Origin of the sequence: Pseudomonas kulmbachensis, from assembly GCF_963681935.1 — a bacterium.
GTDB lineage: Bacteria > Pseudomonadota > Gammaproteobacteria > Pseudomonadales > Pseudomonadaceae > Aquipseudomonas > Aquipseudomonas kulmbachensis.
In genome coordinates, this window is the sequence record NZ_OY817088.1 from 335,738 (window position 1) to 447,978 (window position 112,241).

Here is a 112,241-nt window from a genome sequence, read left to right on the forward strand (position 1 = left end):
GGTTCACCCGAACAACCCCGCCAGTTCAGCGCCACACTGGTCCAGCCACGTGCGGCGAGAGCGTTTTGCAACCCCAGTACATAGTGCGAGCCCGATGAGCCGGTCAAACCGTGCAGCACCAACACCACGGGTGCATGGGCCGATGGCGTGCCGTGCCAGTCCAGGTCGAGAAAGTCGCCATCCTTCAACCACAAGCGTTCACGCCGATGTTCAATGGCAGGTTTGGTGCGCCATAACGGTCCCCATAACGTTTGTACATGGGGGTTGCCGAGGCCAAAAGCCGGGGTGAACGGCTTGAGGGGTAGAGCATGGCTGGCTGAAAAAGGCACGGTGGTTCTCATCGGATTACAGGTACGGCGGGTGTCTAAATTGCCACATCAGAGCTTTGCACCCAAGTGCTGCGTGTTCAACTGATGGCTGACATACAAATGTTCGCCAGTATCGGATCAGGCGCTATAACCTCTGGCAGTGCCCGCGGCAGGTACTGCTTGATGTCGTCCAGTTGCGCAGTGCTCATCTGGTCGGCCATCACTTCAAGTGCGACAGCCAGGGCATGGGACAGCCCGGATTGGCCCGCAGGCTCATAGCTCGAGCCGACGCGATACCAGAGCTGCGAGTGAACTACGGCTGCGCGATGGTCTTCTGATCGTTAGAACAGGTTGGCCTGGGAGGGCAGGTGAGGGCGTTACACAGGTATCTTGTGTACTAAGGCGCGTTTAATGAATCGTCCAAAATCTGTAGCCGCTGCCGCAGGCTGCGATTGAGCCCGTAGGGGTCGCTCTTTTTCAAAAGCGAAGGTCCTTCGGCCCTTATCGCAGCCTGCGGCGGCTACAGAGTATCTACAGGTTTAGTTGTTACTGTGCGATTGCCTCGCGCTGCCACAGGGCGTAGTTCACGCCTCCGGCTTTTTGCTCGCGGTGCAGACGCCAGTTGGCGGGCAGGCCCAGTTCGGACGGGCGCAACTCGCTTTCGGTGTAAACCCAGGCGTCCTCGGCCAGCCAGCCGCGCTGCTCCAGCAGGTCGCAGGCAGGCTTGAGCAGGTCCTTGTTGAACGGCGGGTCGAGGAACACCACGTCGAAGGTGTCACTCGGGGTCGCGTCCAGGTAGCGCAGGGCGTCGGTTTGCTGCACTTCGCCAACAGTGCAACGCAAGATGCCCATGTTCTCGCGAATGTTGGAGATCGCATCGCGGTTGCTGTCCAGCGCCACGCCTTTGGCCGCGCCGCGGGACATGGCTTCGAGGAACAGCGCGCCGCTACCGGCGAATACGTCCAGTACTTTGGCGCCGCCGATATGCGGGGCCAACCAGTTGAACAGGGTTTCACGCACGCGATCCGGCGTAGGGCGCAGGCCCTCTACATGGGGGAAGTCCAGCTTGCGGCTGCGCCATTCCCCGCCGATGATGCGTAACTGACCCGCACCCGAGTGCGATGTGTTTTTTGGCTTTGCCATTAATGCTCCGGAACCCCAAGAGGTTGCTCTGAAGGTTTGTCGGTAGGAGGTGGCAGTGGTTTTTGCGGCACGGTAGGGCCGGCGGTCACTACGACCATTTTGTCGGCGCTCAGGTGCTTGTTCATGGCGTCCTTGACCTGCTCGGTGGTCAGGTCCTGGGACTTCTGCATGAAGGTTTCCAGATAGTCCAAAGGCAAATCATAGAAGCCCATTGCGCCCAGTTGGCCGACGATGGCCGCGTTGCTGGCAGTGGACAGCGGGAAGCTGCCCGCCAATTCACGCTTGGCATCGTCGAGTTCTTTTTGCGTCGGACCGTTTTTCAGGTAGTCAGCCAAAATGTCTTGCACCAGTTTGAGCGTGCCTTCGCTCAATTCGGCACGTGTTTGCAGGTTGATCAGAAACGGACCACGGGCCTGCATCGGTGTGAAGCTGGAGTATACGCCGTAAGTCAGGCCGCGTTTTTCACGGACTTCAGTCATTAGGCGTGTACCGAAACCGCCACCACCGAGGATGCTGTTACCCAGTGCGAGCGCGGCGTAGTCCGGATCAGCACGGTCTATACCCAGCTGAGACAGCAGCAGGTGGGTTTGCTTGGACGGGAACTCGATATGAGTCTGGCCCGCTTTTGGTTCGCCAGGCTGCAGAGTCTTGGTGACGGCCGGGCCTTTTGGCAGGGCGGCAGAGACCTGGGCCGCGATGGCTTCGGCTTCAGCGCGAGACAAGTCGCCAACAATCGCGATCACCGCGTTGCCTGCTGTGTAAGCCTTGTTGTGGAAGGCCTTGAGCTGGTCGATGGTAATTGAAGAGATGCTTTGGGCATTACCATCGCTGGCGTGGGCGTACGGGTGGTCGCCGTACAGGTGCTTGAACAGCTCGATGCTGGCCAGTTTGCCGGGGTTTTGCTTCTGGAATTCAAAGCTGGCCAGCAACTGGTTTTTGATCCGATCCAATGAGTCGGCCGGGAACGCAGGCTTGCCCACAACCTCAGAGAACAGATTGAGCGCCGGGGTGCGTTTGTCGGCGTCACTCAGGCTGCGCAACGAAACTATGGCCATATCGCGATAAGCACCATTGCCGAATTCCGCGCCCAGGCCTTCAAAACCCTGGGCGATGGCGCCGACATCCTTGCCGGCCACGCCTTCATTGAGCATGGCATTGGTTAGCAGGGCCAGGCCGGGGGTGGAGTCGTCTTGGCTGCTGCCTGCTGCGAAGGTCAGTTGCAGGTCGAACATCGGCAGTTGCCTGGCTTCGACAAACAGTACTTTGGAGCCTTCGGCGGTTTTCCAGGTCTGTACGTCCAGATCACGATGGCTGGGCGCCTTGCCGTCGAGTTCGGCCAAGGATTGCAGCTTGTGCTCGGTCTTGGCCTTATCCAGCGCCTGGCTGGCAACCGACTGGTCGGGGTTGGCGAAAAAGTAGCCGAGTGCGCCAACCAGTACGACGGCGCTCAGACCGAGCAGTGCGTAGCGGGAACCTTTACGCTCACTCATGGGTTTTCTCCTCGGGCAGTACATGCGCAACGCTGAGACGGTCGCGAGTGAAATAGGTGCGGGCCGCTTGCTGGATATCAGCTGGAGTGACCTTTTGCAGATCAGCCAGCTCGGAGTCCATCAGCTTCCAGGACAGGCCGACGGTTTCCAGTTGGCCAATCGAGGTGGCCTGGCTGGTGATCGAGTCACGCTCGTAAACCAGACCGGCAATCACTTGGGCGCGCACGCGCTCCAGTTCTTCAGTGGTAGGCGGGGTCTTTTTCAGGTCGTCGAGCAAGCGCCACAAACCGGCTTCGGTCTGTGCCAGCGTGACTTTTTTCTGACTGTTGGGCATCGCCGAAAGCATGAACAGGCTGTCGCCACGGGTGAACGCGTTGTAGCTGGACGATGCGCCGGAGACCAGTTCTTCGCCGCGTTCCAGTTGGGTTGGCATGCGCGCGCTGTAGCCGCCGTCCAGCAGCGCAGAAATCAGGCGCAGGGCGTTAGCGGTAACCGGGTCTTTGGCGGTGGCAATACTTGGCACGTTAAAGCCCAGCATCAGGCTTGGCAGTTGGGTCTGTACGTGAATCTTGAGCAGGCGCTCACCAGGGGTCGGCAGCTCCAGCGGGATTTTGGCAACCGGGATCTCGCGTTTCGCAACCGGGCCAAAGTAGCGCTGGGCCAGGGCTTTGACTTCGTCCGGGGTTACGTCACCGACCACTACCAGCGTGGCGTTATTGGGCGCATACCACTCTTCGTACCAGTCGCGCAGTTCGCCAACGCTCATGCGCTCAAGGTCGACCATCCAGCCGATGGTCGGGGTGTGGTAGCCGCTGGAAGGGTAGGCCATTGCGCTGAACAGCTCGTAGGCTTTGCTCATGGGCTGGTCGTCGGTGCGCAGGCGGCGCTCTTCCTTGATGACTTCGATTTCGCGCTTGAACTCTTCAGGCGGCAGGCGAAGGCTGGCCATGCGGTCGGCTTCAAGTTCGAAGGCAACGCCCAGGCGGTCGCGGGCCAGTACCTGGTAATAAGCGGTGTAGTCGTCGCTGGTGAAGGCGTTTTCCTGTGCGCCAAGGTCGCGCAGGATCAGAGAGGCTTCACCGGGCCCGACCTTGTTGCTGCCTTTGAACATCATGTGTTCAAGGGCGTGGGACAGGCCGGTCTTGCCGGGCGTCTCGTAACTTGAGCCGACTTTGTACCAGACCTGGGATACCACCACGGGTGCACGGTGGTCTTCGCGCACGATGACTTTCAGGCCATTGTCCAGGCGGAACTCGTGGGTAGGCTGTGGTTCGGCCGCCAGGGCCGAAAGCGGGACTAAAACTGTGCTGAGCAACAGGCCAGCAGCGCGGCGGGCTAGAGCGTTCATTCGTTTTTAAACCTGTTGGGCTGCCCGCTTGGCCTTAGCGTCTGCGGGTGAGGAGGTGCTAGGATACTGATCCGTTTTACTGGCGGCCACGCCTATCAGGCCTTTGACGATCAGACGAAGTTTGATCGGGCAGTATAGAAGCCCGCTTGGAAGTGTGGATGTATCACGGTAAATTTCGCTTTTTTGCCGATTTTCCCGTTCCAGACCCGAGTTAATACGAAGTTCACGAGGTGTGTTTTACCCTCGGATCACAGTTGCGTGCGAACAAGCTGACAAAATTGCAGTCTGTTTCACACCGAATATTATTTGCCGGGGCGCCACAGTGGCGCGTCGCTACGATGAGATAGCCGTCCTCCATGTTTGGTTCCAACGACGACAAGAAGAACCCAGCTGCGGCTGGCGAGAAAAAAGGCCTGTTCGGATGGCTGCGCAGAAAGCCGCAGGAAACCGTCGTGGAACAACCCGCGCCTGCTCCCGAAATCACCCCTGAGCCGTTGATCGAGGCCACGCCAGTGGTCGTCGAGGCAACCCCTGAAGTGGTAGTGGTGACGGCAGCGCCTGTTGTTGAGCTGGCCCCTGTCCCACAGATCGTTCCTGAGCCAGCGCCATGGCCGTCCTTGCCCGTTGCCGAAGAGCCGGTGGCGCTGGTCGAGGATGTGCAAGCGCCGCATATCGTGCCGCCGATCCCTGAGCCTGTGGTTGAAGTGCTTGAGGTGGTCGAGACTTTTGTAGAACCAGAACCAGAACCAGAACCAGAACCAGTTGCCGTCGTAGCGCCGGTGGTCGTGCCTGTGCCTGTTCCGGTAGTGGCTGCACCTGTACCTGTACCTGTGGTTGAAGCCCCCGCCCCGGCTCCGGTAGTTGCGGCTGAGCCCAAGACCGGCTTCTTTGCCCGTCTCAAGCAGGGTCTGTCCAAAACCAGCGCCAGTATCGGCGAAGGTATGGCCAGCCTGTTTCTGGGCAAAAAAGTTATCGATGACGATCTGCTTGAAGAGATCGAAACCCGCTTGCTGACCGCCGATGTGGGTGTTGAAGCAACGTCGGTGATCATTAAAAACCTGACGCAGAAAGTCGCCCGCAAGCAACTGACCGATGCCGACGCGCTGTACAAGTCATTGCAGGATGAGTTGGCAGCCATGCTCAAGCCGGTTGAGCAGCCGCTGAAAATCGAATCCAGGAACAAGCCTTTCGTGATTCTGGTGGTGGGCGTCAACGGTGCGGGCAAAACCACCACCATTGGCAAATTGGCTAAAAAGCTGCAGCTCGAAGGCAAGAAAGTCATGCTGGCGGCCGGTGATACCTTCCGCGCAGCCGCCGTCGAGCAGTTGCAGGTGTGGGGTGAGCGCAACAACATTCCGGTGATTGCCCAGCACACGGGTGCTGACTCGGCTTCGGTGATCTTTGACGCCGTGCAAGCAGCCAAGGCCCGTGGCATCGACGTTTTGATCGCGGATACTGCCGGGCGCCTGCATACCAAAGACAACCTGATGGAAGAGCTGAAGAAAGTTCGCCGGGTTATCGGCAAGCTCGACGAAGACGCCCCGCACGAAGTGCTGCTGGTGCTGGATGCCGGTACAGGGCAGAACGCTATTAGCCAGACCAAACAGTTTGACCAGACCGTTGCTCTTACCGGCCTGGCGTTGACCAAGCTGGATGGCACGGCCAAAGGCGGGGTCATTTTTGCCCTGGCCAAGCAATTCAATATCCCTATTCGCTTTATCGGTGTGGGTGAAGGCATCGATGATTTGCGTGATTTTGAATCCGAACCCTTTGTCCAGGCTCTATTTGCGGAGCGGGAGCGTCCATGATTCGTTTCGAGCAGGTCGGTAAGCGCTATCCAAATGGACACGTGGGCCTGCACGAGCTGAGCTTTCGGGTCCGTCGAGGTGAATTCCTCTTTGTGACCGGCCACTCCGGCGCAGGCAAAAGCACGCTGTTGCGCCTGTTGCTGGCAATGGAACGCCCGACCACCGGCAAATTGCTGCTGGCGGGGCAGGACCTGGGGCAGATCAGCAACGCGCAGATTCCTTTTTTGCGTCGCCAGATCGGCGTAGTGTTCCAGAACCACCAGTTACTGTTTGATCGCACGGTATTCAACAACGTTGCCTTGCCCCTGCAAATCCTCGGGTTGTCCAAGGCCGAGATCGCCAAGCGTGTTGACTCGGCACTGGAGCGCGTGGCGTTGTCGGATAAAACCGATCTGTATCCCGGAGACTTGTCCACGGGCCAGCAGCAACGTGTCGGTATTGCCCGCGCCATCGTCCATCGTCCGGCCTTGCTGCTGGCCGATGAACCCACCGGTAACCTCGATCCGCGTTTGGCGGCGGAAATCATGGGCGTATTTGAAGACATCAACCGTTTGGGCACCAGCGTACTGATTGCCAGCCATGACCTGGCGCTGATCGCGCGTATGCGCCATCGCATGCTCACCTTGCAGCGCGGGCGATTGATTGGCGATGGGGAGGCTGCTGTATGAGTGCGACCCGCAGCTCCAAAGTGTCCGAACGCGTAGCGCCCAAGGCCGCCGACCCGCAGCCGCCGAAGAAAAAACACGATGATGACGATGGTCCGACCTTCGCCATGCTGTTTCACGCCTGGGTTGAGGCCCACCGTGCGAGTTTGCTCGACAGCCTCAAGCGCCTTGGCAAGCAGCCAATTGGCAGCTTTTTTACCTGTCTGGTAATGGCCGTTGCGCTGAGCTTGCCCATGGGCTTGTCGTTGTTGCTGAACAATGTCGAGCGTCTGGGCGGTTCATGGCAGCGTGCGGCGCAGATTTCGTTGTATTTGCAGATGGATGCCAGCAGTGAGCAGGGTGAAAAACTCAGCGATCAGATAAAAGGTATGGCGGGGGTGGCTGACGCCGAATTTATCAGCCGCGAAAAGGCCCTCGAAGAGTTCCAGCAGCAGTCAGGGCTGGGCGAAGCGCTGAAAGAGTTGCCTGATAACCCGTTGCCCGGTGTGGTGCTGGTGACCCCGGCCGAAGTCGATAAAGCCACCCTTGAAGCCCTTCGCGAGCGTCTTGCGCAGTTGCCGAAGGTGCAACAGGCGCAACTTGATCTAGTCTGGGTCGAGCGTTTGGCGGCCATCCTGAAGTTGGGTGATCGCTTTGTGTTTGGCTTGACGGTATTGCTGGTATCGGCTTTGCTGCTGGTTATCGGTAATACGATTCGTTTGCATATCGAGAATCGCCGTATCGAAATCGAAGTCATCAAGCTGGTTGGTGGTACTGACAGCTATGTACGCAGGCCATTTCTTTATATGGGTGCGCTTTATGGCTTTGGTGCGGGAGTATTGTCCTGGGGCGTATTGGCATTCGGCTTGGACTGGTTAAATGACGCGGTGGTAGGGTTGGCTGGCTTGTACGGCAGCAATTTTGCTTTGGCGGGTGTGCCGGTAGCCGATGGTCTGTCTCTCTTGCTTGGCGCGGTGCTGTTAGGGTATATCGGTGCATGGATTGCAGTAGCGCGTCACTTACGTGAGCTTTCGCCCAAGTAGTTCCTTTTACACCTGTTGACCTTTTCAGCTTTTTTTGGGAACTTTTTTCTGAATTCCCGGTCAACTTTCGCAGTGCTGAACTGCACGAGTTATGTAAGACGGAGGTTTTTTCGTATGACCACTTCTTTGCAACCTGCGTATGCGTTGGTCCCTGGTGCGAACCTTGAGGCCTATGTAAACACGGTGAACAGCATTCCATTGCTGACACCGGAGCAGGAGCGTGAACTGGCCGAGAGTCTCTACTATGAGCAGGATTTGGGGGCGGCTCGGCAGATGGTGCTCGCCCACCTGCGTTTTGTTGTACACATTGCCCGTAGTTATTCGGGTTATGGCCTGGCTCAGGCTGACCTGATCCAGGAAGGCAACGTCGGCCTGATGAAGGCGGTCAAACGTTTCAACCCTGAAATGGGCGTGCGTCTGGTTTCGTTCGCCGTTCACTGGATCAAGGCAGAGATCCACGAGTTTATTTTGCGTAACTGGCGGATCGTGAAAGTCGCGACCACCAAGGCTCAGCGCAAACTGTTCTTCAACCTGCGCAGCCAGAAAAAACGTTTGGCCTGGCTGAACAACGACGAAGTTCATCGTGTGGCTGAAAGCCTCGGCGTAGAGCCTCGTGAAGTCCGCGAGATGGAAAGCCGCCTGACCGGTCACGACATGGCGTTCGATCCGGCGGCCGAAGCTGACGACGACAGTGCGTTCCAGTCGCCAGCCAACTACCTGGAAGACCACCGGTACGACCCGGCGCGCCAATTGGAAGATGCTGACTGGACCGATAACTCCACCAGCAACCTGCATGAAGCGCTGGAAGTACTGGACGACCGCAGCCGTGACATTCTGTATCAGCGCTGGTTGGCTGAAGAAAAAGCCACGCTGCACGACCTGGCACAGAAGTACAACGTGTCTGCAGAGCGTATTCGTCAGCTGGAAAAAAGCGCGATGAACAAGCTCAAACTGTCGATTGCCGCCTAACACGGCCCGACAATAAAACGCCCCGATCTGATCGGGGCGTTTTTGTTTGTGCGGCGAGCTCACAAAAAACTGGCAGCTTCAATCAGCCCATGGCGCCTTACGCGAGGTGTTCAGGCCGTCGAGGTAGCTGTCCCCGCCCAACTGACTCATTTGCTGGCGAATCCAGCCTGCGCGACGACTCACGTATGAGCTGGGATGGCTGGCGCTCCAGTTCAGCGGGCTGGGTAGCACCGCAGCCAGATAACTGGCCTGCTGGCGCGAAAGGTTCTTGGCGCTTACACCAAAGTGATGCTGAGCCGCCGCTTCGGCCCCAAACACCCCTTCATCCCACTCCGCGCTATTGAGGTACACCTCAAGAATCCGCTGCTTGGGCCAGAGCACTTCAATCAGCCCGGTAAACCAGGCTTCCAGGCCTTTGCGCAACCAGCTGCGGCCAGACCATAAAAACAGGTTCTTCGACACTTGCTGGCTCAGCGTACTGGCGCCGCGCAACGTGCCGCCCTGCTCGTTGTGTACCAGCGCGGCCCGGATCGCTCCAAAGTCAAAACCCCAATGCTCGGGGAACTTTTGGTCTTCGCCAGCCATGACTGCCACTTTGAGGTCGTTGGAAATTTCATTCCAGGGACGCCAGCTGCGTTGCAGGTCAATGGGGTCGCCGTCGAACCACGACTCGACCTTGCGCTCCACCATCAGCGCCGTGCCGGGGGGTGGCACCCAGCGAAAAATCAGCACCAGTAATGCGCTGCCCACTGCGAACCAGAGCAGGGCTTTAAGAATGCGATGAACAAGAAAACGCAGCATAGATGGCTTGGCCGAACCCGTTGAGCGGGCCATTATACAGACCCTGCGCCATTCGATGATCCTGACTGGAGTTACCTCATGCTGCGCGTTTTTTTGATGCTGGCCGCGTTCTTCGGCTTTACCGGTGTTGCGCTGGGCGCATTCGCCGCCCACGGCCTGAAAGGTCGCTTGAGTGAACAGTACCTGGCTATTTTTCATACAGGCGTGACTTACCAACTGGTGCACACCCTGGCTCTGTTCGGTGTGGCCCTACTGGCCACTCATCTTCCAGGGCGTTTGGTGACCTGGGCCGGTGTCTGTTTCGCCCTTGGCATCGTGCTGTTTTCCGGCAGTTTGTACCTGCTGACCATGACCGGTATCAGCAAGCTGGGGATCATCACGCCCTTTGGTGGTCTGGCATTTTTGGCCGGCTGGCTGTGTTTGGGCCTGGCCGCCTGGCGCCTGAGCTAAGCCCGCAAGATGAATGGCTTGGGTCGACCTGACTGATCGGGATAGAATGCTGGCCCCTTAAAATGAAGGCAGCGTCGCGCATGCTCATTCAGTTGAACGGTGAATCCTTTGAACTACCGGACGGCGAGACCGTTGCGGACCTGCTGGCACGTCAGGAGCTGACCGGCCGCAGGGTCGCGGTCGAGCTTAACCTGGACATCGTCCCGCGCAGCCAGCATGCCGAGACGGTACTCAAGGCAGGCGATCAGGTCGAAGTGGTGCACGCCATCGGTGGTGGCTAGGTTTTCGCTCCACCCTTTACGCTCGCCCCCAGTGCACACAATTACAGAGGATTCCCGATGAGCAACGTTCGCACCGACAAGCCTTTTACCCTGGCTGGCCGTACTTATCAGTCGCGCCTGCTGGTAGGCACCGGCAAGTACCGTGACCTTGAAGAAACCCGTCTGGCCATTGAAGCCTCGGGTGCTGAAATCGTCACTGTTGCCGTGCGCCGTACCAACATCGGTCAAAACCCGGGCGAGCCGAACCTGCTCGACGTGCTGCCGCCGGATCGCTACACCATCCTGCCCAACACTGCCGGTTGCTATGACGCGATCGAAGCCGTGCGCACCTGCCGTCTGGCCCGTGAGCTGCTCGACGGCCACAAGCTGGTCAAGCTCGAAGTGCTGGCCGATCAGAAAACCCTGTTCCCTAACGTTATCGAAACCCTCAAGGCTGCCGAGATTCTGGTCAAGGACGGTTTCGACGTGATGGTGTACACCAGCGATGATCCGATCATTGCCCGCGAGCTTGAAGCCATGGGCTGTATCGCCGTGATGCCGCTGGCGGGTCTGATTGGCACCGGTTTGGGGATCTGCAACCCCTACAACCTGCGCATCATCCTTGAAGAAGCAAAAATTCCGGTACTGGTCGATGCGGGTGTGGGCACTGCCTCCGACGCGACCATTGCCATGGAAATGGGCTGTGAGGCGGTGCTGATGAACTCGGCCATCGCCAACGCCCAGCACCCGATCATCATGGCCGAAGCCATGAAGCACGCCATTGTGGCGGGCCGTCTGGCGTATCTGGCCGGGCGCATGCCGAAAAAACTCTATGCCAGCGCCTCTTCGCCGCTGGATGGTCTGATCAAGTAAGAGCCACTGATGACTGAATCACTAGACACCCCAATCCCGGAAGAAGGCGAAGATCGCCAACACCGTCGCATCAAGAGTTTTGTGATGCGCGCCGGGCGCATGACCGAAGGCCAGCAACGCGGTCTCGATCAAGGCACGCCGCTGTACGTTCTGCCGCTGGCTGACGCGCCGGTCGATTTCGATCAGGTATTCGGTCGCTCTGCGCCGCGCACCCTCGAAATCGGCTTCGGCATGGGCCATTCCTTGCTGGAAATGGCTGCTGCTTCGCCTGAACAGGACTTTATCGGGGTAGAGGTTCACCGTCCGGGTGTTGGCGCGCTGCTCAATGGCGTGCTGACCCAGGGCCTGACCAACCTGCGGGTTTACGATTGCGATGCGATCGAAGTGCTGACCCGTTGCGTGGCTGACAACAGCCTTGACCGTCTGCTCCTGTTCTTCCCGGACCCTTGGCACAAGAGCCGTCACCATAAGCGCCGGATCGTGCAAGCGTCCTTCGCCGAACTGGTGCGCTCCAAGCTCAAGGCTGGCGGCGTGCTGCACATGGCGACCGACTGGGAACCGTATGCCGAGTACATGCTGGAAGTGATGAACGTTGCGCCGGGCTACCGCAACCTGGCCGAAGACGGCCTGTGCGTGCCGCGTCCGCCTGAGCGCCCGGTGACCAAATTCGAACGCCGTGGCGAACGTCTTGGGCATGGCGTGTGGGATCTGAAGTTCGAAAAACTGGCGTAAGCGGTTTTTTCATACCGGCCTCAACTCTGAGGCCGGTTCCGCACGGCATTTGTAGCAGCTGCCAAAGGCTGCGTTCGAGCGCGAAGCGGTCGTAAATCCTGAATGCGCAGTCTTCCTGAAAAAACGCGTTATCTGACTTTACGACGGCTCTGCCGCCGGACGCAGCCTCGTTCCTTCGGCAGTTGCTACGAAATCGGTGTGGCCATAGTGTTCAGCGCCGATCTGCAACCACTCCGATCAACACCAGCACCACCAGCAACACCGGTGCCAGGCTGTAGTTGTTGAACTGGCTCAGTCCGCGTTCGACCCACGGTGTGGCGTAGATCAGTGCTGCGCCGCTGCCGACCAGGCACAACAACGCCATCAATGGCACGCGCAGCGCGCCGGCGATGCTGCCCAGGCGTTGCTCGACCCAGCCCTTGAAGTCGGCACCAAACAGCACCAGCACACAGCCAATCAGGGCCAGAGCGATCTCCGAAAGATGGCTGCGGCTCCAGCGCGATACGGTGGCAAGCAGGTCAAGTACCAAGTCCATTCGAGTTCCTTAAGTCAAAAAGTGCTGCAGCAAGTCGTTGAGAAACAGCTGGCCTCGGGCAGTAGCCGCCAGTCGTGACGGTTCGACCTGTAATAAGCCACTTTGTTCGGCTTCTTTGCGTCCAACGCTCAAGCTGTCGAGGGGCAATCCGGTGCGCTGTGGATAAAGCGCCGAGTCGACGCCATCGGTCAGGCGCAAGGCGTTCATTAGAAACTCAAAGGGTAGCTCTTCAGCTGTAAGAGCTTTCTCGCCTGCTTGAAAGTTTTTAGCTGGATTTAGGTAATCCTTTGGTAGGCGAGTTTTCCAGGTACGCACGATACGGCCATCGGGATGGCTCAATTTGCCGTGGGCGCCAGCGCCAATGCCAATAAAGTCGCCAAAGCTCCAGTAGTTCAGGTTGTGCCGCGCCGGGCGACCCGGCTGGGCATAGGCCGAGACTTCGTACTGGGCGTAGCCGTGTTCGGCGAGCAGCGCCTGACCGGCTTCCTGAATGTCCCACAGCGTGTCGTCTTCTGGCAGGACCGGTGGCTGATTCCAGAACACCGTGTTGGGCTCCAGTGTCAGCTGATACCACGAGAGGTGAGTCGGCTTGAGGGCGATAGCCTGGCGCAGGTCGCTCAGGGCATCGTCCAGCGACTGATCGGGCAAACCGTGCATCAGGTCCAGGTTGAAGTTGTCAAAGCCCGCCTGGCGCGCCATCCCGGCCGCACGCACGGCTTCGTCACCGTTGTGGATACGGCCCAGGGCCTGCAGTTTTTCTTGCTGGAAGCTCTGGATACCGATCGACAGGCGATTGATCCCCAGCTTGCGGTAAGCCACGAACTTTTCCTGCTCGAACGTACCGGGGTTGGCTTCGAGGGTAATTTCGATATCGCTGGCAAACGGGATACGCGCTTCAACGCCCTTGAGCAGGCGCCCCAGTGCTTGCGCGCTGAACAGGCTCGGCGTACCGCCGCCGAAGAAGATCGAGCTCAGTTCACGGTCATAAACCGCGTGCAGGTCCTGATCGAGATCGGCCAGCAGCGCGTCGACGTATTCGTCTTCGGGCAGCACCGGGCTTGCGGTGTGGGAGTTGAAGTCGCAATACGGGCATTTGCGCACGCACCACGGGATATGGATGTACAGCGACAAGGGTGGCAATTGGCTCAGCGGCGCGCGCGGCGCCTGCTGGGTAAAGCCAGCCGCGCCCAGATAGAGCGGCTGTGGTGGTGTGTCGTGGGTCATTTCAGGCCCAAACGCTGACGCAGCAAAACCATGGCACGGGCGCGATGGCTCAGCTGGTTTTTCTCCGTCGGGCTAAGTTCGGCGCTGGAGCAGTTGCGCTCGGGCACCCAGAACAGCGGGTCATAGCCAAAACCGTGCTCGCCGCTGGCGGCGGGCAGGATGCGCCCGTGCCACAGGCCCTCGCAGATAATCGGCAGCGGATCATCGGCGTGGCGCACCAGTGCCAGCACGCAGACAAATTGCGCGCCGCGCTCGGCTTCGGGTACGTCCTTGAGAGCATCAAGCAGCTTGGCATTGTTCGCCGCGTCACCTTTGCCGTCGGCATAACGCGCCGAGTAAATGCCTGGGGCGCCGCCGAGAAAGTCCACCGCCAGCCCCGAGTCGTCGGCCAGCGCCGGCAAACCCGAGATGCGCGCCGCATTGCGGGCTTTAAGAATTGCGTTTTCAACAAACGACAAACCGGTTTCATCCGGTTCGACGCTGCTGAACTCTCCAATCGAGCGCAACTGCACCGACTCGCCGAGCATGGCCTGAAGTTCTTTGAGTTTGCCGGCGTTGTGGCTAGCCAGTACCAGTTGCGTAAGGTTCATCATTCGATTGGAGCGACCATTTGAGAAAATTGGATGGTTTCAGAGGTTGCGCCGCCAGCCTTCACATCGACCTTGAAGGTGAAGGTCTGCGGTCCAGCCACCGGGAACTGGGCCAGGTAATTGATTTCGCCGTTCTTGCCCACCTGACGGAAAGTCAGCGGCGTTGGCTTGGCGTCGCCACTCTGGACCGTGCCCTGAACGTTGGCTGCAATGTTCTTGCCGCCCTTGTTCAGAGTAATGTTTAGCACCGCATTGGTTTTGCTGCGGGTGACTTCCACTTCATTGGCGATGTCCGGCGTCAGGAAAGTCGACGGGAACGCGTTGTAATACACCGTTGTGTCGCCAAACGTCTGCTGACGTTGGGCAGATGTGCCATCAGCGGCAAATGCCTGCATGCCAAAACACATCGAAAGCAGTAGTAATCCAATACGACCCATTGTCATTCTCCTTGAACGTGCGGATTCAGACCGCGACTTGATGATCCTGAAGGCCAGGACTGCTGACACGATAAATGCCAATCTCGCCCAACAGGTTAGGCCATATCTTGCTCGCCCACCCGTGTCGATGTTGTTGATCTACAGCAAGGCGATTGATCACTTGTGCTTCGCGCCCACGGCACAGCGCTTCGAAGTCTTCGAAAGTGCAGAAGTGAATGTTCGGCGTGTTGTACCAGGTGTAGGGCAGAAAATCGGAAACCGGCATCCGCCCCTTGCTGGCCAAGTACCAGCGGCAGCGCCAGTGACCGAAGTTGGGGAAGGTAATGATGCATTGGCGGCCCACCCGCAGCATTTCGTCGAGGATCCGGTCGGGGTAATGCACGGCTTGCAACGCTTGGGTCATGACCACGATGTCGAAACTGTTGCTGGCGAAGTTGCCCAGCCCCTTGTCCAGATCCTGTTCGATCACGTTGATGCCTTTGGCGACACACTCGGCGATGTTGTCCGGGTCGTTTTCCAGACCGTAGCCGGTGACTTGCTTGTTGTCGCGTAGCCAGCTCAGCAGTTCGCCATCACCACAACCGAGGTCGAGCACGCGGCTGCCAGCGGGGATCCAGTCTTGGATGATTTCCAGGTCGGCTCTCATGGCGTTCTCACAGTTCTATGCGGTTCATGTAGTTGCTGAAGGCTTGCAGGTAGCGCGGGATCGGAATCAGGAAGGCGTCATGGCCTTGCGGAGCGTCGATCTCCAGATAGCACACGTCTTTTTTCGCGGCCATCAGTGCATCCACCAGTTCCCGCGAGCGGGCTGGCGAGAAACGCCAGTCGGTGGTGAACGACATCACGCAAAAACGCGCCTTGGCCCCGGCAAAGGTCTTGGCCAGGTCGTCGTCGAAGTTGGCTGCCGGGTCGAAGTAGTCCAGCGCCTTGGTCATCAACAGGTAAGTGTTGGCGTCGAAACGCCCGGAAAACTCTTCGCCCTGATAACGCAGGTAGCTCTCGACCTGAAACTCGACGCTGTGGAAGTCGTAGTTGAGGTTTTCGTTCTTCAGGCCACGGCCGAATTTCTCACCCATCGAGTCATCGGACAGGTAGGTGATATGCCCGACCATGCGCGCCAGCATCAGGCCGCGCTTGGGGATCACGCCTTTTTCCTGGAACGAACCGCCGTGGAACTCGGGGTCGGTGAGGATGGCCTGACGGGCGACTTCGTTGAACGCGATATTTTGCGCGGACAATTTGGGTGCCGAGGCAATTGCCAGGCAATGGCGCAGGCGATCCGGGTAGCTGATGCTCCATTGCAGCGCCTGCATGCCGCCCAGGCTGCCACCGATCACAGCGGCCCACTGGTTGATACCCAGCCGGTCAGCCAAGCGTGCTTGGCTATGGACCCAATCTTCAACGGTCAATACCGGGAACTCGGCGCCAAACGGGCGGCCGGTATCGGGATTGATGCTGCTCGGGCCTGTAGAGCCGTTGCAGCCGCCCAGGTTGTTCAGGCTGACGACGAAGAACTTGTTGGTATCGATGGGCTTGCCGGGACCTATGCAGCTGTCCCACCAGCCGGGCTTGCGTTCATCGGCGCTGTGATAGCCCGCCGCGTGATGGTGCCCTGATAGCGCGTGACAGATCAGCACGGCATTACTGGCCGTGGCATTGAGCTGGCCGTAGGTTTCGTAGATCAGATCATAGGCAGGCAGTGAGCGGCCGCAGGCTAAAGCCAGGGGCTCGTTGAAGTGCGCCATTTGCGGCACAACCAGACCAACGGAATCGGGGGGAAAGGCAGTTGGCATCGACCCTGCTCTCATTTAAATGAGGCGTAAGTCTAATGAGCGGGGGGCAGAGCGGCAAGGACAAGAAACTCCGTAGCAGCTGCCGAAGGTGCGAGGCTGCGTTCGGCGGCGAAGCCGTCGTAAATTCAGGCAGTACGGTGTGTCAGTTTAAAAGTGCACTCTGGTTTTACGATCGCTTCGCAATCGAACGCAGCCTCGTACCTTCGGCAGCTGCTACAAATGATCGGGCCTGGCCAGTCCCGGCAAATCCGGCAGTTTTTTCGGTGCGTGCAAACGCACGCGTTTCTGCCGGTTGAGTTCGCCGCTGATCAGGCTTACCTGGCTTTTGGAGATGCCGAACGCCTTGGCCAGAAAGGCCATCAGGTGGGCGTTGGCCTTGCCTTCTACCGGTGGGGCGGTGAGGCGGATTTTCAGACGCTCACCGTGCAGGCCAGCAAACTCGTCGCTGCTGGCCTTGGGTTGCAGGTGGCAGTCGAGAATCAGATCCTCGCCGTCCCAACGGAAGTAGCTCATCAGATCAGGCCGAACAACACGACCGGCATGCCGACATACATGGCCAATGGCGGGATCACGTAGCTCTGGATCAACTGGATCACCATAAACGCCAGAATTGGCGAGATATCCAGGCCGCCCATGCTCGGCAGAAAGCGGCGGAACGGTGCCAGGGCAGGTTCGGTGATCTGGTTGACCAGCTCAGCGCCAGGGCTGGTGCTGCCCGGTGCTACCCACGAGAGGATCACGTTGATGATCAAGGCAAAGAAGAACACCTTCAAAAACAGCGCGGTCACCCCAATGATCGCCCACAGCAGCAGGCCGAGCACGTTGAACGACATGTAGCTGAGTGTCAGCACCACGGCGAAAATCACCATCTGCACCACGATGGCCAGCACCAGCGACGACATGTCCAGGCCGAACAGGCTCGGAATCACCCGGCGCAAAGGCTTGAGCAGGGGTTGGGTGGCTTTTACCGTGAACTGGCACAGTGGGTTGTAGAAGTTGGCCCGCACCAGCTGCAGGATAAACCGCAGCAGAACGATCAGCAGGTAGAGGCTACCCAGGGTTTGAATTACGAAAATGGCTGCGCCATTTAGTCCGGACATCATGTGCTCCTTATTGACCCAGTTGTTCGGCCATTTCGGCCGAGCGGTGCGCGGCGGCACTCAATGCTTTTTCGACCGAGGCTGCGAAGCCGTCGGCCTGGAATGATTTGATCGCAGCTTCGGTCGTCCCGGCTGGCGAAGTCACGCGGCGGCGCAATTCGGCGGCGTCGACATCGCTGCCCACGGCCATGTGCGCGGCGCCCAGCGCCGTTTGTTCGGCAAGCTGCTTGGCGACTTCGCGCGGCAGGCCGAGTTTGACTCCGGCATCGGTCATGGCTTCGATCAACAGGAAGAAGTACGCCGGGCCACTGCCGGATACGGCGGTCACGGCATCGATCTGCGCGTCGCTATCGACCCACACCACAATGCCCACGGCACTCAGCAGTTGCTCGGCCAGTTGACGTTGCTCGACGCTCACTTGCGCGGTGGCGTACAGGCCGCTCACGCCCTTGCCCAGCAATGCCGGGGTATTGGGCATACAGCGCACCAGCGGCTGGTTACCCAGCCAGTTGAGCAGGCTGGCGCAGGTGATACCGGCGGCAATCGATACCAGCAGTTGATGCGGCAACAGGTGCGGACGCAGGTCCTGGCACACGGCTTTCATGGCCTGCGGCTTGACTGCGATCACAATTACGTCGGCGTCTTGAATCGCCTGCGCGTTTTCGGCAAACAGTTCGATGCCATGCTCGGCGGCCACTTTGGCCCGAGTCTCGGCACCGGGATCGCTGGCGCGGATCTGTGCTGCATCCAGACCTTTGGCCAGCAGGCCGCCGATCAGGCTGGAAGCCATGTTTCCGGCGCCGATAAAGGCAATACGCGTTTTGCTCATAACCGATCCTTATAAAAAATGAGGGAGGCCCTTTCAGGCCTGGCCGTAGTCGCGGGCGCCAAATAATGCAGTGCCAATGCGCACCCAGGTGGCGCCTTGGGCAATAGCCGACTCCAGGTCGTGGCTCATGCCCATTGAAAGCGTGTCGAGGCCCATATTCAGGCTCTCTTGCAGCGTGCGTACCGTGGCAAACGCGGCGTCTTGCTCGGTGCGGTCTTCAGTCGGCTCCGGAATCGCCATCAAGCCGCGCAATTTCACACGTGGCAGTGCGCTGATAGCGGCTGCCAGCGCAGGCAAATCTGCCGGGGTGCAGCCTGATTTACTGGCCTCACCACTGACATTGACCTGAATACATATATTGAGCGGCGGCAGGTCTTCGGGGCGCTGTTCAGACAAGCGCTGGGCAATTTTCAACCGGTCCACGGAGTGCACCCAGGCAAAATGCTCGGCGATGTCGCGCGTCTTGTTCGATTGAATGGGGCCGATGAAGTGCCAACACAAGGGCAGGTCGGCTAATTCAACCTGTTTGGCGCGGGCCTCCTGCAAGTAATTCTCGCCAAAGTTGCGAACCCCGGCGGCATAGGCCTCACGCAACGCGGCAGCAGGTTTGGTCTTGCTGACAGCGAGTAGATGAATGCTCGTTACATCACGTTGCACAGCCAGTGCTGCAGCCCGGATGCGAGCCTCAACCTTGGCAATGTTGCCTGCTATCGTGGACATTCGTTTAAGCCCGCCGTTGTGAAAGTCTGCGGCATTCTACTGGAATTGGGAGGGGGGATGGATATCGCCGACCTGTTGGCGTTCAGCGTCAACCAAGGGGCTTCGGACTTGCACCTGTCAGCGGGCGTGGTGCCGATGCTGCGCATAGATGGCGATATGCAGCGCTGCGATTTACCGATGCTGGAGGCGGAGCAGGCGCGAGGGCTTATCCACAGCACCATGACCGATGCCCAGCGCGGCGCGTTTGAGGCGCAACATGAAGCCGACTTTGCCTATGCCGTGCCGGGGTTAGGCCGCTTTCGGGTCAATGCCTTTGAACAGCAGCGCGGTTCGGGTGCGGTGTTTCGCAGTATCTCCCAGGCAGTACCCAGCCTTGAGTCGCTGGGCCTGGGCGAGGTATTCAGCCAGCTTTGCCATGCCCCACACGGGCTGATCCTGGTGACGGGGGCTACGGGCTCGGGCAAGACCACCACCCTGGCGGCGATGATCGATCACCTCAACAGCACCCGCCAGCAGCACATCCTTACTCTTGAAGATCCAATAGAGTTCATCCACGAACCGCGCCAGTGCCTGATCAATCAGCGCGAGGTGCATCGCCACAGCCACAGCTTTGCTGCAGCCTTGCGTTCGGCCATGCGTGAGGACCCGGACGTGATCATGCTCGGCGAAATGCGAGACCTGGACACCATCCGGCTGGCACTGACAGCAGCGGAAACCGGGCATCTGGTGTTGGCCACGTTGCATACTTCCTCGGCGGCCAAGACCATCGACCGGATGGTGGATGTGTTTCCCGGCGAAGAAAAGACCATGGTGCGCACTCTACTTTCGCAGTCACTGCAGGCGGTGATTTCCCAGACGCTGGTGAAAAAGGTCGGAGGCGGGCGGGTAGCGGCTCACGAAATCATGCTGGCTACGCCTGCGATTCGAAATCTGATCCGGGAAAACAAGGTGGCGCAGATGCTCTCGGCCATCCAGACCGGCGGGGCGGTTGGCATGCAGACGCTGGAGATGGGCCTGGAACGGCTGAGGGAGAAAGGGCTGATCAACACCTTGTAGATACTTTGTTCCAGGTCAAGCCCCCAGTGGGAGCGAGCCTGAAGTATCTTTGTAGCCGCTGACGAGTAGAACGAGGCTGCGTTCGGTAAACCCTGAGCCCCGGATTCAACTGGCACACCATAGCGCCTGATTTCACGACGACTACGTCGCCGATCGCAGCTTCGCCGGAGCTCGACAGCGGCTACAGGTTTTGCTGTTTAGCGCTGAGCTACTCGCAGAGTGCCGGCTTCTTTAGGCAGTACGCGTTTGGCGACCACGTAGTGGCTCTGCCAGTAAGGCTTCTTCAGCGTGTCGATAGTCACCGACTTGCCACGACGCGGGGCATGGATAAAGCGGTCGTTGCCCAAGTAGATGGCTACGTGGTTGACCTTGCGGCTCTTGATGTTGAAAAACAGCAAGTCGCCGGGTTTCAAATCCTTGCGTTCGACCTTTTGCCCATGACCGCTGGCCATTTCGCTGGAGGTACGCGGCAAATCAACGGCCGCAACGTCATTAAAGGCGTATTTGACCAGGCCGCTGCAGTCAAACCCTTTACTTGGGCTGCTGCCGCCCCAACGATAAGGGGTGCCCAACACGTTTACTGCGCGGCTCAACACCGTGCTGCTTTGTTTGTTGGCAGCGGCCAGTGAAGCGGTCGCAATTTTGCCGGGGGCTTTGCGGTGGGCTTTACTGGACGCAGGACGTGTTACGGTTTTGGTCGTGGCCTTGCTGTTAGAGGCTACATAGGCAACGCCCGCAGATGGTTTTGCGGTGTAACCGGTGAAGCCCGAAGGAAGATGTTGCTCACGATTGGTGGCGTGGGCGGCCAGTGGCATTAATAGGCAAATGGTTAGCCATGTCTTGAATATAGGACGCATTCGGCAGGGCTCAATGGTTATAAACGCGAAACTTTATAACAGCTTTTTTGTCCTTTCTCAGGCCATTTGTCGGTTGGACCTGGGGGTCAAATTTCGCAAAGGTGGTGGCAAATTGTCACATGCCTACGGTGTAGGTCAGGTACTACAAGGCTTTGCGGAAATTCTTGTAAGACACTTTTACCTTTTACGCGACAGTAAAAAAGTCACAAAAAACTTCACAATATTTTTCTATCAGCAGCCAAGAGGGCATTTATGAGCGGCTATCGAGACGATGTACAGCGCGATACTCACAGCAAAGTGCTGGGCTATTTGCTGTGGATTTTTGGATTTCTGGGCGCACACCGCTTCTATTACGGCAAGCCGGTGACCGGGACGATCTGGTTTTTTACATTGGGTTTGCTGGGTATTGGCTGGTTGATCGACTTGTTCCTGATCCCGAGCATGGACCGTGAAGCCGATTTACGTTTCACCGCAGGTGACACTGACTACAGCGTGGCCTGGATTCTGCTGACGTTTCTGGGGTTGTTCGGTGTACACCGCATGTACATGGGTAAATGGATCACGGGGATCATCTACCTGTTTACCGGCGGTTTGTTCCTGATCGGTATCTTGTATGACTTCTGGACCTTGAATACACAGATCTCGATCAAGAACGCAGAGCGTCGTTAACTGACGAACCCTGTCGACACTCTGTGCCCGGTCAAGGCCCTTTGTGGGAGCGAGCCTGCTCGCGAATGATCTTCGCGAGCAGGCTCGCTCCCACGGCTACAGGTTAGTCGTACTGCTTCAGCCTTCGTAACTGATCCGGCCATCCACCAGCGTGTAACGCACGGCACTCGGCAGGCAATGGCCGAGGAACGGGCAGTTGTCGCCTTTGGAATACCATTTTTCGCCGACCAGGGTCGAAGCCGCCGGGTCAAACAGCACCAGATCTGCAGCCGAACCCACCGCCAGCTTGCCGGCCGGTAGGCGCAGTGCCTGAGCCGGGCCTGCGCTGAGGCGTGACAGCAGGGTAGGCAAGTCCAGCAGGCCGTCTTCGACCAGGGTCATCGCCAGAGGCAGCAACACTTCAACGCTGCTCATGCCCGGCTCGGTAGCGCCGAACGGTGCCAGTTTGGCGTCGCGCTCGTGGGGTTGGTGATGGCTGGAGATGGCTTGTACCACACCCGACTTCACGGCCTCACGTAGGCCATCGCGGTCGGCACGGGTGCGCAACGGCGGTTGCACGTGGTAAACGCTGGAGAAGTCCACCAGCGCTTCATCCGTCAAAATCAGCTGATACAACGCCACATCGGCCGTGACTTTCAGGCCGCGGGCCTGGGCCTGAGCGATCAGGGCCACGCCGCGAGCGCTGGTCAGTTGGCTGAAGTGTGCGCGCACGCCGCTTTGCTCAACCAGCAACAAGTCGCGGGCCAGGGCCACGGTTTCTGCGGTTTCCGGGATGCCCGGCAAACCACGGAATGCTGCCATCGCGCCGTCGTGGGCAATACCGCCCTCGGCCAGGTCACGGTCCTGGGAGTGGAAAATCACCGTCAGGTCGAAGGTGGCCGCGTATTCCAGCGCCCGGCACAGGGTGCGGGTATTGGTGAAACTGTTGAGGCCGTTGCCAAATGCCACGCAACCCGCGTCGCGCAAGGCGATCAATTCTGCAAGTTGCTCGCCGTCCAGGCCTTTGCTCAGTGCACCGATCGGAAACACTTTGCAGTTGCCAGCTTCGCGGGCGCGGTCGAGGATCAGCTCGGCGACTGCCGAAGTGTCCAACACCGGCTTGGTGTGCGGTGGGCAGCACAGGCTGGTAACGCCCCCGGCCGCGGCCGCGCGGGTTTCGCTGGCAATGGTGCCTTTGCGGCTGTAACCCGGTTCGCGCAGGGCAACGTTCAGGTCAACCAGCCCTGGGGCTGCTACCAGGCCTTTGGCTTCGATGGTTTGCGTCGGGGTGAAACCGACTGGCGCTGCGCCAATAGCAATGATCTTGCCGGCTTCCAGGTGCAGGTCAGTCACTTGATCCAGCTGGCTGCTCGGATCAATTACACGGGCGCCGAGAATGCTGATCTTCACTGGGCGTTCTCCTGTTCGAATTGGCGCTGGGCGGTTTGCCCGCTCATGGTCATGGACAATACGGCCATGCGTACGGCAATGCCGTAGGTCACCTGATTGAGGATCACCGAGTGCGGACCATCGGCCACGGCGGATTCAATCTCGACGCCGCGGTTGATCGGGCCAGGGTGCATCACGATACAGTCGGGCTTGGCACCGGCCAGGCGCGCGGTGGTCAGGCCGAACAGGCGGTAGAACTCGCCTTCGCTCGGCAGCAGGCCACCGGACATGCGTTCGCGCTGCAGGCGCAGCATGATCACCACATCGACGTCCTTCAGGCCTTCGGTCATGTCGGTGTAGACCTTCACGCCGTATTGCTCGATACCGATCGGCAGCAGGGTTTTTGGCGCGATGACGCGGATGTCCGGGCAACCAAGGGTCTTGAGGGCGATCATGTTCGAGCGCGCTACCCGCGAGTGCAGGATGTCGCCGACGATGGCCACCGACAGGTTTTCAAAGCCGCCCTTGTGCCGACGGATAGTGAGCATGTCGAGCATGCCTTGGGTCGGGTGAGCGTGACGGCCGTCGCCGCCGTTGATGATCGCCACTTGAGGGCACACGTGCTCGGCAATAAAGTGCGCCGCGCCGGAATCGCCATGGCGTACCACGAACATGTCGGCGGCCATGGCTTCAAGGTTGCGCAGGGTGTCGAGCAGGGTCTCGCCCTTGCTCGCCGACGAGGTCGACACGTTAAGTGTGATCACGTCGGCAGACAGGCGCTGGGCGGCCATCTCAAAAGTAGTACGGGTGCGGGTGGAGTTCTCGAAGAACACGTTGCATACGGTTTTACCGCGCAGCAACGGGACTTTTTTCACCGCCCGGGCGCCGACTTCGAGGAACGAGTCGGCGGTGTCGAGGATTTCAGTCAGCAGCTCACGGCGCAAACCGTCGAGCGACAGAAAGTGGCGCAGCTGGCCCTGATCATTGAGCTGCAGCGGGCGCTTGGCGTCGGTAGGCGTCATCGCAATGGTCTCTTAGAGGGCTAGGTCTTGAAGTTCGAGTGTTAGTGGCGCGGGGCCGGACAGTTTTACCCGCTCGCTCGGCTTGAGTGACAAGGTCGCGCCCACTACATCCGGGCGGATCGGCAATTCGGCCGCGTCCAGGTCCAGCAGGCTGACCAGCGTCACGCTGGCCGGACGACCATAGTCGAACAGCTCGTTCAGCGCCGCACGGATGGTACGACCGCTCATCAGTACGTCGTCGATCAGCACCAGGTGCTGGCCTTCGATTTCAAACGGCAGCTCGGAAGGGCGTACTTGCGGGTGCAGGCCGTTCTGGCTGAAGTCATCGCGGTAGAACGACACGTCCAGCGTGCCCAGCGGTGCGGCGCTGTCCAGCGCCTTGAGCAGCGCTTGGGCAACCCAGATGCCGCCGGTGCGGATACCGATGTAACGCGGCTCGGTGATGCCGCGACGGGCCAGGTGGGCCTTGAGATCAAGGGCCATCTGGGAGATCAGTTCAGCGGGAACAGGCAGGATCATAGTGGCTCCTTAAAAGGCCCGCGCAGCAGAACGTGCAGCGGCGGGCGCAAACAATGAGGCGGGTCAATTGTATAAACGCGGCTCAGTCCTGGGATTGCGCCGGGTTCGCGTCGAGCCAGCCCTGCAGCACCAGTTTGGCGGCAATGGCATCAACGGGGTTGTCGCGGTAACTGCCGCGCTGGCCGCCTTGGGCTCGGCGTTCGCCTTTGGCCTCGAAGGTGGTCAGGCGTTCATCATGGGTAAAAACGGGCAGATTGAAGCGGCCATTAAGGCGATTGGCAAATTTTTGCGCTCGGGCGCAGAACTCGCTCGGGGTGCCGTCCATGTTCAAGGGCATGCCGACCACCATCGCGTCTGGTTGCCATTCCTTGATCAGTTTTTCGATTTCTTCCCATTTGGGAATACCATTTTCGGCTTTCAAGTTGCACAGCTCGCGGGCTTGGCCGGTAATCATCTGGCCGACAGCCACGCCAATGGAGCGGGTGCCGTAGTCAAAGCCCAGCAGTAAACGAAGGCTGGCCATCAGGAATGGCCTGCTTGGGTGCTTAACAAATTGAGGTTCACTCCGAGGTGTTTGGCGGCCGCGTCGAGGCGCAGCTCGCTAGGGGTTTCAAACAGGATGTCAGCGGAATACGGGCAGGTCAGCCAGGCGTTGTTGACCAGTTCGGTCTCCAGTTGACCGGCGTCCCACCCGGCATAGCCCAGGCAAATCAGGCTGCGCTGCGGCCCTCGACCATCAGCAATACTGAACAGCACATCGGCTGAGGTGCTCAGGGCCAGGCCGTCGTCGAGCTCTACCGTGGCGTCAAAGCTGACGCCTGCGGGGTGCAGCACAAAACCACGATCGATCATGACCGGCCCGCCGCCATAAATAGGCACGTGCTGGCACAGGGGCGAGGAGAGTTGTTCCGGGCGCAACTGCTCAAGAATATCCGCCAGGCTCAGCTCCAGCGGGCGGTTGATCACCAGCCCCATGGCCCCATTGGCCGTGTGCTCGACGATGTAGGTCAAGGTCTGGGCAAAATTCGGGTCGGCCATGTGCGGCATGGCGATCAGGAATTGATGCTTGAGGTAAGTCGGTGCGTGGTTTTTCATGAGCCTTAGTGTGGCGCTGGCAACGTGAACTGACAAGTTTGAAGCTTAATATTACTGGGTCTTTGTGGGAGCGGGCTTGCTCGCGATACAGGCGGCGCGGTTTAACGGTAAAACGCAGCGCTCCAATCACGAGCAAGCCCGCTCCCACAGCTGCCCTGTGTATCAGTTACTGGAAAGCCGGTCGCCCTGGGCGAATTTCCAGGTGCGGATGATTTCCAGTCGGTCGATGTCTGCCAGGTCGCCAGTAAACGGTGCAAAAGGTGCGGCCAGGCGCACGATGCGTTGCGCTGCTTGATCCAGCAGCGGCTGCCCCGAGGACTCTAGAACCAGCACTTCGTGCAGCGAGCCGTCGCGGTTGATAGACACCAGCAGGCGCAACTTGCCGTAGATCTTTTCCCGGCGTGCCTGTTCGGGGTAATTGAGGTTGCCGATACGCTCGATTTTCTTGCGCCAGTCCTCTTTGTACCAAGCGCCCTTGTCGCGCATGGTTGAGGCTGCACTCATGCGGTAGATCTTCGGGCGTTTGGCGTACAACTGTTGCTCGTTGGCCAGTTCGGCCTCGAGGCTGGAGATCTCGCTGGACAGCTGGGAGCTGTCGAAGGTTGGAATGCTGGCCTTGGGCGCCGCTTCGGTTTTGACCTTTTGCGGCTTGACCGGGGCTTTTTTCGGCGCGGGCGCCACGGTGGTCACGGCGGCCTTGGGCGCGGCCTGGGTCTGCTCGGGTTTGGCGGCAGGCGGCGGAGTGACCTTTTTTACGCTGTTGTCCTGGAATGGTGCTATTTCAGTGGTCTTGGGCACGGCTTTTTTATCCAGCGTGCCGCTGCCCTGCTGATTGTCCTGGGCTAAAAAGTCCGCTTTTTCCGGGGCTTTTTCGCTTTTGAAGGTAGAGAGGGTGATCTCCAGGGTTTTGCTGATTTGTTTGGGCTCGCTCATGCTGAAACCCACGCCCACAATCAGCGCGATATGGATCAGCGCTGCGATAAACAGGGTAAATCCAAGACGATCGGCCGCGCGCACGCCTTTATGGCTGAGTTCGGGGGGCAGGTCGCTGGGAAGTGTCATGGCAAAAAGACCAACATCGCGGGTTTCACAGGGTGCGCATGATAGCGCAATGTTGGTCTATTACAGGCTTTGCAGATCAGCGTGCGGCGAGCTTGCGCTCAATGGCATCCATCAGCAGGGCGCCGATATTGGTGCCGAACGCATTGTCGATTTCGCGAATGCAGGTCGGGCTGGTGACGTTGATTTCGGTCAGGTGTTCACCGATCACATCCAGGCCGACAAACAGCAGGCCTTTTTCACGCAGCGTCGGGCCAACCTGGGCTGCAATCCAGCGGTCCTTGTCGCTTAACGGACGGGCTTCGCCACGACCACCGGCGGCCAGGTTGCCACGGGTTTCGCCAGCCGCCGGGATGCGCGCCAGGCAATACGGCACCGGCTCGCCGTCGATCATCAGGATGCGTTTGTCGCCGTCCTTGATCGCTGGCAGATAGCCCTGCGCCATGATTTGCTGGGTGCCGTTGGCAGTCAGGGTTTCGAGAATCACCGACAGGTTCGGGTCGCCCACGCGGTGACGGAAAATCGACGTTCCGCCCATGCCGTCCAGCGGCTTGAGAATCACGTCACCGTGCAGAGCGGCGAACTCACGCAGTACATCGGCGCGGCGGCTGACCACGGTCGGCGGCGTGCACTGGGTGAACTGGGTGGCGAACAGCTTTTCGTTACAGTCGCGCAGGCTTTGCGGCTTGTTGACGATCAGCACGCCGTCGCGTTCGGCCTGCTCCAGCAGGTAGGTGGAGTACACGAACTCCATATCGAAGGGCGGATCCTTGCGCATCAGGATGACGTCCAGATCGCTCAAGGCCGTGTCGGTCTCGGCGTCCAGCTCAAACCATTTTTCAGGGTTGGCGAACACCTTGAGCGGCTTCATCCGCGCCCGTGCCTTGCCTTCATTCAGGTAAAGGTCCTGCTGTTCCATGTAGAACAGGGTCCAGCCGCGATCCTGGGCGGCCAGCAACATGGCCAGCGAGCTGTCCTTTTTATAGGAGATGCCCGCAATGGGGTCCATGACAATCCCGACTCGAACGCTCATGGCAAATTCCTCAAATAAATAGTGGGCGCAAAGGCTCTGAAAAGTGGCGCCAGAGTGGCGCTGAGTGTGGCCTCGGTCAAGGAAAAACCGCCACTTGGGTCGTTCGATAGATTGAAGGTCCTGACTGTGCTAAAAAGGCTCGCACAGTGCTTACAACCCTTGTCCATCAAGGAGTTGGGGTTTTAGGTCGCTCAGTTGTAACAAAATGGGTCGCCGTGGCGACGGTAGAGCAGATATGGAAAAGCATTCCAGCGCCTTGAAGGTGATGGTGATTGACGATTCGAAAACCATTCGCCGCACCGCCGAAACGCTGTTGAAAAACGTGGGCTGCGAGGTCATTACCGCTATCGACGGTTTCGATGCGCTGGCCAAGATTGTCGACCACCATCCGCACATCATCTTTGTCGACATCATGATGCCGCGCCTGGATGGCTATCAGACCTGCGCACTGATCAAGAGCAATCGGGCGTTCAAATCGATCCCCGTGATCATGCTGTCATCCAAGGACGGTCTGTTCGACAAGGCCAAGGGGCGGATCGTGGGTTCTGATCAATTTTTGACCAAGCCCTTCAGCCGTGATGAATTGCTGAGTGCCATCAAGGCCCATGTGCCCGCCTTCAACATCGTACAAAGTGCTCTATGACGCCCGGCCAGCCGGCCAACCACCTTATGAATGGGGAACACCATGGCTCGCATTCTGATCGTCGATGACTCGCCGACTGAAATGTACAAATTGACCGGCATGCTCGAAAAGCACGGCCATGTAGTGCTCAAGGCTGAAAATGGCGCCGATGGCGTCGCCCTGGCCCGCCAGGAGAAGCCAGACGTCGTGCTGATGGACATCGTGATGCCGGGCCTCAATGGCTTTCAGGCTACGCGTCAACTGACCAAAGACCCGGAAACCAGCTACATCCCGGTTATCGTCGTCACCACCAAGGACCAGGAAACCGACATGGTCTGGGCGCAACGCCAGGGTGCCAAGGGCTACCTGACCAAGCCGGTCGATGAAGAACAGCTGATCCTCAAGGTGAAAAAAGTCCTGGAAGAAAACCCTCCAAAATGACGGTCACCTTATGCCTGGCGCACTGACTGCGTTCGAGCTGCTGCTCGAGATTGACCAGCGCTGTCGCTCACTGGCGGCGGGACTGGTGCCTGCGCAAGCGCAGCTCGACACTTGGAGCGGTATCGGTTTTCGGATCGGCGAGCATTGTTTTGTGGCGCCGATGGGCGAAATTGCCGAAATCCTCCATGAGCCGCGGTTCACCCTGCTGCCCGGTGTAAAACCCTGGGTCAAGGGCGTGGCCAATCTGCGCGGGCAATTGCTGCCGATCATGGATTTGTGCGGTTTTTTCGGGATTGAGCTGTCACCCTTGCGCAAGCAGCGTCGGGTGCTGGTGCTGGAATATAAAGACGTGTTCGTCGGCTTGCAGGTGGATGAAGTGCAGGGCATGCAGCACTTTGCCCATGCCGACCTCAATGCCAATACGCAAAACTTGCCCCACCCGATGTTCGCCCCCTATGTGCAAGGGCACTTTGCCGCCGAACACCTCTGGTGGGTGTTCAGCCCGTTTGCCCTGGCCCAGGCGCCGCAGTTCTGGGCGGTGGCCGTGTGAGCAGGCCTTCAGCTTTAAAACGGGACCTCAGGACCTGATCGATGACCACAGCCAATACCGCTAAACCAATGGAAGGGTCGCGCAGTCGTTCGCAGATCATCGTGCTTTTTATCGCCCTGATCGTGTTCATTATGCTGTTGTTCGCCAACTTTGCTTACCTCAACACCCAGTCCAACTACGACAAGCAGTACATCAGCCATGCGGGCGAGTTGCGCGTCTTGTCCCAGCGCATCGCCAAGAACGCCACTGAAGCGGCTGCCGGTAAAGCCGCCGCGTTCAAGTTGTTGATAGATGCACGCAACGATTTTAGCCAGCGCTGGGGGTATCTGAAAAAAGGTGACCCGGCCACTGGCCTGCCTCCCGCCCCACCTACCGTGCACAAGGAAATGCAGTCGGTTCAGCGGGACTGGGAGTTGTTGCTGAGCAACGTCAATGCCATTTTGGCCAGCCAGCAAACTGTACTGTCGTTGCATCAAGTGGCTGCGACACTGGCCGAGACCGTGCCGCAGTTGCAGGTCGAGTACGAAAAAGTCGTCGAAATTCTCTTGCAGCGGGGCGCTCCTGCCAGCCAGGTGGCACTGGCTCAGCGTCAGTCATTACTGGCCGAGCGGATTTTGGGCGCGGTGAATACGGTGCTGGCCGGTGACGAAAATGCGGCCCAGGCTGCCGGAGCCTTCGGGCGTGATGCCAACCGCTTTGGGCAAGTGCTCAACGGGATGTTGGAAGGCAATGACGGGCTGAGAATTACCCAGGTCGAAGACAAGGACGCCCGCGCCCGTTTGCAGGAGATTTCCGAACTGTTCCAGTTTGTATCCGGTTCAGTGGATGAAATCCTCGAAACCTCGCCGCAGTTGTTCCACGTACGTGAAGCAGCGAACAGTATTTTCAGTCTGTCGCAAACCCTGCTCGACGAAGCGTCGTCCTTGGCCAACGGCTTTGAAAACCTCGCCAGCGGGCGTTCGCTCGACATCATTGGCGGTTACGTACTGGGCTTGCTGGCGCTGGCATCAATTATCCTGATCGGGTTGGTGATGGTGCGCGAGACCAATCGCCAGTTGCGCGAAACTGCTGAAAAGAACGAACGAAATCAGAACGCGATCATGCGTTTGCTCGACGAAATTGCCGATCTGGCCGACGGCGACCTGACCGTGACCGCGTCGGTCACCGAAGATTTCACCGGCGCGATTGCCGACTCGATCAATTACTCCATCGACCAACTGCGCGAACTGGTGGCCACTATCAACCTCACAGCGGGCCAGGTCGCGGCCGCCGTGCAGGAAACCCAAGCCACCGCGATGCAATTGGCCGAGGCCTCCGAGCATCAGGCCCAGCAAATTTCCGAGGCTTCGGGGGCGATCCAGCAAATGGCCCATTCCATCGATCAGGTATCGGCCAACGCCTCTGAATCTTCCGCGGTGGCAGAACGCTCCGTGGCGATTGCCAACAAAGGCAATGAAGTGGTGCACAACACCATCCACGGCATGGACAACATTCGAGATCAGATTCAGGACACGGCCAAGCGGATCAAACGCTTGGGCGAGTCTTCCCAGGAAATCGGCGACATTGTCAGCCTGATTGACGATATTGCTGATCAGACCAATATTCTGGCGTTGAATGCGGCAATTCAGGCCTCGATGGCCGGTGATGCAGGGCGCGGGTTTGCCGTGGTGGCGGACGAAGTGCAGCGCTTGGCTGAGCGCTCATCGGCCGCCACGCGACAAATTGAGACGCTGGTGCGGGCGATTCAGGCGGACACCAACGAGGCGGTCATCTCCATGGAACAAACCACCACCGAAGTGGTGCGCGGTGCCCGTCTGGCCCATGACGCCGGTGTGGCGCTGGAGGAGATCGAAGGCGTGTCGCAAAACCTGGCGGACTTGATTCAAAGCATCTCCAATGCCGCGCAACAGCAGACCACCTCGGCGGCGCAGATTTCCTTGACCATGAACGTCATTCAGCAAATCACCAACCAGACCTCGTCCGGTTCCACAGCGACCGCCGACAGCATCGGCAACCTGGCCAAAATGGCCAGCCAGCTGCGGCGTTCGGTGTCCGGTTTCACCTTGCCCGCTCCGCCAAAAGACCTTGGGCCACAGTAATGCGCTGCAATTCTGACTGGAGTCGTTATGGTTGACCGGCACGACTATGTGGCCCTTGAGTGGGTTAAAGGCGAAATTGCCTTCACCCTGAAACAGGCCCGAACGGCGCTGGATACCTACGCGCAACAGCCTGCTGCTGACACGCTGGAGCAGTGTCTGGCGTGCATACATCAGGTGCATGGCAGCTTGCTGATGGTCGAGTTCTATGGCGCAGCCTTGCTGGCTGAAGAGATGGAGCAACTGGTGATTGCCCTGCAACAGGGCCACGTCAACCAGCTCGACGAAGCCCTGCGGTTATTGCAGCAAGCGTTCAGCCAATTGCCCTTGTACCTGGACCGGGTACACAGCGCCCGGCGTGACTGGCCATTGGTGGTGTTGCCGTTGCTCAATGATTTGCGCACCGCTCGTGGCGAAGCGCTGCTCTCGGAAACCAGCCTGTTCAGCCCGCCCTTGCAGGTCTTGCCTGCATTAGATTCGGCGGCCCTTGAGCGTCTGGCCCCGTCTGAATTGCCGCGCCAATTGCGAATGCTGCGCCATACCTTGCAAGCCGCGTTTTTGGGCTTGCGCCGTGGCGAAGCAGTGCAGGCCAATCTGGAGCAAATGGTTGGCGTGTTCGCGCAACTTCAAAGCCTGTGCCTGGGGTCGCCGCTCAATGCTCTATGGAAAATCTCCGCGGCGTTGGTCGACGGCATGCTTAAAGGTCGGGTGCCCAACAGCCCAGCCCTGCGCAGCCTGCTGAAGAAATCCGACAAGGAACTCAAACGTCTACTGGAGCAGGGCATTGCAGCCGTCAACCAGCCCGCGCCCGAAGAGTTGCTTACCAGCCTGCTGTTTTACATCGCGAAGGCCGAACATCCGACGTCGAAAATGCTCGCGCTGAAGAATCACTACGAGCTGGATCAGGCCATGCCCGATGCGGCAATGGTTGATGAGGAGCGGGCGCGACTGGCCGGCCCCGACCGCGACGCAATGCGTTCGGTGGTGGCGGCACTGTGTGAAGAGCTGGTGCGGGTCAAGGAGCGCCTCGACCTGTTTGTGCGCAGTGATCGCTCGCATGTTTCGGAACTGAGCAGCCTGATGGCGCCGTTGCGCCAGATCGCCGACACCTTGGCCGTGCTGGGGTTTGGTCAGCCGCGCAAAGTCATTATTGATCAACTGGCGGTGATGCAAAGCCTGGCTCAGGGCCAGCGCGAACCGACGGATGCGGTGTTGATGGATGTTGCGTCGGCCCTGCTCTATGTCGAAGCGACATTGGCCGGTATGGTCGGCAATGTTGAGCCTTCGCAGCGCGAAGAGAGCCGCTTGCCTACCACCGACCTGATGCAGATCCACCAATTGGTGATCAAGGAAGCGCGCATCGGTCTGGAAGAAGTCAAAGACCTGATCGCTGACTATCTGGCGGCAGACCACGACCGCCAGCACTTGCAGCCACTGCCCGGGCTGCTGACGCAAATTCGCGGCGCGTTGGCGATGATCCCGCTGAGCCGTGCCGCCAGCTTGCTGCAAGCCTGCAACGACTATATTGGCGAGCGCGTACTGCAAGGGCCCGACCGCCCAACGACGGAGCAATTGGACCATCTGGCTGATGCGCTGATCAGTATCGAATATTACCTGGAACGACTGGCTCAGGACCCCGGTGCGGCGAGCGAGCGGGTACTGGACCGGGCCGAGAACAGCCTGGCCGAGCTGGGATATGCCCCGGCCACGCACCCCGTGTTGCTACTCAATGACGTCCCCGCAGCACCACCGCTGAGGCCTGACCTGCAAGCGCAGAGTTTGGCTGATGCGCTGGCCAGCCCGCTGTCGGCGCTCAATCCGCCTGCGCAACACATGCCCACCAGCTTGCTGCCGCCGCCGGTGGATGAAGATCCGCTGGACGAAGAGTTGCTGGAAGTCTTTCTGGAAGAGACCGACGAAGTACTGGTCAGTCTGCACGACTGCTTGCCGCAGTGGGTCGCCAACCCTACGGATAACGTTGCGCTGGCCGAGCTTCGGCGCGGTTTTCACACCCTCAAGGGCAGCGGGCGCATGGTGCGTGCGCTGGTGCTGGGTGAGTTGGCGTGGGCGGTCGAGAACTTGCTCAATCGAGTTATCGAACACAGCGTGGCGCCGTCTCCACAAATTTACCAACTGCTCGAAGACGTGCTGGTGCTGCTGCCCGAGCTGATTCAAGCATTTACCGAGCAAGGTCAGCGTCAGCGCGAAGACGTCGACCAGTTGGCTGCACGGGCGCAGCGCCTGGCGCAACCGCTGCTGATCACTCAGGACAGCAGCTTCGACCCGCAGTTGCTGGATATTTTCCGGCAGGAAGCGCAAGCCCATCTCGAACGTCTAGACCGGTTTCTGGATCAGGCTCGCGTGCAGATGCCGCTGTACGCCAGCGACGACTTGCAGCTGGCCATGCATACGCTAAAAGGCAGCGCGCATATGGCGGGCGTGGTGCGTATGGCTGAGTTGGCCACGCCACTGGATCATCTGGTGCGTGAGTACAAGGCCCACCATATTGCCCTGGGGCCGGATGAAGTCGATCTGCTGCTGGAGGCCGACGGTTTGCTGCATCGTGGTCTTAAGCAGCTGGATATCGACCCGCTGGCCGATATTCAGGGGGCTGGCTCCTTGATCGAACGCACCGAGCAACTGATCGCCGCCCGTCTTGAAACCTTGCTCAATACACCTGCAAGCGGCTGGGTCCCCAAGCGTGATCCGCAGCGTATTGCCGAGTTTCTGGCCGAGAGCATGGACATCCTGTTTGACGCTGAAGAACTGTTGAAAAACTGGCACCAGAACCCCCGGCAACGTGATGCTCTCGACAGCCTGCTGGACCAGTTGAGCACTCTGGCCGGGTCGGCGCACCTGCTCGACTTGCAGCCTGTTGATGGTCTATGTGAAGCCTTGCTCGACCTGTACGGCGCCGTCGAAGAAAGCAGCCTGGCAGTCAGTGAACGTTTCTTTGAAGCGGCCGATGACGCTCATGAAGCGTTGATTAGCATGCTCGACCAACTGGCTGCAGGGCAGGAAATCACTCCGCAACCGGAGCTGATCCAGACCTTGTACGGGCTGTTGCATGAAGGTCTGGCGCCCGACGCCACGGGACTGGTTCGCGGTGATGGCAGCCAGATCACCGAACTGGGAACCGCCACCGATCAGTTGGGGGCCGATCAGGCCGATGAGTTCGACGAGGAGATCGTCGAGATTTTTCTCGAAGAGGCCGTGGATATTCTCGAAAGTGCAGGTTTTGCCCTGCAGCGTTGGCTGAGTGCGCCCGACAGTCTGGCGTCGCTGTCTTCCTTGCAGCGCGATTTGCACACCCTCAAGGGCGGTGCGCGCATGGCCGGGATCGAGCCGGTTGCCGAGTTGGCCCATGAGCTTGAGCATTTGTATGAAGGGTTGCTGGACCGGCGCTTGAATGAGAGCCCGGCCTTAAGCCGTTTGCTTGAGCGCAGCCATGAGCAGCTTGGGCTGATGCTTGAACAACTGCAGCACCAGCAGCCGTTGAGCGAGTCTTATGAACTGATCGAGGCCATTCGCGGGTTTCGCCTCTACAGCCATTCGCCTGTCGAGCCGAACAGCATCGAGCCCAAGTCAGATGTTGCGCTCAATAGCGGCGACCCGGAACTGCAGGATATCTTCCTCGATGAAGCTTTCGACATCCTCGAAAGCTCGGGAGCGGCCTTGTTACGCTGGCAAGCCGACCCGCAAAACCATCTTGAAGTGGAAAACCTGCTGCGTGATTTGCACACCCTGAAAGGGGGCGCGCGCATGGTCGAGGTCGCCGTCATTGGCGACTTTGCTCACGAACTTGAGACCCTCTTCGAAGATATTTCGGTGGGCTTTCTGGTGCCCGGTGCTGAACTGTTCGTACTGCTGCAGCGTTGCCACGACCAGCTGGCGCAAATGTTCGATGCATTGCGCAGTGGCCAGCCACTGCCTTCGCCCCAGGCGCTGATCGAGCAGATTCGCCAGATTGAGCGCAACACCCGGCAGGCGCCTGGCGCGGTGCCCAAGCCTGAGCCGGCGGCGTTGCCGGTGCCCGAAGGCGAGCGCACGGGGCTGGACACCCTCAAGGTGCCAGCCGAATTGCTGGAAGACCTGGTCAACCTGGCGGGTGAAGCCTCGATCATTCGTGGGCGGGTGGAGCAGCAGGTCAACGATGGGCAAGTGGCCCTCAACGAGATGCAGACCACCCTCGAGCGGATGCAGGATCAGCTGCGTCGGCTCGACAGCGAAACCCAAGGTCGCCTGCACAGCCGCCCGCACACTGAAGCCGATGGCGTGGCTTACGACGAATTCGACCCGCTGGAAATGGACCGTCATTCCTTGCTGCAGCAATTGTCCCGCGCTCTGTTCGAGTCGGCGTCGGACTTGCTCGATCTTAAAGCCACACTGGCGGCCCGCTGTCAGGATGCGCACGGCCTGTTGCAAAAGCAGGCGCGGGTAAACACCCAGTTGCAAGAAGGCCTGATGGGCACGCGCATGGTGCCGTTCGAGCGCGTGTTACCGCGGCTTAAACGCGTGGTGCGTCAGGTGGCGAGCGAACTGGGTAAGCACGTTGAATTCAACGTGATCAATGCTGAAGCCGAAATCGACCGCAACGTTCTTGAACGTATGGTGGCGCCGTTGGAGCACATGCTGCGCAACGCCGTCGACCACGGGCTTGAGCCTGCCGAGATCCGCCAGGCAAGTGGTAAGCCGGAGCAGGGCCTGATCAGCCTGGAGTTGTCTTACGAAGGCGGCGATGTGGTGTTCGACATGCACGATGATGGTGCTGGAGTGCCGCTTGAAGCCGTGCGCCGCAAAGCCATTTTACGCGGCCTGCTGGACCCCGAGGCCACGGTCAGTGACCGCGAAGTGTTGCAGTTCATCCTGCAGCCGGGGTTTTCTACGGCTGAAAAAATCACCCAGATCTCCGGGCGCGGCGTCGGCATGGACGTGGTGCATGAAGAAGTGCGTCAGTTGGGCGGCAGTATGACCATCGACTCGGTGGTCGGGCAGGGCGTGCACTTTCAGATCCGCCTGCCGTTCAGCGTTTCGCTCAACCGAGCCTTGATGGTGCAGTGCGCCGACGAGCAATACGCCATCTCGCTCGACACTGTCGAAGGCATCGTGCGCGTCATGCCCAACGAGCTGGAGGGTTACTACCAGCTCAACCCGCCGCTGTATCACTACGGCGGGCAAACCTACGAACTGCGTTACCTCGGCGAATTGCTGCAAACCGTAGGCAAACCCAAGCTGGTGGGCGAGAGCCATTCATTGCCGGTGCTGTTGGTACATTGCCAGGATCAGCGCGTGGCCTTGCAGGTCGACGCATTGGCGGGCTCGCGAGAAATAGTGGTCAAAAGTCTCGGCCCGCAATTTACCGGGGTGCAGGGGTTGTCGGGCGCGACCATCCTTGGGGATGGTCGGGTGGTGCTGATCCTCGATCTGCTGGCTTACATTCGCGCGCATCAGGCGCGTCAGCCGTTACAACGGGCGCATCACGAAGCGGTCGGCGCCCTTGAATTTATTCCGGCCGTGCGCCCGCCGCTGGTGCTGGTAGTGGACGACTCGGTCACCGTGCGCAAAGTCACCAGCCGTCTGCTGGAGCGCAACGGTATGAACGTCATCACCGCCAAAGACGGGGTCGACGCCATGAGCGTGCTCGAAGAGCACACCCCCGACCTGATGCTGCTGGACATTGAAATGCCGCGCATGGACGGCTTCGAGGTGGCAACCCGGGTGCGCAACGACCCGCGCCTTAAAGACTTGCCGATCATCATGATCACCTCGCGCACCGGGCAAAAACACCAGAACCGGGCGATGGCCATTGGCGTCAACGACTACCTGGGCAAGCCGTATCAAGAGTCGGTGTTGCTGGAACGCATCGCCTACTGGAGCAACTTTCATGCTTGATCATCGCGTGGGCAGCCTGACCGGTTTGCTGCTACCACTGGCCGACCGCTACTTGCTGCTGCCCAACGTAGCGATAGCCGAGCTGATCGGTTGGCAGCGCGGCGACCCGAGCAGCGATTCACCGCCTTGGCACCTGCGCCAGATCACCTGGCGCGACCGCGAACTGCCATTGATCAGCTTTGAAGCGGCCTGCGGTAGCCCCGTCGTTATTGGTGAGCGGGCACGTATCGTCGTGCTCAACACCCTGGGCGGCGATTCCCGGCTCAAATTTATCGCCATGGTGGTGCAAGGCATCCCGCGTTCTTACCGTCTGGACAGCCAACTGAGTTTTGTCGATGTCCCGCTCAGCCCGCTGGAGCGTGCGGCGGTGCAGGTGGGCGATCATGTAGCGAAAATCCCGGATTTGCTGGCGCTGGAACGATTGGTGTTGGGCGAGAAGGAATGAAAACCTGTAGTCGCTGACGAGGCACGAGGCTGCGATGGGCGACGAAGCGGCCCCTGCTTTTGAAGGTCCTGCTGCGCTCCTCAGCGGCTACAAGTGTGTGCGGTACAAAGCATGTGAGGGCAAACCTGCTCTCACGGCTGCTCGACGATCGCCGCATTGCCCTTTAATTTCGCAACCCCGACCCTTATCTCTTAACCGGGTGACGCAGTCGCACTGTCAGTTCTTGAGGATGTTGCACATGTATCACGGCGAAAAGCTAAACGCCTGGACCCACCTGTTGGGAGCTGTTGCGGCAGCAGTAGGCAGCATTTGGTTATTGGTGATGGCGTGCCTCGACGGCAGCCCGCAAAAGATTGTCAGTGTGGCGATTTATGGTGTCACGCTGGTGTTGCTGTACAGCGTGTCGACCGTGTACCACAGCGTACGCGGGCGTTCGAAGGTGATCATGCAGAAGTTCGATCATCTGTCGATTTACCTGTTGATCGCCGGTAGTTACACCCCTTTTTGCCTGGTCACGCTGCACGGGCCGTGGGGTTGGTCGCTGTTCGGAATTGTCTGGGGCATGGCGGTGATCGGCATGCTGCAGGAGATCAAGCCCCGCTCCGAAGCGCGCATTCTGTCTATCGTGATTTACGCGGTAATGGGCTGGATTGTGCTGGTGGCTGTCAAACCGTTGCTGGCGGCGCTGGGCACCGCTGGCTTTATCTGGCTGGCCGCTGGCGGGGTGATGTACACCGTGGGGATTATCTTTTTTGCCCTGGATCACCGTCTGCGCCATGCCCACGGCATTTGGCATCTGTTCGTGATTGCCGGCAGCCTGCTGCACTTTGTGGCCATCGCGCATTACGTGATCTGACTCAGGGCAACTAAGCTTGCGGCTTGGGTTTTTTGGTGTCACTGCGAATCTGCGCATGACTGATCAGGGCAAAGATAAAGCTGCCACCGATGATATTGCCGGCCAGGGTCGGGCCGGCAAATATCAGCCAGAAGTCTTTCCAGGGCAGTTCGCCGGCAAACACCAGATACGACACTTCAGCCGTACCGACCACGATGTGGGTGAAGTCGCCCAGCGCCATCAGGTAGGTGATGAGGATGATGATCCACATCTTGGCGCTCTCCATGGACGGGATCATCCACACCATCGTCGCGATCATCCAGCCCGAGATGATGCCCTTGGAAAACATCTGACTGACGTCGTTCTCCATGACCTTGTGCCCTATTTCCAGGAAAGCCTTGTCGGTCTGGGTGTCGAAAATCGGCAAGTGCAACATCACATAAGCCACCAGCAAGGTGCCCATCAGGTTGCCCACCAGCACCACAGCCCACAATCGGAGCAGACGCCCGAAATTGCTCAGCGTGGGTTTGCTCATGATCGGCAGTACGGCAGTCAGGGTATTTTCGGTGAACAATTGCTGGCGGGAGAGGATGACGGCCAAAAAGCCGGCGCAGTAGCCGAAGCTGGCTATGACCTTGAAGGCTTCGCCGCTGGGCAGGCGCGAGTTGAGCAACCCCATGGCCATAAGCGACAGGCCCATTGTGAGCCCGGCGGCCAGTGCCGACCAGAACAGGGCGGCGATGCTGCGCTCCAGCTCCTGATCACCCTGCAAACGAATGATTTCGTGCAGGACCGCTGCGCGCGGAGGCTGGTTTTTGGTGACGTCGTGCTTTTCTTCAGCCGACAGGTTGGGGGTTTTGCCGCTGTTTTGGGTGTCCATGAGGTTTCATGACCGTTGGCGTGTGTAAGCGTACGACACGCGCGGGGGCCAGCTGTTCACTCATGCCTGTGGGAGTTGGCTTGTCAGCGATGCAAACGACTCGGTATGCCAGAGAGGCCTTGGTCATGCATTCGCCGGCAAGCCGGCTCCCACAACGCCCGGGGGATTAATCAGTCTTTCTTTTCATCGTCGAACTGATCTTTGACGTACTTGATTTCGGTACGCCCGTGCGGCGCCGGCAAGCCGTCTTCGCCCAGGTTGACGAAAACCATTTTGTCGACGGTCAGGATGCTTTTGCGGGTGATCTTGTTGCGCACTTCGCAGGTCAGGGTGATCGAGGTGCGGCCGAATTCGGTAGCAGTAATACCCAGCTCGATGATGTCGCCTTGGCGTGAGGCGCTGACAAAATTGATTTCGGAGATGTACTTGGTCACCACGCGCTGGTTGCCCAGTTGGACGATGGCGTAGATCGCGGCTTCTTCGTCGATCCAGCGCAGCAGGCTGCCACCGAACAGGGTGCCGTTGGGGTTGAGGTCTTCGGGTTTAACCCATTTGCGGGTGTGAAAATTCATATTCGCTCCTGACCGTCTTGCCTTAGATGCCTGCCATGATGTCAGACCACAGCCCTCATCTCTATTAACCTTGGACTATGGTCTCGATTAAGCAAATCAAAATGCCGTGGATAAATCCTTGGGAACATCGGCGCGGATGGCTATAATCACCCCCGCTTCAAAACGGTCATTTTTACCCAGTACCGTTCCCGCCACCTGTCCGAGGGGCGCTGCAGCAGGTTCAACCTGTCAGGCTCGGATGGGGCGTTGTTTGTTCAGGGCTCCCTGTTCAGGCACTAAACGCACAACGGCGCCCATTCGCGATTAAACGAATGGAGGCTCTTGATGAGCGCTGTAAACACGCCTGCAGGTTTTACCGACTATAAAGTCGCTGATATGTCCCTCGCCCAATGGGGCCGTCGCGAAACCTTTATCGCCGAGTCCGAAATGCCAGCCCTGATGGGTCTGCGCCGCCGTTATGCAGCAGAACAACCGCTCAAGGGCGCGAAGATTCTGGGCTGCATTCACATGACCATCCAGACTGCCGTGCTGATCGAAACCCTGGTTGCCCTGGGTGCAGAAGTGCGTTGGTCGTCGTGCAACATCTTCTCGACTCAGGATCAGGCTGCTGCCGCGATCGCTGCTGCCGGTATCCCGGTTTTCGCCTGGAAAGGCGAGACTGAAGCCGAGTACGAGTGGTGCCTTGAGCAAACCATCTTGAAAGATGGCGAGCCTTGGGACGCCAACATGATCCTCGACGATGGCGGCGACCTGACCGAGCTGCTGCACAAGAAATACCCGGCCATGCTGAAAAAGATCCACGGCGTGACTGAAGAAACCACCACCGGTGTACACCGTTTGCTGGACATGCTGGCCAAAGGCGAGCTGATGATCCCTGCGATCAACGTGAACGACTCGGTGACCAAAAGCAAAAACGACAACAAGTACGGCTGCCGTCACAGCCTGAACGATGCGATCAAGCGTGGTACTGACCACCTGTTGTCCGGCAAGCAAGCGCTGGTAATCGGTTACGGCGACGTGGGCAAGGGTTCGGCCCAGTCCCTGCGTCAGGAAGGCATGATCGTTAAAGTGTCGGAAATCGACCCGATCTGCGCCATGCAAGCGTGCATGGACGGCTACGAAGTGGTTTCGCCGTTCATCAACGGCCAGAACGATGGTACTGCTGCCAGCATCGACGCTGCACTGCTGGGCAAGATCGACCTGATCGTGACCACCACCGGTAACGTCAACGTGTGCGACAAAAACATGCTGGCTGCGCTGAAAAAACGTGCAGTAGTGTGCAACATCGGTCACTTCGACAACGAAATCGACACCGCTTTCATGCGCAAAAACTGGGCATGGGAAGAAGTGAAGCCACAGGTTCACAAGGTTCACCGTACTGGCCTGGGCGAATTCGACCCGCAGAACGACGACTACCTGATCCTGCTGGCCGAAGGCCGTCTGGTTAACCTGGGCAATGCCACGGGTCACCCAAGCCGCATCATGGACGGTTCGTTCGCCAACCAGGTTCTGGCTCAGATCTTCCTGTTCGCGCAGAAGTACGCTGACCTGCCGGCCGAGCTGCAAGCCGAGCGCCTGACTGTAGAAGTTCTGCCGAAGAAGCTGGACGAAGAAGTGGCCCTGGAAATGGTTCGCGGCTTCGGTGGCGTTGTGACGCAACTGACCAAGACTCAGGCCGACTACATCGGTGTGACCGTCGAAGGCCCGTTCAAGCCAGACGCTTACCGCTACTGATTAAAAAAGGCGGTCAGGCTTGCACTGACCGCCTTTTTTTTGTGTGAGAGTTCAGCGTCAGGGGGCGCCTTAACCCCCCTTCGCGTACGCAAGGGTATTCCCATGTCTCAAGACCGTCGTTTCAGCTTCGAGTTCTTCCCGACCAAGACCGATGCTGGACATGAAAAACTGATGAACACGGCTCGCCAACTGGCGACCTACAACCCGGATTTTTTCTCCTGCACCTATGGTGCCGGTGGCTCGACCCGCGACCGCACGATCAATACCGTGCTGCAGCTGGAGAGCGAAGTAAAAGTGCCTGCGGCTCCGCACCTGTCGTGCGTGGGTGACAGCAAGGCCGATTTGCGCGGCCTGTTGACCCAGTACAAGGCTGCAGGCATCAAGCGCATCGTTGCCCTGCGTGGCGACCTGCCTTCGGGCATGGGCATGGCCAGCGGCGAGTTGCGCTACGCCAATGACCTGGTGAGTTTCATTCGGGAAGAAACCGGTGATCACTTCCATATCGAAGTGGCCGCTTACCCGGAAATGCACCCGCAAGCGCGCAACTTCGAAGACGATATCAGCAACTTCGTGCGCAAGGCCCACGCTGGCGCTGACAGCGCGATCACCCAGTACTTTTTCAACGCCGACAGCTACTTCCGTTTTGTCGAGCGCGTGGAAGCTGCGGGCGTGATGATTCCTGTTGTGCCGGGCATCATGCCGATCACCAACTACAGCAAGCTGGCGCGATTCTCTGACGCTTGTGGCGCAGAAATCCCACGCTGGATTCGCAAGCAACTTGAAGCCTACGGCGACGATACGCAGAGCATCCAGGCGTTTGGCGAACAGGTTATCAGCGAAATGTGCGAACGCCTGCTGGACGGCGGCGCACCGGGGTTGCACTTCTATACCCTGAACCAGGCTGATCCGAGCTTGGCGATCTGGAACAACCTGAAGCTGCCACGCTGATTCAAGACCTGTAGCCGCTGCCGCAGGCTGCGATGGGTTTGGTGCGCCACTGCGACGCAGCGGCCCCGGCCTTGATGTAGAAAGCGAAGACCCTTCGGTCCTTATCGCAGCCTGCGGCAGCGGCTACAGGGTTTTTCTTGATGCCGGCCGCGGCTACAAAAAAGCCGTTGGGCAGCATGAAATCGGCGCGCCGTGATTGCTCTGTTATACTCCGGGCTTTCCGCCAGGCTTACGCCCGGCCGCTCGTCCTTGTACAAGCCACTCAACCCCGCTACTGCGCAGCTCTTGCCCGCGCGAGCGGTGCGAATGAGCCTTGTGGACTGGAGCAGGACCGGACGGGATTGCGTCTCCTTAAACGCCATTCACGCCAGGCAAGACTATCCCTTTGGGCCAAGCCCTAACTAGAACAGGATTTCTCATGTCCTTTGCTTCCCTCGGTCTCTCCGAGGCTTTAGTCCGCGCCATTGAAGCTGCGGGCTATACCGAGCCTACTCCGGTGCAACAGCGGGCCATTCCCGCCGTGTTGCAAGGTCGCGACCTGATGGTTGCGGCTCAGACAGGTACTGGTAAAACCGGCGGCTTCGCTCTTCCGATTCTGGAAAAGCTGTTTCCCAATGGCCACCCGGACAAATCCCAGCGCCACGGCCCACGCCAACCACGCGTGCTGGTCCTGACCCCAACCCGCGAACTTGCCGCCCAGGTGCACGAGAGCTTCAAGCTCTATGCCCGCGACTTGAAGTTCGTCAGCGCCTGCGTGTTTGGCGGTGTCGGCACCAACCCTCAGGTCCAGGCTCTGGCCCGTGGTGTTGACGTACTGGTTGCCTGCCCGGGTCGTTTGCTCGACCTGGCTGGTCAAGGCAGCGTTGACTTGTCCCACGTTGAAATCCTGGTGCTCGACGAAGCTGACCGGATGCTCGACATGGGCTTCGTCCATGACGTGAAAAAAGTCCTCGCACGTCTGCCGTCCAAGCGTCAAAACCTGCTGTTTTCGGCGACGTTCTCCAAGGACATCACCGATCTGGCTGGCAAGTTGCTGCGCAACCCGGAACGCATCGAAGTTACGCCGCCCAACACGACGGTCGAGCGTATCGAACAGCGTGTTTTCCGTTTGCCTGCCACCCACAAGCGTGCGCTGCTGGCTCACTTGATCACCGCAGGCGCCTGGGAACAGGTTCTGGTCTTTACTCGTACCAAGCATGGCGCCAACCGCCTGGCTGAGTACCTGGACAAGCATGGCCTTAGCGCCGTGGCCATCCACGGTAACAAGAGCCAGAACGCGCGGACCAAAGCCCTGGCCGACTTTAAAGCCGGTGCTGTACGCATTCTGGTAGCGACCGATATTGCCGCTCGCGGTCTGGATATCGATCAGCTGCCACACGTGGTCAACTTCGAACTGCCAAACGTCGATGAAGACTACGTTCACCGTATCGGCCGTACTGGCCGTGCCGGTCGTTCGGGCGAGGCGATCTCGCTGGTTGCTCCGGACGAAGAAAAACTGCTGAAAAGCATCGAGCGCATGACCCGCCAGAAAATCGCCGATGGCGACCTGATGGGTTTTGACTCCAGCACCGTAGAAGCTGAAAAGCCTGAAGTGCGCGAGCGTCCGGATGTGCGTAACCCGCGCAACCCGCCACGTGGTCCTCGTGGCGACGGTCCGGGTAACCCGGGCGGTGGCGGCGGTCGTAAAGACAAAGGCAAGGAAAAGAGCAAAGAGAAGCCAGCCGCTGCTCGTAGCGAGCGTCCTGCTCGTGAGCAAAAGCCGCGCGAGGCTCAACCTGCCCGTGAACAGCGTCAGCCAACCCCTCGTTCGGACGCCAACCGTGCGCCGGACGAGTTCCGCGATGACGATGTAGACAACTTTGGTAACCGCGCTGATTACGTCAGCCCGTACCAGAACAAAAACAACCAGAGCCGTGGCCGCCGTCCGGGTGCTCCTGCAACGGGTACTGGCACTGGCGCAGCGCCAGCAGCACGTACTGGTGGTCGTCAAAATGCTCCGCGTACCGGCAGCGGCGCCAGCACTGGCACACCGCCTGCCAAGCGCAGCGGTCCACGCAGCGGTGCCCCGCGTGACGGTCAAGCCCGGCGCGAAAATCGCCCGGCCCGTGACGATGCCCGTCAAGAGCCAGCGGTTAAAGGCCCACGTGAAAATCAGCCGAAGATCATGCACAAGGAGTCGAAAAGCGATCGTTTCCCGACACCTGAGCAGCTCGATCAACTGCCGAACCGCCCTCGTGGTGAAAAGCCTGCGCTGTTGACTCGCAACCGCTGAGTCCAAAGCGCCCTCACCTTAACTCTCTCCCAGAGGGTCAGGGTGAGGGGCTCTTGATTCACGCATAAAAAAACGCCCCGGCTCTCGCAAGCCGGGGCGTTTTTTTTAGCCGTATAAAAGCGCTATTACTTGGCCTTCACGCCTTCCAGCGAGATGTCCAGGGTCAGCGTCTGGTCTGCGCCCGGGCTCTTGATGCCGAAGTCGTTCAGGTTCACAGACGTGGTCGCGTTGAAGCCAGCGCGTTCGCCACCCCACGGGTCCTTGCCTTCGCCGTTGAACGTTGCCTTGAACGTCACTGGCTTGGTCACGCCGTGCAGGGTCAGGTCGCCTGTTACGTCAGCTGTTTTCTCGCCAGTCGGTACAACCTTAGTCGACTTGAAGGTCGCTTCCGGGAACTTGCTCACGTCCAGGAAATCTTTGCTGGCGATATGCTTGTCACGTTCTGCGTGGTTGGAGAACAGGCTGGCGGTTTTCAGGGTGACGTCAATTTTGCTGTCAGCAGGCTTGGCAGCGTCCCACGAGAAGGTGCCGCTCCAGTCCTTGAATGTGCCGTGAATAAAGCTGAAGCCCAGGTGGCTGACTTTCCAGTCGATAAAGGCGTGCTGGCCTTCCTTGTCGATGGTGTAGTCAGCAGCCATGGCCTGACCTGCGGTCAGCAGTGCAGTACCGAGTGCCAGCGCAGCGAGGGTCTTTTTCAACATGCGGTCTATTCCTTTTGAGTTGAGGTTGAGCATCAGGCTTTGCGCCCCAGCATACGGGTCAGGGTCGCATCACGATCAATAAAGTGGTGCTTCAAAGCGATGAGGCCATGCAGCCCGGCAAAAATCACCACGGCCCACGCCAGGTACAGATGCACGACACCGGCCACATCGGCCTGATCGGGCAGGTTGGAAATCAGTGCAGGTACTTCAAACAGGCCGAATACCGGGATGCCCACGCCTTCAGCGGTGGAGATCAGGTAGCCAGCGATCATTAGTGCAAACAAAGCCAGATACAAAAAACCGTGGCCCAGTTTTGCGCCGATACGTGTTGCCTTGCTGTAGCTGGTCAGGGCAGGAGGCGCCGGGCTGATCCAGATCCATATGACACGTAGCAACATTACTGCGAGCAGCGTCAGACCAATGCTCTTGTGCAGGTCTGGCGCTTCTTTGCGCCAAGGGCTGTAGTAGTCCAGACCAACCATCCACAGACCCAGCGCGAACAATCCGAACACTGCCAACGCAACGGTCCAGTGCATGAAAATACTGACGGCACCATATCGAGAAGAAGAGTTACGTAGCTGCATTGCCAACATCCTGTGGGAACTTGAGCCTAAGACTAATGGTTTACCTATCGAATGAAAGCGCATTTTTTCGCTGCAAGTTATCGATAAATACGATCTGTAGCCTGGGTGCCAATAATTAAGCAAACGTTAACAATATTTTGTGTCGCTATTGTTTGTCTTCAGGCGTCAGTAAGGTGCTGGGATTTGTAATAGGTTGTGACACGCGGGCGGATTGCATAGGCTTGCGCGATTGTTTACCCGCGCACGTCGGGAACCAGCGCCAGGAGAGTGGGAAATGGGCCTGAATAATCAGTGGATGCAGCGAGATCTTGCCGTTTTATGGCACCCCTGCACCCAAATGAAGGATCACGAGCAACTGCCGTTGATCCCGATCAAGCGCGGCGAAGGCGTGTGGTTGGAAGACTTTGAAGGCAAGCGTTACCTGGATGCCGTGAGTTCCTGGTGGGTCAACGTATTTGGCCACTGCAACCCGCGTATCAACCAGCGCATCAAGGACCAGGTCGACCAGTTGGAGCACGTGATCCTTGCGGGCTTTAGCCATCAGCCGGTGATTGAACTGTCCGAGCGACTGGTCAAGATGACGCCCGAAGGCCTGACCCGCTGCTTCTACGCCGATAACGGTTCGTCGTGCATCGAAGTCGCGCTGAAGATGAGCTTTCACTACTGGCTCAATCGCGAGCAGCCGAACAAAAAGCGCTTCGTGACCCTGACCAACAGCTACCACGGCGAAACCATGGCCGCGATGGCCGTGGGTGATGTGCCGTTGTTCACCGAAACCTACAAGGCGTTGCTGCTCGACACCATTAAAGTGCCGAGCCCCGACTGCTACCTGCGCCCCGAAGGCGTGAGCTGGGAAGCCCATTCGCGCACGATGTTTGTGGCTATGGAACAGACCCTGGCCGAGCATCACGACACGGTGGCTGCAGTGATCGTCGAGCCGTTGATTCAGGGCGCGGGCGGCATGCGCATGTACCACCCGGTGTACCTCACTCTGTTGCGCGAGGCCTGCGATCGTTACGGTGTGCACCTGATCCTCGACGAAATCGCCGTGGGCTTTGGCCGCACCGGAACCATGTTTGCCTGTGAACAGGCGGGCATTACCCCGGACTTCCTGTGCCTGTCTAAAGCGTTGACCGGTGGTTATTTGCCGTTGGCTGCCTGCGTAACCACTGAAGAGGTTTACAGCGCGTTCTACGACGACTACCCGACGCTGCGCGCTTTCCTGCATTCCCACAGCTACACGGGTAACCCGCTGGCGTGTGCGGCGGCTCTGGCGACGTTGGATATCTTCGAAGAAGACAACGTGATCGAGAACAACAAGGCGCTGGCTCAGCGTATGACCAGTGCGACTGCGCATCTGGTGGATCATCCTCATGTCTCGGAAGTGCGTCAGACCGGTATGGTTCTGGCCATTGAAATGGTCCAGGACAAAGCCAGCAAAACGGCTTACCCGTGGCAGGAGCGCCGAGGTCTGAAGGTATTCCAGCACGCACTGGAGCGTGGCGCGTTGTTGCGTCCGTTGGGCAGCGTGGTGTATTTCTTGCCGCCTTACGTGATTACCCCCGAGCAGATCGACTTTCTGGCTGAAGTGGCCAGTGAAGGGATCGATATTGCGACCCGCAGCGACATCAGCGTGGCCGTGCCATCGAACTTCCATCCGGACTTCCGCGACCCGGGTTAAACACAATTTTGTAGCCGCTGCCGCAGGCTGCGATAAGGGCCGCAGGACCTTCAATACACCAAGGTCGCTGGGGGGCAACCCATCGCAGCCTGCGGCAGCGCCTACATGAATAATTAAATTTTCAGAGAACCCATATGAGATTGTCCCGCTTCTTTATCGACGCCCCCTTGAGCCTTGGTGAACACGAATTGCCTGAAGCCCAGGCGCATTACATTGGCCGCGTACTGCGCATGGCCGAGGGCGATGCACTGCAAGTGTTCGACGGCTCGGGTCAGGAATTTTTGGGGCGCTTGCTGGAAGTCGGCAAAAAACGCGTGCGCGTAGTGCTGGACGAAACCTTTGTCGGGCAAGTGGAATCGCCATTGGCCATCCACCTTGGTCAGGGCCTGTCCCGTGGCGAGCGCATGGACTGGGCGATTCAAAAGGCTACCGAGTTGGGAGTGACCGAAATCACCCCGATCATGAGTGAGCGCTGCGAAGTGCGGCTCAAGGACGAACGCGCGGATAAGCGCCTGGCCCACTGGCGCCAAGTGGCGATCAGCGCCTGCGAACAGTGCGGCCGTTCGCGGGTGCCGGTGATTCATCCGCCGGTGATGCTCAGCGACTGGATCAAAACCACCGAAGCCGACCTCAAGCTGGTGCTGCACCCGGTGTCCGAACCGTTGGCCAGCCACGCCAAACCTGCACGTCTGGCGTTTTTGATCGGCCCCGAGGGCGGCTTGACCGACAGCGAAGTCGACCTGGCCCAAGCCGCTGGCTATCAGCCTGCGCGACTTGGCCCACGGGTACTGCGCACTGAAACTGCCCCGGTTGTGGCTTTGGCTGTGGCGCAGCAGTTGTGGGGTGATTTCTAAACGCTGTGGCATGCCAGCTGCTACAGAGCTACCGGCAACGCATTTGGCCTTTAAAATCAGGCGTTTCGTACGACGTTTCGCTTTTAATCTCGTGAAACATCCGAGAAAATCCAGCTCGCTTGCGCCTGTCCAAATCGGGGAATAGTCTCGGCCCATCGCTGCAAAACGGCGGTCGGGTTTAGTCGCCCGGCTTGAAAACTTGACGCAAAGTGTCATCGCTATGGTGGCCGTGCGTAGGGCACCTTCGAGTGCGCCGGTTTCCAAGTTTTCCGGTCGACTAACCTGCGTACGGCTGCCACCCATTCGTTTAGTCGCGATCAAGGGCAGCTCCATAAATTTGGAGAACCCATGAAAAAGATCACCCCCGACCCACCTGTTTTGCCCCTCGATGCTGCTGACAGTCACGACCCGTTACTTGATCGTGCCGCCACTGAACGTGCGCTCAATTTTTACCTGCAACACCATAAGCCTTATCGCTCCATGGGCACGGCCATGTTTGCCATCCCGGACAGTGTCAATTGCGAAGCGGCTTTGGCCCAGGCGTCAGACTTGTTGCGCTGTGCGGGTGCCTGCGCGAATGAGGCGGGGAATGGTTTGAGCGGGCCCGCGCGCGACTTGGTGTTGTCGACCGTGCACTTGGTGGAGCTGGCCAAGGGTTATGTCGACAAGTCGCTGGACACGCTGGTAACGCACTGAAGCAGCACGCGCCTGATTGGCGACAGGCGCGTAATTTTGTAGCCGCTAGCGGTTATCAACGATTGGCTATAAGCCTTACCAATACAGCCCCCTTACTCCACCGGATCACTCACAGGTTTGGCGATGATCTGCTTCAGTTCAGCGGTCATCGGGAACTCCAGGTTCAGGCCGTTGGGCGGGATTGGTTGTTCGAACCAGCGCTGGTAGATGCTGGTGATTTCGCCGGACTGATACAGGTCAGCCAGGGTCTTGTTGACCACGGCCAGGAACTGCGGGTCGTCCTTGCGCACCATGCAGCTGTAGATTTCCCGCGATTGCTCGTCACCGACCACGACCCAGTTGTGCGGGTCACGGGCTTTGGCGCGTTCGCCGTAGAGCAGTGCGTCGTCCATGTAGAAGGCCACGGCGCGACCGGTCTCGAGCATCTTGAACGCTTCGCCATGGTCTTTGGCGCTGATCACGTTCATGCCCATCTTGTGGTCGGCGCTGTAGCTTTTGATAAAGCGCTCATTGGTGGTGCCCGCGGTGGTCACGACGTTTTTGTCGCGCAGATCATCGAAGCCTTTGATGCCGCTGTTCTTGGCGGTCAGTAACTGGCCTTTGACGTAGATGAACCCGTACGAAAATGCCACCTGCTTTTGCCGCTCTGCCGTCACGCCGGTCGAGCCGCACTCCAGGTCAACGGTGCCGTTCTGTACCAGCGGAATGCGGGTTTGCGAAGTGACCAGGTTGTATTTGACCTTCAGCGGTTTGTCGCCCATTTGCTGCTGGATACGCTCGACGACCTTGTTGGCCAACTCCACCGAATAGCCCATTGGTTTACCGGTGTTATCGCCGACATAAGAAAACGGCACCGATGCATCGCGATAACCCAGGGTAATAGTCCCCGAGTCGGCGATCTTCTTTAGTGTGCCCTGCAGCGGGGTCTCATTGGCTTGCACGGTATGGCTGATCAACAGGCCCAGGGTGCAACTGATCAAGGTTAGTTTTTTCATTTTTTTGTTTTCCCCTAAAACAGATTAATGACGAACAGCAATCACGCTTATTTCCACCAACACCTGTGGGCGGGCTAATTCGGCTTGCAGGGTGGTGCGGGTGGGCACTTTGCCAGCCGATAGCCAGGCTGACCACACGGCATTCATGGCCGCGAAGTCGCGTTGAATGTTCTGCAGGTAAATCGTGGCGTTAAGAATATGGTCCTTGTCGCTGCCGGTTTCGGCCAGCAGAGCATCGATCTTGCCCAGGACCTCTTGGGTCTGCGCGGTAATATCTTCGCTTTGCGTAGGGACCTGTCCGGACAGAAAGACCAGCGCTTCGAAAGTCGCGGCGGCGCTCAAACGGTCGTTACTGTTGATGCGGTGAATCGTCATCGGGCTTTCCTTTTTGTCGGGATGGCGCATTCAAGCGGCCAGGCCTTGCATGTCTATGGATGTTTTACGCTGTGCAATCAGCTCGCTGAGCAAGCGCCCGCTGCCGCAGGCCAGAGTGAAGCCCAGTGCACCGTGGCCAAGGTTGAGCCACAAATTGCGATAGCCGCTGGCGCCAAGGATGGGGACGCCGCTGGGGGTAGCAGGGCGCATGCCGGCCCACTCAGTGGCGTTGTCGTAGTTGCCCGCAACCGGGAAAGTACTGCTGGCCAGTTGGCGCATTTGTGCCAGGCGCTTGGGGTCCAGGGAGGGATCGAAACCGACGATGTCGACCATCGCGGCAATGCGCAATTGTTCGCCGATACGGGCGTAGACAATTTTGCGGTCGTAGTCGGTGATGCTCACCTGCGGGGCTTTTTGCGGGTCGCTCAGAGCCAGCGTGAGGCTATAACCCTTGAGCGGATACAGTGGCAGGTTCATGCCTGGCAAACGCAGGGCTGGGCTGTTGTGCCCGGCAGCGAGCACCAACTGATCGACCTCCAGCACCTCGTCGCCCATTTCCACAGCCTGTACTGCACCGTTGGCATGGCGCAGACGGGTGACGGTTTTACCCAACATAAAAGTGCAGCGGCCACTGGCCTGCAGGCGGGCGACCAGTTGCTGGCAGAACGCGTGGCAATCACCGACTTCTTCGCTGGGGGTATAGATACCGCCGACAAACGCCGACCCCTGCAAGCCGGGCTCCAGGCTGGCGCATTCGCTGGCTGACAGCGCTTGCTGAAATGCACTGCCGACAACTTTTTTGCGCGCTTTGTCGAAGTTTGCGTGTTCACGGAACGCCACCAGTTTGCCGTTGCGCTGCCAGGCGAAACCGTCCAGCTGATCTTCTTCGCGCCATTGCTGCAAGGTGGCCTGGCTGAGCAACGCAAGGCGCAGCAAGTGCGCGCCATTGCGCTGGTTCACCGAACTGCGGCACGCCGCCATGAACGAGGCCAGCCAGCGCCATTGGGCCGGGTCCATGCGTGGGCGAAGCTTGAGTGGCGAGTCGCCGCGCAGCATCCAGCCCATCGCCTGCCAAGGCACCCCGGCATCGGCCAGCGGTGCGACATAGCGGTAGGAGAGCTGGCCGCCATTGGCGAAGCTGGTCTGGCTGCCGAGGGTTGGCTGAGCCTCGATCACGCTCACTTCAAAGCCATCGCGCACTAATGCATACGCCGTTGCCAGCCCGATAACGCCCCCGCCGATGATACAAACTCGCTGTGCCATGTCAGTCCTTAGCCCGCTGTTGAACGGACTTCAGGTTAGGGGCAGGTGACAGGCGGCGAACAATGAATAAAGATGGCTCTCCCATAAACAAAGGTTATGGACTGCTGCCATGCGCTTGCGTCATATCGAGGTGTTCCAGGCGATTCGCCAAACCGGTTCTGTCAGTGCGGCGGCTCAACTGCTGCATGTATCGCAGCCTGCGGTCAGCAAGGTGCTGCAACACGCTGAACAGCGTTTGGGCTTCCCGCTGTTTTTGCGGGTGCGCGGTAAATTGCAGCCCACCCCCGAAGCGCTGTTGCTGGAGCGCGAAGTCGACAAGGTGACCGAGAGCCTGCAAGGCGTGCAGCGTTTGGCCGAGAGCCTGCGTCGCGAGCCGGGGCATCGTTTGCGCATCGGCAGTACGCCTGCATTGGCGTTGTCGCTATTGCCGCCGGTGATCAGCGAGTGGACGCGCCGTTATCCGGATATCAAGTGTGAACTGACCAGCGCCCATAGCCGTGAGTTGGTGCAAAACCTGTTGATGCGCGAACTGGATGTGGCCCTGACTTTCAAATTGCCCGACCATCCGGGGCTCAAGGCTCGGGCATTGGCCCACGGTGTATTGGTGGCGCTGGCCCCACGGGGTTACTGGGCCGATGAAAGCGAAGGCGTGGCGCTGGCGCTGGATGAGTTGGCGGATGCGCCGTTGATCGGGCTGAGCAGTGCCGATCCGTTGTTTGCCCGACTGGACAGCTACCTGCAAGCGGTAGAGCCGCCGCCACGCATCAGCATCGCGGTACAGACCTATTCGCTGGCGCGGGCAATGGTGGAGTCGGGTGCGGGGTTAGCGGTGATTGATCCGTTTACGGCGTTGGGGGCGTCGCGGGCAAGTACCGTGATCCGGCCGCTGACTCCGGCGCTGCCGATTACGCTGTACGCGTTGACGCGGGCGGATGAAGCTGCGGCGCATACGCTGGAAGGGTTGCTGCAGCTGTTCGCTGAACGGGCCAGCGAGCAGTTGCAGCGGTTGGCGGGTGGGTAACACCATTTTAAAAATTGTGGGAGCGAGCCTGCTCGCTCCCACGGTTGACGTCATGCTTTATTTCGGCAGTGCGTACACCACCACCTGATCACCTACCTGATCTTTCATGATCGAGTTGCCACCCGCCACAAACGCTACATATTGCCGGCCCTTGTATTCATAGATAGCGGGGTTGGCGACGGCGGGAGCCATGACGATATCCGACCACAGCTCTTTGCCATCTGCCAGGGCATAGGCGCGTACCTTGGCATCCATCGAGGCGCCGATAAACACCACACCACCTGCAGTCACCGCAGGGCCACCAATGGTTGGCGAGCCCATGTTTTCAGGCATGTACCAACCAAATTGCTGGACGGCACCCATTGGACGACGCCATTTCACGTCACCGGTGTGCATGTCGATTGCCACCAGTTCACCGAAAGGGGGTGCCCAGCACGGCATACCGGCCCAGTTCTGCGCGTTCATCAAGCTCATGCCGTAAGGTGCGCCGATCTGCGGGTAAAAGCCGTTTTCGTTGCCCGAGGTTTTTGGTTGCTTGTCGTATGAGGCGCGATCCCACAGCTTGATCATCTGCACGATGTGAGAGGTGTTCACAATGGCCACCTGGCTGACAGGGTCGAACGCTACACCGCCCCATTGCACGCCACCGGCACTGTCCGGGTAGGCCAGTACGCCGTTGCCCTTAGTGGCGGGTGGCGAGTACATGCCGTTGTATTCCAAACCGTCCCACATTTTTGTGCACTGACCAAAACCGACGATGTCGGCGATTTTCCAGATTGCCGGTTTTTTCGACTGATCCATCAACGGCGCAGGTTTGGTCGGGAACGGTTGGGTCGGCGAATACACCTCGCCCTGGGCATCGCCCTGTGGCACCGGGCGTTCTTCAATGGGCCACACGTCCTCGCCGGTGCGGCGGTCAACGGTGAACAAAAAGCCCATCTTGGTCGCTTGCACCAACGCGGCCACGGGTTTGCCATCGACGGTGATGTCCATCAGCGTAGGAGCTGAGTTGATGTCGTAGTCCCATATGTCGTGGTGAACCCACTGACGAGACCACACGACCTTGCCGGTATTGATGTCCAGAGCCGTGGTCGAAGTACCCAGGGGAATCGGTTTGGTCCGATTGCCGCCCCAGTAGTTGGGCGAAGGCGAGGACACGGGGATATACAGCAAGCCCAGCGCGGGGTCGTAAGACATTGCGGTCCAGATGTTGGCGGTGCCGGTTTTGCCAGCTTCATCTTCCGGAATCGGCTTGAACTCCCACTCCAGCTCGCCAGTGCGGGCATTGAGGGCAAACAGCGAACCTGGTGATTCGACTTCATATTCCCAGTCTTTACCGGCCCAGCCGACGATCAGCTTGTCACCGATAACGGTTGGCGGTTGCAGTTGCGACAACGGCCATTTGGCATTGACGGTGTTCCATTGGTTGACATCCACCACACCGTTTTTGCCGAAGCCTTCGCACGGCTTGCCGGTGTCAGCATCCACCGCATATAGCTGCGCGGTCATGTTGCCCAGGTAGACGATTTTTTGGCAGGCAACTCCCGCTTGCGGTGTTTTTTCCTGCCAGTACGACACGCCGCGAGATTTCAGCGCGGGCTGTGTTTCGGCAACCAGCGGCGACTTGGTGTCATAGGTCCACTTCGCTTTGCCGGTCTCGGGTTCGAGCGCGATGATCCGGTAAAAAGGCGTGCCGACATACAGCGTGTCATTGGCGAAAATAGGTGTGGCAGACCAGACCGAAGGCGGGATTTTACCGGTTCCGGAGGACATGTCTCCGGTGAAATACTCCCAGACCTTGGTCAGTTTACCGACGTTATCCTTGTTTATTTGAGTCAGTGGCGAGTACTTCTGCGCGCTCAGTTGGCCGTGAAAGCTGTCCCACTCCTTGCCACTGGGCAGGGGCAGTTTGGCGTCTTCGGCAGAGATGCTCGACGTTGCCAGCAACGGTGTCGGTACGGTGTAGGTGTCTTGTGCCTGAGCGTTGGAAACACCTGCCAGCAAGCACAGCGCCGGAGCTGTCAAAAAGTGTTTTTTGATTCCGTTCATCTCATGCGCTCCTTGTTGGCTTGGCGCCAAAGGTTTCAATCACAACACCCACGGCGAAGACCACCAGAACGGCAACTGTCCACCAGCCATGCAAAAGGCTTGCAGCAAAAATGGTCCCTATGGCACCGGCCCAACTCAAAAACAGGACGAAGTTTCGCAAGCCTCCCGCCGCGGTTTTGACCAGGAGTACGCCAAGAACAAACAGCACAAATTCGGCGAGCATCGTTGTCATTGCCCCCCCGGAATCCGTCACCCCTGACAGTGGAGTGAAGAATCGCCATGCCGTGATGGCCAAGGCAACCAGAGCCGTAATGATCATGATGTTGGCGCCGAGATGGCGCCTGGGCGGTGCATAGGCAGCAGAAGTACTCATCCCTTAACTCTCCTTTGCGTGTTATGCCTTCAGGCATCTGGAAAGTGAGTGTAGCCAAGGTGGCGGAAAACACCGGGATGAGGTCGAGGTCATGGCGGGGATTTGCTGCTGTCCAAGCGTTATGCACTAACCCTCGTAGCAGCTGCCGAAGGAACGAGGCTGCGTTCGGCTGCGCAGCAGTCGCAAAATGGAATACTGCGCAATGTCTGAAAAACCTCGGATTACGGATCTGCGAGTGCTGCGCACTCGGACGCAGCCTCGCGTTGCTCGTCAGCTGCTACGAAATAGCGGCTACAAGCTGGATCAGTGCGTGTGTTCGGCCTCGGCTGGCGCATCCTTGGTCACACGGCGAACCAGCTTGCCGATGGTCAAACCCTGGAACAGGATCGACGACAGCACCACGATGTAGGTGATACTCAGGATCAGATCGCGCTCCGGGCCCAGCGGCAAGGCCAGTGCCAGTGCGACCGAAACACCGCCGCGCAGACCGCCCCAGGTCAGGATACGGATGGTGCCGCGTGGCACCGTGCGCCAGCGGCGCAGCAACACAATGGCCGGGGCCACGGTCAACAGGCGCGAGAGCAAAATGGCCACCGCCAGAACGCTGGCAGCCAGCAAATGCAGCCACGAGAATGGCAGCAGCAACAGTTCCATGCCGATCAGCGCAAACAGCAGCGCGTTGAGCATGTCATCGAGCAACTCCCAGAAGCCGTCCATATAGCGACGGGTCATCTCGTTCATGGCCTTGTTGCGGCCCAGGTTACCGATGATCAGGCCAGCAACCACCATCGCAATTGGTGCCGATACATGCAGCTCACTGGCCATGGCCGAGCCGCCGATCACCAGTGCCAGGGTCAGCATCACTTCGATCTGGTATTGCTCGATGCTCTTGATCATTCGATACACCAGATAACCGATCAAGCCACCGAACACCACACCACCGATGGCTTCGTGAACGAACAGCATCGCCGTAGCGCCAAGGCTCGGGGTTTCGCCCAGTTGCACGATGCCCAGCAACACGGTGAACACCACAACGGCGGTGCCGTCATTGAACAGCGACTCGCCGACGATGGTGGTTTTCAGCGGTTTTGAGGCGTTGGCAGTACGCAGTACACCCAGCACCGCAATCGGGTCGGTGGGGGAAATCAGTGCACCGAACAGCAGGCAGTACAGGAAGCTGATGTGCCAGCCAAACAGGCCGAAAATCCAGTACGCCAGGCTGCCGATCACGGTAGTAGCGATCAGCACGCCGACGGTCGCCAGCAGCCCGATTGGCCAGCGGTAGCTGCGCACATCATTGATGTTGACGTGCAAGGCGCCGGCAAACAGCAGGAACGACAGCATCCAGTTCATCAGCAGGTCGCCGAAGTCGATCTGGCCGATCAGCTCCTGCACTCGTTCTTCAAGGCCCGGGTAACCGAGGAAGCTCAAGCCTTGCAGCAGCAGGGAAAACATAAGGGCGGTAACCATCACGCCAATCGTCGGCGGCAGGCCGATAAAGCGGAAGTTCACGTAAGTCAGTAGTGAGGTCAGGCAGATAAACGCAGCAACAAGCTCAAGCATCCGGGATCCTGTAGTGGCGAGAGTGAATGGAAGCCCGATCAGGTCGGGCTATGTTTGGATGCAAACGCAGGTGTCAGGGGCACATCCCGGGGGTGTGGCAAACGGACGCGATCTGCGAGGTCATTGACCACGCAGACGCACTGAGGTTGCATGGTGGGGCCTGGCAGTGCCCGCAGGTTGATAACCGCAAGGAGTCTGGGGTGTTGGCAACGATGTTGGTGTTGGTCGCGGCTGTATTGCACGCGATCTGGAATACCCTGATCAAGTTCAGCGGCGAGCGGTTGCTGGTTATCGCCTGCATGGATACGGTGGCGCTGGTGGTGGTCGCCGCGTTGGTGGGCTTTGTGTCGTTGCCGCCGCCTGAAATTTGGCCGTGGATACTGGCGTCCGTGCTGTTGGAGCTGGTCTACCGGGTGCTGCTGATTCGTGCTTACCGGGTGGGAGACCTGGGCTTGGTCTACCCGCTGATGCGCGGGCTTTCGCCCCTGGTGGTGCTGGCGCTGACCCTGACCTTTGCCGGGGAGGTACTGACGGGCCAGCAGATCATCGGCATCCTGTTGATCCCTTGCGGCATGGCTTGTTTGTTGTGGCAGGGCGGCGGTGGTGCTCGCCTGCCCTGGTCGATGCTGCCGGTGGTGGCGCTGATCGGGCTGTGTATTGGCAGCTATACCTTTGTGGACGGGCAGGCGATCCGGCGCTGGTCCCATCCTCTGGATTATCTGGTGTGGGTCACGTTGCTCAGCGCCTGGCCGTTTCCGTTGCTGGCGGTCACCCGCAAGCGGGCCGCGTTCGCGCTGTTCTGGCGTACGCAATGGCGGTTGGGCGTAGCAGTGGGGGTTTGCGTGCTGGCCAGCTATGCGCTGGTGCTGTGGGCGATGCAACTGGGCTCGATTGCCGAGGCAGCGGCGCTGCGCGAAGTCAGCGTGATTTTGGTGGTGCTGTTTGGTATGCGTTACCTCAAAGAACCTTTTGGCGGTCCGAGGCTCTTAGCCTGTGGGCTGGTGCTGATCGGCATGCTCGTGATGAAACTCTAAAAAGGAAATTCCAATGACGGTCGCCTTCTGGTGTGTACTGATTGCCTTCTGCCTGAGCTACGTGTGTACCGCCTTTGCCAAGTTCAGCGATGGCAAATTCGGGCCTAAACAAAACCATGATCCGCGTACGTTTCTCGACGGCCTGCAAGGTTTTGCCAAACGTGCCCACAGTGCCCAACTAAACAGCTTTGAAGTGACCCCGGCGTTCGCGGCTGCGGTGATCATTGCCGACATCGTGGGCAACGCCCAGCCTGTGACCATTGATGTGCTGGCGGTGCTGTTTATCACCAGTCGCCTGCTCTACATCATTTGCTACCTGGCAGACTGGGCACTCTTGCGCTCCATCGTGTGGTTTATCGGCATGGGGCTGGTGGTCAGCTTCTTTTTTGTGTCGATGTAGCGCACAACTTGTAGCAGCTGCCGAAGGAACGAGGCTGCGTTCGATTGCGAAGCGATCATAAAGCCTGGGTACGCGGTCTACCTGATAGGCCGCAAGTACAGGTTTTACGACGGCTACGCCGCCGGACGTAGCCTCGTTCTACTCGTCAACTGCTACGAAGAGCGGGTTGCAGCTACTGCGGTAACGCCGCCCCTTTAGGCCACAGCAGCCAGATATTGCCCTTCTGTTTCATGTCGCCCGCAATTTGCCCGGCCTCTGGGCCGGTGCCGACAAAGAAGTCTGCCCGCACTTCACCCGCAATGGCGCCACCGGTGTCCTGGGCGGCAACCGGGCGCACGATGGGTTGGCCGTTGGCTTGGGTGGTCGACAACCACAACAGGCTGCCCAGCGGGATCACTTTGCGGTCTACCGCCACGCTGTAACCGGCTGTCAGCGGCACGTTCAGCGAACCGCGCGGGCCTTCGTTGCTATCGGGGTTCTGGGTGAAAAACACATAGCTCGGGTTACTGGCCAGCATCTCGTGTACGCGCTGCGGGTTAGCCATCGCCCAAGCGTGAATAGTGCCCATGGTCACGTCCTCTTTTTTCAGCTCGCCCTGCTCGACCAGCCAGCGACCAATCGGCTTGTACGGGTGGCCGTTCTGGTCGGCGTAACCGATGCGCAACTGGCGACCATTGTCGAGTTGTACCCGGCCCGAGCCCTGGATTTGCAGGAACTGCAGGTCCATAGGGTCGGTCAGCCAGGCCAATACGGGCGCATTTAGACCTTTGCTGTTGATGGTCTCGGCGGTGTCGTAAGGCTTGAGCACGCGACCATCAAGGCGTCCGCGCAGGCGCTTGCCCTTGAGTTCAGGGTAGATGCTGTCCAGATTGACCACGATCAGGTCAGCCGGTACGCCGTAGATCGGCACATTGGCGGCCTGGGTAGGCTTGAGGCTGCCAGGGTAGACCGGCTCGTAGTAACCGGTGATCAGGCCGTCGCTGCTGCCTTCGGCGGAGCGCAAGCTGTACACGTCGAGGTGGGTTTGCAGAAAGCTGCTGATCTCGGCCACGCTCGGGCTGGCAGGCAAGGCGGCTGCATCGCTGCACACGGAGCCCCAGTTGGCGTCGGCCTTGAGGCGGGTGCAGGCGCTGCGCCATGAAGCAAAACCGCTTTGCAGGTCGCTGCCCGTCACTTCAGGCAGTGCGCTCCAGTCAGCCTTGCTGTAGGTGGTGTGGGGTTCAGGTTTGGTGGCGTCCTTGTCAGTGCCGTTGCATCCGGCCAGCAACATGACAACGGGCAAGGCCCAGGTCAGCGGCTTGAAAAATATACTCATGTGCGAGGTTCCTTCGAGGTTTGCCGAGGCCGGATGACCGTCAGGCAATCCTTATATTCAATAGGGGTATTGGTCTTTGCAGGTGACGCGAGGATACTGGCGACCGATTTCCGTGACCTGAAGCCACCATGACTCTTAAACGATTGACTGTTGTAGTGCTGACCTGCCTGACGCTGACTGCGTGCGGTGGGGTTGATCCCGATTCGCCGCTGGGCCAGCGTAAAGCGATTTTCAAGCAAATGCTCAAGACCAGCGAAGAGCTGGGTGGCATGCTGCGTGGCCGGATTCCCTTCGACGGCCCGCGCTTTACTGAGGGCGCGATCAAGCTGGATGCCTTGGCTCACGAGCCTTGGAAGCACTTCCCTCAGGTCAAGGAAACTGCTCAAACCAGCGCGACCGATGACGTCTGGCAAAAGCAGGCCCGCTTTCAGGAGCTGGCGCACCAGTTGGAAGCCGCCACGGGCGAGCTGGTTATCGCCAGCCAGGTACAACCCTACAAGGCCAGCAACCTGACGCCTGCAGTGCAGAAAGTCGAAGACACCTGCAGTGCGTGCCACAAGGAATTCAGGAATCACTGATTAAAGGCCAAAGCGCCCTCACCCTAAACTTCTCCCTGAGGGAGAGGGTCGGGGTGAGGGTGTGCTGTTACTTGTCCAGCTGATCCAGGGCTTCTTGCAGTTCCTTGCGCGATTCAGCCAGCTTGTTTTTGCGCTTGTCGATTTTTTCCGGATCGCCTTTCTTCATGGCCTTGTCCAGATCCGCCTGGCGCTTGCTGACTTCGTGCTTGGCTTCCAGCACCTTGTTTTCGCGTTCCTTGCGCAGGCCTGCGTCGGTGCAGTGTTCGGTGACTTCACTCAAGGCTTTTTCCAGGCCAGCGACCTGGTTGCTGTTGCCGTGGGCGCGAGCCTGCTCAAGTTGCAGGGTGATGGCTTGTTTCTTGGCAGCACAACCGGTCAGTTCGGGGGCAGCATCTGCGGCCATCAACGGGGCAGCCAGCAGGCCGCAAACAGTAAATAGGGCGAGCGGTGAAAGTAATTTCATAAATGGCTCCATGATAAAAATGACAATAAAAAAGGTTAAAACGACGCGCAACTTGCGCCTCGGCTGATCGAAACCGTGAATGTTAGCAGCATCCGCGGCCCAGCAATTCGCTGTGTTTGTTCCACATGTGTACCCGCCAGCAGCAAAAAGCCCCGGACAGTTACCTGTCCGGGGCTTTTGGTGCAGCAGGACTAATTAAAAACCTGCAGCAGCGCGCAGCTCTTCAGCGCGGTCGGTACGCTCCCACGTGAACGTGGTGAAGGTATCGTCGCCAACTGTTTTGGTCTGTGGCGTGCGGCCGAAGTGGCCGTATGCTGCAGTTTCCTGATACATCGGGTGCAGCAGGTCAAGCATGGTGGTGATGGCATATGGACGCAGGTCGAATATGTCACGTACCAGCTTGATGATTTTGTCGTCGGAGATTTTGCCAGTGCCGAAGGTGTTCAACGAAATCGAAGTCGGTTGAGCGACGCCGATAGCGTAGGAAACCTGGATCTCGCAACGATCAGCCAAGCCTGCAGCCACGATGTTTTTAGCTACGTAACGGCCGGCGTAGGCAGCCGAACGGTCAACTTTGGATGGATCTTTACCCGAGAACGCACCGCCGCCGTGACGGGCCATGCCGCCGTAGGTGTCAACGATGATCTTGCGACCGGTCAGGCCGCAGTCGCCCACTGGGCCACCGATGATGAACTGGCCAGTAGGGTTGATGTGGAACTGCGTGTCCTTGTGCAGCAGCTCGGCTGGCAGCACGTGTTTGACGATCAGTTCCATCACGCCTTCGCGCAGGTCTTTGTACGACACGTCAGGGTTGTGCTGGGTCGACAGCACGATTGCGTCGATGGCTACAACCTTGCCGCCTTCGTAACGGCAAGTCACCTGGGACTTGGCGTCCGGGCGCAGCCAAGGCAGCAGGCCGGATTTACGGGCCTCGGCCTGGCGCTGAACCAGTTGGTGCGAGAAGGTAATCGGTGCTGGCATCAGCACTTCGGTTTCGTTGCTGGCGTAGCCGAACATCAGGCCCTGGTCGCCGGCGCCTTGATCTTCAGGCTTGGCCCGGTCAACACCCTGGTTGATGTCAGGGGACTGCTTGCCGATGATATTCATCACGCCGCAGGTCGCACCGTCGAAACCGACGTCGGAACTGGTGTAGCCGATGTCAGTGATCACGTCACGAACGATCTGTTCCAGGTCAACCCAGGCCGAAGTGGTCACTTCGCCCGCGATGATTGCTACGCCGGTTTTCACCAGAGTCTCGCACGCCACACGGGCGAACTTGTCTTCAGCAATAATGGCGTCCAGCACCGCGTCAGAAATCTGGTCGGCGATTTTGTCCGGATGCCCTTCAGACACGGACTCGGAGGTGAAAAGGGAGTATTCGCTCATCTCGACGGTTTCCTAATATTTACCGATGGTGAGTGTCGCCAGCTGGCCGCTGAAAGTGGCGGACCTGAAGCTGGAAACCATTACGTAAGCCTATATAGAGGCTTTCCCCGGGAACGAGTCCCGCAGCGGTGGCCCAATGGGCCAGATCATCTTGTTCAAAACCCAGCCACAAATCACCGCACGCCTCGCGGGCCCACGCCTGATTATGACTGCACAACTCTGTTACCAGCAGGCTTGCGCCCGGTTGCAGCAAGGTTGCCAGTTGCTTGAGTGCTTCGGCCGGTGCGGCGAAATGGTGCAAGACCATGTTCACAACTACGCAGTCAACCTGGATCTGTGCATCGTGCAGCGCGTCGGCCAGGATCAGGCTGACGTTGTTCAGTGACTCGCGTTCACACAGCTGGCGGGCCAGCTCAAGCATCGCTGGGCTGTTGTCCAGTGCTGTGACCTGATGGAAGCGACGGGCCAGATCGGGCAGAAAGCTGCCATCGCCGGGGCCGACTTCCAGGGCCGTGGCCGCTGGGCTGAAGCTCAGTTTGTCGAGCAGCGCCAAAACGCTGTCCCGGTATTGCGGCAAGCCGGCGATCAAATCCTGTTGAGCGCGAAACTTCTCGGCTATGCGTGAGAAAAAGTCCTGACTGGCTGCTGCACGTTGGCCGTGTACTGCGCTGATACGCGCCTGTACATCGGCGGGCAAGGTCAGGTTGTCGACCTCTTCCAGCAGTGCTGCATGCAGTTTGCCGCCTTGTTGCTCGGTGTGGGGCAGGGCACGACGGTAAAAAATCGCATTGCCTTCACGCCGTGTCGCCACCAGACGCGCCTGGGACAGCACCTTGAGATGGTGGCTCATCCCGGATTGACCGGTGGCAAAAATTTGCGCCAGTTCCAGCACGCCAAACGAATCGTTGGCCAGCGCCCGCAAAACATTAAGTCGCAGCGGATCGCCTCCAGCCTTGCACAGGGCCCAGAGCTCTTCGCAATCGTTATGGCGGATTGAAGGCACGTGTAAGTTCATGGGGCCGCAGTCTAGTTACCCGCTCAAGCCCCCGCAAGGCCAATATCAAAACTTTTTGATATTGGTCGATAACTGGTTCGTCTGTCGGATGACATGTGCTTATTAACGAAATGAAATGTCCGATCCTTAACAGGTTGAACGGTTAAGCGCAGGAAAAACGCCTCAAGCGACTATCTGTCATTGCCCGGTGGCTCTGCCTGAGGGAAAATGCTCGCCTTTTTTCCGTTTCGATTTAACTTTCAATACCCAGGAGAACAGCGATGCCCAGCCGTCGTGAGCGTGCCAACGCCATTCGTGCACTCAGCATGGATGCCGTGCAAAAAGCCAACAGCGGCCATCCAGGTGCCCCTATGGGTATGGCGGATATCGCCGAAGTACTGTGGCGCGATTATCTGAAGCACAACCCGAGCAACCCTTCGTTCGCTGACCGTGACCGCTTCGTGCTGTCCAACGGCCACGGTTCGATGCTGATCTACTCGTTGCTGCACCTGACCGGCTATGACCTGTCGATCGACGACCTGAAAAACTTCCGCCAGCTGCACAGCCGCACCCCGGGTCACCCGGAGCTGGGCTACACGCCAGGCGTTGAAACCACCACTGGCCCGTTGGGTCAGGGCTTGGCCAACGCTGTGGGCTTCGCCCTGGCAGAAAAAGTCATGGGCGCGCAGTTCAACCGTCCTGGGCATAACGTTGTCGATCACCACACCTACGTGTTCCTGGGTGATGGCTGCATGATGGAAGGCATTTCCCATGAAGTTGGCTCGTTGGCCGGCACTCTGGGCCTGAGCAAGCTGATCGCGTTCTACGACGATAATGGCATCTCCATCGATGGCGAAGTTGAAGGCTGGTTCACCGACGACACGCCAAAGCGTTTCGAAGCCTACAACTGGCAAGTGATCCGTAACGTTGACGGTCACGACCCGGATGAAATCAAGACCGCGATCGAAACTGCACGTAAAAGCGATCAGCCAACGCTGATCTGCTGCAAAACCACTATCGGTTTCGGCTCGCCGAACAAGCAGGGCAAGGAAGACTGCCACGGTGCTCCACTGGGCAACGACGAAATCGCCCTGACCCGTAAAGCTCTGAACTGGAACCACGGTCCGTTTGAAATCCCGGCTGATATCTACGCCGAATGGGATGCCAAGCAAGCCGGTGCTGCGGCTGAGTCCGAGTGGGACAAGCGCTTCGCAGCCTACGCAGCCGAGTTCCCTGAACTGGCTGGCGAGCTGTCCCGTCGCCTGAGCGGCAAACTGCCAGCGGACTTCGATGCCAAGGCCACCGCCTACATCAATGAAGTGGCTGCCAAAGGCGAAACCATCGCCAGCCGCAAAGCCAGCCAGAACGCGCTGAATGCCTTTGGCCCGCTGTTGCCAGAACTGCTGGGCGGCTCCGCTGACCTGGCCGGCTCCAACCTGACCATCTGGAAAGGCTGCAAAGGCGTTTCAGCTGAAGACGCCAGCGGCAACTACGTGTACTACGGCGTACGCGAGTTCGGTATGAGCGCCATCATGAACGGTGTCGCCCTGCACGGCGGCCTGGTGCCTTACGGCGCGACTTTCCTGATGTTCATGGAATACGCCCGCAACGCCATCCGCATGTCGGCTCTGATGAAGCAGCGCGTGATCTATGTGTTCACCCACGACTCCATCGGTCTGGGCGAAGACGGCCCGACGCACCAGCCAATCGAGCAACTGACCAGCCTGCGGACCACGCCGAACCTGGACACCTGGCGCCCGGCTGATGCGGTTGAATCCGCAGCGGCCTGGAAATTCGCCCTGCAGCGCAACGACGGCCCGTCCGCGTTGATCTTCTCGCGTCAGAACCTCAACCACCAAACCCGTGATGCTGGTCAGATCGCCGACATCAACCGTGGTGGTTACGTGCTCAAGGACTGCGCAGGCGAGCCTGAGCTGATCCTGATCTCGGCCGGTTCCGAAGTGGGCCTGGCAGTTCAGGCCTGGGAGAAACTGACCGAACAAGGCCGTAAGGTCCGTGTCGTTTCGATGCCATGCACCAGCGTGTACGAAGCTCAAGATGCAGGCTACAAACAGTCGGTTCTGCCGCTGCAGGTTAGCGCCCGTATCGCGATCGAAGCGTCCCACGCTGACTACTGGTACAAGTACGTGGGCCTGGAAGGTCGCGTAATCGGCATGACCACCTACGGCGAGTCGGCGCCTGCGCCTGCTTTGTTCGAAGAGTTCGGCTTCACCCTGGAAAACATCCTGGGTCAGGCTGAAGAGCTGCTGGAAGACTAAGTAACAAAGAGGCTGCCCTCTTCGCGAGCAGGCTCGCTCCCACAGGGATCTACATAGCCCATGTGGGAGCGAGCCTGCTCGCGAAAGTGTGAAGGATTCACCTTGGTAATCGAGAACCCCATGCCTCAACCGCGTCCTTACAAAGTTGCACTCAACGGCTACGGCCGAATTGGTCGTTGCGTCTTGCGTGCGTTGTTTGAGCGAGGTGCTGACGCCGGGTTTGAAATTGTTGCACTCAATGATTTGGCCGATATGGCCAGTCTCGAATATTTGACGCGCTTCGACTCCACTCATGGCCGGTTCCCCGGTGAGATACGGATCGAAGGCGACTGCCTGCATATCAATGGCGACTGCGTGAAAGTGTTCCGCAGTGCCACTCCCGAAGGGATCGACTGGGCCGCATTGGGCGTTAATCTGGTGCTGGAATGTTCCGGCGTCTACAACACCCGCGCCGACGGCCAGCGCTTCCTTGATGCCGGGGCACCCCGTGTATTGTTTTCGCAACCGATGGCCAGCGACGCAGATGTCGACGCCACCATCGTGTATGGCGTTAACCAGCACAGCCTGACCGGCGAAGAGCGACTGGTATCCAACGCCTCCTGCACCACCAACTGTGGCGTGCCGCTGTTGCGTTTGCTGGATCAGGCGTTTGGCCTCGAGTACGTATCGATCACCACTATTCACTCGGCAATGAACGATCAGCCGGTGATTGATGCCTACCACCATGAAGATCTGCGGCGTACGCGTTCGGCATTTCAGTCGGTGATTCCGGTGTCTACCGGGCTGGCCAAAGGTATTGAACGTTTGTTGCCGGAACTTGCTGGCCGAATTCAAGCCAAAGCGGTGCGGGTTCCGACCTTGAACGTGTCATGCCTGGATATCACCCTGACCACGGCCCGCGACACGGACACCGCACAAGTTAACCGCGTACTGCGCGAGGCCGCCACCAGCGGCCCGCTCAAAGGCCTGTTGGCATACACCGAGTTGCCGCACGCCAGTTGTGATTTCAACCATGACCCGCATTCGGCCATTGTCGATGCCAGCCAGACCCGCGTTTCCGGCCCCCGGCTGGTGAACCTGTTGGCCTGGTTCGACAACGAATGGGGTTTTGCCAATCGAATGATCGATGTGGCAGAGCACTACTTGCACGTTACCCACTCCAAACCCGCTCTCTAACATTAGAAACTCAGGAATTGCGACCCATGACCGTGTTGAAGATGACCGACCTCGATCTGCAAGGTAAACGCGTACTGATCCGCGAAGACCTCAACGTCCCAGTCAAGGACGGTGTAGTCACCAGCGATGCGCGTATCCTCGCTGCGCTGCCGACCATCAAGCTGGCGTTGGAAAAAGGCGCGGCGGTTATGGTCTGCTCGCACCTGGGACGCCCGACTGAAGGCGAGTTTTCGGCTGAAAACAGCCTCAAGCCAGTGGCTGAATACCTGAGCAAGGCCCTGGGCCGTGAAGTGCCGCTGGTCAGCGACTACCTCAATGGTGTCGAGATCAAAGCGGGCGACATCGTGCTGTTCGAAAACGTACGCTTCAACAAGGGCGAAAAGAAAAACGCCGACGAACTGGCCAAGCAATACGCTGCTCTGTGCGACGTGTTTGTGATGGACGCATTCGGCACCGCTCACCGCGCCGAAGGTTCGACCCACGGCGTGGCCAAATTCGCCAAGGTTGCCGCTGCGGGCCCGTTGCTGGCTGCTGAGCTGGACGCACTGGGCAAGGCCCTGGGCGCCCCGGCCAAGCCGATGGCGGCGATTGTTGCCGGTTCCAAGGTGTCGACCAAACTGGAAGTGCTCAACAGCCTGAGCCAGATCTGCGACCTGCTGATCGTGGGTGGCGGTATCGCCAACACCTTCCTGGCTGCAGCCGGTCACCCAGTGGGTAAATCGTTGTACGAGCCAGACCTGCTGGACACCGCCCGCGCTATCGCCGCCAAGGTCAACGTACCTTTGCCGACTGACGTGGTAGTGGCTAAAGAGTTTGCCGAAAGCGCCGTTGCAACCGTCAAGCTGATCGCTGACGTTGCTGGCGACGACATGATCCTGGACATCGGACCGCAAACGGCTGCGCATTTTGCCGAGCTGCTCAAGTCATCCAATACTATTCTGTGGAACGGCCCGGTTGGCGTGTTCGAGTTTGACCAGTTCGGTAACGGCACCAAGGTTCTGGCCCAGGCCATTGCTGATAGCGCAGCGTTCTCGATTGCTGGTGGCGGCGACACACTGGCGGCTATCGACAAGTACGGTATTGCTGATCAAATCTCCTACATCTCCACCGGTGGCGGTGCGTTCCTTGAGTTCGTCGAAGGCAAGGTACTGCCTGCCGTTGAAGTTCTGGAAAGCCGCGCCAAAGCCTGAATGTGATTCTGGCCCTGAAAGGAAGCATGGACATGGTCAAGTTGTTACCGCTGTTGATGATCGCGGGCTTTTTGGCCGGTTGCGCCGGTTCGAACACGCCGACGCCCGAAGCAGCCACCCCTGAAGAGAGTGGTTGCTACCAGGCAGACTGGCAGGCGCAAAGCGTACCGCTGGTCAATAAACGCTCAGGGCCTGAGGCGCTGGAGAAATACGAGTCGCCCAAGGCTTCACAAGAGCGTGGGTGCCCTTGATTTGAAATGTGCCCTACTTGTGGGAGCGAGCCTGCTCGCGACAACTTCAGCGCGATGAGGCAAATATGCCGAGTTGCCTACATCGCGAGCATGCTCGCTCCCACATTTGGCTCGAGCAGCTATAGCTGAAGCTGTAACGTTTCAGCTACACAAAATCCGCATTTCAGGGGCCAACCCCCGATCTGCAATAACTTGAATAGCAGCCGCCGCTACGGCAGGCTTGCACGATTAACGACCCTTGTCCGGGAGAGACACACACAATGGCACTTATCAGCATGCGCCAGATGTTGGACCACGCCGCCGAATTCGGCTACGGCGTTCCAGCCTTCAACGTCAACAACCTTGAGCAGATGCGCGCCATCATGGAAGCCGCTGACAAGACCGACTCCCCGGTGATCGTTCAGGCTTCGGCCGGCGCGCGCAAGTACGCAGGTGCTCCATTCCTGCGTCACTTGATCCTGGCTGCAATCGAAGAATTCCCGCATATCCCGGTGTGCATGCACCAGGACCACGGCACCAGCCCTGACGTTTGCCAGCGCTCGATCCAGCTGGGCTTCAGCTCGGTCATGATGGACGGCTCGCTGGGCGAAGACGGCAAAACCCCAACCGACTACGACTACAACGTTCGCGTTACTCAGCAGACTGTTGCCCTGGCTCACGCTTGCGGTGTGTCGGTTGAAGGCGAGCTGGGCTGCCTGGGTTCGCTGGAAACCGGCATGGCTGGCGAAGAAGACGGTATTGGCGCAGAAGGCGTTCTGGATCACAGCCAGATGCTGACTGACCCGGAAGAAGCGGCTGACTTCGTCAAGCGCACTCAAGTGGATGCCCTGGCAATTGCCATCGGTACTTCCCACGGCGCTTACAAGTTCACCAAGCCACCTACCGGTGACGTGTTGGCTATCGACCGTATCAAGGAAATCCACAAACGCATTCCGAACACTCACTTGGTGATGCACGGCTCGTCCTCTGTTCCACAAGAGTGGCTGGCGATCATCAACGAGTTCGGCGGCGACATCAAAGAAACCTACGGTGTGCCGGTAGAAGAAATCGTTGAAGGCATCAAGCACGGCGTGCGCAAGGTCAACATCGACACCGACCTGCGTCTGGCATCGACTGGTGCCATGCGTCGCCTGATGGCGACCAACCCGAGCGAGTTCGACCCGCGCAAGTTCTTCGGCGCAACCGTAACTGCCATGCGTGACGTGTGTATCGCTCGTTACGAAGCTTTCGGTACTGCCGGTAACGCTTCGAAGATCAAGCCGATCTCTCTGGAAGCCATGTACCAGCGTTACCTCAAAGGTGAGCTGAACGCCAAGGTCAACTAAGACCCGAGCGTTATAAAAAAGCCCGCAGCGATGCGGGCTTTTTTGTGGGCGCGGTTTTCATGCGCTCCGGTGTATTTGCTCCGGATCGACGCCGTTTGCCCTGAGCAACGCATCGACCAGTGAACGCGACATCTCGACCGAATGCACCAGTGACCAGACCAGGCCGCGCTCTATGCCGCTGGCGAATACGGTGATTTCATCCGAGACCTCTTCGGTGCTTTTGAGCATCAGTGAAACATGGGACAACGCTTCTATCGCACGAATGTCAGGCAGCACGCCAAAGGGGGATTTTGGGCTGGTCTTGAGTGCCTGTGTGGGCTTGAGGCTGTCGAGGGAAACAGGTGGGGCCTGGAGCATGGCGTCGAGAATGCGCCGGGTAGCCTCATCGTGCTGATGATCATCACGCTTGATGCCAGTTGCTTTGGGATCGTCGGGCGTCGTCTTTTTCATGTCTGTTCCACGGGGATCATCGGCGACTGGTGAAGATAGCCCCGGGTCTTTCATAGCTGCAAGCAGCGCATGTGGGTATCAGGCTTTCTCGGAAATGTCCGTCTCTTGGCGGTGTAAAAGTCTGACGTAGTAGCGTTGGGGTTGAATTCGCTACACTGGCGTACTTTTATGCTGTGCGTTGCCCCCCCATGACTGTTCTCAAATACCTTCAGGCTTACCCCCAGACCTTGCAAGAGCAGGTGCGCCAAATGATTGAGCGCGACCAGCTGAGCAGTTACCTGAACGAGCGTTATCCACAACGTCACGCCATACAAAGCGACAAGGCGCTGTACACCTACGCGCAGGAGCTCAAGCAGGAATACCTGCGCAATGCGCCGTCTTTTGACAAAGTGCTGTTTGATAACAAGCTCGACCTGACCCACCGTGCGCTGGGTTTGCACACCGCCATTTCGCGGGTCCAGGGCGGCAAGCTCAAGGCCAAGAAAGAGTTGCGTGTGGCCTCGTTGTTCAAGGATACAGCGCCCGAGTTTCTGAAGATGATCGTGGTTCACGAACTGGCTCATCTGAAGGAGTCAGACCACAACAAGGCGTTTTACAAGTTGTGCGAGTACATGTTGCCGGGTTATCACCAGTTGGAGTTTGACCTGCGGGTGTATCTGACCTGGCGGGACTTGTAGCCGCTGCCCAGGTACGAGGCTGCGAGGGGGAGCGCAGCGCCCCGTGTTTCTGAATAACCGACGAAGGTCCTTTGGCCCTTATCGCAGCCTGCGGCAGCGGCTACAGGTTTATTGCCCCACCTGAATGGAGTTCTGCATGGACGTCAGCAAAACCAAAAGCAGTTTTTACCGGCGCTTGTACGTGGCCTGGTTGATCGACAGCCAGACCGCCAGCAGCGTGCCCGCATTGACGGAAGTGACCGGTATGCCGCGTCGTACCGCGCAGGACACCATTGCCGCCCTGGCTGATCTGGATATCGTTTGCGAGTTTGAACAGCAGGATGGCGCCCGCAACCATGCCGGGCGCTATCAGATTCGCAGCTGGGGCCCGGTTGATAAAAACTGGGTCGGCGAGCATCTGGTGCAGATCAAGCAGGTGCTGGGTTACCCCTGAGGTGTCAGGCGCATGCCGATGTGCGGGATGTCATCTTCAAGATAGCGTTCGCCCTCGGCGAGGAACCCGTGTTGCTCATAGAACGGCTGCAAGTGCGCCTGGGCGGACAGGAACACGGGCTGTCCCGACCAGTACTCTTCGATGTTCTCCAGGGCTTGTTCAAGCAGCGTATGCCCAAGTTTTTGCCCGCGACCCTCGGGGGCAATGATCACGCGGCCAATCACTACGTCGCCGCCCTGGGATTCAGGATCGAGCACGCGGGCGTATGCCACCAGTTGATCGTCCTGCCAGCCCATTACATGCAGGGTATCCCCCGTCAGGTCCTGCCCGTCGACGTCCTGATAGGCGCATTTTTGCTCGACGACGAATACCTTTGAGCGCAACTCCAGTATGGCGTAGAGCTGCTCTTTGCCCAGGTCGTTGTGGTGTTTGCAGAGCCAGTCAGTGGTCACGGTCTTGTCCTTGTTGGGGAGTTCATGCCCCGATAGTAGGCGCGATGCACACTGAGGCCAAGCTCTACGGCGTCTTGATCAAATGCGCGGCCAGGGTGCGCAGCGGTCCGAGCTGGCGGCAAATCAACGCCAGTTGGGTTTGCACCAGGCGCTGGTTTTCATCGAGTTCCTCGGGCATTTGTTCCAGCGCGTTGGCCAGCGTCTCTTCCTCGTCACTCTGCACCGCCACAGTTTGCTTGGTGGCCAGGCCTTGGGCGATCTGATCGATGCTGTCGGCAATCTTGCACCCGGCCTCTTCAATCAACTGCTCGCGAACTTCAGCGGGCAACTCGGTATCGCGGTGCGCGCCCAAGCCTGACAGATAGCTGAGCAAGGTGTGGGACATGACCAAAAAGCGGAAACCCATGTCGGCATCCTTACGGAAGTGCCCCGGTTCCATCAGCATATTGGCCAGCGTGGTCGACAGCGCTGCATCAGCGTTGTGGGCGTTACGGCGCGCCAGTCGATACGCCAGGTTGTCGCTTTTGCCCTGAGCGTACTGCTGCATGATCTGGCGCAGATACTGACTGTTACAGCTCAAGGTATTGGCCAGCACCTGATTCAGTCGACGGCCCTGCCAGTCCGGCAGGAACAGGAACACCGCCGCCGCCGCAATCACGCTGCCCACCAAGGTATCGAACAGTCGCGGCAGGAACAGCCCGTAGCCGTCGCCCACCTGATTGAAGCAAAACAGGATCATCAGGGTGATGGCTGCAGTGCTCAAGGTGTAGCGGGTGGTGCGGTTGATAAAGAACACGACCCCGGCCACTACGGCAAACATCGACTGCACCAGCGGGTTGGGGAACAGATCAAACAGTGCCCAGCCCACGGCCAGGCCGATAGCGGTGCCGATGATGCGTTGGCTGAATTTGCGCCGCGTGGCGCCGTAGCTCGGCTGGCACACGAACAGCGTGGTAAGGATGATCCAGTAACCTTGGCTCGGGTGAATCCAGTGCACCATTGCAAAACCGATGCTCAGGGCCAGCGGCAGGCGCAGGGCGTGGCGGAAGATCAGCGAGGTTGGCGTCAGGTGCTGGCGCAGGCGTGACCAGACATCCTTGAGGTTGCGCGGCGAACGGTCCAGCAGGCTGCTGTCGGTGGCATCGGCCAGGTTGTCGGGGTTGCTCGCGTCGCTCAGCAAACGATCAAGGGTGCCAAGGTTGGCGGCCAGCGCCCGCAGTGAACGCAAAAGGCCGCGCCAGGCCGGGTTGCTCTGGATACGCAAGTGTTCGAGGGAGGCGTGCAGATCGCTCAGGGCCTCGGCAAAGCTGTCGTCGTAGACAAACGGCTGGCGCAGCTTGATCGACTCCGACAGACGCTGGCAGGCCACGCCTTGCTGGCGCAGCAGGCGCTGGCAGCGGAACATCACGTCACTGTGGAAGAAGGCATCTGCGAGGGCGTTGTACGGGTAGTGCGAAGAGCTGGCGCGCTCGTGGATGTCCTGCGCGAGGAAGTACAGCTTGAGATAGCGGCTGAGCTTGGAGCCCGGCCGGGAGTTGCCGACCCGGTGCAGGATGATCTCTTTGGCACTGTTCAGCGCCGCTACCACTCGACCGTTTTGCCGGGCCAGTTCCAGTCGGCCCGCTTCGACATCCAGCTTGCGAATGGGCTCGAACAGCGACGATTTTATTTTCAGGTACAGGCCCAGTTCCCAAAACAACCGCGCCAGGCTTTGCTGCACCGGCTGGTTGGAAAACAGCGCCTGCCACAGCACCGACAACATCCCGTACCACGCCGCACCAGCAACCAGCAGCAAGGGCTCATGCCAAAAGTTGGTGACTTCGCCGCCGCGCTGATCGACGCCGATCATGGTGTACACGGCCAGAATCAGCGTGGCTGAGGCAATCGCCCCGTAGCGCTCGCCCAGCGCCCCGAGCATGGTCAGGCCGAAGCTGGCTAGCGCAAGCGCGCAGACCATTAACCAGGGGTAGGGGAAGAGCAGTTCGACACTGAATGCCGAGGCGGTGAAACACACTAGCGTTACCAGCAAGGCGTTCAGGCGGCCTTGCCAGCTGTCATCGGTCTCGGACAACGCGCTGGCGATAATCCCCAGGAACAGCGGGATCAGCAGCGACATCTCATCCTGATACCAGCAAAAAGCCATGCTGCCGGTCAGGGCGACAAACACCCGGACGCTGTAACTGAACTTGTCCAGCGCCCACAAGCGGCGCAGGGAATGCTGAAAGCTTTTCGATGACATGAAGTGGCGGTGCCTGGCTCGTGATTCGCTAACTTGAGCCAGTTAAGACGACAGCGCAATGGCACTGTCACATCGAACACAAAATATTTTTTGGGGTTGCCATCGCGAGCAAGCTCGCTCCCACAAGAGCAGTGCAATTTACCTGTGGGAGCGAGCCTGCTCGCGAAAGCCGCGATACGGTCTTGGACTAGACGTACTGCGCCGCCGCATACCCCGAAGCCCACGCCCACTGGAAGTTGAAGCCGCCCAGATGGCCGCTCACATCCAGTACCTCGCCGACAAAATACAAACCCGGGCTTTTCAGCGATTCCATGGTCTTGGACGACACCTCGCGGGTATCGACCCCGCCCAGGGTCACTTCGGCCGTGCGATAGCCTTCGGTGCCGGCCGGTACTACTTTCCAACTCGCCAGTTTGTCCGCCACCTGCGCGAGTTCAGCCGGGGTGTACTGCTTCATCGGCTTGGACTCGAACCAGTGCTCGGCGAGCAGATTGGCCATCTTCTTGGTGAAAATTTCACCGAGCATAGTTTTCAGCTCGCTGTTGGGGCGTTCGGCCTGTTGGGTGTGCAGCCACTGCAGTGCATCGAGGTCGGGCAGCAGGTTGATTTCAACCGTGTCACCGGTATTCCAGAACGACGAAATCTGCAAGATCGCCGGTCCGCTCAAGCCACGATGGGTGAACAGGATATTTTCCCGAAAGCTCTGATCGTTGCAGCTCACCAGGCAATCCACCGACGTGCCGGAGAGTTCGGTGCAGATCTCTTTAAGCTGATCGGTGATGGTGAACGGCACCAGCCCTGCGCGGGTGGGCAGCAGTGTGTGGCCGAATTGTTTGGCTATTTGATAACCAAAACCTGTGGCGCCCAAGGTCGGGATCGACAGCCCGCCGGTGGCGACCACCAGTGACTGGCAATCAATCGGCCCCAGCGTGGTATTGAGGCTGTAACCGTTGTCGGTTTTTTCGATCTGCTCGACCGAGGTGTCCAGGTGCAGGCTGACGCCCGCTTTTTGGCACTCATCGAGGAGCATTTCGAGGATGTCGCTGGATTTGTTATCGCAGAACAGTTGGCCGAGTTTTTTCTCGTGATACGGCACGCCGTGCTTGCACACCAGCTCGATGAAATCCCACTGGGTGTAGCGCGCCAGGGCCGACTTGCAGAAGTGCGGGTTCTGCGACAGGAAATTGTTGGGCTCGGTGTACATGTTGGTGAAGTTGCAGCGGCCACCGCCCGACATCAGGATCTTCTTTCCTGCCTTGTTGGCGTGGTCGACCAACATGACCTTGCGCCCACGCCCGGCAGCGGTCAGCGCGCACATCAAACCTGCGGCGCCAGCGCCAATAATCACAACGTCGGTAGAGCGCAAAGCGGTGTCCTCACAAAATTTATATTCAAGCCAAACCTAATGTGGGAGCGGGCTTGCTCGCGATTGCAGCACCTCGGTCATTCAGCTGAACCGAGTTGTTTGCATCGCGAGCAAGCCCGCTCCCACATTTGATCGCCAGTGTTCAGGCGATCTCTTACAAAACCCGAACGCGCAATACGCGGCCTTTGATTTTGCCTTCGCTCAAGCGCTGGGCAGCCTGTTTGGCCACGGTGCGGTCAACAGCCACGTAGGCCTGGAAGTCAAAGATCGCGATCTTGCCAACCTGGGCACCTGGAATGCCTGCGTCGCCAGTCAAGGCACCGAGGATATCGCCAGGGCGAACCTTGTCTTTACGACCAGCACCGATCACCAGCGTGCTCATGGCCGGCAGCAACGGTGCGCCGCCTTGCGAGGTGAGGGTGTCCAGGGTTTCCCAGTTCAGCGGGGCCTTTTGCAGCTGCTCGATGGCCTGGGCGCGGTGCGCTTCGGACGGCGCAACCAGGCTGATCGCAACGCCTTTTTCGCCAGCGCGACCGGTACGGCCAACGCGGTGAATGTGAATTTCCGAATCACGGGCCAGCTCAACGTTGAGCACCATGTCCAGCGCGTCGATGTCCAGACCACGGGCCGCAACGTCGGTGGCAACCAGAACCGAAGTCGAGCGGTTGGCAAACATCGCCAGTACCTGGTCGCGGTCGCGCTGTTCCAGATCGCCATGCAGGCCGACAGCCGAAATACCTTTGGAGGTCAGGTGATCAACGGTTTCCTGAACCTGCTGCTTGGTGAAGCAGAACGCTACACAAGATTGCGGGCGGAAGTGGCCCAGCACCTTGGTCACAGCACTCATGCGCTCTTCAGGCGAGATTTCGTAGAAGCGCTGCTCGATCTGGCTGTCAGTGTGCAGTGCCTCGGCTTTTACTTGCTGAGGGTTGCGCATGAACTTGGACGACAGCTGCTTGATGCCCACCGGGTAGGTGGCCGAGAACAGCAGGGTCTGGCGACGCTCCGGGGTTTTGACAATGATGTCTTCGATAGCGTCGTAGAAGCCCATGTCCAGCATGCGGTCAGCTTCGTCGAGTACCAGGGTGTTCAGACCGTCCAGTACCAGCGAGCCTTTGCGCAAGTGCTGCTGAATACGGCCCGGGGTGCCGACGATGATATGCGCGCCGTGCTCCAGCGAACCGATTTGCGGGCCGAACGACACACCGCCACACAGGGTCAGCACTTTGATGTTGTCTTCAGCGCGGGCCAGACGGCGGATTTCTTTGGCGACCTGGTCAGCCAGTTCGCGGGTAGGGCAGATCACGAGGGCCTGGCAGCCGAAGAAGCGCGGGTTGATCGGGTTCAGCAGGCCGATGCCGAAGGCGGCAGTTTTGCCACTACCGGTCTTGGCCTGAGCGATCAGGTCCATGCCTTTGAGGATCACCGGCAAGCTCTGCGCCTGAATCGGCGTCATCTGGGCATAACCGAGGGAGTCGAGGTTAGCCAGCATGGCGGCGGACAGAGGCAGAGTGTTAAAAGCGGTGGCAATGGTGGTCACGGGACTGGCCTGCAAAACAAAATGTCGCGTAGTGTACCAGTCCCATGCCCTTTGCCTGAACATTCTGGACGAGATGTAATCCAGTTCTGCTTATAAAGCCGCTTAATGTTCCAGCTCGTGCTCCGAGTTGGCCTTGGGTTTACGCCCGTCCTGCGGTGACAGTTGCAGGAAAATTGCCGCTGCCAGCATTGCCATGATCCCGACCGACAGGAAGGTCAGCTGGAACGCTCCGAGCACCGTGTCTACCCCCTCGCTGCCGCCATCTCCGGTGAAACCGCCGAGCAAGGCCCCGGCGCAAGCCACGCCCAGGCTCAAGGACAATTGTGCAACTACCGACAGCAAACTGTTGCCGCTGCTGGCGCTGGCATCATCGAGGTCGATCAGGGTCACGGTATTCATCGCGGTGAACTGCAATGAGTTGATAGCGCCTAAAACTGCCAGCATTGACAGTAACAGCGGGTAAGGCGTGTGTTCGGTGACCAACCCCATGCTGGCCAGCATCAGGCCCAGGGCAAAGGTGTTGGCGGTGAGCACGGTGCGATAACCTGCACGCTCGATCAGCGGTCGCGCAATCCACTTGGCCAGCATGGCGGCTGCGGCCAGCGGCAGCATGCTCATCCCGGCTTGCGATGGGGAATAGCCCAGCGCGACCTGGAGCAGCAAAGGCACCAGGAACGGCAGGGCGCCGCTGCCCAGACGAGCAAATAAATTGCCCAGGATGCCCACTGCAAACGTCTTGGTCTTGAACAACACCGGTGAGAACAGCGGGTTGCTGATATTGCCGGCCCGCAGCCAGTACGCCGCCAGGCACGCCATCCCGGCGAACAGCAGCAACATCACGCGCAGGTGCGGCATGTGCAATTCGCCCAAGCCTTCCATCGCAATGGTGATAAACACCATCGCCGCGCCAAACAGTACAAAGCCCACGCCGTCGAAACGGGTGCGCTCGCTGCCGCGCAAGTCCGGAATGAAGTGCCACACCGCCCAGCAACCGAGGACGCCTACGGGCAGGTTGATCAGGAAGATCCAGTGCCAGCTCAGGTATTGCACCATCCAGCCGCCCATGGTCGGGCCGATCAGTGGGCCGAGCAGGCCGGGGATAGTGATAAAGCCCATGATCCGCACCAGTTCCGAGCGCGGGTAAGCCTTGAGCACCACCAGTCGCCCGATGGGCAGCATCAAGGCACCGCCCAGGCCCTGGACGATACGTGCGCCAATCAGCTCGTTGAGGGTGCTGGACAAGGCGCAAAGCAATGAGCCAAAACTGAACAGCAGGATGGCGCCGAAGAAGATTTTTTTGGTCCCGAAACGGTCGGCGATCCAGCCTGAAGCGGGAATCAGCAGGGCCACGGTGAGCATGTAGGCAACGATTACGCCTTGCATGCGCAGCGGGTTCTCTTTCAGGTCGCTGGCCATGTCGGGCAGGGCGGTGTTGAGGATGGTGCCGTCGAGTGACTGCATGAAAAACGCGATGGCCACCACCCACGGCAACCAGCGCAGGGTTTCAGGGCTCAGAACCGGGCGTGCGGGCATAGGACCTCTTTTCATGAACTGTCAAAAATCCAATGTGGGAGCGGGCTTGCTCGCGATTGAATCGCTGCGGTTTACCTGAAAAATCCGGGCGCCGCATCGCGAGCAAGCCCGCTCCCACTATTGATCGGTGGCGATGCTTACAGGGTCAATGTGAGCTTTTTAACCAACGCCCCCGGCAGCAGGTTCGATGCGGTCTGGCGCTGGTCGTAAGTGCTGGCCGACAGCAACAACTCACGGTCAACCGTCAGCGCTTCCAGTTGCGATCCCAGCAGACTATAGACGCTGTCATCGAAGCGCATCGTGTTGACCGGGGCCTTTATCTCGCCGTTCTCGACCCAGAAGGTGGCAAAGCGGGTCATGCCGGTCAGACGTGCCGCCGGTTGGTCCGAGTAGTTCAAGTACCACAGGTTGCTGATATACAGCCCGGTGCCCAATTGCTTGAGGATATCGGCCTGTTCCAGCGTGCCCGCAGCCATCGCCAGTGCGCTAGGGGCTTCACTCCATGGCGCGCCGTTGACCTCAAGTCCATATTCGGCAGCGCTGCGCGAGCCCACCAGTTGCTGGTTGGACTGGCCGTGCTTGACCAGCGACAAGTCCTGACGCGGATACCCTTCGCCGGAAAACGCCGGGCTCAGGGACTGGCTCACCTGCTCGTCAAAAGACACCAACGGGCTCAGTTGTGCGTCACCCGCATAGAGCTTTTGCAGCGGGCTGGCTTTACTGGCCAGCGCCTGTGCCGAGAAACCGCCCCAGCACAGCATGCTCATCACTTCTTCCAGTGCCGCCGGGGCCAGGTAGGCACGGTATTCACCGGGTGCCAAGGCATGCAGCGGGCGATCGAGAAAACTCAGTTGCTCACGGGCCAGCTGCATGCGCTGGGCGAAGCGCTCGCTGTCCCAGTCGGCTCCGGCGTAGCTGGCTTTGACCGCTTGGCCATTGCTGTGAAACAGGCTCCAGTCGAAGTTGAAACTGTTGGCCTGATGCCAGCCAAACGCACCTTCGGAGCTGGCATAGCCGTAGCTGATGGGGCCGCTGGCATAAAAGCCGACCAGATCGACGCCCTTGGCTGCGCGGTGGATTTCCTCCAGTACCCGGGCGGTGTCCGGCAGAGGCTGGCCCTGTACGTTATGGCTGTTCCACGGCTGCGGGTTAAGCAGTAAATACGGGTCGGCGGGCAACAGCGGCAGTGTTTCGCGCAGTTGCTGCAAGGCCTCGGCCAAGCGCTGTTTGTCGACGTCCGACTCGCCCGCCAAGGTGAGGCTCACATCGGCGTGGCGACCGTCGTTGATCAATTTCAGGCTCAGGCTGGCCTGCTGCACAAGCCCGGCCTGGCGCACTTTACCCTTGTTGAAACGGATAAATTCCGAGGCTTCGGCGTTGTAGCCCAGGGTGAATTGCTCAGGCGAACGGATCGCTTTGCCCAGCCACTCCACCAACGCTTTGAACTGCTCGGCCTGACTCAATGGGGTACTCATCAGGCATCGCCTCCAAACACATCAATTTGACTGAATACACACGCAGGCGATGCATGGCCCACGCGGATCACCTGATTGGGCTCGCCCTTGCCGCAGTTCGGCGTGCCCAGCACCTTTAAGGTACTGGCGTCGCCCACGGCGCTGAGGTTGCGCCAGAACTGATCGGAAATACCCCGGTAGTTGGGGTTTTTGACCACACCCTTGAGTTCGCCGTTCTCGATCAATTGGCCCCATTCACAACCGAACTGGAACTTGTTGCGCGCATCGTCAATCGACCAGGAACGGTTGGTGGCCATCAGGATGCCGTGCTCGATACCGCCAACCAGCTGGGCCATTGACTGGTCGCCGGGTTCGATATTGAGGTTGGCCATGCGATCAATCGGTGGCCGGTTCCAGCTGCAGGCGCGGCTGTTGGCTACGCCGTCCAGGCCCGAACGGAACTGCGACAGGGCACCGCCCAATGGCCGCAACAGCAGGCCTTCGCGGATCAGGAATTCCTTGTGGGCCGGGGTGCCGTCGTCGTCGAAGCTGTAGCTGGCCAGTTGCTCAGGGATGTCCGGGTCAAAGGTTACGTTGAGCAATTGGGAGCCATATTGCAGGCTGCCGAAGTCACTGGCCTTGACGAAGCTGGTGCCCGCGTAGTTGCGCTCGTCACCGAGAATGCGGTCCAGCTCCAGCGGGTGGCCGATGGATTCGTGGATTTGCAAAATCATCTGGTCGGGCATCAGCAGCAGGTCGCGTTTACCCGCCGGGGCATTAGGCGCCAGCAGCAATTGCAGGGCCTGATCAGCGACCTTGGGCGCGGCACCGATCAGCCCGCAGCGGCTGATCACATCGGCGCCGCCCTGCTGGCCAAAGTTCTCACGGCCCAGGCTGCGGCTCTGGCTGTCGTTGCCGTCATAGGCGGTGACGCTCATGCCTGGATAAACAAAGCGCTGGGCGCGCCGCAACTCGGCGCCTGCGCTGTTGAGATAGATTTGCTCGACGTGATTGAGGCCCAGCGAAACGTCCCAGCTCACCAGTCGCTCGTCTTTGGGCACGGCCGCCGATTCGGCGCCGAGCAGCTCAAAGCAGTCGCTGAGTGACGGGAAAGCCTGATCGAGATTGGGCGAGTAATAGTCGGCGCGTTCGTGAGACACCGGCTCCTGGCTCAGATCGAGCAGGGCGTGGGCGGCGATCAGTTGCGCCTGGGCTTCGGCACGTTCGAGGGCGGCCTGCAGACCGGCTTGCGACAGGTCATTGGTGGCGGCGTAGGCTTCGACACCCTTGAGCCGCACCGTGAGCATGGCGCCCTGGTCGTGACTGAATGAAGGAGGTTCTGCGACGTTCTTGCGTACCGACAGGTATTGCCCGGACTCGCGTACGTAACGCAGCGAAAAGAACTCGGCCCGGGTGCGCAGCGCGCCAAAGCGCTGCTTGAGCTGAGGGTAAAAATCGAACATGCACAGACCTCCTTGTTAGAGCCAACAGCCCCCCGCCCTAATCCTCTCCCGGAGAGAGAGAGGGGACCGATTGGGGGAGTGATCTCAAAGAACAGCGTTGAATCCAGCATCAACTCGGTCAGCTCCCTCTCCCTCTGGGAGAGGGTTGAACTGAGGGGCTTTTAGCTTTAAACCGGGCAACCCTTGGCACGCAGGATAGCGTCAAAGCGATCAGGGTCTAGGGTGCCTTCCTCAATTGCCTTGAGTGTTGCTTGTTCGCGGGCCAGCAGGTCGTGGCAACGGATCAGCAATTCCGGCAGTTCAGTACGCGAGGCTGCGACTACGCCGTCGCCGTCGCCGATCATCAGGTCGCCGGGCATTACCAGCATCCCGGCACACGAGATCGGCACGTTGATTTCGCCGCCGCCGTCAGTGCTTGGGCCGCGGTGGACGCCGCCGATAGCGTAGGCCGGCAGTTCACCGGTTTGCCATTCGTCGAGGTCGCGCAGAGCGCCGTTGATCACCACGCCGACAATCCCGGCCTTGAGGGCCATGGCGCGCATGATGCCGCCGAATACGGCACGGGTCAGGTCGGCACTGCCGTCGATTACCAGCACATCGCCAGGGCGGGCCATTTGCATGGCTTTAAGGATCATCAGGTTGTCGCCCGGGCGCACACGTACAGTCAGGGCGCTGCCCAGCATTGGGCGCGAGCCGTGGAACGGCTTGAGGCCCAGACCGCCAACGTTACGGCCCAGGCAGTCGCTGACAGCGGCGGCAGGGATTTTGCTGAATTCGGTGAGCCATTTTGGATCGAGAGGTTCTGCGTTTGGATTAATCAGAAAGCCGGTCGGCCATTTGCTCGAAGAGACAACATCAAACATAGAAAACCTCTTGGCCAGGCAGGGCTGGCATGTCGGGTGGGGCGGGGGGGTGAGGCGCGAAACGAGGCACTAGAGTAGGCCTGCGTTGAGGCCGGGGCAAGCGGGGCAAGATGAAACAAAAGAGTTACACAAAATTCGTAGCAGCTGCCGAAGGAACGAGGCTGCGTCCGGTTGCGAAGCGACCGTGAAACCAGAGTGCGCGATTCTTCAGAAGAACCGCGTAACCTGAATTTACGACGGCTGCGCCGCCGGACGTAGCCTCGCTCCGCTCGTCAACTGCTACGAATGGTGCTTACTGCGCGGTACGGCTCACTTCACGCAGTGGCTTGCCACGTACCGGGGCATCGCCTGCGACGTAGTAGTCGGCAGTGCTGCGCGGCAGTGGCTGGCGGCCACGGATCTTGTCGGCGATTTTCTCGGCGATCATGATCGTCGGAGCGTTGAGGTTACCGGTGGTGATCAACGGCATGATCGACGCATCGACCACACGCAGACCCTGCATGCCATGCACACGGCCTTCGCCGTCGACCACAGCCATCTCGTCGGTGCCCATCTTGCACGAGCAGGATGGGTGGAAAGCGGTCTCGGCGTGTTCGCGGATAAAGGTATCCAGCTCTTCGTCGGTCTGCTTGTCGATGCCGGGGCTGATTTCGCGGCCACGGTACGCATCCAGCGCAGGCTGTTGCATGATTTCACGGGTCAGGCGGATGCCATCACGGAATTCCTGCCAGTCCTGCTCGGCAGCCATGTAGTTGAACAGGATGCTTGGGTACTCACGCGGGTCCTTGGACTTCACGTTGATCCGGCCACGGCTCGGCGAGCGCATGGAACCCATGTGCGCCTGGAAGCCGTGCTCTTTCACACCATTGCTGCCGTTGTAGTTAATCGCTACCGGCAAGAAGTGGTACTGAATGTTCGGCCATTCGAATTCTTCGCGGGTGCGGATAAAACCACCGGCTTCGAACTGGTTACTGGCGCCAATGCCTTTGCCCAGGAACATCCACTCTGCGCCAATGGCCGGCTGGTTGTACCAAAGCAATGACGGGTACAGCGACACCGGCTGGGTGCACGCGTACTGCAAGTACAGCTCAAGGTGATCCTGCAAGTTCTGGCCAACGCCCGGCAGGTCGTGGACCACTGGAATGTCGAGGCTTTTCAGCAGTTCGGCCGGGCCGACGCCAGAGCGTTGCAGCACGGTTGGCGAACCGATTGCGCCGCTGCACAGCAGGACTTCTTTACGGGCCTTGGCCAGAATTCGGGTGTCGCTGTCGCCAACCATGTAGGAAACGCCAACAGCGCGCTTGCCTTCAAATTCGATCTTGTCGGTCAGGGCGTGGGTGACGATGGTCAGGGTCGAGCGCTTCTTGGCGGTGTCCAGGTAACCGCGGGCGGTACTGGCGCGACGACCGTTAGGCGTCACGGTACGGTCCATCGGGCCGAAACCTTCCTGCTGGTAGCCGTTCAAGTCTTCGGTGCGCGGGTAACCGGCCTGTACGCCTGCTTCGACCATGGCGTGGAACAACACGTTGTTCCCGGCTTTTGGCGTCGTCACGCTGACCGGGCCATCGCCACCGTGGTAGTCGTTGGGGCCGATGTCGCGGGTTTCGGCTTTACGGAAGTACGGCAGACAGTTCAGGTAATCCCAGTCTTCGAGGCCTGGCAGTTTTGCCCAGCCATCGTAGTCCATCGCATTACCACGGATGTAGCACATGCCGTTGATCAGGGACGAGCCGCCCAGACCCTTGCCACGGCCACATTCCATGCGGCGATTGTCCATGTGTGGTTCAGGATCGGTTTCGAAGGCCCAGTTGTAGCGACGGCCTTGCAGCGGGAACGCCAGCGCCGCAGGCATTTGCGTGCGGAAATCGAAACGGTAGTCCGGGCCGCCAGCTTCAAGCAGCAGCACGGTGACGCCTTGGTCTTCAGTCAGACGGGTCGCCAGGGTGTTACCGGCAGAGCCGGCACCAATGATGATGTAATCGAATTCTTGGGACATAAAATGCACCCTCTTTAGTTGTGTCAGATCAAACCTGACCCTGTGGGAGCGGGCTTGCCCGCGATTGCATCAGCGCGGTGCAACGGATGCACCGCGTCGCCTGAATCGCGAGCAGGCTCGCTCCCACAGGGTTTGTATGGGCCGTCGGTTTAGAACACCGACACGTAGTCGCCCAACTCAACCTGGACCGATTTGATCTGGGTGTACTGGGCCAGCGAGCTGATGCCGTTTTCACGACCGATGCCCGACTGCTTGTACCCGCCCACCGGCATTTTTGCGTCGGACTCGCCCCAGGCGTTGATCCAGCAAATGCCCGCTTCCAGTTGATGAATCACGCGGTGAGCGCGGTTCAGGTCCTTGGTCACGACGCCAGCAGCCAGACCGAACTCAGTGTCGTTGGCGCGGCGGATCACTTCTTCTTCGGTGTCGTAGGTGAGGATGCTCATCACCGGGCCGAAGATTTCTTCTTTGACGATGGTCATTTCGTCAGTGCAGTCGGTGAACACGGTCGGTGCCACGAATGCACCCTTGGCCAGGTCGCCTTCGGTCAGACGTTCGCCGCCGCACAGTACGCGGGCACCTTCTTCTTTACCCTTGGCAATGTAGCCCAGCACGCTTTCCATGTGAGCGAAGCTGACCAGTGGGCCGAAGTTGGTGTTTTCATCTTCCGGGTTGCCGATGCGGATGCGTGCAACGCGTTCCAGAATCTTGGCTTCGAATGCTGCTTTCATTGCAGTCGGGATAAACACGCGAGTGCCGTTGGTGCACACCTGGCCCGAGCTGTAGAAGTTGGCCATCATCGCGGTATCAGCGGCGCGATCGAGGTCGGCGTCGTCAAAAATGATCAGTGGCGACTTGCCGCCCAATTCCATGGTTACGTCTTTCAAGGAAGAGCTGGTGGCGCTGGCGGTTACTTTTTTGCCGGTGTCGGTGCCGCCAGTGAACGAGACTTTTTCGATGCGCGGGTGTTCGGTCAGCCAGGTGCCGACTTCACGGCCGCTGCCGGTCAGAACGTTGAAAACACCGTCCGGCAGGCCGGCAGCAGTGAAGATCTCAGCCAGCTTCAGCGTGGTCAGAGACGTGACTTCGCTTGGCTTGAAGATCATTGCGTTACCGGCAGCCAGTGCAGGTGCGGATTTCCACAGAGCGATCTGGATCGGATAGTTCCACGCGCCGATACCGGCCACAACGCCCAGCGGCTCGCGACGGGTGTAAACGAACGACGTGTCGCGCAGCGGGATTTGCTCACCCTGAATGGCGGTCGCCAGGCCTGCGTAGTATTCCAGCACGTCGGCGCCGGTGACGATGTCCACGTAACGGGTTTCGGAGTACGACTTGCCGGTGTCCAGGGTCTCCAGGGCGGCCAGCTCATCGTTGCGCTCGCGCAGGATTTCAACGGCGCGACGCAGGATGCGCGAACGCTCCATGGAGGTCATGGCAGCCCAGATCTTCTGGCCTTTTTCAGCGCTGACAACGGCGCGCTCGACGTCTTCTTTGGTAGCGCGTTGCACTTGAGCGAGGACTTCGCCGTTAGCCGGGTTGATGGCATCGAAAGTAGCGTCGCTACCGGCGTCGGTGTAGCCGCCGTCGATGTAGAGTTTTTGCAGTTCGAAACGGGCCATAAAATCCTCGCAAGTGCATAAGTGGTTGGCGTTGGCCGTGAGTCGGTTGCCATCTGATTGGGGCAACTCAAACTCACGACAGTTCAGGGGTTAAGCATTGATTGAGGCCTAACTCACCTGTTTCGCCAGTTGTAGATCCATATATTCGTAGCAGATGCGTTGTGCCTGCTCGGTGTCGAAAGAATCTCCCGACAGGGCACCCCGCAACCATAGACCATCGATGAGAGCTGCCAGGCCGCGTGCTGCATTGCGGGCCTGGGCCTGCGGCAGAACTCGGCGAAATTGGCAGCACAGATTGGAGTACAAGCGGTGATCGTTGATCCGCTGCAATCTGTGCAAAGACGGCTGGTGCATGCTGGCAGCCCAGAAGGCGAGCCAGGTTTTCATCGCCGGGCCACTGACCTGGCTGGCGTCGAAGTTGCCTTCGACAATCACCTGCAGATGAGCCCGTGGGCTGCCATCGCTCAACGCCTGGCGGCGTTCGGTGACGTTGTCGATCAAAACGTTCATCAAGTACCGCATGGTGGCGGCAATCAGACCGTTCTTGTCTTTGAAGTAGTGACTGATGATGCCGTTCGACACGCCGGCCAGACGGGCAATCAGCGCAATGCTGGCATCTGCCATCCCGACCTGATCGACAGCCGTCAACGTGGCTTCGATCAACTGCTGGCGGCGTATGGGTTGCATACCGACCTTGGGCATTTTGCATATCTCCTTGGGCCGGCGAGCAGTGCATAAACATCACTGAACGGCAGCCAGTCTATTTTGTTTTGATTGAACGTTCAATCAACAAAGAATAAGCTCTGCGACAAATCGTCGCGATTTATGTCGTTTTCCTACGCATGAATGGCGCAAATCGACACGGTAAAAGCTCCGAGACCCCTGTGGGAGCGAGCCTGCTCGCGAAGGTCGCTAACAATACGCACGCTAACGGAATAGGCGCGGTGCCCTTTAAGCCTTCGCGAGCAGGCTCGCTCCCACAGACTGCATTTGTCTGAGTGAGCGGTCCGGTTTTTTAGCGGTGTCTTTATATCACTCGACCGTTGGTCGTAATCCAACCCTTTGGTCGAGTGGTGCGTTGCCTTAAGTCCTTGTCTCGCACTCCCTGGAGCACCCGTGCAATGAGTTCTGCCTCTCTTATAAAGACCCCACCGCAAAAGGTGACGGTCAACGGTTGGGTGTTTTACACCTCCACTGCCTTGATACTTTTGCTGACTGCTATCTTGATCATCGCCCCTGAAGAAGCGGGCCGTGTCCTGGGCATTGCCCAGGAATGGCTGTCGCGCAGCTTCGGCTGGTACTACATGGTGGTGATCGCCGCTTACCTGATCTTTGTGGTCGGCCTGGCATTTTCGTCCTACGGCAAATTGAAACTGGGTACCAAGCAGGACACTCCGGATTTCAGCTATGGCGCTTGGGCCGGGATGCTGTTCTCGTCCGGTATCGGTATTTCGCTGCTGTACTTCGGCGCTTCCGAGCCGCTGGACCACTACTTCAACCCGCCTGAAGGCGTGTCGGGCAGCCATGAGGCAGCGCGTCAGGCGTTGCAGCTGACTTTCCTGCACTGGGGCCTGCATGGCTGGGCGATTTACGCACTGGTTGGCCTGGCAGTGGCCTACTTTGCCTATCGTCACAACCAGCCGCTGGCGCTGCGCTCGGCGTTGTACCCGTTGATGGGCGAACGTTGGGTCAAGGGTGCTGCGGGCCATGCGGTAGACGGTTTTGGCATGTTCGTGACGCTGCTCGGTCTGGTGACCAACCTGGGTATTGGTTCGATGCAGGTTTCGTCGGGGCTGGAGAACCTGTTCGGCATGGAACACAGCAATACCAACCTGCTGATTGTGATCATCGTGATGAGTACCGTAGCCACCATCGCTGCGGTGTCGGGTGTTGAGAATGGTATCCGTCGCCTGTCCAACCTGAACATCGTGCTGTTCAGCGGCTTGCTGATTTTCGTGCTTCTGTTCGGCCCGACCCTGCACCTGCTCAACGGTCTGGTGCAAAACACCGGCGATTACCTCAACGGTATCGTGATGAAAACCTTCGACCTGTACGTGTACGTAGGCGATAGCAAAAAGACTGAGGGCTGGTTGGGTCTGTGGACTCTGTTCTACTGGGCATGGTGGATTTCCTGGGCCCCATTCGTAGGTATGTTTATTGCGCGTATTTCCCGTGGTCGTACGGTGCGTGAGCTGGTCGCGGGCGTGTTGCTGATCCCGCTGGGTTTCACTTTGGCCTGGTTGTCGATTTTCGGTAACTCGGCACTGGATCTGGTGGTTAACCAGGGTGCAGTCGAGTTGGGGAAAACGGCGCTTGAACAGCCGTCGATGGCGATTTACCAACTGCTTGAGCATTACCCCGCGTCGAAAATCGTTATTGGTGTGTCGATCTTTGTCGGCTTTGTGCTGTTCCTGACCCCGGCGGATTCCGGCGCGGTGATGATGGCCAACCTGTCGTGTAAAGGCGGTGATGTAGACGAAGACGCGCCGCACTGGTTACGGATCTTCTGGTCGGCGGTGATCACGCTGGTGACCATCGGCCTGCTGTTTGCCGGTAACTTTGCTGCCATGCAAACCATGGTGGTGCTGGCCGGCCTGCCGTTCTCGGTGGTGTTGATCCTGTTTATGTTTGGCCTGCACAAAGCGATGCGTCAGGACACCCTGATTGAACAGGAACAAGCTGAACTGGCTGCCCGTGGCCGTCGTGGTTTCAGCGAGCGCTTGACTGCACAAGATCTGCAACCGACCCAGGCGGTGGTGCAGCGCTTTATGGACAAACACGTGACTCCGGCACTGGAAGACGCGGCGGTGCAACTGCGCAGCCAGGGCCTGGACGTGCAAACCCTGCTGGGCAGCGCCAAGCGTTGCATGGGCGTGCGGATTGAGATGGAAGAGGGCAATCCGTTTGTCTACGAAGTCAGCCTGGACGGTTATCTGGCCGCTCCGAGCGGGTCTGATCAGGATGAAGTGCGCAGTCGTTACTACCGGGCCGAGGTGTATCTGCACAACGGCAACCAGGATTACGACCTGATGGGCTTCACCCAGGAGCAAATCAGCCGTGATGTGCTCGATCAGTTTGAAAGCCATCGCCAGCTCCTTGGCAGGGTTTATAGCTAAGAACTGAGACCTCGTATGGGAGCGGGCTTGCTCGCGATGCAAGCGGCGCGGTGTATCCGATGCACCGCGCTGATGCCATCGCGAGCAAGCCCGCTCCCACAGGGTAGTGAGTTACCCTAGATTTTTGCCTAGTAACGCGTGATACAACTCGGTATCACCCAGTATCCCCACCACTTTCTGGTTGTCGTGCAGCACCAGTTTGTTGCCGGTCTGGTAGCGGATTTGCAGCGCGTCGCGCATGCCAATGTTGCTGTCCACCAGGGTCGGCCCACGGCCCAGACCTTCTACTGCCTGGCCGCTGTGCCAGTGCTGCAGGTCGAGTACTCCCGCTCCCCGGCGCACACCCTTGATGGTGTTGCCTTCCGCCAGATCAATCCATGAGTCATCCCCCGGATCAATGCACACCGAGCCGTTGATACGTTTGCAGTTGTCCAGCGTACGCATCAGGCTGCGGCCACACAGCACGTTCAGCGGGTTGGTATGGGCGACGAAAGTGCGTACATAGTCGTCGGCAGGGTTGAGCACGATCTCTTCCGGCTTGCTGTACTGCACGATCTTGCCGTCTTTCATGATCGCAATCCGGCTGCCCAGCTTGAGCGCTTCATCAAGGTCATGGCTAACAAATACAATGGTCTTGTTCAGCTTGTGTTGCAGTTCCAGCAGCTCGTCTTGCAGGCCTTGGCGGATCAACGGATCGAGGGCCGAAAAGGGTTCGTCCATCAGCAGAATATCGGCGTCCATCGCCAGTGCACGCGCCAGTCCGACCCGTTGCTGCATGCCACCGCTCAGCTCATCGGGCTTTTTATTGCGCCATTGAGTCAGGCCCACCAGCTCCAGCTTTTCATCCACCAGCGTACGCCGTTCTTTCTCGGGGCGGCCCTGCATTTCCAGGCCGAAGCTGATGTTCTCGCGCACCGTCAGCCAGGGCATCAGAGCGAATTTCTGAAACACCATGGCGATGCGTTTAGTGCGCATCATCTTCAGTTCAGCGGGGGTACATGATGCGATGTCGATCTGCTTGCCTTCATGTTCCACATACAACTGGCCACGGCTGACCGTGTTGAGCCCGTTGATACAGCGCAGCAGGCTGGACTTGCCCGAGCCGGACAGGCCCATCAGCACGCAAATTTCACCTTTTTCGATGTCCAGGCTGGCTTTTTCAACACCGACAATCTGCCCGGTTTTTTTCAGGATCTGATCCCGCGAGAGGCCTTGATCCAGCAGGCTTAGTGCCTCACGCGGGTCTTTGGCGAAAATGACGTCGACCTTGTCGAAGCGAATAATACTCATGCGTCAGCTCCTGCTTTGGCTTCTGGCTGCTTGCAGATTCGGTCGAGCATGATGGCCAGCAATACAATCGCGAGCCCGGCTTCAAAGCCCAGGGCGATGTCGGCTGTATTCAGTGCGTTGACCACGGGTTTGCCCAGCCCATCAGCCCCTACCAGTGCTGCGATGACCACCATCGACAGCGACAGCATGATGCATTGGGTGATTCCGGCGGCGATGCTCGGCATGGCGTGGGGCAGTTCAATACGGGTGAGCAGTTGGCGCCGTGAGCAGCCAAAGGCCTTGCCGGCATCAAGCAGCTCATGGGGCACATCACGAATGCCCAGGTAGGTCAGGCGGATCGGTGCGGCAATCGCAAACACGACGGTGGATATCAATCCTGGCACCACACCCAAGCCAAACAGGGTCAGGGTAGGGATCAGGTAAACGAAGGTGGGCACGGTCTGCATCAAGTCGAGCACTGGCCGCATAAAGGTATAGAACATCGGTTTGTGCGCCGCGAGTATCCCCAGCGGCACGCCGATGATCACGCACACAAAGGTAGCGAACAGCACCTGGGCCAGGGTTTCCATCGTCTCTTGCCAATAACCCAGGTTGAAAATCAGCAGAAACGACAGCGCCACAAAAACAGTGAGCCCCCACTTGCGCTGAATAAAGTGCGCGAGCAGGGCAATCAGCCCGATAAATACAAACGGGTTGAACCAGGTCAGCGCAAAGGTCACGCCGTGGATCATCGTTTCAAGTGTCAGCGCAATAGCGTCGAAGGTGCTGGCGCCGTTTTGGGTCAGCCACTCGACAAACCTTGCGATGTACTGGCCCAGAGGGATTTTTTGATCAATCAGCATGGTAATAAACGTCCGCATGCAGGGGAATTGAAACGGAGCCAGACGGGCATGCCGCCTGGCGCCCGCGATTACTTCGCGAGGCTGGCTTGAACGGCCGCAAGCCCAGGTTTGCCATCAATGGTGGTCACGCCCGTTAGCCAGGTTTCGAGCACTTGCGGGTTTTGCTTGAGCCAGGCCCTGGCGGCCACGTCAGGCTTGATCTTGTCGTCCAGCACCTTGCCCATCAGGGTGCTTTCCATGTCCAGGGTAAACACCAGATTCTTCAGCAGTTGACCGACGTTACTGCACTCTTCGCTGTAGCCCTTGCGGGTGTTGGTGTAGATGGTTGCCTGGCCATAATTGGGGCCGAAGAAATCATCGCCACCGGTGAGGTATTTCATTTTGAAGCGGGTGTTCATCGGGTGCGGTTCCCACCCCAGGAACACCACCTCGGTGCCACGGCGCTGAGCGCGATCGACTTGCGACAGCATCCCGGCTTCGCTGGATTCCACCACCTTGAAGCCCGCGTCTTTCAAGCCGAACGCGTTCTTGTCGATCATGGACTGGATCATGCGATTGCCGTCGTTACCCGGCTCGATGCCATAGATCTTGCCGTCCAGTTCCTTCTTGAATTTTGGCAGGTCGGAGAAGTCCTTGAGCCCCTTGTCATAGAGCGCCTGGGGCACCGCGAGGGTGTATTTGGCGTTTTCCAGGTTGGCCCGCACGGTCTCGACAGTGCCCGCGTCGCGGTAGGCCTTGATGTCGTTTTCCATGGTCGGCATCCAGTTGCCTAGAAACACGTCCATGTTCTTGCCATCGGCCAGCGACTTGTAAGTGACCGGCACTGAAATCATGGTGGTCTTGGTTTTGTAACCGAGGGCCTTGAGTACTTCGCTGGTGACGGCGGTGGTGACGGTGATGTCGGTCCAGCCGACATCCGAGAAGTTGACGGTGCTGCATTGCGCAGGTTCTGCGGCCTGGGTGATGACGGGCAGACTCAACAATGCAGCCAACAACAATGGGGAACCTTTCATGGGGCGACTCCTGGGTGTCTGGGTGGCGGTTTTCGATCGAAAAGCCGCATGTATCAGTTGCGGTTGGGCGATGCCCGGCAGGCGTGTGGCCAAGGCATCTTGCAATCGAGTCAGGACTGATCATGTAACAGCGAAAATCAAACGCCTACAGGGGGAGTCGCATCCAGTACAGGCAGAGTCGTATCTGATACCTGCAAGGTCGTATCTAGACGAATGATGCTTAAAAACTGCCTTTTTCATGCATCTGCACCCTATGGGCGCTGGCAGGCAAAGGCGGGTCGCAGCTGGACGTTTTTGCAGATCGCAAACCCCCCATGATGCGGGCACACATCCTCAAGGTTCGTGCTCATGGCTATCAGCGTGTTTGACCTGTTCAAGATCGGTATCGGCCCCTCCAGTTCACATACCGTAGGCCCGATGCGGGCGGCCGCGCTGTTTGTGCAGGGCTTGCGCGAGCGCGAACAGCTGCCACAGGTACGCCGCATCGAAGTACAGCTGTATGGTTCGCTGTCGGCTACCGGTATTGGTCACGGCAGCGATAATGCGGTGATCATGGGCCTGATGGGCGAATGGCCGGATGCAATCGACCCGGCACAGATCGGCCCGCGCATCGCCGAGCTTGTTCAAAGCCGCACGCTACTCCTGGACGGCCATCTACCGATTCCGTTTGCATGGGCGCAAGACATGCGCCTGATCGACGAAAACCTGCCGTTCCATCCCAATGCCATGACCCTGATCGCTGAAACCGAAAGTGGCGAACTGCACCGCGATACTTATTACTCGGTGGGCGGCGGTTTTGTGGTGGACGCGGCACAAGCGGCCAGCGGCGTGCTGGACATGGACCGTACCGAACTGCCCTACGACTTCAATAGCGCCGTTGAGTTGCTCGAGTTATGCGCTAAACACCATCTGAGCGTAGCCGCATTAATGATGGCCAACGAACGTATTTGGCGCAGTGAAGACGAAATTCGCAGCGGCCTGATCAAGCTTTGGCGCGCCATGCAGGACTGCGTGGAGCAAGGTTTGAAACACGAAGGTATCCTGCCTGGCGGCCTGAATGTGCGTCGTCGCGCAGCCCGCCTGCACCGCAGCTTGCAGGAACTGGGCAAGCCCAACGTGATCGGCTCCACCCTGAGTGCCATGGAATGGGTCAACTTGTTTGCATTGGCGGTCAACGAAGAAAACGCTGCGGGCGGGCGCATGGTGACGGCACCGACCAACGGCGCTGCGGGCATCATCCCGGCGGTACTGCACTACTTTATGAAATTCAGCGATGAAGTCAGCGAAGCCCATGTCGTCGATTACCTGTTGAGCGCGGCGGCGATCGGCATTCTGTGCAAAAAGAACGCGTCGATTTCCGGGGCAGAAGTGGGTTGCCAGGGCGAGGTCGGATCGGCCTGCGCGATGGCGGCTGCCGGGCTGGCGCAAATCCTCGGTGCCACGCCTGAGCAGTTGTGCAACGCCGCCGAAATCGGCCTGGAGCACAACCTGGGTTTGACCTGCGATCCGGTGGGTGGGCTGGTGCAAGTGCCGTGTATCGAGCGCAACGCCATCGCCGCCGTCAAGGCGATCAACGCCGCGCAAATGGCTTTGCGTGGTGACGGTCAGCACTTTATTTCCCTGGACCGGGTGATCCGCACCATGCGCGACACCGGCGCCGACATGCACGACAAATACAAGGAAACCTCACGGGGCGGTCTGGCGGTCAGTGCGGTGGAATGCTGATAGGCGAGTTGTATGCACCCTGTGTAGCAGCTGACGAGCGGAGCGAGGCTGCGTTCGAGCGCGAAGCGGTCGTAAACCAGATTATAGGGTGTGTCTGGCACGCATTAAGCACTGATCTTACGACGGCTGCGCCGCCGAACGCAGCCTCGCTCCGCTCGTCAGCTGCTACGCAGGCGAGCACTTTTTAAGCGCACGTTGACCTCTTTTGGCGCACTCGTACTTTTCGTGACATTCCATTACGGCTCTGTTTCTAGCCGCTTCCCACAAGTGATACCAATGTGCTCAACAGCGCCCGCTCAAGCTGGTGCGTACCTGTTTAGCCACTGTTTTGACATGGCCCATCCAGACTCTTTGCGACGTCGTTTTCAGGCTTTATTGAATACCTATTCAAGTTTAGGCATGGCAATTGCGTTGTGATCACAAAGCCCCGTGAAACGAGGGTAAAAACAAGAGCCCGTGCCTGGGGCCATCACCCGCTTTGTGTGAGGAGATACCGCGATGACGTCGTTCAACTCCGGGGTCCAACCCCAGAACCGTACGCCTCAATCCATCGGCTTTCTGCTGCTGGACAATTTCACGCTCATTTCCCTGGCTTCCGCGATTGAACCCCTGCGCATGGCCAACCAGTTATCGGGCCGTGAGTTGTATCGCTGGAGCACCCTCAGCGCAGATGGCAGCCAGGTATGGGCCAGCGATGGCCTGCAGGTCACCCCCGACGCCAGCATGCACAAGGCTCCGGCGCTGGACATGGTCATCGTGTGTGGCGGTATCGGCATTCAACGCACTGTCACCCGCGAACACGTTTCATGGCTGCAAAGTCAGGCGCGCCAGTCCCGTCGTTTGGGCGCTGTGTGCACTGGCAGCTGGGCCCTGGCGTATGCGGGCTTGCTCGACGGTTTTGATTGCAGCGTGCATTGGGAGTGCCTGGCTTCCATGCAGGAAGCCTTTCCGCGGGTTGTCATGAGCACGCGCTTGTTCACCCTCGACCGCAGCCGTTTCACCAGTTCGGGCGGCACTGCGCCGCTGGACATGATGCTGCACCTGATCAGTCGCGATCATGGCCGCGAACTGTCGGCGGCCATCTCTGAAATGTTTGTGTATGAACGCATTCGCAACGAGCAGGATCATCAGCGCGTGCCGCTCAAGCATATGCTCGGCACCAACCAGCCGAAGTTGCAGGAAATCGTCGCGCTGATGGAAGCCAACCTCGAAGAACCCATCGACCTCGATGAGCTGGCGGTGTACGTCACCGTGTCGCGACGTCAGCTCGAGCGGTTGTTTCAGAAGTACCTGCACTGCTCACCATCGCGCTACTACCTCAAGCTGCGGCTGGTGCGGGCGCGGCAGTTGCTCAAGCAGACGCCGATGTCGATTATCGAAGTGGCGGCGGTCTGCGGCTTTGTGTCCACGCCGCACTTTTCCAAGTGCTACCGCGAATACTTCGGCATTCCGCCACGGGACGAGCGCGTAGGTTCCAATACCGCGCAGCAAACCACGCTGGTGCAGATTCCGCAGTCACTGTTGCTGGCTCCGTTGGCAGGGCCGATGTCTGCCTTGAACCAGGCGCGCAACGAGTCGACCTTTGCGAGTGTCAGGCTCTAGAACTCAGCTTTCTGTAGCCGCTGCCGCAGGCTGTGATGGGCTGCGAAGCGGCCCGCTTTTGATATTAAAAGCGAAGGTCCCGCGGTCCTTATCGCAGCCTGCGGCAGCGGCTACATATTCAGTTGAATCAGACTGCTTTGCTCTGCTGGAACTGCACCAGCCCCGGCAGCAACTGCTGGTCAATGGCCTGGCGCACCGCGGGCAAAATAGTTGCGCTGCCGGTGTAGAGTTTTTCCACCAGACCCTTGAGTGCGCGAGCATTGGCCTCGTTCAATCCACACACCGCCGCAGAGCATGCTTGTTCAGCCGTGCCTGACACCTCAAAGCCCAGCGAGCGCAGTTGGCCCAGCAGGTCCTGCTCATCAATCAAATCCGCGTGCATCATGTCTTTTTATCCTTCTATCAACGAAGCGCGATCGAAGTTTGATTCTGGTAGGGCTTTGGTCAGTGGGCAAGGCCGGTTTGGCGATATGTCCGACACGCCTAATTGCAGGTCGTTTTTGACTAAGTGCCGGTATGCCCGGCTGGGCACACTGAACTCAGCAACACCCTCGATGGTTTGGTCACCGTCTCGGCATCACGCACACTTGGCCCCGAATCTGTCACGGTAGATTCGGGGCTTTTTTGTGCACTTTAAACGTTACAACTCGGCGTAAATTTCCCACTGACTCCCAATGGCATTTGGTTTGACAAGCTCCATTTGTTACGTGGATACATCGTTGCAGGGTCGTTATTAACATCAGCCCCTGAAAATCCCAACGCTTCAGTGCCATCCTGCACATATGAACCGGTCAGGACTCGTCCTTCACCGACCATTCCCAGTGTTCTGTTTACGATGGCCCCGAGCTGTGAGCCAGAGTCCAGCCCCGTTTGGGCAACACCTATGTTCAGGATCGCCGTGGCGGCCGCCACGGCTGTTCGTGTCGCAATTCCGTGCAAGGTGCCTATGTACTTGTCGGCCTGAAATGGGTTGGTTAACTGGTTAGTCCCGGAAACGAACTTTGCATCAGAGTGCAAGCCTCGAGTAACAGTCCCTCCCGCAGAATCAATCATCTCTCCAGCCATACCTCCTGCAATACTGCTTACGGCTTTAGGCACCAGATGCTCAACGGCACCTATGCCAGCAAGCCCCGAGCCATAGGTGACCGCTGCGCCAGCAACGCCTGCCAGTCTGGGTCGTTCACTCCAGGCAATCCTTGGGCCGAGCTCTGCAGAGGCTTGCTGCAGGATTTCGCGGGTCATGGCGTTGACTGTGGCACCGATCTGGCTAATGGCGATCTTGTTATGGCTGGGTGCAGCAGTACCCAAGCTGCTCATGGCACTGAAGTAACCCAGGATTGAAGGGGCGGCCCCGGTAGCGGCACCCAGCAGGCCACCTACAGCGGCCCCTGCCCACAAGGCCGCTCTGGAGTCACGAAACCGGCTGTTAGCCACTAAACTTGCCCCCAAGCCTCCTCCCACATACAGGCCAGCCATACCCCCTGATACTGCGCCGCCTACAGTCATTGCAGTGATATTCGCGGTATTCACAGGCAGACCACTCAGTTGTTCGGCGCTAAAATAGCGTGCGGTTGCCGCCACCACAGTGGCAACACCGTCGCGCGTCGCGCCCGCACAAGCGGCCTGCGCAATTTGGCAGGGTGTAGCGAACGCCCCTTGCACGTCGACATACCCAATGGGGTTGTTATGCACCATGGCAAATAGATTCAGACCGTCCGCTGCACCTAACGGGTCCGGGTTGATCCACCGTTGTAGCCAGGGTGCGTAGTACCTTAAGCCGTAGTAATACAAACCGCTCGCATCGCACTCTTTGCCTGAGTAGCGGATCACCTTGTAGCTGGCATCGACCCGATTTCGGGCTGCCCACCAGGCGGTGCCGCCAAAGGGGTAATAGTCCTCATGACTGACTACATCTCCCAAGTCATCCAGCTCCAGCGTGCTGCTGCCCAGGTGATTGCCCAAGCCATAACGCCATTGCGGGGCCGGTGACACTTTGCGATGGGCTGACCAGTGCAGGTGCCTGATGTGGATGCGCCCTGCCTGCAGCGTGCTGACGTGCAGCACTTCGCCCGTCGCCGAGTTGGTTCTGATCTCCAGCCCCGGCAAATAACGTACTTGCGCCACATGCTCGACGGCCCTGGCCTGCTGTACGCGTATCTTGCGCTGGCGTTGGCCACCCGCGCCGTACACATACACTTCATCGTCGTTGGTGGCGTCTTCACGCACTACCTGCGTCACGCGCTGTAACTGATTACGCACATCCCAGTGCATGTGTTGTGCCCCCGCAAGGTGCAGCAGGTTGCCGTTGGCATCAAAACTGTTACTGATATCTGGCGGGTTGCTGGCATCGACCTGATACAGGCTGCGGTTGCTGAGAGCGTCTACTTTCATCGTTCGTTGTGGCAGTTGACCGTGCTTCAGGCTCAGCAGATTGCCCGCCGCGTCATAGCTGAATGTCTGGGTGTAATTGCGCAACCGGCTGGCATCACCCCCGCCGGGCAGGACCAGCCCAGGCAAGCCCGGCTGGATGCCTGCCAGCACACTCTCGCGGCCGCTGGCCTGAACAAGTTGGCCCAAGGTGTCGTAAACATATCGATTCACCGGGTCGACCTGCTCGCCAGCGAACCAGTCTGTTGGCTGCGCCGCATCTTCGATGCTCATGACGTTACCCACCGGGTCGTAGGTATAGCTCAGGTGCTGCAGCACCTTGTTGGCTTTCACCGCGCGCAGTCGCTGCAAGCGGCCATCAACCGGCGAGTAGATTGCCGTGGCGCTGACGCCATTGCCGAAGGTCTCGCTTTGCACTTGGCCAAAGGCGTTATAAGACCGGTCCTGAAGCAGCAGCGTGGTGCTGCTTTGATCCGCTGGTTTGAGACTGGTTAACGCCAATTGCCCGGCGATGTCGTAGTGAAAGGACTGGGTATTACCCAATGCATCGCACTGACTTAGCACCGTGGCCAGCGCGTTGTATTGCCATCGCGTGGTGTAGGTCTGCGCAACACCTTGGTCATCGCGTTCGAGCAGAGCCTCGCGCCCGCTCAGCGATTGCGGCCAGTCAGGCGCTACCGGAGCACTCAAAAACCATTGTGTCTGGGCCAGGGGCTGGCCCAGCAAACCGTAGTCAGCGTAGGTCCGGCAACCTGCCGGATCATCGTGGCGAATCAGGCTTGCACACAGGTTATGAGCTGCGAACGACGAGCTGCAATCAGCGTAGGTGAAACGCTCGGTTACACAGGGTGGAGCATTTCCAGTCTGCTCAATGATCGCCACGGGCCGCAGCAAGTCGTCGTACTCGCTGAGGCGTCGGTTATGTCGGCCATCCCATTCACAACGAATCTCTGCCGTCGCTCCAAACAGCCTCAAGCACCACCCGGCATCGACGCTATTGCTCAGCAGCGGCCGAGCGGACAGCGAGAAAACCGTGGTCAGGTTCGGGGCACTTGAGGTCGCTGCAAAGCGGGGATCACGATGAGCCACCACACGCCCCGCTGCGTCGAAAACCTGGCGGGTCACGCGTGCTTCAGGGGGCTGTTGGATAACGGCACGATGATAGGCAACGCCACGGATCGTCAGCCCGCGAGGGTCGATAACCGAAAGGTTGGGCGTCGCTTCATGAAGGGAACTCTTCATAAACGTTACTCGTGGAACGATGAATCGTAACGCTGAGCTTTTATTGAAGAGTTGGGTACTGTCAGAAATAACAGACGTATAGATCTGAATGCCTGGCTGGTTATCGCTTCAGCAATGCCGCACATGCCGCCTTGAACGCTTCATGCTGATATTTGTTCAGCGAGGCGGGCAACTCGAAGGCGTGTTTTTTGTACTGTGCGTTAAGGGTTTGCGGGGACAGCAGCAGCACCTCGCAATCGTCCAGCAACTGGATAATGCCTTCGATCTTGAAGGTGGTCGGGCCACCGGCGAATTCGCCCTTTTTACTGCGTTTTTTGATCGCAATGCGAGTGATGGCGTTGGCCTTCACAAAGGCTGCAATCTGCCTGGCGAAGGTTTTGACGTTGGCGGCATCGTCATCGTCGTCCAGGGCAATTTTTTTGGTGGTATTGGCCACATGCTCAAGGCCGTTTGCGCCCTGGGTGGCCAGGGCAAAGATGGCTTCGCTGCCTTTGATTTCGATACCGCAAATAGTCATATAAATCGTTTCCTGGGGCGGATGTAAAGCCTGTAGCCGCTGCCGCAGGCTGCGATAAGGGCCGAAGGACCTTCACTCCTGAAAAAGCGTGTCCCTTCTGGCTCGATCACAGCCTGCGGCAGCGGCTACAAAAAAGCGTGGGTCACTGCTGCCCGATCGATTCCAGAAACTCTGAACGGTCGTCGCTGATGCGTGCCATGCAGTCGTTCTGGGCGATGTTGAATGTTTCAGTACCGGCGGTGGCGGGGAACACGGCAATCGCGCAGTCGGCGTCTCGCTGGTGCAACCACAGGGCCTGAGCGGTCTTGATCTTGCTTAGGATGTTATTGAGTTGGGTCGCGTTACTGCCGTACAGCGAAGTCATGCGCTCCTGCAGGGCTTCGTAGTTTTCGGTCAACAACTGCTCGGCAGCATTCTTGCTGAACAGCGAGCACGCCAGGGTTTGCTGGTCGTTTTCTACCGCATCGCACGGGTTGTAGTCGGCATCATCGGCTGCGTAGGCACCGCTGGAGATCAACGCCAAGGCCAGGAGAATCGATTTCATTGCGGCTTCCTAATCCATAGTTGGGATGGATTCTGGCTTAAGCGTCGGCCAAATAACAGTCACGTAACACAGGGCATAAGATTGGCGTTGCGCGCTTTGTCGCGGATTGACGCTTTCGGCAATTGCGCTGTCGCTTTTGCACCCGGCTGGTTTTGACCCCGGGCCTATGCTGGCCCAAAGCGCCGGCAGACGATTCGGCGCAGCAAATGCCAATAAGGGGACGCCTGATGAGCCCAGCCGAGTTGCACGCAGACAGCATCGTTATCGACGGGCTGATCATTGCCAAATGGAACCGCGAACTGTTCGAAGACATGCGCAAGGGCGGCCTGACTGCTGCCAACTGCACCGTGTCGGTATGGGAAGGTTTTCAGGCCACGATCAATAACATTGTTGCCAGCCAGACCCTGATTCGCGACAACAGCGATCTGGTGATCCCGGTCAAGACCACTGCCGACATTCGCCGCGCCAAGGAGCAGGGCAAAACCGGGATCATCTTCGGCTTCCAGAATGCCCATGCATTTGAAGACCAACTGGGTTACATCGAGATCTTCAAGCAGCTCGGGGTTGGCGTGGTACAGATGTGCTACAACACCCAGAATCTGGTGGGCACCGGCTGCTACGAACGTGATGGCGGGCTGTCGGGCTTTGGCCGCGAAGTGGTGGCTGAAATGAACCGCGTCGGGATCATGTGCGACCTTTCTCACGTTGGTTCGAAAACCTCGGAAGAGGTAATCCTGGAATCGAAAAAACCGGTCTGCTACTCGCACTGCCTGCCGTCCGGCCTTAAAGAACACCCGCGCAACAAATCCGACGCTGAACTCAAGTTTATAGCCGACCACGGCGGCTTTGTTGGCGTGACCATGTTCGCGCCGTTTCTGGCCAAGGGCATCGATTCGACCATCGACGACTACGCCGAAGCCATCGAGTACACGATGAATATCGTCGGTGAGGACTCGATCGGCATTGGCACCGATTTCACCCAGGGCCACGGTCAGGACTTCTTCGAAATGCTGACCCACGACAAAGGCTATGCCCGGCGTCTGACCAGCTTCGGCAAGATCATCAACCCGCTGGGCATCCGCACCGTGGGCGAGTTCCCGAACCTTACCGAAACCCTGCTCAAACGCGGTCACCCCGAGCGCGTGGTCCGCAAGATCATGGGCGAAAACTGGGTCAACGTGCTCAAGGACGTCTGGGGCGAATAACGCCACGCCCTCGCCCAACCCTCTCCCCAGGAGAGGGCAGGGTGAGGGGCGAAATGAATACCTACCGAATTTTTGGAGTTTGATTCCATGGCTAAAATCGCCCCGCAATTGCCTATCGAAGTCGACAGCGAAACCGGCGTCTGGACCTCTGACGCCCTGCCGATGCTCTACGTGCCGCGCCATTTTTTCGTCAACAACCACATGGGCATTGAAGAGGTATTGGGCAGCGATGCCTACGCCGAAATTCTCTACAAGGCCGGCTACAAATCCGCCTGGCACTGGTGTGAAAAAGAAGCCGAATGCCATGGCATAGAAGGCGTCGCGGTGTTCGAACACTACATGAAACGCCTGTCACAGCGCGGGTGGGGCCTGTTCAAGATCCAGGATATCGACCTCGACAAAGGCACCGCCACGATCAAGCTCGAACACTCGTGCTTCGTCTATGTGTACGGCAAGGTCGGGCGTAAGGTCGACTACATGTTTACCGGCTGGTTTGCGGGTGCCATGGACCAGATCCTGCAGGCGCGAGGCAGTGATATCCGTACCGTGGCCGAACAGGTCTATAGCGGATCGGAAGAGGGCCACGACCACGGCCTGTTTATCGTCAAGCCGTTGTAAGTCGAGGATCGGGATATGGCGTTCGAAGCAATGTTTGAGCCGATTCAAATCGGCAAACTGACCATCCGCAACCGTGTGCTCAGCACCGCTCACGCTGAGGTCTATGCCACCGATGGCGGCATGACCACCGAGCGTTATGTGCAGTACTACGAAGAAAAAGCCAAGGGAGGTATCGGCCTGGCGATTTGCGGCGGCTCATCCGTGGTGGCCATCGACAGCCCGCAAGAGTGGTGGAGTTCGGTCAACCTGAGCACCGATCGCATTATCCCGCACTTCCAGAACCTGGCCGACGCCATGCACAAGCATGGCGCCAAGATCATGATCCAGATTACCCACATGGGCCGCCGCTCACGCTGGGACGGTTTCAACTGGCCGACCCTGATGTCGCCCTCCGGCGTGCGTGAACCGGTACACCGCGCCACCTGTAAAACCATCGAGCCCGAAGAAATCTGGCGCGTGATCGGCAACTACGCCAGCGCCGCTGGCCGGGCAAAAAAGGGCGGGCTGGACGGGGTCGAACTGTCGGCGGTGCACCAGCACATGATCGACCAGTTCTGGAGCCCACGAGTCAACAAACGCACTGATGAATGGGGCGGCAGCTTTGAAAATCGCATGCGTTTTGGCCTCGAAGTACTCAAGGCCGTGCGTGCTGAAGTCGGTCCGGATTTCTGCGTAGGCATTCGCCTGTGCGGCGACGAATTTCACCCCGATGGCCTGAGCCACGAGGACATGAAACAAATCGCCAAGTACTACGATGACACCGGTATGCTCGACTTTATCGGCGTGGTCGGCTCTGGCTGCGACACCCACAACACCCTGGCCAACGTCATCCCGAACATGAGTTACCCACCGGAGCCGTTTTTGCATTTGGCTGCGGGTATCAAGGAGGTGGTCAAGGCCCCGGTGTTGCATGCGCAAAACATCAAGGACCCGAACCAGGCGACGCGGATTCTGGAAGGTGGTTACGTTGATATGGTGGGCATGACCCGAGCCCATATCGCCGACCCGCACCTGATCGCCAAAATCAAAATGGGCCAGGTCGACCAGATCAAACAATGCGTAGGTGCCAACTACTGCATCGACCGCCAGTACCAAGGGCTGGACGTGCTGTGTATTCAAAACGCGGCAACCTCCCGTGAATACATGGGCGTACCGCACATCATCGAAAAATCCACCGGGGTCAAACGCAAGGTGGTGATCGTCGGTGCAGGCCCTGCGGGGATGGAAGCGGCGCGAGTGGCCGCCGAACGTGGGCATGACGTGACCCTGTTCGAGAAAAAAGAGGCCATCGGCGGGCAGATCACCACTGCCTCCAAAGCCCCGCAGCGTGACCAGATGGCCGGGATCACCCGCTGGTTTCAACTGGAGCTGGCGCGATTGAAGGTTGATTTGCGCCTGGGCACGGCGGCGGATGCTGCGACGATTCTCGACTTGCGCCCCGATATCGTGGTGCTGGCCGTGGGCGGGCATCCTTTTGTGGAGCAGAACGAACACTGGGGCGCCGCCGAAGGGCTGGTGGTCAGCAGCTGGGACGTGCTCGACGGCAAGGTCGCGCCGGGTAAGAACGTATTGGTGTACGACACCATCTGCGAGTTCACCGGCATGTCGGTGGCCGACTTTATGGCGGACAAGGGCGCGCAGGTTGAAATCGTCACCGACGACACCAAGCCCGGCGTGGCGATTGGCGGAACTTCGTTCCCTACCTACTACCGCAGCCTGTACCCCAAGGAAGTGATCATGACCGGCGACATGATGCTGGAGAAGGTCTACCGCGAAGGCGACAAGCTGATTGCCGTGTTGGAAAACGAATACACCGGGGCCAAGGAAGAGCGCGTGGTGGATCAGGTGGTGATTGAAAACGGCGTGCGTCCGGACGAAGAGTTGTATTACGGGCTCAAGCCGGATTCGCGCAACAAGGGTCAGATTGACGTCGAAGCCCTGTTCGCGATCAAGCCACAGCCATGCCTGAGCGAAGCGGGGGACGGCTACTTGCTGTTCCGCATCGGTGACTGCGTGGCCCAGCGCAACGTGCATGCGGCGATCTATGACGCGCTGCGGTTGTGCAAGGATTTCTGACCCGACACATATCGAAAACCTGTAGCCGCTGCCGCAGGCTGCGATGGGGTGCGAAGCCACCCTGATTTTGAAGGCCCTTCGGTCCTTATCGCAGCCTGCGGCAGCGGCTACACGTTTCGGCCCCGAAGTCTTTGGGAGCTTCACCATGCTCAATATCGTTCTCCCCATTTTGTTATTCGCCGCACTGGCCCTGGCCGTTTTGGGCGCCGCGCGGCGCATGAACATGTGGCGCCGTGGCCGTCCGGCGAAGGTCGATTGGTTGGGCGGCCTGCTGGCCATGCCCAAGCGTTACATGGTCGATCTGCACCACGTGGTCGCTCGCGACAAATACATGGCCAACACCCACGTCGCCACCGCCGGTGGCTTTGTGCTGGCGGCGGTGTTGGCGATTCTGGTGCACGGTCTGGGGCTGCATAACCGCATCCTGGGTTATGCCTTGCTGTTCGCCACGGCGCTGATGTTTGTCGGCGCGCTCTTTGTATTTAAACGGCGCCTTAACCCGCCGTCGCGCTTGTCCAAAGGCCCGTGGATGCGCCTGCCGAAAAGCCTGCTGGCGTTCTCTGTGAGTTTTTTTATCCTCACCTTGCCGGTGGCCGGTTTGTTGCCCGAAGGCTTTGGCGGCTGGGTGCTGGCGGCGGTGTTGGCGGTTGGTGTGCTGTGGGGTGTGTCGGAGCTGTTTTTCGGCATGACCTGGGGCGGGCCAATGAAACACGCCTTCGCCGGAGCCCTGCATCTGGCCTGGCACCGCCGGGCCGAGCGCTTCGGCGGTGGCCGCTCCACAGGTTTGAAACCACTGGACCTGGACGACCGTACCGCGCCCCTGGGCGTGGAAAAACCCAAGGACTTCACCTGGAACCAATTGCTCGGGTTTGACGCCTGCGTGCAATGCGGCAAGTGCGAAGCCGCGTGCCCGGCGTTTGCCGCCGGGCAGCCGCTCAACCCCAAGAAGCTGATTCAAGACATGGTGGTCGGTTTGGCGGGCGGCACCGATGCGCACTTCGCGGGCAGCCCGTATCCGGGCAAACCGATAGGTGAACACGGCGGCAATCCGCACCAGCCCATCGTCAACGGTCTGGTCGATGCGGATACGCTGTGGTCCTGCACCACCTGCCGTGCTTGCGTCGAAGAGTGTCCGATGATGATCGAGCACGTGGATGCAATCGTAGATATGCGCCGCTTTCTGACCCTGGAAAAAGGCGCGACCCCGAACAACGGCGCCCAGGTGCTGGACAACCTGATTGCCACCGATAACCCCGGCGGTTTTGCCCCGGGCGGGCGGATGAACTGGGCAGCGGATTTGAATCTCGACCTGATGCGCGATAAGCCCTCGGCGGATGTGCTGTTCTGGGTCGGTGACGGCGCTTTCGATATGCGCAACCAACGCACCTTGCGTGCCTTCGTCAAAGTGCTCAAGGCGGCGCGGGTCAACTTCGCGGTGCTGGGGCTGGAAGAGCGCGACAGCGGCGACGTGGCCCGGCGCTTGGGTGATGAAGCGACCTTTCAGGCTCTGGCCAAGCGCAATATCCAGACGCTGGGGCAATACCAGTTCCAGCGCATCGTCACCTGCGACCCCCACAGTTTTCATGTGCTGAAAAATGAGTACGGCGCCTTTGGCGGTGACTACCTGGTACAGCACCACAGCACCTACATGGCCGAGTTGATCAGCGCCGGTTTGCTCAACCTGGCCGCGGATGCAGGGGGCAGCGTGACCTATCACGACCCGTGTTATCTGGGCCGCTATAACGGTGAATATGAGGCGCCGCGCGCGGTGCTGCGAGCGCTGGGCATTGAAGTCAAGGAGATGCAGCGCTCGGGCTTTCGCTCCCGTTGCTGCGGTGGCGGTGGCGGTGCGCCGATTACCGACATTCCCGGTAAGCAGCGTATCCCTGATATGCGCATGGACGATATCCGTGAAACCGGCGCCGAGCGCGTGGCGGTTGGCTGCCCGCAATGCACCGCCATGCTCGAAGGCGTGGTGGAGCCACGGCCACTGATCAAGGACATTGCCGAGCTGGTGGCAGACGCCTTGATTGAAGGTCCAGCACCCGCCCAACCGGCCAAGCGCGTAGCCCCTGAGGTGATCGCATGAGTGACATTATTCGCCGCGACCCCCACGCCGAGTGGATCGCCCGCAACCGCCTGCACCCGTTACATGCGGCCATGCAACCACAGCAACTGAGCTGGATGGGGCCCAACGGGGTACTGCGTAAAAGTGTGCATGGCGTGGGTTTTATCGGCCCTAACGGCATCAAGCGGATCGACCGTAGCGGCGCGCAACAGGGCGGTACGAGCAAGCGTACGGCCAGTGTTGAAGTGCAATTACCGCTGCATCAGGTCCCGGCTCCAGCATTCTATATCTGCGTAGTGCCGGACATGGTCGGCGGTCGTTTGAGCAGTCATGACCGTGATCTGTTGGGGCTGGCCCGGCAACTGGCGGGGAGCGATGGCGCAGTACTGGCGGTGGTGTTTGGCGAATCGAAAGAAACTGCCTTCGACACGGCCGGGGTTGATCGGCTGTTGCTGCTCGACAGTGAAGGTTATGCACCGGAGCGGCAGGTACTTGGCCTGCGGGCTGTGGATAACCAGTTTTCCCCAAGGCACTGGCTAGTGCCGGACAGTCGCAGCGGTGGCGCAGAACTGGGACGACGCTTTGCCGCCAGCCTGGGTGAACGCCCGGCCACGCGAGTGTGGCAGATCAAGGATGGGGCCTGTATCGGTCGTGCCGGTGCGGGGCTGCAAGACGTGGCGCAGCCATTGCGGCGTTTGATCCTGGCGGCGGCCGAGTGCGCCGAACCGGTCAGCGACACCCGGCATGAAGTGCTGGCAGTGCAGTTATCCACAGCGCTCGCGAGCTGCTTGCCGCGAATTGAAGATTTGGGTGCGGTGGATGTCGATCCGGCGGCGATTCCAATGGCCGAGGCGGAATTTATCCTCAGTGGTGGTAACGGTATCAAGGATTGGGGACTTTTCCACAGGGCTGCTGTGGCCCTTGGCGCCACTGAAGGCGCCTCCAGGGTTGCGGTGGACGATGGCTTCATGGGCCGCGAGCGCCAGGTCGGTGCCAGCGGGGTATGGGTCACCGCGCGGGTCTACGTGGCGGTCGGGATCAGCGGTGCGATTCAGCATCTGCAAGGGATTGGCGCCTGCGACAAAGTGGTGGCAATCAACCTCGACCCCGGTTGCGACATGATCAAACGCGCTGACCTGTCGGTGATTGGCGACAGTGCGGCGGTGCTGGAAGCCCTGATTGTGGCTGTGGATAACTGGCGCCAGAGCACCCTCACCCCAGCCCTCTCTCAGAGGGAGAAGGGGCCGATCTCTGTTGCATTCAATGGCTGAGATCAATCCGATTTATTGGTCGATAGTTGCTCTGTCAATCACCTCGGTCAGCTCCCTCTCCCTCGGGGAGAGGGTTGGGGTGAGGGGCTTTTGATTTGGAGAAATACATATGACCATCGCCACTGTTGCACTGGTTTCAATCGGCGCCCACCCCGCCTCTGGCCGCGCCCGACGCGCCGAGCAGGACGCCCGTGCTGTTGAACTGGGCCTGGAGCTGGCTGGGGATAACTTGCATGTGCTGCACGCGGGCAACCCTCACGAGCCAGCTTTGCGCGCTTATCTGGGCATGGGCCTGGACGAATTGCACGTGCTCGAACAACCCGACGGCGCTGATGCGGTGCCGGTATTGCGCGATTACATCCGCGAAGCTGGCGTGCAGTTGGTGCTGACCGGCAGCCAGGCCGAAACCGGCGAAGGTTCGGGCATGTTGCCGTACCTGCTGGCCGAGCAATTGGGCTGGCCGCTGCTGGTGGGCGTGGCGCAGATAGAATCTATCCACAATGGTGTGGCGCAAGTGCTGCAAGCCTTGCCTCGGGGCCAGCGACGTCGGCTACAGGTGCGATTGCCGTTTATGGTCACTGTGGATAACGCGGCCCCCAAGGCCCGGCAAAGCGCTTACGGCCCGGCTACTCGGGGCCTGGTCGATGCCAGAGTGGTTGAAATCATTGCCGATGAGTTATCCACAACGGGGCTGCTGCAACCTGCCAGACCACGGCCCAAGCGCTTGAAAGTGATCAAGGCCAAAAGCGGCGCTGATCGCATGAAAGCCGCCACGGCCAAGGCTGCTGGCGGTTCCGGGCAAGTCCTCAAGGGCGTCGGCGCAGAAGAGGGCGCCCAGGCCATTTTGAAGTTGCTCATTGAGGAAGGCGTGGTGCGCTGATACTTGCCCACAAAGTCTGTTAGCGCTTATGTGGATAAGTTGTTTGCTGTCGGCTAAGACCTATACAAACCGTGCCTTTCAGGCTTCTGATCAAAAAATGCTCAATTCAGGACTTTATCCACCGAGCGGCCTTAAAACCCCTGAGTAATCGGTGCCTTAAGGGGTTTTCCACAGTGAAAGCAGGCAGTGCATAAGTTGCGCACAATCTCTGTTGGTGGATATGTGGATAAGGTGTTCGCGGCTGTCTACAGGCCACGTAATTCGTGGCCTGTAATCAATTGTACAAAAAACACTCAATCGTGATTTATGGGGTAAGTTGTCCACTTCCCCACAATTGCTGTGGGTGTGCCTGTGGACAAGTTGTTGGTGAAGGGCTGAGAGCCTTTGACTGCGGGGGGTGTAGCGAGTTGATCAATAATTGATCGATGTGGGTTCTGTAGCCGCTGCCGAAGGCCCTTCGAGGGTCGCTGCGCAACCCATCGCATCCAGCGGCAGCGGCTACAGGATCATTGTGCGACTATCCCTTTAAGGTACGCCGCAGGCTCTGCCCCCAAATTGTTCAGCAGCCGCTCGCTGTACCAGTCCACAAAATTGACCACGCCAAACTCGTACGTCTGTGAATACGGCCCCGGCTGGTAAGCGATGGAGTTGATGCCGCGCTGGTTCTCTTCCGCCAGGCGACGATCCTGGTCGTTGGTGGCGTCCCAGACCTTGCGCATGCGCTCCACGTCATAGTCCACGCCTTCTACCGCATCCTTGTGGACCAGCCATTTGGTGCTGACCACGGTTTCCTGGGCACTGATCGGCCATACCGTAAACACGATGATGTGGTCGCCCATGCAGTGGTTCCACGAGTGCGGTAAGTGCAGGATGCGCATCGAACCCAGGTCCGGGTTTTTGATCCGCCCCATGAGTTTTGTACAGCCTTGTTTGCCATCCAGGGTCATCGAGACGGTGCCCTTGAGCAGCGGCATGCGCACGATGCGGTTACGCAGACCGAAACTGGCGTGGGCATAAGGAATCTTTTCTGCGTCCCAGGCGGCGGCAGAGGCTGCTACGTGATCCTTGAATGCCTGATCGGCACGCGGATCGGTCACGTCGTCCCACTCCAGCAGGGTCTTGAGCAACTCTGGGTGCGACGCGTTGCAGTGGTAGCACTCGCGGTTGTTTTCCAGCACCAGCTTCCAGTTGGCTTTTTCCACCAGAGTGGTCTGAATCGCCACCTTGGTGTTTTCCATGTCGTAGGGTTCCATGTAGTGGTTCAGCGTGGCCAGGAACTCGTCGATGGCAGGCGGGTTCTCGGCCAGGCTGATAAAGATGTAGCCGCCAGCGGTTTTGACGTTAACCGGCTTGAGGCCGTATTGCTTCATGTCGAAGTCGGCACCCATCTCGGTGCCGGCAAACAGCAGGCGCCCGTCCAGTTCGTAGGTCCACTGGTGGTAATGGCATACCAGTTTGGCGACCTTGCCTTTTTCACTGGTACACAGCCGTGAGCCGCGATGGCGGCACACGTTATGAAAGGCATGCACCTGGCCTTCGGCGCCGCGAATCACAATGATCGGGTTCTTGCCTATTTGCAGGGTCAGGAAGTTGCCCTTGGCCGGGATCTCGCAGGTCATGCCTGCAATCAGCCATTCTTTCTGGAAGATCTCTTGCATATCGATATCGAACAGACGCTCGTCGTTATAAAACGGCTGCGGCAACGAAAACGTGCGTTCGCGGTTCTGCAGCATCTCGGCGGTGGCCTTGCGTGCGGGTTCCAGTGGGTCGCCCAGGCTCAGGTTTGCGGTGATGTCCATCGTTGTAATCCTCATGGCCATCGGATGTGGCCTAAAAGTGGCTGATCAGGGGTGCGACGCAAGGCAAAACAATTAACACGTTGAGTGGCGCTGAGTGTGCGATTGAAGTGCCTTGATGCCATATCTGCGGGCGACATGGCCCAATCTGTTCCCGACGCCGCAGGTACTGTTTTCAGGGGCTGGTCGCGATAAGTATGTGGATGTCGCGAATAGATAAATGGCCGCTTCGGGGCATGCGCAGAATCGCCAACAAGAGGCCGGTTGTCGGCCGTGGAGAAACGCATGTCCAACAGCTTTCTGAACCCGGTAACCACCCAGACCTGGGCCAATGGCCGACACATCGTGCGATGCGTCAAAGTGATTCAGGAAACCTGGGACGTGCGCACCTTCTGTTTTATGGCCGACCAGCCGATTCTGTTCTTTTTCAAGCCAGGGCAGTTCGTCACTCTGGAACTGGAAATCGACGGCGACCCGGTGATGCGTTCGTACACCATCTCCAGCTCACCGTCGGTGCCGTACAGTTTTTCGGTGACTATCAAGCGCGTGCCGGGCGGCCGGGTGTCCAACTGGTTGCATGACAATTTGCAGGAAGGTCAGGAGCTGGCGGTTCACGGGCCGGTCGGGCTGTTCAATGCCATCGATGCGCCTAGCCCCAAGGTGCTGTACCTGAGCGGTGGTGTCGGGATTACCCCGGTGATGTCGATGGCGCGCTGGTTTTACGACACCAACGCCAATGTCGACATGGTGTTTATCCACAGCGCCCGCTCACCCAAAGACATCATTTACCACCGCGAGCTGGAGCATATGGCTTCGCGCATCGACAACTTCAGCCTGCATCTGATCTGCGAGAAGCACGGGCTGGGTGAGCCGTGGGCCGGGTATCGCGGTTATCTGAATCACAAAATGCTCGACCTGATGGCATCCGACTTCATGGAGCGCGAGGTGTTTTGCTGCGGGCCGACGCCGTATATGAATGCGGTGAAGCGTTTGCTCGAAGCCAACGGTTTTGATATGAGCCGTTACCACGAGGAATCCTTTGGTGCGACCCCGCCTGAAGCCCGGGCCGATGCGGTGGAGCAAGCCGAGCAGGCAGCCGATGCGCCGGAGTTGGACCAGGCGGATCTGAATCAGGTGGAATTTACGGCGTCCGGCAAGAGCATCCGCGTGGGCCCGGCCGAAACGGTGCATGCGGCAGCGGCCAAGCTTGGGCTGCTGATCCCCAAAGCCTGCGGCATGGGGATTTGCGGCACCTGCAAGGTGCTGAAACTGGGCGGCGAGGTCGAGATGGAGCACAACGGCGGCATCACCGAGGAGGATGTTGCAGAGGGCTATATCCTGTCGTGCTGCAGCGTGCCGAAGGGGGATGTGCGGATTGAATTCTAAGGTTTGGGAACAAAGGTTCTAAAGCAGAGTCATTAGGGGTCTGATAAGGCAGGTTGGCGCTAGCTTAGGCGCTGACTTTTCTTTATCGTACGCGCCCTTCGAAACTGCTTGAGAACGCCACCATGATTGAGTCATCCCTTAGCAAACTGGAACAACTGGTCAGCGACCTGGTTCAGCAAAAGCAAGAACTGCTGGAAACCAACGAACAACTGAGCGCCGAGCTGGCTCTGGCCAAAGATGAAAACGAAAGCCTGCAACTGACCCTGATGGAACAGGAAGAGAAGCAAGGTGCAACCGCAGCCCGCATTCAGGCACTGGTTGAGCGCGCGAGCCCTGTCAACGCATGAGCGCGGACAGAGACGGAGTAAATGTCGTCTCGATTCTGGGTAACGACTACACGATCAAAGCGCCGGAGGGGGAGCAAAAAACCCTGATGGCGGCAACGGTCATGTTGAAAACCGCCCTGGCCGAAACGAAAAGAAAGTACCCGAGCCTGATCGGGGACAAATTGCTGGTGCTGGCAGCACTGAATCTGTGTTCAAAGCAGATTGAGTTGCAACTGAGCCACAAACAGGAACTCGACCGTTATCAAGAGCAAGTCAGCGCCACGGTCGATGTGATTGAGCGAACTCTGGGGCAATCCTGAGTATTCGCCAAACTCTGTAGTCGCTGCCCAAGGCTTTGAAGGTCCTGCGGACCTTATCGCAGCCTGCGGCAGCGGCTACAGAGAACTTTGCTGTTCTACCCCGCCATCACTTCGCGAATATCTGCCGCCAATTCCCGCACTCGTGCCTCGTCGGTGTCCCACGAGCACATGAAGCGTGCGCCGCCTTTGCCGATGAAGGTATAGAAACGCCAGCCCTTGGCGGTCAGCGCAGCCACTGCCGGTTCCGACAGTTGCAGGAACACGCCGTTGGCCTCCACCGGAAACATCAGCTCAACCCCCGGAATGTCACTCACCAACTG

104 protein-coding genes, 1 pseudogene and 1 riboswitch (2 of these 106 running past the window's edge) are annotated in these 112,241 nt (G+C 58.9%); of the genes and pseudogenes, 46 read left to right on the forward strand and 59 right to left on the reverse strand.

Annotation, left to right across the window (positions count from 1 at the left end; translation table 11 throughout):
- The 5 genes and pseudogenes from U5A05_RS01665 to U5A05_RS01685 form a co-directional block, all read right to left on the reverse strand.
- Positions 1 to 341 carry the beginning of a hydrolase gene (locus U5A05_RS01665; RefSeq protein WP_321835399.1) on the reverse strand. The gene continues 703 nt to the left of window position 1, outside the view, so only the first 341 of its 1,044 coding nucleotides appear in the window; the start codon lies at positions 339 to 341; its stop codon lies off the left edge, out of view.
- A 206-nt stretch (positions 342 to 547) separates the two neighbouring features.
- Positions 548 to 643: pseudogene (locus U5A05_RS01670) on the reverse strand (hypothetical protein); the annotation flags it as partial.
- Positions 644 to 854: 211 nt separating this feature from the next.
- Entirely contained in the window at positions 855 to 1,451 is a 597-nt protein-coding gene (rsmD, locus tag U5A05_RS01675; RefSeq protein ID WP_261740555.1) for a 16S rRNA (guanine(966)-N(2))-methyltransferase RsmD, read from the reverse strand.
- On the reverse strand, positions 1,451 to 2,941 hold the full coding sequence (locus U5A05_RS01680; protein ID WP_321835401.1) for a M16 family metallopeptidase: 1,491 nt from the start codon (positions 2,939 to 2,941) through the stop codon (positions 1,451 to 1,453). The genes rsmD and U5A05_RS01680 overlap by 1 nt, the downstream gene beginning before the upstream one ends.
- The gene (locus U5A05_RS01685; RefSeq protein WP_261740557.1) at positions 2,934 to 4,289 is read right to left on the reverse strand and encodes a M16 family metallopeptidase; all 1,356 of its coding nucleotides are present in this window, start codon (positions 4,287 to 4,289) and stop codon (positions 2,934 to 2,936) included. Before U5A05_RS01685 ends, U5A05_RS01680 begins: the two co-directional genes overlap by 8 nt.
- Before the next feature lie 356 nt (positions 4,290 to 4,645).
- On the opposite strand from U5A05_RS01685, the gene ftsY reads away from it, so the two are divergent.
- From ftsY to rpoH, 4 genes are all read left to right on the forward strand, one after another.
- Positions 4,646 to 6,097, forward strand: a complete 1,452-nt coding sequence (ftsY, locus tag U5A05_RS01690) for a signal recognition particle-docking protein FtsY (protein ID WP_321835403.1) — start codon at positions 4,646 to 4,648, stop codon at positions 6,095 to 6,097.
- Positions 6,094 to 6,765, forward strand: coding sequence for a cell division ATP-binding protein FtsE (gene ftsE, locus U5A05_RS01695; RefSeq protein WP_261740559.1), 672 nt, complete (start codon positions 6,094 to 6,096; stop codon positions 6,763 to 6,765). Before ftsY ends, ftsE begins: the two co-directional genes overlap by 4 nt.
- Complete coding sequence (gene ftsX, locus U5A05_RS01700) at positions 6,762 to 7,784, forward strand: permease-like cell division protein FtsX (protein ID WP_261740560.1); 1,023 nt, start codon at positions 6,762 to 6,764, stop codon at positions 7,782 to 7,784. The genes ftsE and ftsX overlap by 4 nt, the downstream gene beginning before the upstream one ends.
- A 114-nt stretch (positions 7,785 to 7,898) precedes the next feature.
- A complete protein-coding gene (gene rpoH / locus U5A05_RS01705; protein WP_004419731.1) occupies positions 7,899 to 8,753 on the forward strand; it encodes an RNA polymerase sigma factor RpoH in 855 nt (284 codons plus the stop codon).
- 78 nt (positions 8,754 to 8,831) lie between these two features.
- Here the strand turns inward: rpoH and mtgA are convergent, their stop codons facing one another.
- Positions 8,832 to 9,587, reverse strand: coding sequence for a monofunctional biosynthetic peptidoglycan transglycosylase (gene mtgA, locus U5A05_RS01710; protein ID WP_405046609.1), 756 nt, complete (start codon positions 9,585 to 9,587; stop codon positions 8,832 to 8,834).
- A gap of 45 nt (positions 9,588 to 9,632) precedes the next feature.
- Here mtgA and U5A05_RS01715 point away from each other — a divergent pair, with 45 nt between their 5' ends.
- The 4 genes from U5A05_RS01715 to trmB all read left to right on the forward strand — a co-directional run bounded on the left by U5A05_RS01715 (position 9,633) and on the right by trmB (position 11,869).
- Complete coding sequence (locus U5A05_RS01715; protein ID WP_261740561.1) at positions 9,633 to 10,004, forward strand: DUF423 domain-containing protein; 372 nt, start codon at positions 9,633 to 9,635, stop codon at positions 10,002 to 10,004.
- A gap of 80 nt (positions 10,005 to 10,084) precedes the next feature.
- Positions 10,085 to 10,285, forward strand: coding sequence for a sulfur carrier protein ThiS (gene thiS, locus U5A05_RS01720; protein ID WP_016782550.1), 201 nt, complete (start codon positions 10,085 to 10,087; stop codon positions 10,283 to 10,285).
- Between the two features lie 57 nt (positions 10,286 to 10,342).
- The gene (locus U5A05_RS01725) at positions 10,343 to 11,137 is read left to right on the forward strand and encodes a thiazole synthase (protein ID WP_321835415.1); all 795 of its coding nucleotides are present in this window, start codon (positions 10,343 to 10,345) and stop codon (positions 11,135 to 11,137) included.
- 9 nt (positions 11,138 to 11,146) lie between these two features.
- A complete protein-coding gene (gene trmB, locus U5A05_RS01730; RefSeq protein WP_133075160.1) occupies positions 11,147 to 11,869 on the forward strand; it encodes a tRNA (guanosine(46)-N7)-methyltransferase TrmB in 723 nt (240 codons plus the stop codon).
- 211 nt (positions 11,870 to 12,080) lie between these two features.
- On the opposite strand, the gene U5A05_RS01735 is transcribed toward trmB, so the two are convergent.
- The 10 genes from U5A05_RS01735 to U5A05_RS01780 form a co-directional block, all read right to left on the reverse strand.
- Positions 12,081 to 12,404 (reverse strand): DUF3392 domain-containing protein, encoded by a 324-nt coding sequence (locus U5A05_RS01735; protein ID WP_321835419.1) that lies wholly within the window; start codon positions 12,402 to 12,404, stop codon positions 12,081 to 12,083.
- A gap of 9 nt (positions 12,405 to 12,413) precedes the next feature.
- Complete coding sequence (hemW, locus tag U5A05_RS01740; RefSeq protein ID WP_321835420.1) at positions 12,414 to 13,628, reverse strand: radical SAM family heme chaperone HemW; 1,215 nt, start codon at positions 13,626 to 13,628, stop codon at positions 12,414 to 12,416.
- Positions 13,625 to 14,221: an RdgB/HAM1 family non-canonical purine NTP pyrophosphatase gene (gene rdgB / locus U5A05_RS01745; protein ID WP_261740565.1), complete on the reverse strand. Its 597-nt coding sequence runs from the start codon at positions 14,219 to 14,221 to the stop codon at positions 13,625 to 13,627. The genes hemW and rdgB overlap by 4 nt, the downstream gene beginning before the upstream one ends.
- Positions 14,218 to 14,655: a DUF4426 domain-containing protein gene (locus U5A05_RS01750; protein WP_261740566.1), complete on the reverse strand. Its 438-nt coding sequence runs from the start codon at positions 14,653 to 14,655 to the stop codon at positions 14,218 to 14,220. The genes rdgB and U5A05_RS01750 overlap by 4 nt, the downstream gene beginning before the upstream one ends.
- Before the next feature lie 25 nt (positions 14,656 to 14,680).
- The gene (gene metW / locus U5A05_RS01755) at positions 14,681 to 15,301 is read right to left on the reverse strand and encodes a methionine biosynthesis protein MetW (protein ID WP_019828045.1); all 621 of its coding nucleotides are present in this window, start codon (positions 15,299 to 15,301) and stop codon (positions 14,681 to 14,683) included.
- 7 nt (positions 15,302 to 15,308) lie between these two features.
- A complete protein-coding gene (gene metX, locus U5A05_RS01760; RefSeq protein WP_261740567.1) occupies positions 15,309 to 16,448 on the reverse strand; it encodes a homoserine O-succinyltransferase MetX in 1,140 nt (379 codons plus the stop codon).
- A gap of 213 nt (positions 16,449 to 16,661) precedes the next feature.
- Positions 16,662 to 16,961 (reverse strand): DUF167 domain-containing protein, encoded by a 300-nt coding sequence (locus U5A05_RS01765; RefSeq protein WP_321835428.1) that lies wholly within the window; start codon positions 16,959 to 16,961, stop codon positions 16,662 to 16,664.
- Positions 16,961 to 17,548: a YggT family protein gene (locus U5A05_RS01770; RefSeq protein WP_261740569.1), complete on the reverse strand. Its 588-nt coding sequence runs from the start codon at positions 17,546 to 17,548 to the stop codon at positions 16,961 to 16,963. The genes U5A05_RS01765 and U5A05_RS01770 overlap by 1 nt, the downstream gene beginning before the upstream one ends.
- 10 nt (positions 17,549 to 17,558) lie before the next feature.
- Complete coding sequence (gene proC, locus U5A05_RS01775; RefSeq protein ID WP_261740570.1) at positions 17,559 to 18,377, reverse strand: pyrroline-5-carboxylate reductase; 819 nt, start codon at positions 18,375 to 18,377, stop codon at positions 17,559 to 17,561.
- Between the two features lie 33 nt (positions 18,378 to 18,410).
- The gene (locus U5A05_RS01780) at positions 18,411 to 19,097 is read right to left on the reverse strand and encodes a YggS family pyridoxal phosphate-dependent enzyme (RefSeq protein ID WP_321835431.1); all 687 of its coding nucleotides are present in this window, start codon (positions 19,095 to 19,097) and stop codon (positions 18,411 to 18,413) included.
- A 57-nt stretch (positions 19,098 to 19,154) separates the two neighbouring features.
- On the opposite strand from U5A05_RS01780, the gene U5A05_RS01785 reads away from it, so the two are divergent.
- Positions 19,155 to 20,153: a type IV pilus twitching motility protein PilT gene (locus U5A05_RS01785; RefSeq protein ID WP_321835433.1), complete on the forward strand. Its 999-nt coding sequence runs from the start codon at positions 19,155 to 19,157 to the stop codon at positions 20,151 to 20,153.
- A 197-nt stretch (positions 20,154 to 20,350) separates the two neighbouring features.
- Here the strand turns inward: U5A05_RS01785 and U5A05_RS01790 are convergent, their stop codons facing one another.
- Complete coding sequence (locus U5A05_RS01790) at positions 20,351 to 21,010, reverse strand: C40 family peptidase (RefSeq protein WP_261740573.1); 660 nt, start codon at positions 21,008 to 21,010, stop codon at positions 20,351 to 20,353.
- A 252-nt stretch (positions 21,011 to 21,262) separates the two neighbouring features.
- Between U5A05_RS01790 and U5A05_RS01795 the strand changes: the two genes are divergently transcribed.
- Positions 21,263 to 21,679, forward strand: a complete 417-nt coding sequence (locus U5A05_RS01795) for an NINE protein (RefSeq protein ID WP_261740574.1) — start codon at positions 21,263 to 21,265, stop codon at positions 21,677 to 21,679.
- A gap of 117 nt (positions 21,680 to 21,796) precedes the next feature.
- On the opposite strand, the gene U5A05_RS01800 is transcribed toward U5A05_RS01795, so the two are convergent.
- The 7 genes from U5A05_RS01800 to gshB form a co-directional block, all read right to left on the reverse strand.
- Positions 21,797 to 23,068 carry a dihydroorotase gene (locus U5A05_RS01800; RefSeq protein WP_321835437.1) on the reverse strand — a complete coding sequence of 424 codons (1,272 nt, stop codon included), beginning with the start codon at positions 23,066 to 23,068 and terminating at the stop codon, positions 21,797 to 21,799.
- Entirely contained in the window at positions 23,065 to 24,069 is a 1,005-nt protein-coding gene (locus tag U5A05_RS01805) for an aspartate carbamoyltransferase catalytic subunit (RefSeq protein WP_019828034.1), read from the reverse strand. The genes U5A05_RS01800 and U5A05_RS01805 overlap by 4 nt, the downstream gene beginning before the upstream one ends.
- Before the next feature lie 12 nt (positions 24,070 to 24,081).
- On the reverse strand, positions 24,082 to 24,588 hold the full coding sequence (gene pyrR, locus U5A05_RS01810) for a bifunctional pyr operon transcriptional regulator/uracil phosphoribosyltransferase PyrR (protein WP_321835439.1): 507 nt from the start codon (positions 24,586 to 24,588) through the stop codon (positions 24,082 to 24,084).
- An 82-nt stretch (positions 24,589 to 24,670) separates the two neighbouring features.
- Positions 24,671 to 25,111, reverse strand: coding sequence for a Holliday junction resolvase RuvX (gene ruvX, locus U5A05_RS01815; RefSeq protein ID WP_261740577.1), 441 nt, complete (start codon positions 25,109 to 25,111; stop codon positions 24,671 to 24,673).
- On the reverse strand, positions 25,111 to 25,683 hold the full coding sequence (locus U5A05_RS01820) for a YqgE/AlgH family protein (protein WP_321835442.1): 573 nt from the start codon (positions 25,681 to 25,683) through the stop codon (positions 25,111 to 25,113). Before U5A05_RS01820 ends, ruvX begins: the two co-directional genes overlap by 1 nt.
- Positions 25,684 to 25,845: 162 nt before the next feature.
- Positions 25,846 to 26,745 carry an energy transducer TonB gene (locus U5A05_RS01825; protein ID WP_321835444.1) on the reverse strand — a complete coding sequence of 300 codons (900 nt, stop codon included), beginning with the start codon at positions 26,743 to 26,745 and terminating at the stop codon, positions 25,846 to 25,848.
- A 76-nt stretch (positions 26,746 to 26,821) separates the two neighbouring features.
- Entirely contained in the window at positions 26,822 to 27,775 is a 954-nt protein-coding gene (gene gshB / locus U5A05_RS01830) for a glutathione synthase (RefSeq protein ID WP_133075178.1), read from the reverse strand.
- A 235-nt stretch (positions 27,776 to 28,010) separates the two neighbouring features.
- Here gshB and pilG point away from each other — a divergent pair, with 235 nt between their 5' ends.
- The 7 genes from pilG to trhA all read left to right on the forward strand — a co-directional run bounded on the left by pilG (position 28,011) and on the right by trhA (position 38,677).
- Complete coding sequence (pilG, locus tag U5A05_RS01835; RefSeq protein ID WP_261740580.1) at positions 28,011 to 28,418, forward strand: twitching motility response regulator PilG; 408 nt, start codon at positions 28,011 to 28,013, stop codon at positions 28,416 to 28,418.
- Between the two features lie 42 nt (positions 28,419 to 28,460).
- A complete protein-coding gene (gene pilH / locus U5A05_RS01840; protein ID WP_261740581.1) occupies positions 28,461 to 28,838 on the forward strand; it encodes a twitching motility response regulator PilH in 378 nt (125 codons plus the stop codon).
- A 10-nt stretch (positions 28,839 to 28,848) separates the two neighbouring features.
- Positions 28,849 to 29,388: a chemotaxis protein CheW gene (locus tag U5A05_RS01845; RefSeq protein ID WP_261740582.1), complete on the forward strand. Its 540-nt coding sequence runs from the start codon at positions 28,849 to 28,851 to the stop codon at positions 29,386 to 29,388.
- Positions 29,389 to 29,429: 41 nt separating this feature from the next.
- Complete coding sequence (locus U5A05_RS01850) at positions 29,430 to 31,487, forward strand: methyl-accepting chemotaxis protein (RefSeq protein WP_395247099.1); 2,058 nt, start codon at positions 29,430 to 29,432, stop codon at positions 31,485 to 31,487.
- A gap of 27 nt (positions 31,488 to 31,514) precedes the next feature.
- Positions 31,515 to 37,376, forward strand: a complete 5,862-nt coding sequence (locus U5A05_RS01855) for an Hpt domain-containing protein (RefSeq protein WP_321835449.1) — start codon at positions 31,515 to 31,517, stop codon at positions 37,374 to 37,376.
- Entirely contained in the window at positions 37,369 to 37,821 is a 453-nt protein-coding gene (locus U5A05_RS01860; RefSeq protein ID WP_261740584.1) for a chemotaxis protein CheW, read from the forward strand. The genes U5A05_RS01855 and U5A05_RS01860 overlap by 8 nt, the downstream gene beginning before the upstream one ends.
- Before the next feature lie 238 nt (positions 37,822 to 38,059).
- The gene (gene trhA, locus U5A05_RS01865) at positions 38,060 to 38,677 is read left to right on the forward strand and encodes a PAQR family membrane homeostasis protein TrhA (RefSeq protein ID WP_261740585.1); all 618 of its coding nucleotides are present in this window, start codon (positions 38,060 to 38,062) and stop codon (positions 38,675 to 38,677) included.
- Positions 38,678 to 38,687: 10 nt separating this feature from the next.
- Here trhA and U5A05_RS01870 read toward each other — a convergent pair whose 3' ends face one another.
- Positions 38,688 to 39,536 (reverse strand): formate/nitrite transporter family protein, encoded by an 849-nt coding sequence (locus U5A05_RS01870; protein WP_261740586.1) that lies wholly within the window; start codon positions 39,534 to 39,536, stop codon positions 38,688 to 38,690.
- Between the two features lie 170 nt (positions 39,537 to 39,706).
- The gene (locus U5A05_RS01875; RefSeq protein WP_019409147.1) at positions 39,707 to 40,108 is read right to left on the reverse strand and encodes an acyl-CoA thioesterase; all 402 of its coding nucleotides are present in this window, start codon (positions 40,106 to 40,108) and stop codon (positions 39,707 to 39,709) included.
- A gap of 195 nt (positions 40,109 to 40,303) precedes the next feature.
- A riboswitch (S-adenosyl-L-homocysteine riboswitch) is annotated at positions 40,304 to 40,410 on the forward strand.
- Positions 40,411 to 40,432: 22 nt separating this feature from the next.
- Between U5A05_RS01875 and ahcY the strand changes: the two genes are divergently transcribed.
- From ahcY to rhlE2, 3 genes are all read left to right on the forward strand, one after another.
- Complete coding sequence (gene ahcY / locus U5A05_RS01880) at positions 40,433 to 41,842, forward strand: adenosylhomocysteinase (protein WP_261740587.1); 1,410 nt, start codon at positions 40,433 to 40,435, stop codon at positions 41,840 to 41,842.
- Positions 41,843 to 41,944: 102 nt separating this feature from the next.
- On the forward strand, positions 41,945 to 42,790 hold the full coding sequence (metF, locus tag U5A05_RS01885; RefSeq protein ID WP_261740588.1) for a methylenetetrahydrofolate reductase [NAD(P)H]: 846 nt from the start codon (positions 41,945 to 41,947) through the stop codon (positions 42,788 to 42,790).
- Positions 42,791 to 43,208: 418 nt separating this feature from the next.
- Entirely contained in the window at positions 43,209 to 45,062 is a 1,854-nt protein-coding gene (gene rhlE2, locus U5A05_RS01890) for an RNA helicase RhlE2 (RefSeq protein ID WP_261740589.1), read from the forward strand.
- 125 nt (positions 45,063 to 45,187) lie between these two features.
- Here the strand turns inward: rhlE2 and U5A05_RS01895 are convergent, their stop codons facing one another.
- Together U5A05_RS01895 and U5A05_RS01900 are read right to left on the reverse strand one after the other, a co-directional pair.
- Positions 45,188 to 45,763 (reverse strand): YceI family protein, encoded by a 576-nt coding sequence (locus U5A05_RS01895; protein ID WP_261740590.1) that lies wholly within the window; start codon positions 45,761 to 45,763, stop codon positions 45,188 to 45,190.
- 32 nt (positions 45,764 to 45,795) lie between these two features.
- Positions 45,796 to 46,347, reverse strand: coding sequence for a cytochrome b (locus U5A05_RS01900; RefSeq protein WP_261740591.1), 552 nt, complete (start codon positions 46,345 to 46,347; stop codon positions 45,796 to 45,798).
- A 274-nt stretch (positions 46,348 to 46,621) separates the two neighbouring features.
- On the opposite strand from U5A05_RS01900, the gene U5A05_RS01905 reads away from it, so the two are divergent.
- The 3 genes from U5A05_RS01905 (at position 46,622) to U5A05_RS01915 (ending at position 49,578) form a co-directional block, all read left to right on the forward strand.
- The gene (locus U5A05_RS01905) at positions 46,622 to 48,028 is read left to right on the forward strand and encodes an adenosylmethionine--8-amino-7-oxononanoate transaminase (RefSeq protein WP_321835454.1); all 1,407 of its coding nucleotides are present in this window, start codon (positions 46,622 to 46,624) and stop codon (positions 48,026 to 48,028) included.
- A 134-nt stretch (positions 48,029 to 48,162) separates the two neighbouring features.
- Positions 48,163 to 48,882, forward strand: coding sequence for a 16S rRNA (uracil(1498)-N(3))-methyltransferase (locus U5A05_RS01910; RefSeq protein WP_321835456.1), 720 nt, complete (start codon positions 48,163 to 48,165; stop codon positions 48,880 to 48,882).
- 348 nt (positions 48,883 to 49,230) lie between these two features.
- On the forward strand, positions 49,231 to 49,578 hold the full coding sequence (locus U5A05_RS01915) for a DUF6124 family protein (protein WP_261740594.1): 348 nt from the start codon (positions 49,231 to 49,233) through the stop codon (positions 49,576 to 49,578).
- A gap of 92 nt (positions 49,579 to 49,670) precedes the next feature.
- Here the strand turns inward: U5A05_RS01915 and U5A05_RS01920 are convergent, their stop codons facing one another.
- The 3 genes from U5A05_RS01920 to U5A05_RS01930 are packed head-to-tail and all read right to left on the reverse strand — an operon-like array spanning position 49,671 to position 52,211.
- On the reverse strand, positions 49,671 to 50,573 hold the full coding sequence (locus tag U5A05_RS01920) for a transporter substrate-binding domain-containing protein (RefSeq protein WP_261740595.1): 903 nt from the start codon (positions 50,571 to 50,573) through the stop codon (positions 49,671 to 49,673).
- Positions 50,574 to 50,597: 24 nt separating this feature from the next.
- Positions 50,598 to 50,948, reverse strand: coding sequence for a RidA family protein (locus U5A05_RS01925; RefSeq protein WP_261740596.1), 351 nt, complete (start codon positions 50,946 to 50,948; stop codon positions 50,598 to 50,600).
- A gap of 30 nt (positions 50,949 to 50,978) precedes the next feature.
- Positions 50,979 to 52,211 carry a D-amino acid dehydrogenase gene (locus tag U5A05_RS01930; RefSeq protein ID WP_321835457.1) on the reverse strand — a complete coding sequence of 411 codons (1,233 nt, stop codon included), beginning with the start codon at positions 52,209 to 52,211 and terminating at the stop codon, positions 50,979 to 50,981.
- A gap of 109 nt (positions 52,212 to 52,320) precedes the next feature.
- Here U5A05_RS01930 and U5A05_RS01935 point away from each other — a divergent pair, with 109 nt between their 5' ends.
- Positions 52,321 to 53,232 (forward strand): LysR family transcriptional regulator, encoded by a 912-nt coding sequence (locus U5A05_RS01935; RefSeq protein WP_261740598.1) that lies wholly within the window; start codon positions 52,321 to 52,323, stop codon positions 53,230 to 53,232.
- A 57-nt stretch (positions 53,233 to 53,289) separates the two neighbouring features.
- Here the strand turns inward: U5A05_RS01935 and U5A05_RS01940 are convergent, their stop codons facing one another.
- The 3 genes from U5A05_RS01940 to U5A05_RS01950 all read right to left on the reverse strand — a co-directional run bounded on the left by U5A05_RS01940 (position 53,290) and on the right by U5A05_RS01950 (position 57,217).
- On the reverse strand, positions 53,290 to 55,281 hold the full coding sequence (locus U5A05_RS01940) for a pyrroloquinoline quinone-dependent dehydrogenase (RefSeq protein ID WP_261740599.1): 1,992 nt from the start codon (positions 55,279 to 55,281) through the stop codon (positions 53,290 to 53,292).
- A 1-nt stretch (position 55,282) separates the two neighbouring features.
- Complete coding sequence (locus U5A05_RS01945) at positions 55,283 to 55,654, reverse strand: hypothetical protein (RefSeq protein WP_261740600.1); 372 nt, start codon at positions 55,652 to 55,654, stop codon at positions 55,283 to 55,285.
- A 303-nt stretch (positions 55,655 to 55,957) separates the two neighbouring features.
- Entirely contained in the window at positions 55,958 to 57,217 is a 1,260-nt protein-coding gene (locus U5A05_RS01950; protein ID WP_261740601.1) for a cation:proton antiporter, read from the reverse strand.
- Between the two features lie 200 nt (positions 57,218 to 57,417).
- On the opposite strand from U5A05_RS01950, the gene U5A05_RS01955 reads away from it, so the two are divergent.
- The gene (locus U5A05_RS01955) at positions 57,418 to 58,251 is read left to right on the forward strand and encodes a DMT family transporter (protein ID WP_321835458.1); all 834 of its coding nucleotides are present in this window, start codon (positions 57,418 to 57,420) and stop codon (positions 58,249 to 58,251) included.
- Between the two features lie 13 nt (positions 58,252 to 58,264).
- Positions 58,265 to 58,651: an MAPEG family protein gene (locus U5A05_RS01960; protein ID WP_261740603.1), complete on the forward strand. Its 387-nt coding sequence runs from the start codon at positions 58,265 to 58,267 to the stop codon at positions 58,649 to 58,651.
- Between the two features lie 172 nt (positions 58,652 to 58,823).
- Here the strand turns inward: U5A05_RS01960 and mltA are convergent, their stop codons facing one another.
- Positions 58,824 to 59,966: a murein transglycosylase A gene (mltA, locus tag U5A05_RS01965; protein WP_261740604.1), complete on the reverse strand. Its 1,143-nt coding sequence runs from the start codon at positions 59,964 to 59,966 to the stop codon at positions 58,824 to 58,826.
- Positions 59,967 to 60,094: 128 nt separating this feature from the next.
- Between mltA and U5A05_RS01970 the strand changes: the two genes are divergently transcribed.
- Positions 60,095 to 60,544, forward strand: a complete 450-nt coding sequence (locus U5A05_RS01970; RefSeq protein WP_261740605.1) for a c-type cytochrome — start codon at positions 60,095 to 60,097, stop codon at positions 60,542 to 60,544.
- 67 nt (positions 60,545 to 60,611) lie between these two features.
- On the opposite strand, the gene U5A05_RS01975 is transcribed toward U5A05_RS01970, so the two are convergent.
- From U5A05_RS01975 to U5A05_RS01985, 3 genes are all read right to left on the reverse strand, one after another.
- On the reverse strand, positions 60,612 to 61,007 hold the full coding sequence (locus U5A05_RS01975) for a DUF1090 domain-containing protein (RefSeq protein ID WP_019827986.1): 396 nt from the start codon (positions 61,005 to 61,007) through the stop codon (positions 60,612 to 60,614).
- Positions 61,008 to 61,202: 195 nt separating this feature from the next.
- The gene (gene metK / locus U5A05_RS01980) at positions 61,203 to 62,393 is read right to left on the reverse strand and encodes a methionine adenosyltransferase (RefSeq protein ID WP_261740606.1); all 1,191 of its coding nucleotides are present in this window, start codon (positions 62,391 to 62,393) and stop codon (positions 61,203 to 61,205) included.
- Between the two features lie 19 nt (positions 62,394 to 62,412).
- Entirely contained in the window at positions 62,413 to 63,408 is a 996-nt protein-coding gene (locus U5A05_RS01985) for an ArsR/SmtB family transcription factor (RefSeq protein WP_321835461.1), read from the reverse strand.
- Between the two features lie 260 nt (positions 63,409 to 63,668).
- On the opposite strand from U5A05_RS01985, the gene tkt reads away from it, so the two are divergent.
- The 5 genes from tkt to fba all read left to right on the forward strand — a co-directional run bounded on the left by tkt (position 63,669) and on the right by fba (position 69,608).
- Positions 63,669 to 65,666, forward strand: coding sequence for a transketolase (tkt, locus tag U5A05_RS01990; protein WP_321835464.1), 1,998 nt, complete (start codon positions 63,669 to 63,671; stop codon positions 65,664 to 65,666).
- A 120-nt stretch (positions 65,667 to 65,786) separates the two neighbouring features.
- Positions 65,787 to 66,842, forward strand: coding sequence for an erythrose-4-phosphate dehydrogenase (gene epd / locus U5A05_RS01995; protein WP_321835466.1), 1,056 nt, complete (start codon positions 65,787 to 65,789; stop codon positions 66,840 to 66,842).
- Positions 66,843 to 66,868: 26 nt separating this feature from the next.
- On the forward strand, positions 66,869 to 68,032 hold the full coding sequence (locus U5A05_RS02000; protein ID WP_261740610.1) for a phosphoglycerate kinase: 1,164 nt from the start codon (positions 66,869 to 66,871) through the stop codon (positions 68,030 to 68,032).
- Positions 68,033 to 68,064: 32 nt separating this feature from the next.
- Positions 68,065 to 68,283, forward strand: a complete 219-nt coding sequence (locus U5A05_RS02005) for a hypothetical protein (protein WP_261740611.1) — start codon at positions 68,065 to 68,067, stop codon at positions 68,281 to 68,283.
- A gap of 260 nt (positions 68,284 to 68,543) precedes the next feature.
- Positions 68,544 to 69,608: a class II fructose-bisphosphate aldolase gene (fba, locus tag U5A05_RS02010; RefSeq protein ID WP_004419605.1), complete on the forward strand. Its 1,065-nt coding sequence runs from the start codon at positions 68,544 to 68,546 to the stop codon at positions 69,606 to 69,608.
- 57 nt (positions 69,609 to 69,665) lie between these two features.
- Here fba and U5A05_RS02015 read toward each other — a convergent pair whose 3' ends face one another.
- Positions 69,666 to 70,058, reverse strand: coding sequence for a hypothetical protein (locus U5A05_RS02015; protein WP_261740612.1), 393 nt, complete (start codon positions 70,056 to 70,058; stop codon positions 69,666 to 69,668).
- Between the two features lie 188 nt (positions 70,059 to 70,246).
- Between U5A05_RS02015 and U5A05_RS02020 the strand changes: the two genes are divergently transcribed.
- Together U5A05_RS02020 and U5A05_RS02025 are read left to right on the forward strand one after the other, a co-directional pair.
- Positions 70,247 to 70,735 (forward strand): M48 family metallopeptidase, encoded by a 489-nt coding sequence (locus U5A05_RS02020; protein WP_261740613.1) that lies wholly within the window; start codon positions 70,247 to 70,249, stop codon positions 70,733 to 70,735.
- A 136-nt stretch (positions 70,736 to 70,871) separates the two neighbouring features.
- On the forward strand, positions 70,872 to 71,168 hold the full coding sequence (locus U5A05_RS02025; protein ID WP_261740614.1) for a winged helix-turn-helix domain-containing protein: 297 nt from the start codon (positions 70,872 to 70,874) through the stop codon (positions 71,166 to 71,168).
- Here U5A05_RS02025 and U5A05_RS02030 read toward each other — a convergent pair.
- The 11 genes from U5A05_RS02030 to betI all read right to left on the reverse strand — a co-directional run bounded on the left by U5A05_RS02030 (position 71,159) and on the right by betI (position 86,398).
- Positions 71,159 to 71,620, reverse strand: coding sequence for a GNAT family N-acetyltransferase (locus U5A05_RS02030; RefSeq protein ID WP_261740615.1), 462 nt, complete (start codon positions 71,618 to 71,620; stop codon positions 71,159 to 71,161). The genes U5A05_RS02025 and U5A05_RS02030 overlap by 10 nt on opposite strands.
- A gap of 64 nt (positions 71,621 to 71,684) precedes the next feature.
- A complete protein-coding gene (yccS, locus tag U5A05_RS02035) occupies positions 71,685 to 73,859 on the reverse strand; it encodes a YccS family putative transporter (RefSeq protein WP_261740616.1) in 2,175 nt (724 codons plus the stop codon).
- A gap of 187 nt (positions 73,860 to 74,046) precedes the next feature.
- Entirely contained in the window at positions 74,047 to 75,225 is a 1,179-nt protein-coding gene (locus tag U5A05_RS02040; protein ID WP_321835471.1) for a BaiN/RdsA family NAD(P)/FAD-dependent oxidoreductase, read from the reverse strand.
- A 154-nt stretch (positions 75,226 to 75,379) separates the two neighbouring features.
- Complete coding sequence (gene dbpA, locus U5A05_RS02045) at positions 75,380 to 76,717, reverse strand: ATP-dependent RNA helicase DbpA (RefSeq protein WP_261742358.1); 1,338 nt, start codon at positions 76,715 to 76,717, stop codon at positions 75,380 to 75,382.
- Between the two features lie 150 nt (positions 76,718 to 76,867).
- Entirely contained in the window at positions 76,868 to 78,298 is a 1,431-nt protein-coding gene (gene mdtD, locus U5A05_RS02050; RefSeq protein WP_261740618.1) for a multidrug transporter subunit MdtD, read from the reverse strand.
- 137 nt (positions 78,299 to 78,435) lie between these two features.
- On the reverse strand, positions 78,436 to 79,773 hold the full coding sequence (locus tag U5A05_RS02055; RefSeq protein ID WP_321835473.1) for a TldD/PmbA family protein: 1,338 nt from the start codon (positions 79,771 to 79,773) through the stop codon (positions 78,436 to 78,438).
- Entirely contained in the window at positions 79,773 to 81,215 is a 1,443-nt protein-coding gene (locus U5A05_RS02060; protein ID WP_321835474.1) for a TldD/PmbA family protein, read from the reverse strand. The genes U5A05_RS02055 and U5A05_RS02060 overlap by 1 nt, the downstream gene beginning before the upstream one ends.
- A 167-nt stretch (positions 81,216 to 81,382) precedes the next feature.
- Entirely contained in the window at positions 81,383 to 82,078 is a 696-nt protein-coding gene (locus U5A05_RS02065; protein ID WP_321835476.1) for an RraA family protein, read from the reverse strand.
- 292 nt (positions 82,079 to 82,370) lie between these two features.
- Positions 82,371 to 84,074: a choline dehydrogenase gene (gene betA, locus U5A05_RS02070; RefSeq protein ID WP_261740622.1), complete on the reverse strand. Its 1,704-nt coding sequence runs from the start codon at positions 84,072 to 84,074 to the stop codon at positions 82,371 to 82,373.
- Between the two features lie 149 nt (positions 84,075 to 84,223).
- Complete coding sequence (gene betB / locus U5A05_RS02075; protein ID WP_261740623.1) at positions 84,224 to 85,696, reverse strand: betaine-aldehyde dehydrogenase; 1,473 nt, start codon at positions 85,694 to 85,696, stop codon at positions 84,224 to 84,226.
- Between the two features lie 108 nt (positions 85,697 to 85,804).
- Entirely contained in the window at positions 85,805 to 86,398 is a 594-nt protein-coding gene (betI, locus tag U5A05_RS02080) for a transcriptional regulator BetI (RefSeq protein ID WP_261740624.1), read from the reverse strand.
- 476 nt (positions 86,399 to 86,874) lie between these two features.
- On the opposite strand from betI, the gene U5A05_RS02085 reads away from it, so the two are divergent.
- The gene (locus U5A05_RS02085; protein ID WP_261742359.1) at positions 86,875 to 88,812 is read left to right on the forward strand and encodes a BCCT family transporter; all 1,938 of its coding nucleotides are present in this window, start codon (positions 86,875 to 86,877) and stop codon (positions 88,810 to 88,812) included.
- Between the two features lie 111 nt (positions 88,813 to 88,923).
- Here the strand turns inward: U5A05_RS02085 and choV are convergent, their stop codons facing one another.
- The 3 genes from choV to U5A05_RS02100 all read right to left on the reverse strand — a co-directional run bounded on the left by choV (position 88,924) and on the right by U5A05_RS02100 (position 91,957).
- The gene (gene choV / locus U5A05_RS02090; RefSeq protein WP_261740625.1) at positions 88,924 to 90,102 is read right to left on the reverse strand and encodes a choline ABC transporter ATP-binding protein; all 1,179 of its coding nucleotides are present in this window, start codon (positions 90,100 to 90,102) and stop codon (positions 88,924 to 88,926) included.
- A complete protein-coding gene (choW, locus tag U5A05_RS02095; protein ID WP_261740626.1) occupies positions 90,099 to 90,944 on the reverse strand; it encodes a choline ABC transporter permease subunit in 846 nt (281 codons plus the stop codon). Before choW ends, choV begins: the two co-directional genes overlap by 4 nt.
- A gap of 68 nt (positions 90,945 to 91,012) precedes the next feature.
- On the reverse strand, positions 91,013 to 91,957 hold the full coding sequence (locus U5A05_RS02100; RefSeq protein ID WP_261740627.1) for a choline ABC transporter substrate-binding protein: 945 nt from the start codon (positions 91,955 to 91,957) through the stop codon (positions 91,013 to 91,015).
- Positions 91,958 to 92,305: 348 nt separating this feature from the next.
- Here U5A05_RS02100 and U5A05_RS02105 point away from each other — a divergent pair, with 348 nt between their 5' ends.
- Together U5A05_RS02105 and gbdR are read left to right on the forward strand one after the other, a co-directional pair.
- Positions 92,306 to 93,682 (forward strand): L-serine ammonia-lyase, encoded by a 1,377-nt coding sequence (locus tag U5A05_RS02105; RefSeq protein WP_321835479.1) that lies wholly within the window; start codon positions 92,306 to 92,308, stop codon positions 93,680 to 93,682.
- Positions 93,683 to 94,180: 498 nt separating this feature from the next.
- Positions 94,181 to 95,284: a choline metabolism transcriptional regulator GbdR gene (gene gbdR / locus U5A05_RS02110; protein WP_261740629.1), complete on the forward strand. Its 1,104-nt coding sequence runs from the start codon at positions 94,181 to 94,183 to the stop codon at positions 95,282 to 95,284.
- A gap of 127 nt (positions 95,285 to 95,411) precedes the next feature.
- On the opposite strand, the gene U5A05_RS02115 is transcribed toward gbdR, so the two are convergent.
- From U5A05_RS02115 to U5A05_RS02130, 4 genes are all read right to left on the reverse strand, one after another.
- Positions 95,412 to 95,669 (reverse strand): hypothetical protein, encoded by a 258-nt coding sequence (locus U5A05_RS02115; protein WP_261740630.1) that lies wholly within the window; start codon positions 95,667 to 95,669, stop codon positions 95,412 to 95,414.
- 248 nt (positions 95,670 to 95,917) lie between these two features.
- Complete coding sequence (locus tag U5A05_RS02120) at positions 95,918 to 98,914, reverse strand: RHS repeat domain-containing protein (protein WP_321835482.1); 2,997 nt, start codon at positions 98,912 to 98,914, stop codon at positions 95,918 to 95,920.
- Positions 98,915 to 99,014: 100 nt separating this feature from the next.
- Positions 99,015 to 99,431, reverse strand: a complete 417-nt coding sequence (locus U5A05_RS02125) for a DUF3010 family protein (protein ID WP_261740632.1) — start codon at positions 99,429 to 99,431, stop codon at positions 99,015 to 99,017.
- A 142-nt stretch (positions 99,432 to 99,573) separates the two neighbouring features.
- Entirely contained in the window at positions 99,574 to 99,975 is a 402-nt protein-coding gene (locus U5A05_RS02130; protein ID WP_261740633.1) for a lysozyme inhibitor LprI family protein, read from the reverse strand.
- 227 nt (positions 99,976 to 100,202) lie between these two features.
- Between U5A05_RS02130 and U5A05_RS02135 the strand changes: the two genes are divergently transcribed.
- The 6 genes from U5A05_RS02135 to etfB all read left to right on the forward strand — a co-directional run bounded on the left by U5A05_RS02135 (position 100,203) and on the right by etfB (position 108,093).
- Positions 100,203 to 101,180: a dipeptidase gene (locus tag U5A05_RS02135; RefSeq protein WP_261740634.1), complete on the forward strand. Its 978-nt coding sequence runs from the start codon at positions 100,203 to 100,205 to the stop codon at positions 101,178 to 101,180.
- Between the two features lie 87 nt (positions 101,181 to 101,267).
- Positions 101,268 to 101,798, forward strand: a complete 531-nt coding sequence (locus tag U5A05_RS02140) for a 4-vinyl reductase (RefSeq protein ID WP_261740635.1) — start codon at positions 101,268 to 101,270, stop codon at positions 101,796 to 101,798.
- A gap of 15 nt (positions 101,799 to 101,813) precedes the next feature.
- Positions 101,814 to 103,874, forward strand: a complete 2,061-nt coding sequence (dgcA, locus tag U5A05_RS02145; RefSeq protein ID WP_261740636.1) for a dimethylglycine demethylation protein DgcA — start codon at positions 101,814 to 101,816, stop codon at positions 103,872 to 103,874.
- Between the two features lie 145 nt (positions 103,875 to 104,019).
- Positions 104,020 to 105,963, forward strand: a complete 1,944-nt coding sequence (dgcB, locus tag U5A05_RS02150) for a dimethylglycine demethylation protein DgcB (protein WP_261740637.1) — start codon at positions 104,020 to 104,022, stop codon at positions 105,961 to 105,963.
- Positions 105,960 to 107,213, forward strand: a complete 1,254-nt coding sequence (gene etfA / locus U5A05_RS02155; protein WP_321835483.1) for an electron transfer flavoprotein subunit alpha — start codon at positions 105,960 to 105,962, stop codon at positions 107,211 to 107,213. Before dgcB ends, etfA begins: the two co-directional genes overlap by 4 nt.
- Before the next feature lie 109 nt (positions 107,214 to 107,322).
- Positions 107,323 to 108,093 (forward strand): electron transfer flavoprotein subunit beta, encoded by a 771-nt coding sequence (gene etfB, locus U5A05_RS02160; protein WP_261740639.1) that lies wholly within the window; start codon positions 107,323 to 107,325, stop codon positions 108,091 to 108,093.
- 506 nt (positions 108,094 to 108,599) lie between these two features.
- Here the strand turns inward: etfB and gbcA are convergent.
- Complete coding sequence (gene gbcA, locus U5A05_RS02165) at positions 108,600 to 109,892, reverse strand: glycine-betaine demethylase subunit GbcA (RefSeq protein WP_261740640.1); 1,293 nt, start codon at positions 109,890 to 109,892, stop codon at positions 108,600 to 108,602.
- A 282-nt stretch (positions 109,893 to 110,174) separates the two neighbouring features.
- Here gbcA and gbcB point away from each other — a divergent pair, with 282 nt between their 5' ends.
- The 3 genes from gbcB to U5A05_RS02180 all read left to right on the forward strand — a co-directional run bounded on the left by gbcB (position 110,175) and on the right by U5A05_RS02180 (position 111,921).
- On the forward strand, positions 110,175 to 111,275 hold the full coding sequence (gene gbcB / locus U5A05_RS02170) for a glycine-betaine demethylase subunit GbcB (RefSeq protein ID WP_261740641.1): 1,101 nt from the start codon (positions 110,175 to 110,177) through the stop codon (positions 111,273 to 111,275).
- A 122-nt stretch (positions 111,276 to 111,397) separates the two neighbouring features.
- Positions 111,398 to 111,622 (forward strand): hypothetical protein, encoded by a 225-nt coding sequence (locus U5A05_RS02175; RefSeq protein WP_261740642.1) that lies wholly within the window; start codon positions 111,398 to 111,400, stop codon positions 111,620 to 111,622.
- Positions 111,619 to 111,921, forward strand: a complete 303-nt coding sequence (locus U5A05_RS02180) for a cell division protein ZapA (RefSeq protein WP_261740643.1) — start codon at positions 111,619 to 111,621, stop codon at positions 111,919 to 111,921. The genes U5A05_RS02175 and U5A05_RS02180 overlap by 4 nt, the downstream gene beginning before the upstream one ends.
- Positions 111,922 to 112,016: 95 nt before the next feature.
- Here the strand turns inward: U5A05_RS02180 and U5A05_RS02185 are convergent, their stop codons facing one another.
- On the reverse strand, positions 112,017 to 112,241 hold the 3' portion of the coding sequence (locus U5A05_RS02185; protein WP_261740644.1) for a threonine aldolase family protein. 816 nt of this gene lie beyond the right edge of the window; 225 of the gene's 1,041 nt are visible here — the last part of the coding sequence; its start codon lies off the right edge, out of view; its stop codon occupies positions 112,017 to 112,019.

What these genes read in the sequence shown, in the direction of transcription:
- mtgA (WP_405046609.1), bottom strand. Translation starts at nt 9,587, where the DNA reads ATGGCCCGCTCAACGGGTTCGGCCAAGCCATCTATGCTGCGTTTTCTT.
- U5A05_RS02180 (WP_261740643.1), top strand. Translation starts at nt 111,619, where the DNA reads ATGAGCGCGGACAGAGACGGAGTAAATGTCGTCTCGATTCTGGGTAAC.
- gbdR (WP_261740629.1), top strand. Translation starts at nt 94,181, where the DNA reads ATGACGTCGTTCAACTCCGGGGTCCAACCCCAGAACCGTACGCCTCAA.
- U5A05_RS01845 (WP_261740582.1), top strand. Translation starts at nt 28,849, where the DNA reads ATGCCTGGCGCACTGACTGCGTTCGAGCTGCTGCTCGAGATTGACCAG.
- U5A05_RS01780 (WP_321835431.1), bottom strand. Translation starts at nt 19,097, where the DNA reads ATGTCCACGATAGCAGGCAACATTGCCAAGGTTGAGGCTCGCATCCGG.
- mltA (WP_261740604.1), bottom strand. Translation starts at nt 59,966, where the DNA reads ATGAGTATATTTTTCAAGCCGCTGACCTGGGCCTTGCCCGTTGTCATG.
- tkt (WP_321835464.1), top strand. Translation starts at nt 63,669, where the DNA reads ATGCCCAGCCGTCGTGAGCGTGCCAACGCCATTCGTGCACTCAGCATG.
- U5A05_RS02115 (WP_261740630.1), bottom strand. Translation starts at nt 95,669, where the DNA reads ATGATGCACGCGGATTTGATTGATGAGCAGGACCTGCTGGGCCAACTG.
- U5A05_RS01875 (WP_019409147.1), bottom strand. Translation starts at nt 40,108, where the DNA reads ATGAATTTTCACACCCGCAAATGGGTTAAACCCGAAGACCTCAACCCC.
- epd (WP_321835466.1), top strand. Translation starts at nt 65,787, where the DNA reads ATGCCTCAACCGCGTCCTTACAAAGTTGCACTCAACGGCTACGGCCGA.
- trmB (WP_133075160.1), top strand. Translation starts at nt 11,147, where the DNA reads ATGACTGAATCACTAGACACCCCAATCCCGGAAGAAGGCGAAGATCGC.
- ftsX (WP_261740560.1), top strand. Translation starts at nt 6,762, where the DNA reads ATGAGTGCGACCCGCAGCTCCAAAGTGTCCGAACGCGTAGCGCCCAAG.
- metK (WP_261740606.1), bottom strand. Translation starts at nt 62,393, where the DNA reads ATGAGCGAATACTCCCTTTTCACCTCCGAGTCCGTGTCTGAAGGGCAT.
- hemW (WP_321835420.1), bottom strand. Translation starts at nt 13,628, where the DNA reads ATGACCCACGACACACCACCACAGCCGCTCTATCTGGGCGCGGCTGGC.
- U5A05_RS01790 (WP_261740573.1), bottom strand. Translation starts at nt 21,010, where the DNA reads ATGCGTCCTATATTCAAGACATGGCTAACCATTTGCCTATTAATGCCA.
- U5A05_RS01785 (WP_321835433.1), top strand. Translation starts at nt 19,155, where the DNA reads ATGGATATCGCCGACCTGTTGGCGTTCAGCGTCAACCAAGGGGCTTCG.
- betI (WP_261740624.1), bottom strand. Translation starts at nt 86,398, where the DNA reads ATGCCCAAGGTCGGTATGCAACCCATACGCCGCCAGCAGTTGATCGAA.
- U5A05_RS01685 (WP_261740557.1), bottom strand. Translation starts at nt 4,289, where the DNA reads ATGAACGCTCTAGCCCGCCGCGCTGCTGGCCTGTTGCTCAGCACAGTT.
- choW (WP_261740626.1), bottom strand. Translation starts at nt 90,944, where the DNA reads ATGCTGATTGATCAAAAAATCCCTCTGGGCCAGTACATCGCAAGGTTT.
- U5A05_RS02100 (WP_261740627.1), bottom strand. Translation starts at nt 91,957, where the DNA reads ATGAAAGGTTCCCCATTGTTGTTGGCTGCATTGTTGAGTCTGCCCGTC.
- dbpA (WP_261742358.1), bottom strand. Translation starts at nt 76,717, where the DNA reads ATGCTGGCTAACCTCGACTCCCTCGGTTATGCCCAGATGACGCCGATT.
- U5A05_RS01850 (WP_395247099.1), top strand. Translation starts at nt 29,430, where the DNA reads ATGACCACAGCCAATACCGCTAAACCAATGGAAGGGTCGCGCAGTCGT.
- U5A05_RS01970 (WP_261740605.1), top strand. Translation starts at nt 60,095, where the DNA reads ATGACTCTTAAACGATTGACTGTTGTAGTGCTGACCTGCCTGACGCTG.
- U5A05_RS02125 (WP_261740632.1), bottom strand. Translation starts at nt 99,431, where the DNA reads ATGACTATTTGCGGTATCGAAATCAAAGGCAGCGAAGCCATCTTTGCC.
- U5A05_RS01725 (WP_321835415.1), top strand. Translation starts at nt 10,343, where the DNA reads ATGAGCAACGTTCGCACCGACAAGCCTTTTACCCTGGCTGGCCGTACT.
- gbcA (WP_261740640.1), bottom strand. Translation starts at nt 109,892, where the DNA reads ATGGACATCACCGCAAACCTGAGCCTGGGCGACCCACTGGAACCCGCA.
- U5A05_RS01795 (WP_261740574.1), top strand. Translation starts at nt 21,263, where the DNA reads ATGAGCGGCTATCGAGACGATGTACAGCGCGATACTCACAGCAAAGTG.
- ftsY (WP_321835403.1), top strand. Translation starts at nt 4,646, where the DNA reads ATGTTTGGTTCCAACGACGACAAGAAGAACCCAGCTGCGGCTGGCGAG.
- U5A05_RS01900 (WP_261740591.1), bottom strand. Translation starts at nt 46,347, where the DNA reads ATGCAGCTACGTAACTCTTCTTCTCGATATGGTGCCGTCAGTATTTTC.
- betA (WP_261740622.1), bottom strand. Translation starts at nt 84,074, where the DNA reads ATGTCCCAAGAATTCGATTACATCATCATTGGTGCCGGCTCTGCCGGT.
- etfB (WP_261740639.1), top strand. Translation starts at nt 107,323, where the DNA reads ATGACCATCGCCACTGTTGCACTGGTTTCAATCGGCGCCCACCCCGCC.
- choV (WP_261740625.1), bottom strand. Translation starts at nt 90,102, where the DNA reads ATGAGTATTATTCGCTTCGACAAGGTCGACGTCATTTTCGCCAAAGAC.
- fba (WP_004419605.1), top strand. Translation starts at nt 68,544, where the DNA reads ATGGCACTTATCAGCATGCGCCAGATGTTGGACCACGCCGCCGAATTC.
- U5A05_RS02060 (WP_321835474.1), bottom strand. Translation starts at nt 81,215, where the DNA reads ATGTTCGATTTTTACCCTCAGCTCAAGCAGCGCTTTGGCGCGCTGCGC.
- metF (WP_261740588.1), top strand. Translation starts at nt 41,945, where the DNA reads ATGTCTCAAGACCGTCGTTTCAGCTTCGAGTTCTTCCCGACCAAGACC.
- ahcY (WP_261740587.1), top strand. Translation starts at nt 40,433, where the DNA reads ATGAGCGCTGTAAACACGCCTGCAGGTTTTACCGACTATAAAGTCGCT.
- etfA (WP_321835483.1), top strand. Translation starts at nt 105,960, where the DNA reads ATGAGTGACATTATTCGCCGCGACCCCCACGCCGAGTGGATCGCCCGC.
- U5A05_RS02020 (WP_261740613.1), top strand. Translation starts at nt 70,247, where the DNA reads ATGACTGTTCTCAAATACCTTCAGGCTTACCCCCAGACCTTGCAAGAG.
- U5A05_RS01895 (WP_261740590.1), bottom strand. Translation starts at nt 45,763, where the DNA reads ATGTTGAAAAAGACCCTCGCTGCGCTGGCACTCGGTACTGCACTGCTG.
- U5A05_RS01750 (WP_261740566.1), bottom strand. Translation starts at nt 14,655, where the DNA reads ATGGGTCGTATTGGATTACTACTGCTTTCGATGTGTTTTGGCATGCAG.
- rhlE2 (WP_261740589.1), top strand. Translation starts at nt 43,209, where the DNA reads ATGTCCTTTGCTTCCCTCGGTCTCTCCGAGGCTTTAGTCCGCGCCATT.
- U5A05_RS01765 (WP_321835428.1), bottom strand. Translation starts at nt 16,961, where the DNA reads ATGAGCTACTTCCGTTGGGACGGCGAGGATCTGATTCTCGACTGCCAC.
- betB (WP_261740623.1), bottom strand. Translation starts at nt 85,696, where the DNA reads ATGGCCCGTTTCGAACTGCAAAAACTCTACATCGACGGCGGCTACACC.
- rdgB (WP_261740565.1), bottom strand. Translation starts at nt 14,221, where the DNA reads ATGATGAACCTTACGCAACTGGTACTGGCTAGCCACAACGCCGGCAAA.
- U5A05_RS02025 (WP_261740614.1), top strand. Translation starts at nt 70,872, where the DNA reads ATGGACGTCAGCAAAACCAAAAGCAGTTTTTACCGGCGCTTGTACGTG.
- U5A05_RS02005 (WP_261740611.1), top strand. Translation starts at nt 68,065, where the DNA reads ATGGTCAAGTTGTTACCGCTGTTGATGATCGCGGGCTTTTTGGCCGGT.
- U5A05_RS01930 (WP_321835457.1), bottom strand. Translation starts at nt 52,211, where the DNA reads ATGGCACAGCGAGTTTGTATCATCGGCGGGGGCGTTATCGGGCTGGCA.
- U5A05_RS01945 (WP_261740600.1), bottom strand. Translation starts at nt 55,654, where the DNA reads ATGAGTACTTCTGCTGCCTATGCACCGCCCAGGCGCCATCTCGGCGCC.
- U5A05_RS01820 (WP_321835442.1), bottom strand. Translation starts at nt 25,683, where the DNA reads ATGAAAAACCACGCACCGACTTACCTCAAGCATCAATTCCTGATCGCC.
- U5A05_RS01950 (WP_261740601.1), bottom strand. Translation starts at nt 57,217, where the DNA reads ATGCTTGAGCTTGTTGCTGCGTTTATCTGCCTGACCTCACTACTGACT.
- U5A05_RS01935 (WP_261740598.1), top strand. Translation starts at nt 52,321, where the DNA reads ATGCGCTTGCGTCATATCGAGGTGTTCCAGGCGATTCGCCAAACCGGT.
- U5A05_RS01975 (WP_019827986.1), bottom strand. Translation starts at nt 61,007, where the DNA reads ATGAAATTACTTTCACCGCTCGCCCTATTTACTGTTTGCGGCCTGCTG.
- trhA (WP_261740585.1), top strand. Translation starts at nt 38,060, where the DNA reads ATGTATCACGGCGAAAAGCTAAACGCCTGGACCCACCTGTTGGGAGCT.
- pilH (WP_261740581.1), top strand. Translation starts at nt 28,461, where the DNA reads ATGGCTCGCATTCTGATCGTCGATGACTCGCCGACTGAAATGTACAAA.
- U5A05_RS01860 (WP_261740584.1), top strand. Translation starts at nt 37,369, where the DNA reads ATGCTTGATCATCGCGTGGGCAGCCTGACCGGTTTGCTGCTACCACTG.
- U5A05_RS01905 (WP_321835454.1), top strand. Translation starts at nt 46,622, where the DNA reads ATGGGCCTGAATAATCAGTGGATGCAGCGAGATCTTGCCGTTTTATGG.
- U5A05_RS01910 (WP_321835456.1), top strand. Translation starts at nt 48,163, where the DNA reads ATGAGATTGTCCCGCTTCTTTATCGACGCCCCCTTGAGCCTTGGTGAA.
- mdtD (WP_261740618.1), bottom strand. Translation starts at nt 78,298, where the DNA reads ATGCCCGCACGCCCGGTTCTGAGCCCTGAAACCCTGCGCTGGTTGCCG.
- pilG (WP_261740580.1), top strand. Translation starts at nt 28,011, where the DNA reads ATGGAAAAGCATTCCAGCGCCTTGAAGGTGATGGTGATTGACGATTCG.
- U5A05_RS01960 (WP_261740603.1), top strand. Translation starts at nt 58,265, where the DNA reads ATGACGGTCGCCTTCTGGTGTGTACTGATTGCCTTCTGCCTGAGCTAC.
- metW (WP_019828045.1), bottom strand. Translation starts at nt 15,301, where the DNA reads ATGAGAGCCGACCTGGAAATCATCCAAGACTGGATCCCCGCTGGCAGC.
- gbcB (WP_261740641.1), top strand. Translation starts at nt 110,175, where the DNA reads ATGTCCAACAGCTTTCTGAACCCGGTAACCACCCAGACCTGGGCCAAT.
- metX (WP_261740567.1), bottom strand. Translation starts at nt 16,448, where the DNA reads ATGCCAACTGCCTTTCCCCCCGATTCCGTTGGTCTGGTTGTGCCGCAA.
- U5A05_RS02065 (WP_321835476.1), bottom strand. Translation starts at nt 82,078, where the DNA reads ATGTTTGATGTTGTCTCTTCGAGCAAATGGCCGACCGGCTTTCTGATT.
- U5A05_RS02175 (WP_261740642.1), top strand. Translation starts at nt 111,398, where the DNA reads ATGATTGAGTCATCCCTTAGCAAACTGGAACAACTGGTCAGCGACCTG.
- U5A05_RS01680 (WP_321835401.1), bottom strand. Translation starts at nt 2,941, where the DNA reads ATGAGTGAGCGTAAAGGTTCCCGCTACGCACTGCTCGGTCTGAGCGCC.
- U5A05_RS02140 (WP_261740635.1), top strand. Translation starts at nt 101,268, where the DNA reads ATGGCTAAAATCGCCCCGCAATTGCCTATCGAAGTCGACAGCGAAACC.
- U5A05_RS01805 (WP_019828034.1), bottom strand. Translation starts at nt 24,069, where the DNA reads ATGACGCCTACCGACGCCAAGCGCCCGCTGCAGCTCAATGATCAGGGC.
- U5A05_RS02135 (WP_261740634.1), top strand. Translation starts at nt 100,203, where the DNA reads ATGAGCCCAGCCGAGTTGCACGCAGACAGCATCGTTATCGACGGGCTG.
- U5A05_RS01925 (WP_261740596.1), bottom strand. Translation starts at nt 50,948, where the DNA reads ATGACGATTCACCGCATCAACAGTAACGACCGTTTGAGCGCCGCCGCG.
- U5A05_RS01915 (WP_261740594.1), top strand. Translation starts at nt 49,231, where the DNA reads ATGAAAAAGATCACCCCCGACCCACCTGTTTTGCCCCTCGATGCTGCT.
- dgcB (WP_261740637.1), top strand. Translation starts at nt 104,020, where the DNA reads ATGCTCAATATCGTTCTCCCCATTTTGTTATTCGCCGCACTGGCCCTG.
- U5A05_RS02130 (WP_261740633.1), bottom strand. Translation starts at nt 99,975, where the DNA reads ATGAAATCGATTCTCCTGGCCTTGGCGTTGATCTCCAGCGGTGCCTAC.
- U5A05_RS02015 (WP_261740612.1), bottom strand. Translation starts at nt 70,058, where the DNA reads ATGAAAAAGACGACGCCCGACGATCCCAAAGCAACTGGCATCAAGCGT.
- rsmD (WP_261740555.1), bottom strand. Translation starts at nt 1,451, where the DNA reads ATGGCAAAGCCAAAAAACACATCGCACTCGGGTGCGGGTCAGTTACGC.
- U5A05_RS01770 (WP_261740569.1), bottom strand. Translation starts at nt 17,548, where the DNA reads ATGTCCGGACTAAATGGCGCAGCCATTTTCGTAATTCAAACCCTGGGT.
- U5A05_RS01855 (WP_321835449.1), top strand. Translation starts at nt 31,515, where the DNA reads ATGGTTGACCGGCACGACTATGTGGCCCTTGAGTGGGTTAAAGGCGAA.
- gshB (WP_133075178.1), bottom strand. Translation starts at nt 27,775, where the DNA reads ATGAGCGTTCGAGTCGGGATTGTCATGGACCCCATTGCGGGCATCTCC.
- ftsE (WP_261740559.1), top strand. Translation starts at nt 6,094, where the DNA reads ATGATTCGTTTCGAGCAGGTCGGTAAGCGCTATCCAAATGGACACGTG.
- proC (WP_261740570.1), bottom strand. Translation starts at nt 18,377, where the DNA reads ATGAGCAAAACGCGTATTGCCTTTATCGGCGCCGGAAACATGGCTTCC.
- dgcA (WP_261740636.1), top strand. Translation starts at nt 101,814, where the DNA reads ATGGCGTTCGAAGCAATGTTTGAGCCGATTCAAATCGGCAAACTGACC.
- ruvX (WP_261740577.1), bottom strand. Translation starts at nt 25,111, where the DNA reads ATGGCCAGCCTTCGTTTACTGCTGGGCTTTGACTACGGCACCCGCTCC.
- U5A05_RS02120 (WP_321835482.1), bottom strand. Translation starts at nt 98,914, where the DNA reads ATGAAGAGTTCCCTTCATGAAGCGACGCCCAACCTTTCGGTTATCGAC.
- U5A05_RS02000 (WP_261740610.1), top strand. Translation starts at nt 66,869, where the DNA reads ATGACCGTGTTGAAGATGACCGACCTCGATCTGCAAGGTAAACGCGTA.
- U5A05_RS01825 (WP_321835444.1), bottom strand. Translation starts at nt 26,745, where the DNA reads ATGACACTTCCCAGCGACCTGCCCCCCGAACTCAGCCATAAAGGCGTG.
- U5A05_RS01735 (WP_321835419.1), bottom strand. Translation starts at nt 12,404, where the DNA reads ATGGACTTGGTACTTGACCTGCTTGCCACCGTATCGCGCTGGAGCCGC.
- U5A05_RS01870 (WP_261740586.1), bottom strand. Translation starts at nt 39,536, where the DNA reads ATGGACACCCAAAACAGCGGCAAAACCCCCAACCTGTCGGCTGAAGAA.
- U5A05_RS01920 (WP_261740595.1), bottom strand. Translation starts at nt 50,573, where the DNA reads ATGAAAAAACTAACCTTGATCAGTTGCACCCTGGGCCTGTTGATCAGC.
- U5A05_RS01940 (WP_261740599.1), bottom strand. Translation starts at nt 55,281, where the DNA reads ATGAACGGAATCAAAAAACACTTTTTGACAGCTCCGGCGCTGTGCTTG.
- U5A05_RS02105 (WP_321835479.1), top strand. Translation starts at nt 92,306, where the DNA reads ATGGCTATCAGCGTGTTTGACCTGTTCAAGATCGGTATCGGCCCCTCC.
- yccS (WP_261740616.1), bottom strand. Translation starts at nt 73,859, where the DNA reads ATGTCATCGAAAAGCTTTCAGCATTCCCTGCGCCGCTTGTGGGCGCTG.
- U5A05_RS01715 (WP_261740561.1), top strand. Translation starts at nt 9,633, where the DNA reads ATGCTGCGCGTTTTTTTGATGCTGGCCGCGTTCTTCGGCTTTACCGGT.
- rpoH (WP_004419731.1), top strand. Translation starts at nt 7,899, where the DNA reads ATGACCACTTCTTTGCAACCTGCGTATGCGTTGGTCCCTGGTGCGAAC.
- pyrR (WP_321835439.1), bottom strand. Translation starts at nt 24,588, where the DNA reads ATGATCCTGCCTGTTCCCGCTGAACTGATCTCCCAGATGGCCCTTGAT.
- thiS (WP_016782550.1), top strand. Translation starts at nt 10,085, where the DNA reads ATGCTCATTCAGTTGAACGGTGAATCCTTTGAACTACCGGACGGCGAG.
- U5A05_RS02055 (WP_321835473.1), bottom strand. Translation starts at nt 79,773, where the DNA reads ATGAGTACCCCATTGAGTCAGGCCGAGCAGTTCAAAGCGTTGGTGGAG.
- U5A05_RS01985 (WP_321835461.1), bottom strand. Translation starts at nt 63,408, where the DNA reads ATGAACTTACACGTGCCTTCAATCCGCCATAACGATTGCGAAGAGCTC.